Origin of the sequence: Bacillus sp. AR4-2, from assembly GCF_008274865.1 — a bacterium.
GTDB classification, from domain to species: Bacteria; Bacillota; Bacilli; order Bacillales; family Bacillaceae_G; genus Bacillus_A; species Bacillus_A cereus.
Genome location: NZ_CP031062.1, coordinates 4,185,677 through 4,301,019 on the forward strand (window position 1 = coordinate 4,185,677; position 115,343 = coordinate 4,301,019).

Consider the following 115,343-nt stretch of genomic DNA (forward strand, 5'->3'; position numbering starts at 1 on the left):
GTGGAAAATGGTATGAAGAACTTGCGCTTTTATAAACTTTTTCTCTTCCTCAAACAAATCCATTGCATGTTGATTTCCCATCTTTCCTCTCCTTTCCGATATTTTCACTTTAATGAGCAGTACATCCCCCACCTTTTTAGATGAGGGATAACTACCCATTAAACTATATTTTTATCTTATTCAGCTTCTTGCTCTAATAAACGAACGCCATTACCCGCTAAAAAGTGATCTGGCTGAATTTCAGTTGCTTTCTTAAATAAAGCGAGAGCCTTCTCATTATTTTCCTCAAATACGTACGCAACACCTAAATTGTAATACGCATCTGCATGCTCTTCATCCATTTCTAATACCTTTTCAAAATAAGGTTTCGCCTCTTGAACATGTTCTAATCGCGCGAAGCAAAGTCCGCACTGGAATACAGCTTCTACATCGTTTTCATCTAATTCTGTTGCTCTTTGTAAGAATGGTAGTGCAAGACGATCATTTCCAAGCTGTACATGTGTGATACCTAACATAAATGTTACATCAGCTGATTGTAATCCAGCTTGCATTGCTTGTTCAAATACAGCTTTCGCCTCAGTAAATTGCTCTTGGCCATAATATACATTTCCTAAACCATAATAGGCAGCTGCAGATTTATCATCTAACTCTAGTGCGCGTTTATAAAATAAAATCGCTCGCTCGCTATCACCTAATACGTCTAATAAATTTGCAAAATTAATGTATCCAAGCGCATCTTTCGGATTTTCTTCGATTGCTTCTGTAAAATTTTTAGCTGCTTCTTCCCAGTTTCCTTCTTGCATATATTGAATACCTGTTTCAAGTTTGTTTGACATGTCCTTCACCTCTACAACAAATTATAACAAAGAATGTATTTTCCAAGCGAACGAAAATTCGCTTTATGTAAAAGAAACCTCTAACCGCTAATCGGCAGAGGCTTCTCGTTTATCCTAAATAATCCAATTTCTTACCACTACGGTATACTTCATCAATTGTAGCACCGCCTAAGCACTCATCTCCATCATAGAAAACGACTGCTTGTCCTGGTGTAATTGCACGAATTGGCTCATCACAAAGAATACGAACTGTATTTTCATCAACGATTTGAACCGTTACTTTATTGTCTTCTTGACGATAACGGAATTTCGCCGTGCACTTAAATTCTGTTTCTTTTTCTTTGTTACTTACCCATCCTACATTCGTAGCAATAACTTCATCACCATATAGAAGTTCGTTATGGAATCCTTGATCAACATATAAAATGTTTTCTTTTAGATTTTTCCCAACAGCAAACCATGGATCACCATTACCACCAATTCCAAGGCCATGACGTTGTCCAATTGTATAATACATTAAACCGTCATGCTTCCCTTTCACTTCACCAGATAATGTTTGCATTACACCTGGTTGTGCCGGTAAGTAGTTACTTAAGAAATCTTTAAAGTTACGCTCACCAATGAAGCAAATACCTGTACTATCTTTTTTCGCCGCTGTCGCTAAGCCAGCTTCTTTCGCCATTTCACGAATTTGCGGTTTCTTTAATTCACCTAACGGGAACATTGTTTTTGATAATTGCTCTTGGCTTAATTGATTTAAGAAATATGTTTGATCTTTATTGTCATCAACGCCGCGAAGCATTTTATATTCGCCGTCCATATAAGCAACGCGTGCATAATGGCCTGTTGCCACATAATCCGCACCAAGCGCAATTGCATGCTCTAAAAATGCTTTAAATTTAATTTCTTTATTACACATTACATCTGGGTTTGGTGTACGACCAGCTCGATACTCATCTAAGAAGTACGTAAATACTTTATCCCAGTATTGTTTTTCAAAGTTTACTGCATAATACGGAATACCAATTTGGTTACACACTTCAATTACATCATTGTAATCTTCTGTTGCTGTGCAGACACCATTCTCATCTGTATCATCCCAGTTTTTCATAAAAATTCCGATTACATCATAACCTTGCTCTTTTAATAAAAGTGCTGCTACAGATGAATCGACGCCACCGGACATTCCGATGACAACGCGTGTTTCGTGAGGTAGTTTGTTCATCATGTCACCTCCCATGCTAATTTTGTGTTAATCGCTTCACGATTTTCACTGTTTCGTACGCCGCTTTTTCAATTTGCTCTTTCGTATTTCCAAGTCCAAAACTAAAGCGTACGGATGAACGTATTTGATCGGAGTCTTTTCCAAACATCGCTACTAATACATGTGATGGATCAATCGAACCAGCTGTACAAGCAGAACCGCTTGATACTGCAATGCCAGCAAGGTCTAAGTTCACAAGAAATGGTTCAATGTTCATTCCTGTAAAACTTACATTAAGTACATGCGGTAAGCGATGTTCTAAGTTTCCGTTTACCTCGAAAGTAATGCCTTCATTTTTGAAGACAGATACCATTATATCTTTAAACTCTTCATATTGGGCATTTTTTTGCTCACGAGTTTTTTCAGCTATAAGAATTGCATGCTGAAGCCCAGCAATACTAGGCACATTTTCCGTACCAGCACGGCGTTTTCTTTCTTGCTCTCCGCCTATTAATAACGGTTCAAATTTCACATTTGCACCAGCGTATAAGAATCCTACACCTTTTGGCCCATTAATTTTATGAGCTGAAATTGATAATAAATCAATTCCAAACTCTTTCACATTAATTTCTACTAAACCGTAAGCTTGTACCGCATCTGTATGGAAATAAGCTTGATGATCTTTTAGCAGCTTTCCTATTTCCACAATTGGTTGCATTGTCCCTACTTCATTATTCCCAAACATAACAGATACAAGAATCGTCTCTTCTGTTAATGCCTTTTGTATGTCAGAAGCTTGAATGCGCCCTGTTTCATCGACAGGTAAATATGTTACTTCAAACCCTTCACGCTCTAACAATTCGCACGTATGCAAAATCGCATGATGTTCAATTTGCGTCGTTATTATGTGGTTACCTTTATGGCGGTTCGCACGTGCTACACCTATAAGCGCTAAATTATCAGCTTCTGTACCACCGCTCGTAAATATAATTTCATTCGGATTCGCATGAATGCTGCGTGCACACACTCGTCTCGCCTCATCTACTATGTGACGAGTTTGACGTCCATAAAAGTGAATACTAGACGGGTTCCCGAATATTTCTGTCATATATGGAATCATCTTTTCGACCACTTCTGGGTGAGTCGGAGATGTCGCAGCATGATCTAAGTAAATGCGTTCCATTAAATCTCCTTCTTTCCAAATCGTTTCACAAGGAATTAAATGTAAAACATATAGCCCCCGTGATTTTCTTCCTCATAACGTACTAAATCTTCTAACGTTGTACTATCTAACACTTCTTGCACCGCATCACGAACACGCATCCATAACTGGCGCTGTGCTGGCTCTTCTTCTTCTATCATTTCTACAACACTAATCGGTCCCTCTAATACACGGATTACATCCCCAGCTGTAATGTTAGCCGGTTGATCAGATAATACATATCCGCCGTATGCCCCGCGCGTACTCTTTACAAGACGAGCGTTACGAAGTGGTGAAATTAATTGCTCTAAGTAATGCTCGGATAAGTCATGCGCCTGCGCAATTGATTTTAATGAAATCGGACCTTCACCAAACTTTTTTGCAAGATCAATCATAATTGTTAAGCCATAGCGGCCTTTTGTTGAAATCTTCATCTATTTTGCACCTCTTTTCAAATTTTCACTTCTATTGGTTATAATCTTATTTATAAAAAGAACACAATTTAAAATCCTATGAAATTATAGCATAATATAGTATTATAAGAAATTTCAACTTGTGTATCAAAATGATAACATAAAATCACATTGAAAAACTCGGAAATTATTACAATTGAAAGAAAAATGAAAATATTACCCTTCATTTTTCCCATAAAACAGCATCCTATTTCAAATTCCGTAGAAAAAAATGATACGATAGAACGAGATTATATATTAAGGGAGACGGTCCAAATGAAACAACCACTCGCACATCGAATGCGCCCTACAAATATTCAAGAAATTATTGGGCAACAACATTTAGTTGGTGAAGGAAAGATTTTATGGCGAATGGTCCAAGCCAATCATTTTCAATCTATGATTTTATACGGTCCTCCAGGTACAGGAAAAACATCCATTGCCAGTGCAATTGCAGGAAGTACCGGTACCCCGTTTCGTCTATTGAACGCTGTTACTCACAATAAAAAAGATATGGAAGTTGTCGTACAAGAAGCGAAGATGCATCGACACCTCGTTTTAATTTTAGATGAAGTTCACCGTCTAGATAAAGCAAAGCAAGACTTTCTATTACCTCACTTAGAAAGCGGACTTCTTACTTTAATTGGTGCTACGACAAGTAATCCATTCCATGCAATAAACTCCGCTATTCGAAGCAGGTGTCAAATTTTCGAATTACACGCACTAACAGAAGAAGATATTTTAATTGGGTTAAAAAGAGCTTTAGAAGATAAAGAAAAAGGCCTTGGAGAATATGCAGTAACGGTAACAGATGAAGCACTACATCACTTTGCAAACGCCTCTGGTGGTGATATGCGTTCCGCTTATAACGCACTTGAGCTTGCTGTATTATCTAGCTTTACTACAGACGATCAAGCGGCTGAAATCACACTCGAGATTGCAGAAGAATGCTTACAAAAGAAGAGCTTCGTCCACGACAAAGGCGGCGATGCTCATTATGATGTATTATCAGCATTTCAAAAATCAGTGCGCGGAAGTGATGTAAATGCAGCACTCCATTATTTAGCACGCCTTATTGAAGCAGGTGATTTACAAAGCATTGGCAGACGCCTTCTTATTATGGCTTATGAAGATATTGGACTTGCTAGCCCACAAGCTGGACCACGTACACTAGCTGCAATTGAATCAGCTGAACGAGTTGGATTCCCAGAAGCACGCATCCCACTTGCAAATGCCGTTATCGAGCTATGCTTATCACCAAAATCAAATTCAGCTTATAAAGCACTTGATGCTGCATTACACGATTTACGCAACGGTCAAACAGGTGACATTCCAAGCCATTTAAAAGATAGTCATTACAAAGGCGCAGAATCACTTGGAAGAGGCATTGGATATTTATATCCGCACGACCATCCAAACGGCTGGGTAAGGCAACAATACTTACCTGATAAAATAAAAAGCAAGCAATATTATAAACCGAAAACGACAGGAAAATTTGAGCAAGTACTTTCTACTGTTTATGAAAGATTACAAACTTCGAATAAAACGAAAAATAAAGGGTAACATAAACGAAAACGTCACCATTATGGAGGCTTCGCTTATGAAAACACGTCAAGATGCATGGACAAAAGAAGATGATCTCCTTTTAGCAGAAACTGTTTTGCGACATATTCGCAGCGGAAGTACACAAATAAAAGCGTTTGATGAAGTTGGCGACGCTTTAAACCGCACTTCCGCAGCTTGTGGTTTTAGATGGAATGCTGAAGTAAGACCGAATTACGAAGATGCGGTGCAGCTTGCAAAAAAACAACGTAAAGAATTAAAACGTTCTGAAGCTAATATAGAAAAAGATCGGTTCACGAAAACGAAACAACTCGTAATTGACGCCGATTTTTCAGAAGATATTACGTCAAGTAAACAAGATCTTACAATGCAAAATGTCATTTCATTTTTACAAAATTTAGAACATAACAATCCTTCACTTGCAAAGTTGCAAACTGAAAATGATGTATTACAAGCTCAACTCACCTCTCTGCAAAAAACGAATCATGAACTTGAAACGAAATTAGCAGTACTCACAAAAAAACAACAAGCAATCGAAGAAGATTACGCGATGCTTGTTCGAATTATGGATCGTGCTCGAAAACTTGTTTCAGTCGAAGAGCAAGAAGAGCAAATTGCCCCAATTTTCAAAACCGATCAAAATGGGAATTTAGATATTATTTATTCTGCAGAGAATTAAAAACAGGGATGTCACTTTTTTAACCGAGTGACATCCCTGTTTGTTTTCGGTGAACCATATATAGATATCGGTAAATGAAATTATATTAACGGTTTTTCGAATATATCTATCACAACTTGCAATATATCAACGATTTTTCAAATTTATCTATCACAACTTGCAATATATCAACGATTTTTCAAATTTATCTATCACAACTTGCAATATATCAACGATTCAATAAAGGATATCGATTTAACGACAAAGATTGACAATAACATTCCTCCTTGTCATACAAGGAAACTCCTACAACAGATTAGATATTTTTTACTAAAATGTTATTATAAACATATACCTTTAAAGGGAGATGGTTGCTATTTCATTAATAATCTTCAAAATAACTCTTGGCCTTCTCGTCCTAACTTTAGCTCTTTTCACCATTAACAGTCTAAAAAAGACATCCGCCTATAAATCAGATAAATATGATTATTGCTTACTAACCTTACTTACATTTGAACTAGTAGTGATGCAAATATTCATATTTCTTTAATACATATAAAAAAGCATATATCCAAAATGGATATATGCTTTTCTTTTATTCTTGCCCTACACGTTTCACTTCTACGTTTTTAATGCGTTCACGTACAACGTGACTTGCCATAATTAAGCCTGCCACAGATGGTACGAATGCATTTGATGAAGGCGGTAGTTTCGCCTTACGAATTTTTGCATTCTCGTCTGGTACAATTTCTTTACGTACTTCTTCACGAATTACGATTGGGTTTTCGTCAGAGAAGACAACTTTTACACCTTTTTTAATACCCTCTTTACGAAGCTTCGTACGAATGACTTTCGCAATTGGATCTGTATGTGTTTTAGAGATGTCCGCAATACGGAAACGAGTTGGGTCCATTTTATTTGCTGCACCCATACTTGAGATAATTTTAATTTTACGACGTAAACATTGTTTAATTAAATGAATTTTGAACGTAATCGTATCAGATGCATCCACTACGAAGTCTAAACCGTACTTAAAGAACTCTTCATATGTTTCATCTGTATAAAACATTTCTAGTCCAATTACTTCACACTCTGGGTTAATGTCCGCGATACGCTCTTTCATTAATTCTACTTTTGAACGTCCTACAGTAGATACTAAAGCGTGAATTTGACGGTTTACGTTTGTAATATCTACAACGTCTTTATCAACTAATACGAGACGTCCTACGCCAGAACGCGCTAACGCTTCAGCTGCAAAAGAACCTACGCCGCCAATTCCTAAAATACCGACTGTACTATTTTTTAATATTTCAAGTCCTTCTTTACCAAAGGCTAATTCATTACGTGAAAATTGATGTAACATTCAGCTCTACACTCCTATTACAAAAATGGTCTACCATGTATTCTAGCGTTTTTCCGACTATTTGTATAGAAAAAGTTATAGAATTCCTAAAAATACATATTTCGAGAATGAAAACATAGACCAGAATTTTATTTCTTCCTAAATACACGTTTAAAAAGGAGGATTTAGAGAACCGAGCAGATTGAGGCGCTGAAGCCAGGAGGAGCGCAGTGTAGAAATACTCGAGCACCGGACTGGCGAAGCAACGATGAGATGCGACAGTTATCTAAACCGGACTTTTTAAACAACCTCTCAAAAAAAGTCTAGACGGTTATAGTATAACCATCTAGACCCTATTCTTACTTCTCTTCTTTCAAGCTTAATTTTAAGTTCAGTTCTTCAAGCTGCGCTTCTGCAACTGGGCTTGGAGCTTCTGTTAATAAGCAGCTTGCGCTTGCTGTTTTCGGGAATGCAATTGTATCACGAAGGTTCGTACGGCCTGCAAGTAACATAACAAGACGATCTAAACCTAATGCGATTCCGCCGTGTGGTGGTGTACCGTATTCGAATGCTTCTAATAAGAATCCGAATTGCTCTTGCGCTTCTTCTTGTGAGAATCCAAGTGCTTTGAACATTTTTTCTTGTACGTCACGCTCGTAAATACGAAGTGATCCACCACCAAGCTCATAACCGTTTAATACAAGGTCATATGCTTGTGCACGTGCTTTTTCTGGTGCTGTTTCTAGTAACTCAACGTCTTCACGGAATGGCATTGTGAATGGGTGGTGAGCTGCGAAGTAACGATCTGCATCTTCATCGTACTCAAGAAGTGGCCAATCAGTTACCCATAGGAAGTTAAATTTACTTTCATCAATTAACTCAAGCTCTTTACCTAGACGTAAACGAAGTGCGCCTAAGCTATCTGCAACAACGCTCTTCTTATCTGCTACGAATAGTAATAAGTCGCCAGCAGTAGCTTCTAATGTGCTCATTAACACATTTGCATCTTCTTCACCGAAGAATTTCGCAATCGGTCCTTTTAGTCCGTCTTCTTCAACTTTAAGCCAAGCTAGACCTTTTGCACCGTATACTTTCACGAATTCAGTTAATGCATCGATGTCTTTACGAGAATATTTACTTGCAGCACCTTTTGCATTAATTGCTTTTACTTGTCCGCCGCTTTCTACAGCACTTGTAAATACTTTAAAGCCACAACCTGCAGCAAACTCAGATAAGTCTGTTAGTTCCATTTCAAAGCGTGTATCTGGCTTATCAGAACCGTAGCGAGCCATTGCATCAGCATATTTCATACGAGGGAATGGTGCACTCACTTCTACACCTTTTGCATCCTTCATAACTTTCGTCATCATACGCTCCATCATATCTAAAATTTCATCTTGTGTTAAGAATGAAGCTTCGATATCGATTTGCGTGAATTCTGGTTGACGATCCGCACGTAAATCTTCATCACGGAAACAACGTGCTACTTGATAGTAACGCTCAAATCCGCCGACCATAAGAAGCTGTTTAAATAACTGTGGTGACTGTGGTAATGCATAGAATTCACCATCATGTACACGACTTGGCACTAAATAGTCACGAGCTCCTTCTGGCGTGCTTTTCGTTAAAATTGGTGTTTCTACTTCTAAGAACTCTTCTGTATCTAAGAAGTTACGAATTGTTTTTGTTACGTCGTGACGCATTTTGAATGTGTTGAACATTACAGGACGACGTAAGTCTAAATAACGATATTTTAAACGCACATCTTCTGATGCATCTGTATCATCAGCAATGATAATTGGCGTTGTTTTCGCTGCATTTAGTACATTTACTTTTGTTGCTTGTACTTCAATACGACCAGTTGCCATATTGTCATTAATTGCGCCTTCACCACGTTCAACAACTGTACCTTCTACGTGTAATACGTATTCGCTACGAATTGTTTCTGCTACTTCTAACGCTTCTTTTGATGTTTCTGGGTTAAATACAACTTGTACGATACCTGTACGGTCACGTAAATCGATAAAGATTAATCCACCTAAGTCACGGCGTTTTTGTACCCAACCTTTTAATTGAACTGTTTGTCCAACAGCTTCTACTGTTACTTTTCCACATGCATGTGTTCTTTCAGCCACTGTAAGTTCCCCCTATATTAATTTCTCTGCTACGTATGAAGCAAATACATCTAACGCTACTTCTTCTTGTTCACCTGTTGCCATATCTTTTAAGTTAATGATGCCTTTATCTAGCTCATCTTCTCCTAATACAGCTACAAATTTCGCCTTTAGACGATCTGCTGATTTAAATTGTGCTTTCATTTTGCGATCTAAATAATCTTTTTCAACTGACAATCCAGCTTTACGAAGATCGAACGCAACTTTTGCAGCATGGTCTTTCGCTTTTTCGCCAAGCGCTACAACGTAACAATCAATGCTATGTTCAAGTGGTAATTCAATGTTTTCAGCTTTTAGCGCCATAATTAAACGTTCAATACTCATTGCAAAACCGATACCTGGCATTTCTGGTCCACCGATTTCTTGTACAAGTCCGTTATAACGGCCACCACCGCTTAATGTAGTGATCGCACCGAAACCTTCTGCCTCACTCATAATTTCAAAAACAGTGTGTTGATAGTAGTCTAAACCACGCACTAAGTTCGGATCTTTTTCAAATGGAACATCCATCATCGTTAATAGTTCTTGAACTTTGTCATAGTATACTGCTGAATCTTCGTTTAAGTATTCTGTAATAGATGGTGCTGTTCCCATTAATTCATGGTTACGGTCCTTCTTACAGTCTAAAATTCGAAGTGGGTTCTTTTCTAAGCGAGATTGACAGTCAGAACAGAATTCGCCGATACGTGGCTCAAAGTGTGCGATTAATGCATCACGGTGTGCTTGACGGCTCGCTGCGTCACCTAAACTGTTTAATACAACTTTAATATTTTTTAAGCCCATGCCGCGGTAAAATTCAACAGCAAGTGCAATTACTTCTGCATCAATTGCAGGGTCATTACTGCCGATTGCTTCGATACCGAATTGTACGAATTGACGATAGCGACCTGCTTGTGGTCTTTCATAACGGAACATTTGACCGATATAGTATAATTTCGTTGGTTGTGTCGCATCACCAAACATTTTATTTTCAACGTAAGAACGTACAACAGGTGCAGTACCTTCTGGACGTAATGTTAAGCTACGCTCTCCACGATCTTGGAATGAGTACATTTCTTTTTGTACGATATCTGTCGTATCACCAACACCGCGTAAAAATAGCTCAGTGTGTTCAAAGATTGGTGTACGAATTTCTTTATAATTGTAACGACGGCAAATTTCGCGTGCTTGCCCTTCGATATACTGCCATAACTCAACAGTGCCTGGAAGAATATCTTGCGTTCCGCGTGGGATTTGAATAGACATATTCAGTTCCTCCTCAAATTGTTTTAATCTTAATAAAAATAAAAAAACTCCCGCCTCTACTGTTTAAACAGTAGGGACGAGAGTATTATACCCGTGGTGCCACCCTAATTGAAGCACGTATGCTTCCACTTTTTTAATAACGCTTAAATATGCGTTCATCCCTACTAAGCATATATGCCGTTCAAGTTGAAACCTCTAGAGTGTCATTCAATCAGTCATCATGCAGAAATGTTTTCAGCCTAAGACATTCCTTCTCTTTCCATGTGTGTCTCATTTACTCTTCTCTATCAACGGTTATATTCATATGTAAATATAAAATTACTATACGTTTGTTAAGTAGGATTGTCAAGTGCTCTAAGAACGTTCAATCTGCTTCTTTAAACGCTTTACATCTTGAAGAGAAATCCCAAACTCCGAAGCAAGCTCCATTGAAGTATTGTTTTGCTCTTTTGAAATAAAATCATGAAAATTCACGTTAAACAGTTGATTTGCACCATTTGTAACAGAATGCCCTTTTTCATTCATACGCATACGTATATCCCTCACATTCAATATGGATGTTTTACTTTTTATTGTTCCATATTGATGAGAGAGTTATACATAACCGAAACTGCTATTGATTCCAAATAAATGAACAAAACATACAACAATGTATAAAAAAGAGAGGATTATATAACCCTCTCTTTTTTATGAACACTATTTACTTTCTACAATTAAGGTCACCGGACCATCATTGATTAAAGAAACGTCCATCATTGCTCCAAACTTCCCTGTTTCCACATGTAATCCTTGTTTACGAACTTCTTCATTAAAGAAATCGTATAAACGCTCTGCATAATCAGGTTTCGCAGCATCCATAAAGTTTGGACGTCTGCCCTTGCGGCAATCTCCGTATAATGTGAATTGCGAAATAGATAGAACTTGTCCTTCTACATCAAGTACAGAATGATTCATCTTTCCGCTCTCATCTTCAAAAATACGTAAGTTTGCAATTTTTTCCGCAATGTAAGTTGCATCTTTTTCTGTATCTTCGTGCGTAATGCCAACTAGTAATGTTAAACCGAACGGAATTTGTCCTACGATCTCACCGTCTACTGTGACAGACGCTTTCTTTGATCGTTGTAAAACAACTCTCATCTTTCTACACTCCCTATTAATGCATCATGCGTCGTACTGCATAAATTTCTGGAACGCGTTTAATGCGTTCTACTACTTTTTTCAAGTGTTGTAAGTTACGAATCGAGATTGACATATTAATTGTTGCCATCTTATTACGGTCACTTCTACCAGAAACAGCTGAAATGTATGTTTTCGTCTCTGTAACAGCTTGCAGTACTTCATTTAATAAACCGCGGCGATCGTAACCTGAAATTTCAATATCAACGTTATACTCAATTTCTTTTTCAGGGCTACCTTCCCACTCTACCTCTAATAATCGTTCTACAGCTTCTTCTGTATGAACATTTACACAATCACGGCGGTGAATTGATACACCTCGGCCTTTCGTAATATACCCAACGATATCATCGCCCGGAACTGGGTTACAGCATTTCGATAAACGGATTAATAAATTATCAGCACCGCTTACCTTTACACCAGAATCCCATTTTCGAATTTTCATCGGTTTACGGACTTCTTTAACTTCAACAATTTCTTCTTCTTCGCGTTGTTTGCGGAACTTGTCCGTTAGTCGCGTAACAATTTGCGAAGCTGTAATTCCGCTATATCCAACTGCTGCAAACATATCTTCTTCATTTGCAAAGTTAAATTTCTCAGCGACGCGTTTTAAGTTATCCGGCGCCAATACTTCTTTCATCTCATACTCTAGACCACGTACTTCCTTTTCAACAAGTTCACGGCCTTTTTCAATATTTTCGTCTCTACGTTGTTTCTTAAAGAATTGACGAATTTTATTTTTCGCATGAGATGTTTGAGCAAGTTTTACCCAATCCTGGCTTGGGCCATATGAATGTTTCGACGTTAAAATTTCAATGATGTCGCCTGTTTTTAATTTATAATCCAGCGTCACCATTTTCCCATTTACTTTTGCACCAATTGTTTTATTCCCAATTTCCGAATGGACACGATACGCGAAATCAATTGGAACAGATCCAAGTGGTAATTCCATTACATCGCCTTTCGGTGTAAAGACGAATACCATGTCAGAGAATAAATCAATTTTTAATGACTCCATAAATTCTTCTGCATTAGAAGCTTCATTTTGCCATTCTAATATTTGACGGAACCATGTGAGTTTCTTCTCTAATGTACCTGTTGTTTCTGCTGTTTTTCCTTCTTTGTATGCCCAGTGTGCCGCGATCCCAAATTCTGCAATTTCATGCATTTCTTTCGTACGAATTTGCACTTCAAGTGGATCACCTTTCGGTCCAATTACAGTCGTATGAAGAGATTGATATAGATTTGCTTTTGGCATTGCAATATAATCTTTAAAACGACCTGGCATCGGCTTCCAGCACGTATGAATAATTCCAAGCACCGCATAACAATCTTTAATACTATTTACAACGACACGTACAGCTAATAAATCGTAAATTTCATTGAACTGCTTATTTTGCAGTGCCATTTTACGATAAATACTGTAAATATGTTTCGGTCTTCCAGAAATCTCAGGTTGAATTGCAACTTCTTTTAATTTCTCACGAATACCAGTCATTACTTCGTCTAAATATTCTTCACGTTCTGCACGTTTACGCTTCATTAAATTTACAATACGATAATATTGTTGTGGATTTAAATAGCGAAGTGACGTATCCTCTAGCTCCCATTTAATAGTACTAATTCCGAGTCTATGTGCCAAAGGTGCAAAGATTTCTAACGTTTCATTCGCTATGCGACGCTGCTTCTCTTGAGGCAAATGTTTCAATGTACGCATATTATGAAGACGATCAGCTAGTTTAATTAAAATAACTCGAATATCTTGAGCCATTGCAATAAACATTTTGCGATGGTTTTCTGCTTGTTGTTGTTCGTGAGATTTATATTTAATCTTCCCAAGCTTTGTAACGCCATCAACAAGCATAGCAATTTCTTTGTTAAATTCCCGTTCAATATCTTCTAACGTAATCTCTGTATCTTCCACTACATCATGTAAGAAACCTGCTGATACCGTAGCTGGATCCATGTGTAAATCAACTAAAATACCTGCAACTTGAATCGGATGAATAATATACGGTTCACCCGATTTTCTATATTGTTCGCTATGCGCATCACGTGCATATTCATAGGCACGTGCCACTAGCTCAATATCTTCATCCGCTAAATATTGACTTGCTTTCTCGAGTACCTGTTCAGCTGTTAGTACCTGCTCATTTGCCATCGAATCACCTTTTATTGAAAATTGACTTTATCTTTATTTAATAGAATAAATTATATTCTATCATTATAACCCAATGATTGTGAATTGTGAAAAGGAAAAGATTTTACTGACATTTCACCATAATTTTTTGTTCAATTATACAAAAGTACCCGCTCCTCTCCAAGAGATTCACGGGTACTTTTTATCACCGTAGTTTTACCTATATAGTGATTAGTATTTTTCTAATACTAATACATCGTAACCATCTAACATTTTACGACCATCTAAGTAAGTAAGTTCTACTAAGAATGCAATTCCTGCTACAACTCCGCCTAGCTCTTCAACTAACTTAATTGTCGCTTCGATTGTTCCACCTGTAGCTAATAGATCATCTGTAATTAATACGCGCTGACCTGGCTTAATTGCATCTTTATGGATTGTTAAAACATCTTTACCATATTCTTTACCGTAGTCAACAGTAATTACTTCACGTGGTAATTTTCCTAATTTACGAACTGGTGCAAATCCTACTTCTAACGCATAAGAAACTGGGCAACCGATAATGAAACCACGAGCTTCTGGTCCTACTACAACATCGATATCTCTTTCTTTTGCGTATTCAACGATTGCATCTGTTGCTGCTTTGTATGCTTTACCGTCATTCATTAAAGGTGTAATGTCTTTAAACACAATACCTTCTTTCGGATAATCCGGTACAATTGCGATATGTTGCTTGAAATCCATATTTCTGAATCCTCCTCAGATCTAAAAGGTTTGTAAATACAAATCCTTTACCCTAACTGTTCTACTTCTTTATGATTACGAATCGTTTCAAACCATGTATATAGTTGCTGATATGTGCTATAAACCAATTCTTTTTCTAATTGTAAGTGGTTCATTTTCTCACGATATGTGTTCGATTCAATTAAATCACGCTTTTGTTTTTTGTCTGCCATAAAAATGACGCCATCTTTTATTGTAACAAATTCTAACTCAAAAAACACCTGTGTCATGAAATTTACTGTATCTTTTGACCAACCTTTATGACGACATAGTTGTTCTCCATATTGTCTTAAAGAAAATGGTGTTTTTTGGCTTAAGAAAGAATAGTACCATTTAAAGTGTTCTCTCGTCGGAACTGTACTAAATAAGTGGTTATTCTCTTGATAAAATAGCGTATAAATTCGCGCTGGGAATCCTACCTTAAATAGCTCACGTAATTCATCTGTTCCTTTTGGTAAATCAAGTAACACGATATATTGATCATCTAAATGCGTTACTTCTGAAGCATGCATGAGCTTTTCTTTATAGCTCTCTAAAGAAAATTTATTCAATACCTCTTCAGAAAAATACACCATTGTTATTTTTTCTTTCGGAAGTTCTGCTAAATTTGCTTCTGCATTACGCATACTACGCCAATCAAATAATTGCCACGCCTCTACAGCAATATCTTGTACCATTAGTTGTGGCTTCTTAAAGTTATTCCATTCATTGATGGATGCTTCTCCTATTACAGATACTTTTGCAACTGGAGAGATTTCTTTCGCATATGCACCAAAACCAAATCCAATTGTATCCAGTGTTGCTTGTCCATCACGAAGAGCCATTTTTAAATGAGAGCCATCTGATCCGATCGCGCGAATACTTTCTAACTCTGCATCTTTCACTGCAATACGTGGTTTCGGATTTCCAACACCAAACGGGGCTAGTTTTTGCATATCTTCAATTGCCGCTAGTGTTACATCCTCTACTTTACAAAAAACATCAACTGCTGTAATTGGAATAAAATCTTCTTCTGTTAAAATTGCATCTGCTTGTTCATTTAAGCGGCGACGTAATTCATCTACATCATTCATATGTAGCGTCATTCCCGCTGCCATCGGATGCCCTCCAAAGTGTGGCAATAACTCTCTACAATCTGATAAATTTGCAAACAAATCAAATCCTGCAATACTACGCGCTGAGCCTTTTGCTGTTTCTTTTATAGGATCAATGCATAATACAATAGTCGGACGATAAAAACGTTCAACTAATTTAGAAGCGACAATCCCAATTACACCCGGATTCCAACCTTCTTTTGCAAGTACTAACACTTTGTTTTCTTCTGGCGGAAAGTTATTTTCAACTTCAGCGATAGCCTCTTCTGTAATTTGCTTTACAATATCTTTTCGCAGTTTGTTCAGCTCATCAATTTCTTCGGCCAACTCTTTCGCTTCCTCAGGATCATCTGATAATAAAAGGTGTACAGCCGGCGTTGCATCTTCTAAACGCCCGACCGCATTAATACGCGGTGCAATTGAGAAGCCAATACTCTCTTCTGTAATTTCACTTTGCGAAACGTTAGCAACTTTAAACAATGCCTTTAAACCAATATTTTTCGTCATACGCATATGTTTTAAACCGCGTTTCACTAGCAACCTATTTTCACCATGAAGTGACACTAAATCAGCTACTGTACCGATTACTGCAATCTCTAATAAATGTTCTGGTACACGGCCTAATAGTGCATGCGCAACTTTAAACGCAACACCTACACCAGCTAAATAGTGAAACGGATATACACCGCCATCTAATTTCGGATGTATAATCGCAAGTGCTTCTGGCAATTCTGGCGGTGGCTCATGGTGATCTGTAATAATTAGATCTATTCCAAGCTCTTTCGCTACATTCGCTTCATGTACTGCTGCGATGCCAGTGTCGACAGTAATAATCAGTGAGAACCCTGCGCTATGCGCCCAACGAAACGCTTCTTCGTTCGGCCCATACCCTTCTGTAAAACGATTTGGAATATAAAATTCTACTTCTGCACCTAATTCTTGAAGAGCAAGATATAACACAGTTGTACTACTTACTCCGTCTGCATCGTAATCACCAAATATTAATATTTGTTCTCCATTTTGAATCGCCTTATTTACACGTTCTACCGTTCTATCCATTCCTTCTAATAAAAATGGATCATGAAATTCTTGATTTTCTGTATTTAAAAAATCTAAAATCTTATCTTCTGTATCTAGTCCTCTACCGAGGAATAATGAAACGACAAGTGGCGATAACTGTAATTTACTTGCTAATTCACTCACTCGTTCGTCATTATATTCTTTTTCTTTCCAACGCGTCTTCGGTTGTAACACGAAATCACCCCTTAACCTGTTCATTATACAAGACAGATTAAGGGGTGACAATATAATGCAAACTACGATGCAATATCTATATACTAAAATGTTAATGATGTTTAATTTGGAGAATACGGATTTATATGTACGAATACATTTTGTACATTATCTTGTTTCATAAGTATTTCTTTCACATGTTTTCCAATACGGTGTCCTTCTTCTACAGTAATGTATGGATCTACAGACACTTTAATATCGACAATAACATAATGACCATGCTCCCGTGCATATAAAGAACCAATTTTTTTCACACCATCTACTTGAAGGACTGCTTCTCTAAGCGGAATAACATCCTCCTCATGAAGAACATGGTCAAGCGTTGCATGAATTGCTTCCGCTCCAATGCTCCATGCCATTTTTACAACAAGAAGCGAAACAACTAATCCTGCAATCGGATCAGCATATACAAGCCAGTCTATACCAAGCTTACCACCGAGTATAGCTGCACAAATACCGATTAAAGCTGCAATTGAAGAAAATACATCCGAACGGTGCTCATATGCATTTGCAATAATTGCATCACTATTTACCCTTTTCCCTAATCGGAATTTATATTGAAACATTCCTTCTTTCACGACGATTGAAAGAACAACAGCAAAAATCGTAATTCCTTTCGGCGGTTCTAGTTCTTGCGAAAAAGCTTTTATAGATGAAATCGCGATTTCAAGTCCCACAATAAATAATAATACCGCAACAATAATCGCTGAAATCGATTCCGCTTTACCATGACCATACGGATGATCTTCATCAGGTGGCTGCTTTGCCGCTCGCAATCCAAAAAGTACAGCTAGCGAACCAATTACATCTGATGCAGAATGCACCGCATCTGCTAGCAGTGCTTTACTGTTCCCAATATAACCAATTACCGCCTTTACAATTGCTAATATAATATTACCAACGATCCCGACAATAGCACCAAACTCGGCCTGTTTAAAACGTTCATCTTTTTCCATAATTAAAATCCCTTCTTTTCTTAACCTATCTTTTTATTTTAACAAAAACAGCAATAACACCACCACTTTCTTCCATCTTCTTCCCATCAAAAAGTTGCTATCTTATTGTATCCACAAACGAAAAAAGAGATGCCTCATAATAAGGCATCATCTTTTCTATACTTGCGGTTCAGATTCTACTTTCTCAACCTTCTTCTTGTTTTTCCCCTTTTTCAAACGACGGTTTTCAAGCATTAACCAAATTTGAGAGGCAACGAAAACAGAAGAGTACGTACCTACTATTAATCCAACAAGTAACGCAAACGAGAAGTTACGTAGTGACTCACTACCGAAGATAAGCAGTGCAATTACTGGGAATAACACTGTTAATACGGTGTTAATCGAGCGACCAAGCGTTTGGCGAATACTTGCATTTACGATTTCTTCTAGATCTTTTATATCGCGCACTCGTTTTTTCTGTTTGTATAATTCACGGTTTCTATCAAATGTAACAATCGAGTCATTAATAGAATAACCGATGATTGTTAGTACTGCAGCGATAAACGTTAAGTCTACCTCTAATTGGAAAATACTAAACATAACAATCATAACGAATGCGTCATGTAATAATGCAAGTACTGCAGATAGCGCATACGTAAATCGGAAACGAATACTTACGTATAAAATGATAACCGCAGAAGCAATCAGTACAGCGATAAATGCATTTCGTGCAATTTCTTTACCGATTGTCGGTGAAACTGTACTTACGTTTGGATCTGTACCATATTTATCGTGGAAGAATGTTTTTGTTTTCGCAATTTCATCTTTTGATAAAACACCTAATGTACGAACTGCGAAACCTTTATTGTCATCTCCAGTCGGTACAATATTTTCTTCCTTCACATCAATGTTCAATTCTTTAAAATCTTTATGAACATCAGACACAGTAACGGCTTGTTTTGATTGCAAGTCGATACGTGTACCACTCGCAAAGTCAATACCAAGATTCAATTTGAAAATTGGTAAGATAATTGCACCCGCAATTACAACTACAATCGAGAAGATAAGGAATTTATGACCGATATTTACGAAATTAATACGATCAAATCTCGTTGGCGGATGTACTACACCTTTTGTTAATGGAATAATATCCTTTTGTTTCACACCAAAATATCCTGGTTTTTTATCAAAGTAACGGCTCTTTACAAGTAGACCTAGTAAGAAACGAGTACCGAATACGTTCGTAATAAAACCAACCAAAATACTTACGATTAAACTTGTTGCGAATCCTTTTACAGAGCTATTACCATAAACGAATAACACACCAGCAGCTGCAAGGGTCGTAACGTTCGCATCTAAAATTGTTGCTAATGAACGATGGTTACCAGCACGGAATGCCGACATCATGGACTTACCGATTTTCAGCTCTTCTTTCAGTCTCTCGTACGTAATAATATTCGCATCAACTGCTATACCTACTCCGAGCACTAACGCTGCAATACCTGGCAACGTAAGAACTGCATGCATCCAGTTAAAGACAAGTAATGTAACGAAAATGTATAAACCTAACATAATAACCGCTACAAGTCCTGGTAAACGGTAGAATACAAGCATAAATAAGAAGATAAGAGCGATACCAATCGCACTAGCGAAAATCGTTTGCTCTAACGCTTGTTGACCAAATTTCGCTCCAACAGATGTTGAATACATTTCTTTTAAATCAACAGGAAGTGCACCTGCATTTAATAAAGATGAAAGTTGTTTCGCACTTTCAACTGTGAAGTTTCCACCTACAATAGATACCTCAGCTTGGTTAAATACTTGGCTTACTGTTGCCGCTGATAAGAACTTCGGATTCGGTTTTGCAGATTCTGCTTTATACGAATCTTTTCCTTCTTCAAAGTCCAGCCAAATTACCATTAAATTCGTTGGTGGTGGCATTTTTGAAATCTTTTCAGTTACTGCACGGAATTTTTCAGCGCTTTTTAGTGTAAGACCTACGCTCGCACGGCCTTGCTCATCAAATGTTTGCTTCGCTCCGCCGCCTTTTAAATCCGTTCCATCCATAAGAAGGTTATCATCCACATCACGGAATGTTAATTTCGCTTGTGTTGATAACATTTCACGTGCTTTTTGCTGATCTTGTACACCAGCAAGCTGTACACGAATTCGATCTTGCCCTTCGATTTGAATGTTCGGCTCACTTACACCGAGAACATTGACACGATTTTCAAGAGCACCTACTGTACTTACAAGTACGTCTCGATCGATTTTATCACCTTTTTTGGCTGGTTTTACTTCATACAGAATTTCAAAACCACCGCGAAGGTCTAGTCCTAGACTAATTCCTTTTGCTATGTCTTTTCCTGCCGCACCAATTACTCCACCGATTAATAAGACGATGAGGAAAAAGGCGGCAATTCTCGTACCACGCTTTGCCATATGTACCCTCTTTCTGCTACTAACACTTTCAATAAATCTTTTACGATTCACTGCTATACGTGTGCATACGCCTAGTTAGTAGACTTCCTTTCTATAATTTTTGCTAGCTCATCACTAGCTGTATAGGTAAGCTTTTACACTCCCTACACTTTCATCATTTATTTTCCTCTTCACTACCTCCTTTATATATAATCTTAGACACAATTATTTCCTCTTTATCAATACATATCATTATACTGCAAAAGGAAGAACAAACCAATTGCAGTCGGTTATTTATTTTCATACTCATCAAATGACCAAAGTGGCGCTTGGTAAGCTTCAACAGTTAAATATGTCATATATTCATTAGTACTTACTGTTAATACGTCATTAACTAATTCATACAATCTAACATCGCTGTCTATCTTCTTCCACTTTTTCACTTTAAGAAACTTCCAAATGTCATCATCTGTCACTCGGTCGTAACCGAACATTTGAAACTCTTCTACTTTACTTTCTAAAACGACTTGTAACTGTCCGCGGTATGATTCTACCAAAGCCTCTCTATCTAACATCTATAACATCTCCTTCTTATTTCAGCACGAAAAAGTCGCTTTAATCCCGCTCTAATGGACAGCAATAACTACTTTCAAGAGCACTATCACACTTCACTCTCTTAAATGCTTGTCATTCTTGTCTCGTACGTGCATATAAATTATTGTAAATCATTCCATTGATTTTGAGAAGGTAGGAGAAGAACATGACGAGACAAAGCTTTTTAAAAGGCGCATTTATTTTAATGATAGCCGGCTTTATTACAAAAATACTCGGCTTTATCAACCGCATAGTAATGGCACGTATTTTAGGAGAAGAAGGCGTTGGTCTTTATATGATGGCCGTTCCTACATTCATTTTAGCAATTACATTGACACAAATTGGTCTTCCTGTCGCCATCGCAAAATTTGTAGCAGAAGCGGAAGCTGTGAACGATAAACAAAGAGTTAAAAAAATATTAACCGTATCACTAGCTGTTACATCCGTTATTAGTATCATTTTAACAATCGGAATTATGTTCCTCACACCTATTTTAGCAAAAACATTATTAACTGACAAAAGAACGTACTATCCATTAATGGCCATTTTGCCCGTTGTCCCGGTTATTGCTGTTTCTTCTGTTTTGCGTGGTTACTTTCAAGGGAAACAAAACATGAAACCTAGCGCTTATGCGCAAGTTCTAGAACAAGTCGTCCGCATTACCATTATCGCTATATGCATCCAGTTATTTTTACCTTACGGCATAGAATACGCTGCAGCCGGCGCTATGTTATCAGCTGTTCTCGGTGAAGTTGCATCCTTATTATTTTTACTCACGTTATTTCAGCGAGAAAAACATTTATCAATACGCTCTGGATTTTTCACTACTGTAAAGGAAAGCAAAGGGACATTTTATTCTCTGATGGATATTGCCCTTCCAACTACAGGAAGTCGTTTAATCGGCTCCGTTTCATATTTTTTTGAACCTATTGTCGTTATGCAAAGCTTAGCAATCGCTGGTGTCGCTGCTTCTGTTGCAACCCAGCAATACGGTATATTAAACGGTTATGCATTCCCGCTCCTATCACTACCCGCCTTTATTACATACGCTCTCTCTACAGCGCTCGTCCCTTCTATTAGTGAAGCAATGGCAAAAAGACAACATAAATTAGTGGAGCACCGTTTACAACAAGCACTTCGAATTTCATTAATTACCGGCGGATGGTCTGTCGTTATATTATACGTATTCGCTTCTCCTGTTTTAACTCTTATGTATGGATCAGACAGCGCAACAGCATTCATTCAACTTCTTGCGCCTTGCTTTTTATTTCATTATTTCCAAAGTCCACTTACCTCTGTTTTGCAAGCTTTAAACTTAGCAAGAGCTGCAATGATGAATACATTTATTGGTGCCATCGTGAAATTAATCGTTATTTTTGTACTAGCATCAAGGCCAGAATTTCAAATGATGGGGGTTGCTCTCGCTATTGCTGCAAATATTGTAACAGTAACATTTCTTCACTACGCTACTGTTTTAAAAAAGATTACATTTACCATTTACGCAAAAGACTATATTTTCGGTGGACTCGCCATCGGTATTGCGGGCGCCTTCGGTTTTTATCTTCATAAATATATTATTTTCTCTCATGCCCTTGGCATACAAACATTATGGGAAATCACTTTAACAACAATTGTTTATATCGTACTTCTCTTCACTTTCAAACTCATTCGAAAAGAAGAGTTAAGTCGTCTCCCTATCATTCGTAAACTTTCATTTTTGAAATAAGTTGAAACTTTAATCAGTGGGGTAATCTCCACTGATTATTAGTTAAACTAATCATTCTTACTCTTTCAAAGGATAAATCTCTAATCTTCTTTTACATCAACAAAAAATTTTCCGTTTTGAAAACTACAGTATAAAATTTGTGTTACATCGTTATAACCTAAGTTTTTTAATTTCTCAATAAGCCATGCATCTGTATGTTCAATCATTTGTAAATGACTAGATTGAATTTCTCCATCAATAATAAGAGGAAGCGTAAACTGTAATGTATCTTGTTTATTTTTTTGTTTTTGAAAGACAGATAACTTCCCAGACGGTTCCAAAATAGCATATTCTACATCCCGAATATCTCCAACTCCTTGTTCCCTTAATTGCATCATTAAATCATCTATATTATAACGTTGCTTTCTCATCTTCTTTTCATCAATCTTTCCCGCGTTTACAAGAATAGCCGGCTCACCTTCTATTAAATGCCGAAAGCGTTGATACTTTAGGGAAATGACTGACAAAATAATTTGGATGCACATAAGAAAAGTCATCGGAACTAATTGATGCCAAAGTGATTTATCGGTATTTTCAATTGCCACTACAGCCATTTCTCCAAGCATAATAAATACGACTAAATCTAATACACTTAGCTCTCCTATCTCACGTTTACCCATAAGACGAAAAATAATTAAGATGATGATATACAAAAGCATTGTCCGTCCAATTATTGATATCCATTCCATTTCTACATCTCCTTTTTTACGTATAGACTCCCCTATAAAAAAGAAACTAGTCTAACTTAGACAAAAGGAAAATATGCTTGTATTAAAAAGGGGGAATGCATAAATGGATGGAACGAAAAAATTATCAACTGCAATTGGCTTCGGTATTGTTACACTACTAATTCTCGCATCTATTACTAGCATGATTATGGCTCTTTTATTAAAGTTTACGAATATAAACGAAGGGACATTAACCGTTACTATTTTTATACTCGCTCTTTTATCTATGCTTATGTCTGGATTTACTGCCGGCAAAAAGGCTCAAGGAAAAGGTTGGCTAGTAGGTCTCACAACAGGTCTCACGTTCACTATACTCGTTTTTTTAGTTAACTATTTAGGCTTTTCTCAAACTTTATCGAACTCACAATTACTTTATCAATTAGCATTAATGGGGGCGAGTACACTCGGTGGTATTTTCGGTGTAAATATGTCAAAGCAAAGTAACTAAAAAAGGCCCTGCACATTTCATGCAGGGCCTTCCACATTAGTTTTTCACAACTTCACGAATCGCATTGCGATCGAAAGTTAAGTGTGAACCACCAGATTTAATAACAATTTTTGTCTCATCTACTGATTCGATTGTACCGTGTAAACCACCGATTGTTACGATAGCATCACCTTTTGCTAACTCACTTTGCATTTGAGCAACTGCTTTTTGACGTTTTTGTTGCGGGCGAATTAATAAGAAATAGAAAATCGCAAACATCGCAACGATCATAACGATATTCATCATACCTGCATTCATCTTTTGTTCCTCCTTTTAAATTATGTATTAGAAGTTTTTAGCATTCGGTTTATTAAAGCCATACTGTTCAAAGAACTCTTCGCGGAAATCGCCAAGACGGTCTTCACGAATAGCTTGTCTCACCTGCTCCATTAAGTTTAACAGAAAATGAAGGTTGTGATAAGACGTTAAACGAATTCCGAACGTTTCATCACATTTCATTAAGTGACGAATGTACGCACGTGAGTAGTTTTTACATGTGTAGCAATCACAGTTTGGATCAAGCGGACCGAAGTCTCTTGCGAATTTCGCATTTTTTACAACAAGGCGACCTTCACTTGTCATACATGTACCATTTCGAGCGATACGAGTTGGAAGTACACAGTCAAACATATCAATACCACGAATTGCGCCATCGATTAACGAGTCAGGAGAACCTACACCCATTAAGTAACGAGGCTTATTATCTGGAAGAAGTGGTGTTGTAAACTCAAGAACACGGTTCATAATATCTTTCGGTTCACCAACAGATAAACCACCTACAGCGTAACCAGGGAAGTCCATTGAAACAAGATCTTTCGCACTTTGACGACGAAGTTCTTCGTACTCCCCGCCCTGTACAATACCGAATAAACCTTGATCTTGCGGACGTTCATGCGCTTTTAAGCAACGTTCTGCCCAGCGGCTCGTACGCTCTACAGATTTCTTCATATATTCAAAAGTAGCCGGGAATGGTGGACACTCATCAAATGCCATCATAATATCTGAACCTAATGCATTTTGGATTTCCATCGCTTTTTCTGGTGATAAGAATAATTTATCTCCATTTAAGTGATTACGGAAGTGAACGCCTTCCTCTTCAATACGACGGAAGTCACTTAAACTGAATACTTGGAAACCACCAGAGTCTGTTAAGATTGCACGATCCCAGTTCATAAATTTATGCAAGCCGCCTGCTTCACGAATAATTTCATGACCTGGACGTAGCCATAAATGATACGTATTACTTAAAATAATGCCAGAATCCATTGCTTTTAATTCTTCTGGTGACATTGTCTTAACTGTTGCAAGTGTACCAACTGGCATAAATGTTGGTGTATCAAATGAACCGTGCGGCGTATGCACACGACCTAAACGGGCACCCGTTTGTTTACATGTCTTAATAAATTCATAACGAATTGCTGTCATAACTTACTCCTTTTATTTGTTTCTCATTTTAGCGTGAGATGCAACGAACATTGCATCACCGAAGCTAAAGAAACGATATTTTTCTTTTACTGCTTCATTATAAGCATGAAGTACATTATCTCTATTTGCAAATGCACTTACAAGCATAATTAATGTTGATTTCGGTAAATGGAAGTTTGTAATTAAACCATCAATTGCTTTAAATTCATATCCCGGATACATGAAAATATCTGTCCATCCAGAAGCGGCGCAAAGCTTACCTTCATGATCTGTTGCAATTGTTTCTAACGTACGAGTTGATGTCGTACCTACAGTAATAATACGTCCACCATTCTCTTTCACACGATTTAATAATGCCGCTGTCTCTTCAGACATATGGTAATATTCTGCGTGCATATGGTGTTCTTCAATCGTGTCTGCAGAAACTGGTCTAAATGTTCCAAGCCCTACGTGAAGTGTAATGAATGCCAACTGAACGCCTTTTTGCTTTAACTTCTCAAGTAACTCTTCTGTAAAGTGAAGTCCCGCAGTCGGCGCTGCTGCTGAACCGATTTCTTTCGCATATACTGTTTGATAGCGATCGCGATCTTCTAGCGTCTCTTTAATATATGGAGGAAGTGGCATTTCCCCAAGTTCATCTAAAATTTCATAGAAGATGCCGTCATATGAAAATTCAAGCTGACGTCCACCTTGATCTGCAGTTCCTGTGCAAGTTGCTTTTAATTTCCCTTCGCCAAAAGAGATAACAGTTCCTTCTTTTACACGTTTCGCTGGCTTTACAAGCGTTTCCCACTTATCGCCTTCTTCTTGTTTTAAAAGAAGTACTTCAATGTGCGCGCCTGTATCTTCTTTCACACCGTGCAAACGAGCAGGCATAACTTTCGTTTCATTTAAAACTAAGCAATCCCCCTCATGTAAGTAAGAAAGAATGTCCGTAAAATGTTTATGCTCAATATCACCTGTTTCACGGTCTAACACCATTAATCTTGATGTTTCACGATCTTCTAACGGGACTTGTGCAATAAGTTCTTCTGGTAAATGAAAATCAAACAGATTTATATCCATAGCTATATCCACCTATTTCTTATTTAAATCGATTTATTATATACATAATAAAAGATAGTACAATACTTAACACAATACATGTAATGATAGGAAAATAAAAGGTAACGTTTCCTTTTTTCACAAAAATATCGCCTGGAAGCCTGCCAATGAACTTCCAAGCTAATCCAACAACGATGAGTAAGATTCCCGCTGTAATAAGCATTTTGGGCATCTCCATCATACTTTTGGCATCTCCATTCCGAAATGTTCATACGCAAGCGGCGTTACAATTCGGCCCCTTGGCGTTCGTTGTAAAAAGCCAATTTGTAATAAATACGGCTCATACACATCTTCAATCGTATGAGATTCTTCTCCAATTGTTGCTGAAACCGTTTCTAATCCAACTGGACCACCACGGAATTTCTCAATAATACCAAGCAGTAATTTATGATCAATATGATCTAGACCTAATTTATCTACTTGCAGTAGCTCTAATGCCATTTGCGTAATTTCCATCGTAACCGTTCCGTTACCACGAACTTGCGCGAAATCACGTACACGTCTTAAAAGACGATTCGCAATACGAGGTGTACCACGAGCACGTCTTGCAATTTCTAATGCAGCTAACGAATCGATTTCAACTTCAAATACTTCTGCTGTACGTTCAACAATCGCAGAAAGCTGATCTACTGTGTAGTACTCTAACCTTGAAAGTACACCGAAGCGGTCACGAAGCGGTGCCGATAATGCTCCAGCACGTGTTGTTGCTCCAACTAATGTAAATGGCGGTAAATCTAGGCGTACAGAACGTGCTGAAGGCCCTTTTCCAATTACGATATCAAGGCAAAAGTCTTCCATCGCAGGATACAATACTTCTTCAATTGATCTATGCAAACGATGAATTTCATCAATAAATAATACATCCCCTGGCTGAAGCGCTGTTAATACAGCAGCTAAATCTCCTGGTCTTTCAATTGCGGGACCTGAAGTTGTTCTAACATTAACGCCCATCTCATTGGCAATAATATTCGCAAGCGTCGTTTTACCAAGACCTGGTGGTCCATATAAAAGCACGTGATCTAACGTTTCTTCACGCATTTTCGCCGCTTCAATAAATACTTCTAAATTATGTTTTGCTTTATCTTGGCCAATATACTGACGGAGCGTCTGTGGCCGTAATGAATATTCTAAATCCGCATCTTCATATGCAGATTCCCCTGAAAGGAGACGTTCGTCCATTATACTCACCTCTTACCATTTAGTAAAAGACTAAGTGCCTTTTTAATATACTGATCCGTCGTTAATGATTCTTTTAATAACTCTGGTACAACACGAGAAACTTCGCGTTCTGCGTATCCAAGTGCGCGCAGAGCTTCCAGTGCCTCATCAAGCTCAGCTGATGAACCTTTCTTCTCATCAAAACGTTCTGTGTCTGAGAATAAATCAACAAATGCATCTGGTACGACATCTGCTAGTTTTCCTTTTAAATCTAAAATCATTTGGCGTGCTGTTTTCTTTCCGACGCCTGGGAATTTCACTAAAAACTTCTCATCTTCATGCTCAATCGCTTGAACGACCTGTCCTGTTTGACCAGAAGCTAAAATTGCAAGAGCTCCTTTTGGCCCAATGCCAGACACGCCTAACAACTTTGTAAATAATAAACGCTCTTCACGTGTTTTAAACCCGTAAAGTGCCATAATATCTTCTCTTACATAATGATATGTATAGACACGGATTTCTTGCTTACTTCTTTGAAATACATACGGATTCGGTGTGAAAATTTGATAACCAATTCCATTATGATCAATTACGACATATTCCGGCCCTACATACTCCACGTAACCTGTAACATATTCAAACAAAATACGATCTCTCCCTCTTAAATCATGTATTCCATTTTAACATATTTAATGATAGAAAAGCGAGACTACCCCAACAAATGTTCTCCACTTGAAACTTCTGTTATTTTCCATTGACAGAAAGGTTAAAGCACCTTAATATACAGAAGTCGATAATGATTATCAATACTAATTAAAGGGGTTACATCAGGATGAAACGTAAGCTATTTATTTTATTTACTATTATGCTCGTTGTTCTTTCTATCGTTGGCTGTTCTTCTCAAAAAGAAGAATCGAAGGCAAAAGAACAACCGAAAACAAAAGTTGTAAAACATGCTAAAGGTGAAGCTACAATTCCAGTAAATCCAAAGAGAATTGTTGACTTATCTGGATCAACAGAAGAACTATTACTTCTTGGACACAAACCTGTTGGTACAGCAAATACATATAAAGATAAAATCCAAAATCACTTAACAGACAAGTTAGATGGAGTAAAAGCAGTAGGTTGGTACTGGGCACCTAAAGTTGATTTAGAAGCTATTACTGCTTTAAAACCAGACTTAATTATTTTAAACAACCGTCAATTAAAAATTTATGATCAACTAGAAAAGGTTGCACCTACAGTTGTTCTAGAAACAAACTTAGAAGACTGGCGTGGTAAGTTTAAAGAAGTAGGTAAGCTATTTGACGAAGAGAAGAAAGCAGACAAATGGATTGCAGACTACGATAAGAAAGCAGACTCTTTATCTAAAAAAATTAAAGAGAAAACAAAAGATGAGAACTTTATGTTCGTTGCAGTTACACCACAAAACTTCCGTGTATACGGTAGCTTCGGATACGGTGACATCATCTTTAATGACTTAAAACTTCCAGCAACAAAAGGTACGGATTTAAAACAAACGATGGCGCAAGTATCACTAGAAGGTCTAGTTGCATTCCAGCCTGACCAAATGTTTATTGTAAACTTCGGCGGCGAAGCTGATAAAGTTTACGAAGACTACAAAAACAGTGCCGTTTGGAAAGACAATAAAGCAGTTAAAAATAATCACGTATATGAAGTATCAAATGAAGTCTTCAATACGAAAGCATTCAATCCAATCGGAAAAGATATGCTAATTGATGAAATCGCAAAAGAAATTTTAGCTAAAAACAAATAAGAAAAAAAGCAGCTCACCATGAGCTGCTTTTTTTCTTACTTTGAACTGCGTATTGCTTCATTTTTTCAATCGTCTTCACAAAACCTTCTTTTGATTTAATACGAATGCCACGTTTCAATTTCGCACGTTCATAGCTCTCAAGCTTTTTCATATCAATTTGAAAGAAAGAATGGATCGCATTATCACTTTTCGGTACACCTTTGAAAATTTGTAATATCCCTTCCTCTGAAACACCAAAATACCCGCTCGTTTTCAATAACGGAGAAATATCATCAACTTTCTTTTGCAATACAATTTGTACATCATCACGATCAACGAGCTGCCATTCTTTATACTGCTGTAAAAACTTTTCTAAATCCGTCACTTTTTCTGTAAGTATTTCTTCGCTTACTTCGCCATCAACATACATACGCTCTAATAAAATTGTAACCTCAGGTTCTTTTTTCGTTACTTCTGGTACTGGCCCTTCCGCCTTCACATTCGTTTCATAAACGAAACAAAACATCATAACGAAAGCTTGCATCGCAATCAGTATCCATTTCATTTCCGTTCACCTCTTTTAGGCAAAATCAAACTTTCATTAGTAGTTTTTCCGGAAATGGGGGTTTTATCCACATTACATTTCTTTCGAAAAATAAAAAAATACAGATTAGGATTTACCTCATCTGTATGTATCATTTACTTTTATATAAAATGAAAGACGCCTGCAAAGCAGGCGTCTTGATGCGTTTACGGCGAGAGACCAGGCGACCACATTCGCGTGTTTAGCACTTAAGCATATCTCTCGTCTTACGTAAATTAGCTCATCGCTTTGCTAATATAACATTAATAAAGTATAAGTGCAACATGTTTATAAAAATATTTTATTTCCTCTGTTATCCAAACGAACAATATGTAAATTATAAATTGATAATTGCAACATATATGTTACAATTAATGTGACAGCGAAATCATAATAAGCAGGGGATGAATATTATGAAAAAAATAAAGGATGAACGCCTCATTCTTCAAATGTTAAAAAACATACGTATTGTCTTTCTTTTTCAATACATTGGCGTAGTTGGAATTTTAGGCTATATCGGATTCACTGAAGGCATTGATCAAATTACGAAATCTCCATTGTGGCTATTATTTATGTTTACAAGTATTTTACTTGCTTATTTACAGTTAAGTGTTTCAATCGATGTAGAAGAAGGCGAAAAGGAAATACAGTTAACTCCTTATTACAAACTTGTCTTCCGCTCCCTTATTGTAGGAATCGTTATGGCTATTATTTATATTATTTTCAGTCCAGAAAGACCACTGTTTGAAACTATTTTAACAGGTAGTATTCTTTTCATATGCTTTTTAGTTTCTTACTCCGTTAGTTATTTTATTAAAAAACGTCGTTTACAAGACAACGATGAATAAAGAGGAAGGGCTCACCCTTCCTCTTTTGTTTTGTTATCGCACTGTACCAGTTAAACCGTAACGAATGTCTCGGAACATATTCACTATGTCACGATTAAAATCGTTTGTAACTGTACCGTTACGTAGACGCGTACTCATTGCATCGACACGAGTAAACATATCATTTCTTACAGAAACATATACGTTTCTGTTTCCAACTTCATTTGCAACAGCTTGACGAATTTCGTTAGCCATCGCCGTTTCATTTGTCACTGTGTTACGTGGTTTTACCGCAATCGCTACATCGTTTCCATATACAACTGTAGACACACGGTCTACGTTATTCATACGTTTCACACGATTTGTTATTCTTTCAGCTGTTTTACCATCATTGTTAATGTATGAATTGTTCATTGTAATATTACGAGTTGGATGCGGATTAGCAATTTGTCCATTGTAATTTACATCTCGATAATAATTGTATCCTGTATCGTTACGACCATTTCTATATGTTACATAATCTGTATAACGATCATTACGCGTCACATTATCACGATACTGGTGTGTATCATTATAAGATGTACGCTCGTAATTGTAGTTACGTCCATCCATTGCATTGTTTTTTGGTGTACCACATGCAGCTAATGCACTAGTAACTAACAAAGAAGCAGCAATCACTTTTACTTTCGTATTCAATACAAAAACCCCCTCTGTTAGAATGAGCTTCTCTACTGAAAAGCTCCCTCTTATGATGAGTAACAGAGAAGGTTTTTACACTGTTAATATTTCACTAGGAATTTTCTAGCACTTCATAAAAAAACTTCATTTTCTTAATTAACAGGAATGTAAAAAAGGCGGGAATACTCCCGCCTTTTTAAACTTCTTCTTCGTCCTCTTCTTCTGAAACGGGCTCTCCAAATACATTTGGTGGATCTGGTTGATAATACATCGTTCCTGGCTGTGGTGCATATGCAGACTGAGTTGGTTGATAATATAAAGGATTCGCATATTGCGGACCGCCTGGTTGTGGACTATATAGTCTACTTTCTCCTCCGCATCCACAATCTTCCTCACCCTGCACAAGCGGCGGCATATTATTATTATCCATTGGCATCATATTCGGATTTGGCATAGACGTATATTGCGGTCCAAACGGCGCTCCTTGCTGATATGGCATTTGATATGGATTTTGTTGTTGATAATACGGATTCGGCGGCATCATGGGCTGTTGATACGGCATTTGATACGGCATCATATTGGGTGGTTGATTGTTATCCATAATTGGCATCATATTCGGCATTTGATTGTTATCCATAATTGGCATTATATTCGGCATTTGATTGTTATCCATAATTGGCATTATATTCGGCATTTGATTGTTATCCATAATCGGCATCATATTCGGCATTTGATTGTTATCCATAATCGGCATCATATTCAGCATTTGATTGTTATCCATGATTGGCATCATATTCGGCATTTGATTGTTATCCATGATTGGCATCATATTCGGCATTTGATTGTTATCCATGATCGGCATTATATTCGGCGGCTGGTTGTTATCCATAATTGGCATTATATTCGGTGGCTGGTTGTTATCCATAATTGGCATTATATTCGGTGGCTGGTTGTTATCCATGATTGGCATTTGAATATTTGGCATTTGAATATTTGGCGGTATGACTTGTGGAATAACTACATTTTCTTTCGATACATTTGGCGATACTATATTCCCTACATTCTCTTTCTTCACTTGTGGTGACACTATATTCCCTACATTTTCTTTCTTCACCTGAGGCGATACTATATTTCCTACATTTTCTTTCTTCACTTGTGGCGATATTATATTCCCTACATTTTCTTTCTTCACTTGCGGCGATACTATATTTCCTACATTTTCTTTCTTCACTTGCGGCGATACTATATTTCCTACATTTTCTTTCTTCACTTGCGGCGATACTATATTCCCTACATTTTCTTTCTTCACTTGCGGCGATACTATATTGTTTTTTTTCGTTTGCGGAGAAATGATATTGTTAGGTTTCATTTTACTAATTTGAGGAGCAATTAACTCGCTTCCTTTTTTTATTACATCTGAAATTTTATATTCTTTTTTCGGTTTTATTGGTGGTTGTGGCGGCTGCGGTAATACATTTACCGAAAACTTCGTGTTTTCTTTTTCCGCCGGTTTTTGTTTTTCTATCACAGGTGGTTTTTGAATAACAGACGGTTTTTCAACTGGTTTTTCTTTTTGAATTGGCTGTTCTTTTTGCACTTCTTTTTGCGGTTTCACCTGTACCTCTTTTTGCGGCTTTACCTGTATCTCCTTCTGTGGTTTCACCTGTACTTCTTTTTGCGGCTTTACCTGCATCTCCTTCTGCGGTTTTACTTGCACTTCTTTTTGTGTTTGTTGCATAGCTGGCTGCTGTGTAATTGGTGCTGATTGATACGTAACTTCTTCTTCATCTTCTATTCCAAGCGGAGTTGGTGTTGCTGCAAATTCTTTTTGCTGCACTTCTTTTACGTATTGCTTTGGAGGCGCTGAACCTGCTCCAGCCTGTTGTTTCATGTGAACACTCTTGGATGGCACTTTAATTTTCATACCTGGCATAATTAAATCTGGATTACTAAGTTGTGTATTTGTTTTTTTCAACGTGTCAAAATCCACTCCGTACTTTTTCGCAATTTTCCAAAGGGTATCCCCTTTTTGCACGATATGAATTTTCAAATTTTCCCCCTCCTGTATAACTTATCTATAAGTAACAAATCTCATGAAGTAACTCTTTCTAAATAACATTAACTTCTTTTCACTTTTATCACTTCTTCGATTTTCAATATCATTCGAAGCGGAATAAGCATAAAGAACCACAATGATTTCTTCAAAACAATGTATGCCCATTTCGTTCCCGTTATGATTATATGTATGAAAAAAAGCAACGGGAATACCGTTGCTTTACACACGCTCTAACATACGATTTAATGCAAAAACCGCTTCTGTCGTTACTTGTTTATCTACGCTAATAACGTTAATTTCTTCTCCTCTTTCTATCGTTTCAAGTGCCCATAATAAGTGAGGCAGATCAATTCGGTTCATCGTTAAGCACGGACACATAAATGGATTAAGTGAAACAATTTCTTTATCTGGATGTTGCTGAATAATTCGGTTCACTAAATTCATTTCTGTACCAATCGCCCATTTGCTACCAGATGGCGCTGATTCAATCATATCAATAATATATTTCGTTGAGCCTGCATAATCTGAAGCAGCTACAACTTCATAGCAACATTCTGGATGTACAATAATATTCATATCAGGATGATTTTTTCGTACGCTCTCAATGTTCTTCACTGTAAAATTTTGATGAACAGAACAATGCCCTTTCCATAAAATTACTTGAATTTCTTCTATATCCCCATCGTACTCTAATGAATCTGTGTGTGGGTCCCATACTGCCATTTTATCTAACGGGATACCTAAATCGTACGCTGTATTTCTCCCTAAATGTTGGTCTGGTAAAAAGACAAGACGTTCTTTTTGAGTAAACGCCCAAGATACCATTTGCTTTGCATTAGAAGATGTTACTGTTGCTCCTCCGTTACGACCACAAAACGCTTTAATTGCAGCTGTAGAGTTCACATATGTTAACGGAATCATCGTATCTCCAAATAATTTCGTGAGCTCTTTCCATGCTCTTTCTGTTTGTTCAATATCTGCCATATCCGCCATCGAACAACCTGCACGCATATCTGGTAAGATGACAACTTGATCATCTGTCGTTAACATATCTGCTGTTTCCGCCATAAAGTGCACCCCGCAAAACACAATATATTTTGCGTCTTTATTGCTCGCTGCAACTTGCGCAAGCTGAAGTGAATCCCCTGCTGCATCTGAAAATTGTACCACTTCATCTTTTTGATAATGATGCCCTGGAATGAATAACATTTTCCCCATTTTCTCTTTAATTTCACGAACACGCTTTTCCATATCTTCCGTTGACATCGTGTAATAACGCTCTGGTAACATCGTTTCAATTGGCTGTACTTGTTCTAAAATACTCATATACGTTTCTCCCCTCTAAGCCATTTTCCTTATCCTTCAATATTGAAACTAATATCAAGTGCTTTTACTGAATGTGTTAACGCTCCAAGTGAAATATAATCTACCCCTGTTTTTCCGTATTTCGATAAATCTTCAATTGTGATGCCTCCTGAAGCTTCCGTAACGATGGCACTTGGTACAATCTTTGAAAACTCCCGGATTTCATCTGGCGTACGATTATCGAACATAATAATATCCGCACCAGCAGCGACAGCCTCTCTCACCTGTTCCTCAGTTTCTGTTTCCACTTCTACTTTCACCATATGTCCTAACTTTTCTTTCACTGATGTAACAGCTTTTGTAATAGAACCAGCAAAAGCAATATGATTGTCTTTAATCATGACACCATCATATAAACCGAAGCGATGATTAAATCCACCGCCGCACACGACTGCATACTTATCAAACATACGCAGTCCTGGCATCGTTTTTCGCGTATCACAAATACGAGTATAGCTACTATCTAAAGCAAGAACCGCTTTACGCGTCATCGTCGCTATTCCGCTCATACGCTGAATAACATTTAATATAACGCGCTCTGCTGTTAATAACGATGCAATTGGACCTTGCACAGTTGCAATGATTTCGCCTTTTTCTACAAGGTCCCCATCTTTTTTATGAAGCTCTACTTCAATTCTCTCATCAATTAATTTAAATCCTGATTCAATTACTAAACGTCCTGCAAAGACCCCTGTATCCTTCGCAAGAAACGTTCCTTTCGAAAGCAAGTTATCTGGAAAAATAAGCTGAGATGTTACATCTCTTTCCCCTATATCTTCTAAAAAAAATCGATTTAATGCTTCTTTAACTTTTATCGTGTTCATAAAGCCCCTCTTCCCCTCATCACACAAGTTGTCGTTTTCTCTTTACTCGAACAATCTCTTTCTTTCCTATATTTCTATCTGGATAATCACTCCGGTAATGCCCGCCAATACTTTCTTCTCTTTGCAAGGCTGACACAACTATAAGCTCACAAACCGTTAACATATTAATAAGCGTTATCTCTTCATTCGTAAGAACATCATGTTGTAATATCATATTTCGAACACCATACTTACTAAGCCATCTCTTCGCATAAGATAAACTTTGCTCTGTTCGCACAATCCCAACATATTTCATCATGCATTTTTGTATTTCTTCTTTCGTCGGTAAATGATTCAGAACGATAAACTTTGCTTCCTTTTCGGCTAGCATGTTCACCTTTTCTTTTGTCTCTCTAGATAAAATGTGTCGTCCGATTCTTTTTCCAAACACAAGACCTTCTAATAATGAATTACTCGCTAATCTATTTGCACCATGAACCCCGTTACAAGCTACTTCACCGACTGCGTATAAGTTCGGAATAGACGTCTCTCCATCACAGTTCGTTTTCACGCCGCCCATGTGAAAATGAGTACCAGGCACGACTGGAATACGTTTTTTATTTATATCGACTCCATTTGTTTTACATATCGATGACACGGTCGGAAAGCGTTGTTCAAAGTTTTGAATCATTTCGATGTTTAAGTACACTTTTTCACCCGCAAGTAGCTGTTCATGAATAGCCCTTGCGACTACATCACGAGGCGCTAAATCCTGTTCGGAATGTATATCCATCATAAAACGCTGCCCTTTTCCATTTATAAGGACAGCTCCTTCTCCGCGAACAGCTTCGGACACAAGACCAGAACAACGCCCACCCGCGTATAACATCGTCGGATGAAATTGTATAAACTCTAAATCTACAAGCTCTCCGCCTGCACGGTACACCATTGCAAGTCCATCGCCTGTAATCGTCTCATCATTAGAAGTAAAGGCGTATAAACCGCCAATACCGCCTGAAGCTAACACCGTATAATCTGCATTGTAACGTTTCAATTCTCCTTTATTGTTGCGAGTTAAAGCCCCAACACATTTATCTTTTTCTATAATAAAATCGAGCACCATTTCCTGTTCCACTACCGTAACGTATGGAGCTACTTCTTGAATAAGATGCTCTAATAAATTCTTTCCTGTTGCATCGCCACCTGCATGTAAAATACGACGTTTTCGATGCGCTCCTTCTTTTCCAAGATGAGGACCTGTTTCATCTCCATCAAATTTCATTCCATTTTCAATAAGGTTATTAATTTCTTTCGGTCCTTCCTCGACTAAATAACGGACCACTTCTTCATTGTTATAATGACACCCTGCTACTAGCGTATCTTCAAAATGATCATTAGGATTGTCGTATGTAGCTACCGCTGCGGCAATTCCACCTTGAGCTAAATGTGTATTATTATTACGTTTCGTCTCCTTTGTGATAATAATCACATTCTTTTCGTGACAAATCTCTTTTGCAACACGAAGTGCCGCAACGCCACTTCCAATAATTAAGACATCTGCGCTTGGCATAATTGTTGCCTCCTACTTTACACTTTTCAACTGTCTTGACACCTATATTTACATAGTTTTAAAATAATGACAAGAGTTTTTTTATAATTCTTATTTTCACTACCATTTAAAAAGTAAAAGAAATGTAACTCTTACTAGAGAGAGGAACTTACATGATGATATATCTTGACTATGCAGCTACTACACCTATGAGCGAGGAAGCGTTACAAACATATATGAAAGCAGCATCGCAATACTTCGGAAATGAACAAAGTTTACATGATATTGGAGGAACGGCTTCTTCTTTATTACAAGTTTGCCGAAAAACATTTGCGGAAATGATTGGAGGAAAAGAACAAGGAATATTTTTCACAAGTGGTGGATCGGAATCGAACTATCTTGCAATCCAATCACTTCTAAATGCCCGAAATAAGAAGCATATTATTACGACACCTATGGAACATGCATCCATTCGAAGTTATTTTCAATCCCTAAAATCAAAAGGCTATACGATCACTGAAATTCCTGTTGATAAAAATGGACTCATTTGTTTAGTAGATTTAGAGGCAGCTATTACGGAAGATACTGTGCTAGCAAGTATACAGCATGGAAACTCTGAAATCGGAACCGTTCAAAACATTACAGAAATCGGGGCACTTTTAAAAAAATATAATGTTTTATTTCATACGGATTGTGTGCAAACGTTTGGTAAACTGCCTATCCATGTTTTTGAGATGGGGATTGATAGTCTTTCTGTTTCAGCACATAAAATATACGGACCAAAAGGTGTCGGCGCTTGCTACATAAATCCGCAAACTCGCTGGGAACAAGTATTTCCAGGAACTTCTCACGAAAAAGGATTTCGCCCAGGTACAGTGAACGTTCCCGGCATCGCATCTTTTTTAACAGCTGCTGAAAATATATTAAAAACTCAATGGGAAGAAAGTTTACGTTTTAAAGAGTTACGATCCTACTTTTTAGAGCAAATACAAACACTTCCGCTAGAAATTGAAGTAGAAGGTCATTCTACTTCTTGTTTACCACATATTGTTGGGGTTACAATAAAAGGAATAGAAGGTCAATATACTATGCTAGAATGTAATCGCCATGGTATCGCCATTTCCACCGGAAGTGCTTGCCAAGTCGGTAAACAAGAACCTTCGAAAACTATGCTTGCAATTGGAAAAACGTATGAAGAGGCAAAACAATATGTCCGCTTCTCTTTCGGACAACAAACAACGAAAGATCAAATTGATACTACTATTCATGCACTACACACAATTGGAAATCAATTTTATAGAGGTGTTAAATCATAATGAAACAAAATGAACAAAAAAAGATTTTAGGTGAAGAAAGACGACAGCTTATCCTCCAGTGGCTTCTTGCTGCAAATGAACCGTTATCGGGGAATGAACTATCGAAAAAGACGAACGTAAGTAGACAAGTTATCGTGCAAGATATTTCCTTGCTTAAAGCACGAAACGAACCAATTATTGCAACTGCTCAAGGCTATTTATATTTAAAGCCACAAGAGAAACAACAAACTTTTGAACGCGTAATCGTATGCCAGCACAAACCAGCAGAAGTACGTCAAGAACTTACAATGCTTGTTGACCACGGCGTTACGATTAAAGACGTAAAAGTTGAGCATCCTGTATACGGTGACTTAACAGCATCCATTATGGTAAGCAATCGCTTTGATGTAGAGCAATATTTACAAAAAATCGAAAACACAAACGCTTCCTATCTATCGCAACTAACAGATGGTATTCACTTACATACAATTGAAGCAGATTCTAAAGAGAAGTTAGATGCTGCTTGCGAAGCTTTAGATAAAGCAGGATTTCTCGTTTATTAATGTAAAGCACAGAGTTTTTATCATTCTCTGTGCTTTTTTAATGCTATAATATTGTAATCAATCGTAAAGGAGATCAAATATGGGAATTGAACTCGTTCACTTTAGCATTGGGAAACCGAAACAAATGAAATATAGCGAAGATAAAGAAATGATTACCGGTATATGTAAAGAACTTACCGAAGAAGCTTTCCTATCAAAAGATGGCTTCCTTGGTGATGATGTAGCAGATTTAAAACACCACGGTGGACCTGATCGCGCAGTTTGTGTGTACTCACACGAGCATTACGCACTATGGGAAAAAGAATTTCAAACAACACTTCCAGCTTCCGCATTTGGCGAAAACATTACCGTAACAAATATGTTAGAGCATGATGTTTGCATCGGAGATACATACAAATTAGGTGAAGCGATTATTCAAGTGACACAAGCGCGCGTACCTTGTAGCACAATTTCAAAACGCCTTGGCATCCCTGGCATACTGCCGCGTATTGTAGCAACTGGATTTACTGGCTACCTATGCCGCGTTCTTCAAGAAGGTACTGTACGTAAAGATTCAAAAATTACATTACTAGAACGTCCATCAAGCAATGTTTCTGTTTTATTCTCTAACGAAATTTATTTTCATAATAGAAAAGATAAAGATGGCATCGAGAAGATTCTTGCTGTTCCAGAACTAGCTGATATTTGGCGTGGTCAATTAGAAGATCGTCTTGCGAAGTTGAAATAAAGTGAAACTTTAATCAGTGGGGGTTTTGTTCATTCCCCACTGATTATCAGCCCGATCCCCTCATAACTTCTTCACTTTCGCTGAATTTTGAGGTGGGGCTCTTACTGCCCGGCAAATAGCGGGATAAAGAATCCCACCTTCTGCAGGTGGGATTTTATTAATCTATTAAAAAATATATTAGGCAATGAAATGATATTGACGATTAAACAAATACCAACATTCCATCTACATCTTACAACCAATAAGAAGAATAACTCCCCAGCACAGTAACAGAAAAACCGAGTGCTTCAAGTTCCATCGTTACGCCTGGCAATAATACGTCATCGTATGCTTTATCGACATCGATTAAGAAAAAGTAATTTCCAAGACCTGTTTTCATCGGACGCGATTCGATTTTTGATAAGTTTAATTTTCTCCATGCGAAAGCTGATAACACTTGATATAGGGCACCTGCATAATCTGCAGGTAACGTTATCATAAGCGTCGTTTTCTCTCCGCGGTTCTCTCCATTATTCGGGAGTACTGCTTTCTTTTTCTTATGGAGTACTAAGAAACGTGTGTGATTATTTTTATGCGTATGAATACTACGTCTCACAATTGTTAATCCGTATTTTTCTGCAGCCGCTTCATTTGCAATAGCGGCAATTTTCTCTTCAGGATGTTCTTTCACATATTGTGCAGCAGCACTTGTAGATGTCATATCTCGAACAGTTACTCCTTTTAATTCTTCATTTAAAAATTTATGGCACTGTGCAATGGCATGCGGATGAGAATGCACTGCATATACTTCATCCCACACTTCTGCATACTGCGGATGTACAAGTAAATGCTGCTGAATTGGTACTGTAATTTCTCCTACAATGGAAAGCGGCTGCTCATGTACAAGGTAATCAACCGTTATATTCACTGAACCTTCTATTGCATTTTCTAACGGTACAACTGCGAAGTCTACATTTTCATTTGCAGCTGCATCTATACAATCTGGAATCGTTCGATACGGTACATGCTCTGCTTCCGGAAAAAAACGACTCACCGCCATATTTGTAAATGTTGCTTCTGGTCCTAAATATCCTACTCGAATCATCGTCTTTTCCCCTCTTTTTCGTTTTCTTACTGTTATACCATACTTTTTTATATTCTTCTATGTAAATTTCGAATATTTAAAAAAGACTAGCATTCGCTAGTCTAAATGTTTCTTATACTCTCTTTGAGCGAAGAAGAAATAAATGATACATGCTGCGATATAAAACAGAATGAACAAACCTACTTTTCTTAATGATCCATCCATAAAAAGCGTATTATGAAACGTATATAATGCAACTGCACTATGCATACTCCCTACTATAATTGGCGCAAAAAATAGCATACATAATTGCCAACGAGAAATTTTCCATACTTCTTCCTTCGTCATTCCAAGTTTAGAGAGTGCACCATACTGCTTTCGGTCCGATGCAATATTATGGAACCATTTAAAATACACGATACTACATGAAGTGAGAAAGAATAATATACTAATAAATGAGCCTACAAATAGAGTAATATCGCCGCCTTCTTTCATATTTACATACAACTCCATATTGCTTCGAAATGCATTATTATTATCTTGTTTTATATGTCTCCGTAAATCTTCATTTAATTTCTTCGTATTTTCTATATTTGATAATGTGTAGCCTCTATATATCATTTTTTCAGAATCAGGAACCTGATTTGCTATACTGTCAAAATCTTCATCATTCATAACGAAGAACAGACCATTAATGTACGAAGGGTGATGGTTAAATTGAACCCCTTCTTTCTGACCGTTAAATACGAATTGATATGGTTGATTCATTACTTGCAATTGAATCTCTTTTTGATTATACACATTCGAATTATTGTATTTATTATAATAAACGAGTGTCACTGTACCTTTTTTAGGACGATACGTTTTCTGTTTTTGTTTCCTTGCTTCTTGGTTATATTCACTTTCTTTTATAAGCGGTACTATTGTTGTTTCTCCCTTATTAGACTGAAAGGATGCATAAACTCCAACAAAACTCATATATTGAAAATCATCATACTCATATTGATGCAGTAATTTTTCAACCGCACCTTCCTCAAAGACTTCATAAGTAGAAATACCTTTTTCTATGTACGAAAACGAGTGTACCCCTCCAGTTCGCCACATATCTTGCATGCTAGAAAAATATAAGAACACCGTACCTGTTGCTGTAACTACAAACGTCGTTGCCATAGACATCAGAAAGAAAAAGCGACCATTTTCCTTCATTCGATGTGACAATTGATTCACTATAAATAAATACGGATATGTATACATAATCTTTTTATTTCGCTTTATCATTTCTAACACTTGGGTAGCTCCATGTGTAAAAGAAAAGTACGTTCCAAAAAAGACAAGTATAGACACAGGGAAAAAGTATATTGCTATCGTAGTCATCGTCACTTGTAGCGCCAACGCATACCCGCCCACTAAACAAGCAAAACCGAATAAACAAAGCCACTTTGATGTTTTCTTCTCTTTTTTATCTGTTCGAAATTCTTTCAATAACCGAATGATTTTTATATTCCATATACGTAAAGCACTTATAAAAGATAACAAAATAAAAACGACCATATATGTAATAAATGTTACACCAATCGCCCTTACGTCAAATATCACAGGGAGTTCTTTCGGAAGCCCCAGTAACATACTAAATACCATAAAAAAGAGTTTTAAAAATATCATACCGAGCACAATACCGAAAATATTCGCGAAGACCCCGATTAAAATTTGTTCGGTCATAATCATTCCTATTACGTTAGATTTCGTTGCTCCCATTAACATATATAACCCTAATTCTTTCTTACGTGCTTCTATGAAAATAGAAGTAGAGTACAAAATAAATATGACGAAAAAAGAAATGATTATAACATTACATATGATAAGTCCCCAACGTACGTTTTGATACCACATCGTCTCTTGCATATACGGATGCACAATGACAGACATATATGCGTAAGAAGCAAATATTGCAAAACAACTACTTAAGAAAAACACTTTATAATTACGCCAATTTCCTTTTATATTTTGCAGCGCTAGTTGCCAAATGTTCATCTATCGTCCTCCTGTAACTTACTACATAGGCAAAAAGCTAGAGGTTCCCCTAGCTTTTTACGTGTTTTAAATATCCTCTTTGCGCGATCATAAAGTAAATGGCAGAAGCTAAAATGTATGCTCCAATTACAAGCGCACCTGATTTCCATAAATCAATATAAAGCATTTTCCCTAACGTATGAAGAGCAACTCCACTATGAATGGAACCGATTAAAATTGGGATAAAGAAGATAACTCCCATTTGTCGAATCGCAATTTTGCGAATTTCTTTATCTGTCATACCGATTCTCTTTAACGATTTAAATTGAATACGATCTTGTTCTTTATCGTTAAACCATTTAAAGTATGTCATACTACAAGCGAAGAAGAAGAACAGTACCGCTACGAAGAAACCGATGAACATTGTAATTGCTCCTGATTCCCTTATATTTTTATAAGCGAGCACTGAGTTGTTTAGTTCCCCTTGTTTATCTGGTGCAATCTCCTTTTTCAAATCTAACACAAGGTCTTCCGTACTTTTCCAGTCTTCTATATAATAACCGTAATATTTCGTCTTTTCTTCATCCGGTACGAGCTTTGCGTATTTCTCAAAATCTTGATCATTTACAATGAGATATTCACTATCATTAAAAACAGAAAATGAAGTTGGGTCATTTAATTGAACAGATTGCTTTTGTCCGTTAATTTTAATTTCATGCGGTTTCGAACGATCTATCTTCATCATATCGTTCGCCATATCCGTTATGACCATCGTTGCACTACCAGGTGCATTATGAACTTCTCTAACTTGCTCTCTTTTTTGTTTACGTACTTCAGCGTTATATTCTTTTTCTGAAACAATCGCCATTGGCATCTCATGTTCACTGTTAAACATCGTGATTTTTTGAGTTCCAGGAAGTTTTACGTACGTTACTTCTCGCGCTTCTTCAAATCCATGTTTTTTTATTAATTCTTTTGCTTTTCCTTCTTTGATGACATTATGCGTATGTATTCCCTTTTCCTCATACGAAATAGCATGCGGGGTACTAGTTGCTGCCTTATAACTCATATCCTCGAAAAATACGTACAGCGTACCAACTGCTGAAGATACAACGGCCGTAATGATAGAAATTACAAATAGAAAACGAGCATTATCTTTCATTTTATAAATAAGATTGCTAAGTACGAACATATTTGGATATGTATAAAAAGATTTTTTTTGTTTTTGTAACGCCTTTAATACAACTGTACTACCTTGTGTAAACAGCAAATAAGTTCCACCTATCGTCAGCCCTACAATCGGTAAAAACAGAATGATAAAATTCATAAATGTTACTTGGAAGCTAAGTACATATGCAGCAATAATACATCCTATACCAACTACACATAACCATGTAAATGCAAACGGCTCTACTTTTTGCTTTCTAGCTTCTCTTAATAAATCAATAATTTGCAAGCGTCCTACTGTCCAAACACTAAACAATGATAGGATTAAAAATAGGATAAAGTATACGCCAGCTGTAATCAAAACCGCTTTACTATTCCATACGAGTGGAAGTGTCTTATCTATTTTCAATAATACGCTTAACGCTTGGAAAAATAATTTTGAACAAAGCATTCCAATCCCAACACCAATTACAATTGCAATACTACCTAACATCAGTTGCTCTAATATAATCATTCGGCCGAGCTGCGATTTCGTTCCGCCTATTAATGTTAGTAGACCAAACTCTTTTTTTCTTGCTCGTAAAAACGTTGAATTTGCATATAAAATAAAGAGTGCCGAGAAGATGACCACAATATAATTCATCGATTCTAATCCTTTTGTGATCATCTTTCTCATACTAATATTACCGCTTACGACATCTGGATGATAAATAAAAGAAGCATACATGAAAAATACGACAATCGATAAACAACTGCTAATAAGAAACGCTTTATAGTTACGCCAATTTCCTTTTACGTTATTAAGCGCGAGCTGGCGAAAGTTCATGATATTCTCCTCCTAGCATCGCAAGTACGTCCAGAATTTCTTGGAAAAAGGCTTGTTTCGTTCTTCCTTTATGTATTTCCGAGAAAATTTCCCCATCGCGTATGAAAAGGATATGTTCACAATAACTAGCCGCTACTGGATCGTGCGTAACCATTGCAATCGTTACTTTCTTTTGCTCGTGTAAATCTTGCAGAGCGCCCATTAGCGATTTCGCTGACTTCGAGTCTAAGTTTCCAGTTGGCTCATCTGCTAAAATTAACGTCGGTTCATGAATGATTGCTCTCGCTGCTGCTGCACGTTGTTGTTGTCCCCCAGATACTTCGTATACTTTTTTATTTAAAATTTCTTCGATGTTTAAAAACTTCGCAATTTCCAGTACTTTCGCATCGATTTCATTTACAGATTTCTTCGCCATTACAAGTGGTAAAATAATATTTTCTTTAATGGATAACGTATCAAGTAAATTAAAATCTTGGAAGATGAATCCTAAATGTGTACGGCGAAACTCCGCTAATTTTGCAGCACGCATTTGATTAATTTCTTCACCATTTACAAGCACATGACCTGAAGTTTGCTTATCAATTGTTGCTAATAAATTTAAAAGCGTCGTTTTTCCACTTCCTGAAGGACCCATAATCCCTACAAATTCGCCTTCTTCTATTTTAAAATTTATATCATTTAAAGCAGTCGTCGCTACTGAACCTTTTGATTGGTACACCTTCGTTAATCCTTTTACTTCAAGAACACTCATTTCTAATCCCCCTACGTGTTTTCTTCTTACATTTACTATAAGAAAAATAAGAAAAAGAAACGAGTGATTTCCCTTACAAAACGTTTTGTTATCTTACAGTTTTGTCATTTTTCTCATCAATGTATGATATTCTTCATCTTTTGCAAATTGGAACGTGAATGTTGTCCCTTCTCCTTCAGCCGATTGGACATACATTCCATGATGTAAATTATCGCAAATTTCCTTCGTAATATATAAACCCATTCCAGTCGCTTCTCTCGTTTTACGGCCATTTACCCCCGTAAAGAATGGATCAAATATGCGCTTTACATCTTGCTCTGGAATACCGATTCCATTGTCCTTAATATGTAATAACACCTTTTGGTCTTTCTCTTCAATTTGAAATTGAATTTCTTTTTTCTCTGCCGCTGAAATTTTTGTATACTTAATTGCGTTTACAACAATTTGACCTATAGCAATACTTAGCCATTTTCTATCAGAGGCAACCATACAAGTATCTTCTTCAAACATCACTTTCGGAAATACAGACGATTGAATGAAGGATTTCCGATTTTCATTAATAATACCTCGCACGACATCTATAACATTTACTACTTCTACCTTATAATCTTTCGCAAACTGCTCTAGTCTTGCCATATGTAACGCTAAATCTAAACCATTTAGTATACGGTTATTTTCTTCACGAATACTTTCAACTGTTGCTCTTGCCTCACGATGCTCTTTGCCAAACTTTTGCAGCAATAATTCAATAACAGATACTGGTGTTTTCATTTGGTGAATCCATTGGTTCATAAATATCATTTGCTGTTGCTCTTTCGCATGCTGTTTATGAACTTCATTCATATATTGCTGTCTTAATAACGTAAAAGATTCAACGACCATTTCTTGCTCTGATGTATAAGATTCATCAATAAGTAAAGAGTCATGTAATGTATTTCCACCAGTAACATACTTTTCGATCCTCTTTAAAAACACACTCCGTTTTCGGTAATCGTAAATGAGGTATACAGTAAACACAACTGTTCCTAATAAAAGTCCATATAACCACGTACTCCAATCAATGGATTTCTTTTCTAAAAGACTTTGCAACTGCAAAACAAGCCCAAATAAACAAAGGCTAACAATATAAGAAAGTATTAAAGAAAAGCGGTCCATGAGGTAATTTTTAACCTTCATGCCCTTCGCCCCACTCTGTAAGAAGCGCATAACCATATCCACGTTTCGTTACAATTGCATTTTTAATGCCTAGCTCTTCTAGTTTCTTCCTTACACGTTTTACATTTACGGTTAATGTATTATCATCCACAAATGCTACTTCATCCCATAGAGCTTCTAACAGTTCTTCACGCGTTACATATTGATTCACCTGTTTCATTAAACACTCTAATAAGTAAAACTCATTTTTTGTCAGTTCAGTTTGTTGTCCCTGCCACTCAACGATATGCTGGGACGGGAATAACAACAGTCCATTTACACCTAAACAATCACTCTCAGCAGCAGAGGCATACTCTCCATAGCCACGGCGAAGCGCACTCTTCACCTTTGCCATTACGATATCTAAATGGAATGGCTTCGTAATATAATCATCGCCGCCATTTTCAATCGCCATTACTTGATCCATTTCCCCTGTTCTTGCAGAAACAAAAATAATCGGCGCATTCGATACAGTACGAATTTGACGACACCAATAAAAACCATCAAAGTACGGTAAATTAATATCAAGTAACACAAGATGAGGATTTATTTTTACAAACTCATCTTTTATATGACGTAAATCACTTGCTCTAAATGATTGATAGCCATACCTTTCTAAATGCTCCTCTAATATTCCCGCAATTTTCTCATCGTCTTCTACAATTAATATTTTATACATGTTCTTTTTCTCCCCATAAAAGAATTCTTCTACATTTACTCCTTTTTCCATTATAAATTGAAAATTTAATTAGTGGGGATTTTTTCCTATATAAATCCGATTTTTACGATATAAAAAAAGACTGCCGTATTTCGGCAGTCTTAATCGATAAATTCAAATTCATATTCAAGAATTTTTACAATATCTCCGTCTTTTGCACCACGTGCACGAAGCGCTTCATCAATACCCATTCCGCGCATTTGACGAGCGAAACGACGTATAGATTCATCACGTGAGAAGTCTGTCATCTTGAATGTTTTCTCGATATCGTAACCAGAGATAACAAACGTGCCATCACTTTCACGTGTAATTTCAAATTTAACACCTTCAGTATCAAATTTGTACATTACACTTGTATCAGACTCATCCGCAACTTCATGTATTGGGAATTCTGGTGTTGTTTCTATTAAGTTTGCTACTTCAAACAGTAAGTCACGAACACCTTGTCTTGTTACAGCTGAGATTGGGAAGATTTTTACTTCGTCTCCCACTTTCTCTTTAAATGCTTGTAAGTTTTCTTCTGCATCTGGCATATCCATTTTGTTTGCAACAACAACTTGTGGACGCTCAGTTAAGCGAAGATTGTATTCTTTCAATTCATTATTAATCGTTACGTAATCTTCATATGGATCACGGCCTTCTAAACCAGACATATCAATAACATGCACGATTACACGTGTACGCTCAATATGACGTAAGAATTGGTGTCCAAGTCCAACGCCAGCATGTGCGCCTTCAATTAGTCCTGGAAGGTCAGCCATAACGAAGCTGCGGTTATCACCAGTTTCAACAACACCAAGATTCGGAACGATTGTTGTGAAGTGATACTCTGCAATTTTCGGACGCGCTGATGATACAACAGATAATAATGTAGATTTACCTACACTTGGGAATCCAACAAGTCCAACGTCTGCTAGTACTTTAAGTTCTAGAATGACATCACGCTCTTGACCTGGTTCCCCGTTCTCAGCGATTTCTGGCGCTGGGTTCGTAGCTGTTGCGAAACGTGAGTTACCACGGCCACCACGGCCACCTTTTGCAATTACAGCAGTTTGTCCATGCGTTACTAAATCGGCAAGAATTTGACCAGTTTTTTCATCTTTTACTACTGTTCCTGGCGGAACCTTTACAAGTAAATCTTCAGATTTACGTCCGTGCTGACCTTTACTCATTCCGTGCTGACCGCGATCAGCTTTGAAATGACGTTGGTAGCGGAAGTCCATTAATGTACGTAAGCCTTCCTCAACTACGAAAACAACATCTGCACCTTTACCGCCGTCGCCACCTGCTGGGCCACCTTTAGGAACATACTTCTCACGACGATACGCAACCATACCGTTACCACCGTCGCCGCCTTTTACATATATCTTGACCTGATCTACAAACATTATTTCACCACACTTTTTTCAATTGGTTGTAATATAACTGAGACTTCTTCGTCTCGCACTGTATAAGAAATGGAATACCATTTATTGTTTTGGGTCGCAAGCCAATTCTGTAGTTCTTCTACACTCGTTAGCTTACCACGAAAATCAAAAAAGAAACGAGCATTCTCCGCGTCACATTCAATTGTGATACAAACATAATTTTCAACATATACGTCTAAACTATGCTGAAGCATTGAGAAAAATTGATTCGTCCATGTACATACAGTCTCATCCAAGTGAGATAAGTTATGTAATTTCCCTAATACTTCGTACTCCAATAAGCACGGCTGCTGTTTCCAATTATATGTTAAAATCCACTCTGAAAATAAAGGCATTGATAGCCCCATCAGATTGGATTCTTGTCTCGCTTCTTGGACAAAACGATCGATGAGACTATGAATTTCTTCCACTTTTCCAAGTGAAAGGTTTCCTTTCACCATCTGCATACGATTGAGCCAATCATGTCTTGAATGGCGCAATGCATCTATAATTGTCCATTTTTCATTCATTTAGATACCCCTTAATATAGAAAAACTCTAACCTGCACTCAGGTTAGAGTTTTCCGTGAGTTCTTATGCTTCTTGAGCAACAGGATATACGCTCACTTGTTTGCGGTCACGGCCAAGACGCTCAAAGCGTACTACGCCGTCAACTTTCGCGTATAAAGTGTCATCGCCACCACGACCAACGTTAACACCTGGATAAATTTTTGTACCGCGTTGACGGTAAAGAATTGAACCACCTGAAACCGTTTGACCATCTGCGCGTTTAGCACCAAGACGTTTTGACTGAGAGTCACGACCGTTCTTTGTACTACCTACACCTTTCTTAGATGCGAAAAACTGAAGATCTAATCTTAACATACGTTACACCTCCTGCACTTTTTCTATTAAACGGATATACTTTCCGTAATCAAGTTCGATCGTCTTAAGCGAAACAACTAATCCTTCTAAAAGGGTTTGTGCTTTTTCTGCTGCATGAACGTCTAAATCATTAGGCAATTCATACGTTAAGAATCCGCCATCACTTCCGAGTTCAATAGTTGCTTGCACATTACAAAGTTCTTCCACTGCATTTATAGAACCAAACACAACCGCTGTAGTTCCAGCACAGACAAGGTCTTGTCCATGTGGCGCATAATCGGCATGTCCAGTCATTTTAAATGATTGGATACTTCCTAATTTCGTGCGACTTATCGTAATTTTAATCATGTTAACCAGAATTAAGCGTTGATAGCTTCAACAACTAGCTTAGTGTAAGGTTGACGATGACCTTGTTTCTTACGATTGTTCTTTTTCGCTTTGTATTTGAAAACGATAATTTTCTTAGCGCGACCTTGTTTTTCAACTTTCGCAGTAACTGTTGCACCTTCTACAACTGGGCTACCAACTTTAACGTTTTCGCCACCAACGAAAAGAACTTTGTCAAAAGTAACAGTTTCACCAGCTTCAACATCTAATTTTTCAATGTAGATTGCTTGACCAGCTTCAACTTTAATTTGTTTTCCACCTGTTTCGATAATTGCGTACATACTTGCACCTCCTCTTAATTACTAAGACTCGCCAAAAACGAGGTAGACATAAATGCCTTTAGGGAACCTGTCTTGTGCGGTTGTAGCATATAGCCGTTTAGGTGCTATAAACTATAACATAAAGATGTTACCATAATTCATTGAGTATTGTCAATGAATCTTCTACTAACTATTTTTTCCGTTCTACAATTTCTTTTTTACTTCCAAAACGGATAATAGCGTACTTTTCGATAATATCATCTTTGAAATAAATTTCAAATGGAATATTTTTTTGTAATTCTTTTTGCAAAAATTGTTTTTGCAGTTCTTTAGGCGCAGCGATTAATACCGCTTCATCTTCTATATTGCCATATGTGATTAGTTCTCTCTCTAACTCATACGCAATTGTTTCATGCGACATCACATAACCCGTCGCTTTGCAAGATACACACTCTTCTAGTAATACGTCACGTAAAGAATGTTTTTTACGTTTTCGTGTCATCTCCAAAATTCCTAACTCAGTAAATCCAAGTATTCTTGTATAAGTACGATCATCTTTCATAGCAGCTATGAGACATTCTCTTACCTTTTCTTTATCTTCTCTTTTTTTCATATTAATAAAATCAATTAATATCATACCACCAATATCACGAAGTCTTAATTGGCGTGCAATTTCTTCAGCTGCCATCTCATTTGTGCGAAGTACTGTATCTTGTAAATTTTGTTTTCCAGTAAACTTGCCCGTATTCACATCAATTACAGTCATCGTCTCCATTTGCTCTACAATTAAATAAGCACCATTTGGAAGCCACACAATTTTTTGGAGTGCTTTCTCAATTTCACGCTCTATTCCAAAATGGTTAAACATCGAAGACTTTTCATTATAAAAAGATACTTTTTCTTTTCCAACTTTGTCTTCTAACTCTTTTACTATACTTCTTGTATCTACAACTACTTTTTCAATTGTTTCAATTGGGTTCTCTTGAAATACACGATCTAAAAAGGTCGCCGGTCGATGAAGTAATAACGGCGCCTTTCCTTGATCCTCTTTTCTTTTTAACTCTTCATACAACTGTTGTAACCCTTGCATTTCAGCTTGTATTTCTTCAATTCCCCCTTTTTCAGAAGCAGAGCGGAAAATGTAACCTCCCGTTCCTTCTACTTCAATTTCAAGTAGCTGTTGTCTTCTTTTATTATTTTTTATTTTCCGAGAAACAGCTCGCATCTCATCAAACGGCATATAAACGACATATTTCCCGGTAAATTCTATATTCGCTGTCAATTTAGGCCCTTTCGTATCAATTGCCTCTTTCACAACCTGTACGAGTATCGCTTGCCCTTCATGTATACGATAAGAAGGTGGTACATCATCGTATGAAAGATACGCATGTTTTTCTAAACCTATATTTACAAAAGCTGCGTTCATTCCAGCAATTGTTCTTACGATACGTCCAACATAAATATGCCCAACAATCTCTTGCTCTTCATTACGTTTCCATAAAAACTCAACAATCTTTTTCTTCTCTTCAATTGCAACGCGCTTTTCCGAACCAGCGTAATTCACATATAACGTTTTCAAAATTATTTCCTCACTTTATAATCTTCTTTGCTTTTACAATAATAAAAGGTTAGTGCTATCGTCAACACTAACCGATTAATTCTTCAACTGATGAGGTTGTTCGTTTTTCAGTAAAATATGCATAGAGCAATTCATTTTCATCCAATGTGTAATGCTCTTTATATTTTCCACGGACGATAATAGAATGCTTATATCCTCTACGAAATTTTGTGAATATCTTATATAAATGATCTTCTGATTGCACTTCAATAGGTGCAATCTTTTCAATCCCTCTTTTATTTCCATAATAACGTTCTAATAAAAAACGCATAAATGCATACCGTCTTTGTTTCCACTCTTGATATAACGACACTGCCAAAAATATGAGTAGTACCCACATCATAATATTGTTACTATTCCAGAGCAACTGCCATCCTAATATTACACCAAAAAAAACACATGACAATTTCATCATCTTTTCATGTGCTTGTAAATAAGGAAAACGATATGATAGTATATTAAACAATACTTTCCCGCCATCTAACGGCCAAATAGGGAGTAAATTAAACGCTAAAATAATTATATTATTCCACATAAAGAAATAATATAAATCTGCATTCAACCAACCGGCTTCAAACAACATATAACCTACCAGCATCATCCAAACATGTTGAATCGGCCCTGCAATTACGACAACAAGTTCCTCTTTCAATGACTTATTACCATGTTCCTCAAGCTCGGCCACGCCACCAAACGGCAAAAGCTGAATTCTTTTTATACGCCAATTATAGTGTGCTGCTGCAATAGCATGCCCAAGTTCATGAATAAGAACAATACAAAATAACAGTAATAACTCTTTAAAACGCGCAGTAAAAATACCAATAACAATAATAACCCAAAATAATGGATGCACGGAAATTTTCGTTAAAACGTCCCTATATTTAATCAAATGATATCACCTGGATCGGATCAATAAATTTCTCATTCTTTTTTATCGCGAAATAAAACTTTCCATTTTTATCATTTGTATCATTACTCACCGTTCCAATTTTTTGTTTCTTTGAAACGTAATCATATAATTTCACTGACATATCATTTAAGTTTGCATACCATGACTCCGTACCATCTGCATGTTGAATTTGAACTGTATTTCCAAGTTCCTCTTTCTTGCCTGCAAAAACAACTAACCCTTCATTTACTGACTCCACTTTTGCATTTGTAGCTGTTTGGACAAATACACCTTGGCCATTTTTTTGAAACCCTTGCATTACTTTTCCAGAAGCAGGAATTGCATAATCTTTTTGCTGAATACTTCCTTCTTTTTTCTCGTTCGGCGAATAGAATACAAGCGGTTTTCCAAATTGCTTTTCGTACCATTTCGCTACAGTAGCAAACTGAAATTCCTCTTTCATCACTTTTTCTGTAACAGCTTTAGCTCCATTGAATGAAGAAGGAGCATTCTTATATAAAATAGCAACCGAAAGAACTAATATTGCTGATAATAAAACTTTGAAGAAAAAGACTTCCTTTCGAAATAAGGGATGCATTTCCTTTTCTCCATCTTCAATAAATACTGCTTCACTATCAAAATTCCCTCCGTTAAAATACTGCTCTTCCTCCATCCTTTCTTGCTCGGCCTTCCTTTTTGCAATCCGCTTTTTAATTTCTTCTACGCGTCTATTCTTCATACTGTCTCCTTTCTTTCGTTAAGCTAATTTCATTTAGAAACAGTTGTATACAGTTTGTACATATGTATGAGCTAAGAAAGAAAGATATTCGTGTGAAGAAAAAAGAAAGCACCTCGCATATGTGCGAAGTGCTCTTAACGGATTCCAAAGAAGTTTTTCACCTTTGCAAATACCGATACCTTTTCTTGTTCAAATGCTTGTAATGGTACATTCTCACCTAACAAGCGTCTTGCAATATTACGATAAGCCAACGCTGCTTTTCCGCTTGGTTGCAACGCCACAGGTTCACCTGTATTTGTAGCTCGAATAACTTCATCGTCATCTTCGACAACACCAAGAAGCTCGATTGACAATGTACGTACAATTTCATCAACATCTAACATATCCTGTTCATGAAGCATATGACTACGTACACGGTTAATAACAAGTTTGGGTGGTTCAATATCCTCTTTTTCTAAAAGCCCAATAATACGATCCGCATCGCGCATTGAGGATACTTCTGGAGTCGTAACAACGATTGCTTTATCCGCACCAGCTACCGCATTTTTAAATCCCTGCTCAATCCCCGCAGGACAATCGATTAATATGTAATCATAATCTTGACGTAATACTTGTATTAATTCATCCATTTGTTCAGGTGTTACCGCTGATTTATCACTCGTTTGTGCTGCAGGTAATAAATAAAGATCATCAAAACGTTTGTCTTTAATAAGAGCCTGAGGTAAACGGCAACGCCCTTCAACGACATCAACAAGATCAAATACAATACGATTTTCCAGCCCCATTACTACGTCTAAATTTCGAAGACCGATATCTGTGTCAATTAAGCACACTTTCTTTCCAGATAACGCTAGGGCCGTACCAATGTTCGCAGATGTAGTAGTTTTACCTACTCCGCCTTTTCCAGATGTAATTACTATTGCCTCTCCCACAGCTATACAATTCCCCTTTCTAACTTTGTTAAATTAGGTCTAAGATGAGTGAGAAGTTGCAGGCGATCGACAACAATGTGATTGTTCTCATTAATATACGCACATTCTGCCGCCTCCGCTCCGTCTTCTTTCTCTTCCGGAGCCCGCATTGCCACATCACTAATTCGAAGTTGCATCGGGTTCATAACAGATGCAGCGATTACAGCATCCGAATCCCCATAATACCCAGCATGTGCAATTCCTCTTAATGATCCTACGACAAAAATATTCCCCCCAGCGATAACCGTTCCGCCTGGATTAACATCTCCAATTAACAACAAATTTCCTTTTACATGTAAAACTTGTCCAGAGCGAACAATTTTGGAAATAGGGACAATTTCTGTTTCTTCTTTCCAAGCTATTGCTTCTGCTTTAGTGATAACATCACTTTCAATTGAATCCACAACAAGATTCTTTTTATTACGAATTAACGTACGAATCTCTTCTTGCTGGACTTCTGTTAAATAACGATTTCCTACTTTCACATGCACTTCAATTAAAGAGCGACCATCACCATCGTAGTAATGTGTAGAAAGTTTTTCGTCTAATTCCATCAATAATTCTGAGAATGAACAACAATCATCTAAATGAAGCGTTATCCCATCTTTTGTCCCTTTTATCGTTACATTTTGTTGCTTTTTTTCTTCCACTAAAGTTCACCCCACCGATTCAATTCGACATAAAATTAGAAAATCCTTTTTTCTTTTTCTTCCATCGCTTTTGAAAGACGCACTATATATCGTCTCAGTGGGAAACAAACTATCAATAAGAAAATAGCATTTAACAATAAAGTAGAAAGGAGACGATCTGTGAAAAAGACATACGCTGGCATATGAGTACGTCCTAATAAAGTTAAGAATCCATACACATAATACTCTAGTGCTACAACGCTAGCTAATATGATAGAAACAACAATAAATAAATTCAATTGTAGTACTTTCATCACACTATATACTAAATAAGCTAAAATCGGATAAGCAAAAATATATATCCCGACAAGTTCTGTGTATACGGTATCAAATAAGAAGCCAAATAATAGTCCGTAATAAATCCCTTGGACCGGACTATAATACACTGTAATAAAACATAAGACGATTATAAAGAAATGCGGTGCTGCTATGCTGTCTTTCCAAAACACATCCGTTGGAACAACAGTAGCAAACATATTTTCAAATAGAAACACAAAAAGGAGCAAAAGAGGAAGAGCTGCTCTTTTTAATATCTTCATCATCTCTTCTTCTCCTCCTATTCTAATGGCGCTGAAGGTGTTGCACGTTTAGCAACCGTAATATGCTCTACGTCATTTAAATCAGCGGCAGGTTTTACATAAGCTGTTTTTGTTAAGCCATATGCATCCGGCTGAACTTCAACGATTTTTCCAATTACAAGACCTTTCGGGAAAATATCACCCAGTCCAGATGTTACAACTAGTTGATCTTTCTCTACCGGTGCATCAGAGCCAATCTTTGTGAAAAGAAGTAATTGCTTTTCTTTGTCATAACCTTCAATCAATCCAAAGATTTTCTCTTGCCCTTGTACAATAGCAGAAACGCGATTTGTTCGGCTCATAGAACTTAGTAATTCTACTGATGATGTAAACTGAGATACACTTTTCACTCTTCCAACTAACCCTTGTGAAGTTACTACAGCCATATCTTTTTTAATTCCTTGCTGTGCCCCTTTATCAATTCCAATTAAATCGTACCATTTATCTGGATTACGAGAAACAACAGTAGCTGGAATTTCAGTATACCCGCTATTTAACTCTTTTTTACCAGTTAGCTCTTGTAACTTCTTGTTATCATCTTCTAATTGTTTTACTTTCCCTGATAGACCTGCATAATTATCTAATTTTGCTTTTAATTCTTTATTCTCTTCATACGTGCGCTTTACATCCTCTACATTTTCGAAGAATCCAGCTACGTATTTCGCTGGCTTTTGGAATACACGTTCTACAACACCGACAGTATCTTTAACAAACTGCTCTGGCCATGTTAAACTGTTCCGTTCTTTCAATGAGATTCCAATCAATGCCACGAGAAGAATAATACTAACCAACAAAACAATTAATCTTTTGTTTAAGAAAAACTGTGGCACGTTCACACCCTCTTAATTTCACTGATTTTTATTTTGCAATATTATCGAGCAGCAGTTTTGAAAAGATCGATATTGTCTAATGCTTTACCTGTTCCAATTGCTACGCAATCTAATGGATCTTCTGCAACAAGAACTGGCATTTTCGTTTCTTCACTAATTACTTTATCTAAATTACGTAGTAATGCCCCGCCACCTGTTAATACGATACCGCGGTCCATAATATCAGCCGCTAATTCAGGTGGAGTTTTTTCTAACGTATTTTTAACTGATTCTACAATCGCATCTACTGTATCTTTTAATGCATCTGCAATTTCTTCTGGCTGAATTAGTACTGTTTTTGGTAAACCACTTACTAAATCACGACCGCGAATTTCCATAGGCTCGATACCTTCTGGCTCGCCTGCAGAACCAATTTCTAATTTTAATGCTTCAGCTGTTCTTTCACCGATCATTAAGTTATAGCTTTTCTTAATGTACTGAATGATTGAATCGTCCATATCATCACCAGCAACACGGACTGACTGGCTTGTTACAATACCACCTAGAGAAATAATTGCAACTTCTGTTGTACCGCCACCGATATCAACAACCATACTACCAGTTGGTTCCCAAACAGGTAAGTTTGCACCAATTGCTGCTGCAAATGGCTCTTCGATAGGATAAGCATCACGAGCACCCGCTTGACGAGTCGCATCGATTACTGCACGTCTTTCTACAGCTGTAATACCAGATGGTACACATACCATTACATACGGCTTACGTGAGAAGAAACCGTTTGATTTTTGAGCTTGTTGAATGTAATATTTCATCATTGTTGCAGTTGTTTCATAATCAGCAATTACACCGTCTTTCATCGGGCGAAGTGCCACAACGTTCCCTGGTGTACGACCAATCATTTGTTTTGCATCGCTACCTACAGCAACGATTTGTTTCGTATCAGTTTGTAACGCAACTACTGAAGGTTCACGTAAAACTACACCTTTTCCTTTTACATATACAAGCGTGTTCGCAGTTCCTAAGTCTATTCCAAGATCGCGAGTAAATCCACCAAATCCAAACATATTATTTATCTTCCTTTCTTGTTTTCACGGACTCATTTTTTCTTACTTTATATTATAAAAACAGTACGTTTTTTATATCTTTATCCTTTTTGTAGATAAATTTCTACAAAAAACTCATAAATCACATTATAAAACAAAATAAGTAAAAAGCATAGTCTTAAATATGACCTTTTTCCTTTAAACTCACGAATTTATGGTCACCTATTATAATATGATCAAGCACTTCAATTCCGATAATCTGGCCGCATTCTACTAAGCGTTTTGTTACTGCAATATCTTCACGGCTCGGCGTGGGATCTCCTGAGGGATGGTTATGAAGACATATGATAGAGGCTGCTGCACGACGGAAGGCTTCTTTAAAAACTTCCCTCGGGTGTACAATTGACGTGTTTAAACTTCCAATAAAGATCGTTTGCCTATGTATAACTTGATTTTTTGTATTTAAATATAAACAAACAAAATGCTCTTGTTGTAAAAAACGCATTTCTTCCATCATGTATTTCGCACAATCTTCTGGACTTCGAATACTATATCTATTTTGATATTCTAAACGTACCATTCTTCTGCCTAGTTCAAAGGCTGCCATAAGTTGCGATGCCTTTGAAATCCCAATACCATGTATACTAATTAGCTCTTCTAATGTTGCATCTTTCAACATACGTAAGCCATCAAATTGATGTAAAATTTTATCTGACAACTTTAAAACTGTTTCTTCTTTAGAACCTGTTCTGAGTAACACTGCGAGAAGCTCTCGATTTGATAAACTTCCAGCACCTTCTAACAATAAACGCTCCCGTGGCTGTTCTTCTCTTACAACATCACGAATACCGTTCATCTCTCCACCCCTTTATTTGTTCTCTCAAAGAAAACCCCATGCAATTTTACGCATGGGTTACATCAATATCAAATTGTTTTAATTCCCGAACGAGACGTGCAATTGGTAAGCCAACTACACTATAGTAGTCCCCTTGAATATTTTGAACGAAAATAGATCCTTTACCTTGAATCCCATAACTACCGGCTTTATCAAGAGGTTCTTTCGACGCGACGTATGTATCAATTTCCTCTTCTGTTAACTCCCAAAATGTAACTTCTGTACGCTCATAAAAAGTAACCGTTTTTTCTTTTGATATAATCGCAACACCTGTATACACTTCATGTGTTTTCCCTGATAGTAATTGTAACATCTCTTTCGCCTCATCCTCATTAGAAGGCTTACCAAGAATACGCGATTCATATGTAACAATTGTATCTGCACCTAACACAATGTGATCACTATTATTTTCTGCCACCGCTGATGCTTTTTGCAAGGCAAGCGACATTACAATATCAGAAGGCGATGAATATGCACCAATTGTTTCCTCTACTTCACTTACAACGATTTCAAATGGCACACTAGCTAACTCAAGCAATTCCTTCCTCCGAGGTGACCCTGAAGCTAAAATTATTTTTCTCATATTTTCTCCTTCCTTTCTCACATGAAGCAGAACAATTTATATTAATCGTATCAAAGGAATAGTTTGCCCACAAATGAAAGAAATATTAATTTCTCTAACTAAAATAACACTTCTTTATTGCATACGATTATATTCCTGTCATAGAGAAAGCACTTTGCTCTAAATTCAAAAGAAAAGAAAGAAGTACATGTACTTCTTTCTTACTCATTTTATTATCCTATCATTTCACTTTCTACGAAACAATTTTTTCATACGAGAGTAAACCATCAATAATAACTTGATTTAATTTCGCCAAAGATTCCTTATCCATCTTCCCATCTTTTACTGTTTGTACAGCTACCGACGTATACATATACAGTTTCTTTGCTTCTTCTTGTTTCATACTTTTCCCTTCTTTTTCAACCTTTTTCCATTCTTTTTCAATTGCTTCTATATCTTTTGCGCTGCTTTTTCCACCAACTTGTACGCTAGAAGCATATTTTGCTAAATGAGTGTATAATGGCTGCACTTTTGTTAAAAATGTCCCTACTTCTTTATCATCTTTCAGCAATGCTTTATCTGTTATATCCCAGTTCTTTTTTAAAACGGAGACACCATCATTTTTATACTTAGTCATTAATTGATTTATAGACTGTTCATCGCTAGCAATACCAACAACTATTGCATACTTATCACCGCTCGGTCTCAAAGCACCAATGCCCCCATTGCCTTTCCATTCTTCAAGAGCTGCCTGTCCCTTTTCTTCAGAAGAATAAAGCCCCCCTTGAACAAAAAATAATTTCATCGGATCCAATGACGTTCCTGCCTGTGCTTTTTGTTTTTCTTCTTTCGGTGCTGGTGTTTGTTCTGCCGTTCCACCCACCTTTGATTCTCCATTTCCAGTCGGCCTTGAAGCTGTCACTTCACTTCCTCCTGTCGTTCCTTGTCCAGTAAGTAAATGAAGCATCCCCATTCCAAACGCCGTACCGATAATGATTGCAGTTGCAACGATTACAATTAATGTATTACTCCACTTCTTTCGGTATTTTTCCACAGACATTGATTTCGCTTTTTGAAACGGAACAACATTTTTCGGTCGTTCACTTTCTACTACCATCCATTCAAATTCATCTTTCTTTTTTTCCTCATACTTCGCTTCTGTTCCATTCACTTTCACTGAGATCGTTCGTGATTGCTTGTCCATACACTCACACCTCACCTCTTATCGTTGTCCGCATCATATCATATTCATTTCATAAAAAAACGAGATATTTGTCAGAGGAATTCGCCAAATAACCCTATATATTTATCTTATATGTATGCATTTGACTTCATTTGTAGAACAAAAAAACTAGATAGCAAAGACTATCTAGTTTTTCTCGCGAATATATTTTCGTACTTCAGAAATGAAATAAAGAGAACCTGTTATGATAAAAACATCATTTTCTGCTATCATTTCAACTTTTGTATCAATTGCCTCTTTCCAATTTTCAAAAACTAATTTTGATTCTTTCTGTGAATATGATGCAAGCTTATCAGCAGAAATAGCACGATCAAAGGCGAATGTTGTAAAAATAATTTCATCTGCAATGGTTTCTAATTGACCTACCATGTTATGTAATTGTTTATCACCAAGGGCAGTAAATAACACTATTACATTTTTATCTTTGTAATGCGCTTCTACTGTTTTCACAAGGCTTTCGATACCTTCTGGATTATGAGCACCATCTATAATAATATCTGGATTACTTTGCAGTTTTTCAAAGCGCCCCACCCAATACGCTTCCTGTAATCCAGTTCTTATTTCTTCTTCCTCAATTAAAAATGATAAGTATGTTTTTACATACATGACTGCCATAAGCGCAAGTGCTGCGTTTCCTACTTGGTGGCTGCCTTTCATTGTGATTCGCACATCTTCAAAAGAGGCGAAAGGACAAGTGAAATCGAACTGTTCTCCATCTTCACTAGACTGTTTATGTAATGCTGTAAAATGGTTGCCCATCTCGTATAAGTTTGCATGATTTTCCTTTGCAACATTTTGAATAACTTGCAAAGCTTCTTCATCTTGTACACCAGTAATTACCGGCACGCCAGACTTAATAATCCCCGCCTTTTCATATGCAATTTCTCCTAGTGTATTTCCTAAAATATGCATATGATCGTGACCGATATTCGTAATAATCGTGAGAACAGGGTGTATAACATTGGTAGAATCAAAACGTCCACCAAGCCCTGTTTCAAATAAAACAACATCACAGAAATTGAATTTGCCGAAATAGCAAATCGCCATAACAGTAATAATTTCAAACTCTGTCGCTTCCCCTAAATCCGTTTCATCTAGTTTTTCCACGACTGGTTTTACCAGCTTTACAAGTTCAGTAATCTCTTCGTTTGCAATTGGTGTTCCATTCACACTAATGCGTTCATTAAATGATTCGATGTAAGGAGAGGTAAACGTTCCTACCTTATATTTCGCGCCTTCTAACATGTAACGCATATATGTTAACGTTGAACCTTTTCCATTTGTACCAGCAAGATGAACACATTTTATATGACGCTCTGGATTTCCAAGTTCTTCTAACATCCATCTCATTCTTTCTAATCCTGGCTTAATTCCAAATTTCAATCGGCTATGGATCCACCCTATCGCTTCTTCGTATGTATGTATCACGTATGTTTTTCCCCTTTCAAAAGACAACTTTCATAGTTCTATTATACGCAAAGAAAAGAGACTCACCAATATAGTGAGTCTCTAAAAACATTTTTACTTTTCAAGATCTGCTAGACGTTGACGAACTGCTTCGCGTTTTTCTAGGTAATCTTGCTCTTTCGCACGCTCTCCTTCAATAACCGCTGCAGGAGCTTTCGCTACGAAACCTTGGTTAGAAAGTTTCTTCTGTACACGTTCTACTTCTTTATCGAACTTCTCAAGTTCTTTCTCAAGACGAGCTCTCTCTTCATCAAGATTGATAAGATCAGCTAACGGTAAGAATAACTCTGCACCTGATACGATTGCAGTCATTGCCTTTTCTGGCGCTTGTAAGTCTGTTTGAATTGTTAATTCGCTTGGGTTACAGAAACGCTCAATGTAAGAGCTGTTTTTCGTAAGTTGAGCAAGTACAGCCTCATCTTTTGCTTTAATTTGCATTTGAACTTTTTTGCTCATTGGCGTATTTACTTCTGCACGGATGTTACGAACAGAGCGAATGATATCAACTAGAAGGTGCATTTCTGCCGCAGCCTCCGTATCTTGTAAATCTTCGCGAACTGTTGGCCACGCAGCTACTGTAATAGACTCGCCTTCATGCGGTAAATGTTGCCAAATTTTCTCTGTTACGAATGGCATGAATGGGTGTAATAGACGCATTGTTTGATCTAATACGTAAGCTAAAATAGAACGAGTTGTTTTCTTAGCTGCTTCATCTTCACCGTATAGTGGAAGTTTCGCCATTTCAATATACCAATCACAGAAATCGTCCCAAATGAAGTTGTATAATGAACGACCAGCTTCACCGAACTCATATTTATCCATGTTACGTGTTACGCTTTCGATTGTTTCGTTTAAGCGAGTTAAGATCCACTTATCCGCAACTGATTTTTCACCAGTTAAATCGATTTCTTCATACTTCATATCATCCATGTTCATTAATACGAAACGTGATGCGTTCCAAATTTTATTAATGAAGTTCCAAGTAGATTCTACTTTTTCCATGCTGAAACGTAAATCTTGACCTGGTGCACTTCCTGTTGATAAGAAGAAACGCATTGCATCTGCACCGTACTTCTCGATAACATCCATTGGATCAATACCGTTACCAAGAGATTTACTCATTTTACGACCTTGCTCGTCACGAACTAAACCGTGAATTAATACATCTTTAAATGGACGCTCGCCTGTAAACTCTAAACCTTGGAAAATCATACGAGATACCCAGAAGAAGATGATATCATAACCCGTTACTAGTGCATCTGTTGAATAGTAACGTTTGAAGTCTGCTGAATCTTCATTTGGCCAACCAAGTGTGGAGAATGGCCATAATGCTGAACTGAACCATGTATCAAGTACATCGTTATCTTGATTCCAGTTTTCAATATCTGCTGGTGCTTCTGTACCTACGTATACTTCACCAGTTTCTTTATGGTACCAAGCTGGAATACGGTGTCCCCACCATAATTGACGAGAAATACACCAGTCATGAATATTTTCCATCCAACGTAAATATGTGTTTTCAAAACGCTCTGGTACGAACGTTACTTTTTCTTCTTCTTTTTGTTGAAGCGCTACTGCTTTTTCAGCAAGTGGAGCCATTTTTACGAACCACTGTGTTGATAAATAAGGCTCAACAACCGCACCGCTACGCTCACTATGACCTACTGAATGCATATGTGGCTCGATTTCTACTAATACGCCAGCTTCTTGTAAGTCTTTTACTAATTCTTTACGGCATTCGAAACGATCCATACCGTTATACTTACCAGCTTTTTCGTTCATCGATCCATCTTCGTTCATTACTAAGATGCGTGGTAAGTCATGACGGTTACCTACTTCAAAGTCATTCGGGTCATGAGCTGGTGTAATTTTTACAACGCCCGTTCCGAAATCTTTTTCTACGTACTCATCAGCAATAATCGGAATCTCACGGCCTACGATTGGAAGTGTAACTGTTTTTCCGATTAAATGTTTGTAACGATCGTCTTCTGGATGAACTGCTACTGCTGTATCACCAAGCATCGTTTCTGGACGAGTTGTCGCAAGACGAATATGACCAGAACCATCTGTTAACGGATAGTTCATATGGTAGAATGCACCTTGAACTTCTTTATGAATTACTTCAATATCAGAAAGAGCTGTACGTGTTGCTGGATCCCAGTTGATGATATATTCACCACGGTAAATTAAGCCTTTTTCGTATAATTGAACGAATACTTTATTAACCGCATCTGATAAACCTTTGTCTAATGTGAAACGTTCACGAGAATAGTCTAGTCCTAAACCAACTTTCCCCCATTGTTGACGAATGTGAGAAGCGTACTCTTCTTTCCACTCCCAAGCTTTTTCAAGGAATTTTTCACGGCCAAGATCGTAACGTGAAATACCTTCTTCACGAAGTTTTCCTTCTACTTTCGCTTGTGTTGCGATACCAGCATGGTCCATTCCTGGAAGCCATAGTACATCGTATCCTTGCATACGCTTCGTACGAGTTAAAATATCTTGAAGAGTTGTATCCCAAGCATGACCTAAGTGTAACTTACCAGTTACGTTCGGAGGTGGAATTACAATTGTATACGGTTGTTTCTTCTCGTCTCCTGTTGCTTCAAAATATTTGCCTTCAAGCCACCATTGATAAAGGCCTTCTTCAACGGACATATGATCATATTTAGTTGGTAAATTCTTTTCCGTGTTTGACATTATTTTCCCTCCTTAAAATAAAAAATGTCCCTCATCCAAAAAGGACGAGGGACATCGCGGTACCACCTTTATTTACAAACAAATTCATAATTTGCTTATACTCTTAATTTGATAACGGACAAATCCGTCTTTTCCTAATAAGAACTATTCTGTTCAGAAAAGATGCTCCAGGGCTACCTTCTAACATAACTATCTAGAGAATCTCCCAGCTAATGATTCTCCTCTCTGAAGACGTTTCATGTTATACTCTTCCCCTTCAAGGCATTTATATGATTGTTAATTATTATATACAATAGTGTAAAAAACGAAACCTTATTCGTCAAGATAAATTTAAAACTACAGCTTTTCGTGCCAAAAAGAAGATAAGTAGAATCCTCTACTTATCTTCTTTACCACGCTATTTGTGGGCAGTAAGACCTCCACCTCAAAACTCAGCTGAAGCAAAGAAGTTAGATGGGAGCCCTGCTGCCCGTAAACGCCCAATTGGTGAAGGCTAATCATCAGCGGGGAATGTTTACTTTATCCGTTCCCTTGCTGGGCAGCTTGTAATTGTGACAGGAAATATTCTATATTGCTAACGAGCCAATGCGATTGTTGCAAACTCTTTACTCCGCGCAGTTCATTTTCCTCGTTGCGATTATCTCTTCTTTTCTTATAAGACTGGATTTGCCGAATAAATTGTGATGGATACGTCATATACGCAAACATAAGTAGTTGCTCTTCTTTCGTAAAAGGGAAATTTTTTTGATACATTTGAAACCATTCAAACCGATCACTTCTTGCGATTGGATATGTGTTTAAAGACCGTGAATAAAAACCTACTATATCTTGCACAGGCGTTGCAAACTTCGATTTTTCTAAACTAATAAAATAGCCATTCCGCTCATAGTCAAATAAAAAATGATTCAGTGACACATTACCATGCACAAAAGTAATACGCGTTTTCTCTTTTTCTTTCATCGCATCGTTCCACTCATTTAATTGCTTCGTTGCAAATTCACGCGCTCTCATTACATGATGATAGTACGTACAATATTGCAATTCAAATGGGGACATATACCATTTTGATTCAGATTCTACGAGAAACTCTTCTAACATCTCACCATCATTTTCCCAACGATCGGATATACTTGTATAATGTTTTTCTAAATCTTCTTCCGTATACGTTTCTTCCTTCACAGTTTTTTGATGCAACGTTCCAAGTGTCTGAAACATTTTATGGTATTGATCATTGTCCTCACCGTTTCCTTCTGCACGTTCTAACCAAGGCATTAAATAATAATTATACGTCCCGTCACTTAAAATATAACTTCCATCCGTCGCATGATATATAGGTACATAATTTGAAAAACCTTTCTCCTTCAAATATTGAATATGATGCAGAAAGTTATTCCGCTCTAACTTTCTGCCTTCTATTTTCTTGAGTGCATATGGACCTTGATTCGTATAAATTTTCATTACATTTCCGTGCTCTTCCATATGCTGCGTATCCAATCTATATTGCCTCACGATAGGTTCATAGTGATTTCGCAACTCAATATCCATACGAATAACCCTTTCTATTCAAAACATAGCCTCTAAGAAAGGAAGTGAGTGAAAACACTCACTTCCTTATTTCGCCTTTACCCTTGAAACGGGAATATAAATAATTTGCCCCGTATTTAAAAATATATCTTCTGTTTGATTGACACGGTATAAATTTTGTACAGACGTTTCATAACGGTCTGCAATAGATTCAATTGTATCCCCTTCTTGCACGAAATACATTCTTAACTTTGTAAATTCTTCTTCCGGTTCTTTCGTAAATAGTTTTGTTAAATAAAGCGCATTTTCATCTCGCTGTGAGTACTCTTCTTCTTGTTCTTCCTGCTTTTTCGCTTTTTCTTTCTTGAAATCTTTTCGTCCGAACAGTTCAAATTGCGGCGTTGTTTCTTGCTCCTCTTCACGTTCCACAAATTCATGTTCTTCTATTTTCTCTTCTTCTAATTCCTGCTCTTTTCTTTCCTCTAATTGGAACGGTTCAAACGCGTAATCTTCCCACTCATCTGATTCCTTATATGCTGGTTCTTCTACATGCGGCGCCGGTCTATTTTCATCCTCTTGCGCTGAATCTTCTTCTAACTCAGCATACACCGTTTCTTCCTCTTCAACTTCATCCTCGCTTCTCTCTTCATCACACAAACCGGTAATAGATATATCCGCTAATAATTGTAAGCAACCATTTTCCTTTAATTCATAATCAAATTCCTCGATTGATACATATAGCTCTTCAATTACTTTCACTCGATTTCTCGGAATTGATATTTCAAGTGGAAAGGAATGAACAAGTTCATTAACCCCATCTTCTCTTGTTTCTACATAATCAATTGACTTTGCTGGCGATAGTTCTCTTAATGAATACGCGGAATCATCTTTTCGTGCAACATACTCTCCCGTTAAATCTAATTGTCCTCTCACGATTACTTCATGATCAAGCTCTTCTATCTCAACGTCTGGATCTAACGAAATTGACAAAAGTTCTTCGACTTCCTGTCCTTTTTGGAACCACACAGATTCTTTTAATGAAAATCGTAATGAATGATCTGTAGCCACTTCTTTTCCCCCTCCCAAACTATATGTCATTACAGATTTATGTGTGGGAAGCTTACTTTATGAATAAAAAAAATCGCTCCCCTTATGGAGAGCGATTTTCTCTAATACACTACGCTTTTAATTTTGACATTGCAATTTCAGCTGCTGCAATCGTCGCTTCAATATCTGCATCACTATGTGCTGTCGATAAGAATAAACCTTCGAATTGAGATGGTGGTAAGAATACACCTTGTTCTACCATTTCACGATAGTAAGCCGCAAAGAATTCTAAGTTTGAAGATTTTGCTGCATCGTAATTAATAACGGGTTCATCTGTAAAGAAAATACCAATCATAGAGCCTGCACGGTTAATATGATGCGGAATGCCATGTTTTTCAGCTGCTTTACGTAATCCAGCTTCTAACATTTCAGCTTTACGCTCAAATTCTACATATGATTCTGGCGTTAACTGTACTAACGTTTCATAACCTGCCGCCATTGCAAGTGGGTTACCTGATAAAGTACCAGCTTGGTAAATCGGTCCGCTTGGCGCAACTTGGCGCATAATTTCCGCTTTACCACCGTATGCTCCTACCGGTAAACCACCACCGATTACTTTACCTAGGCATGTTAAATCAGGCGTTACGCCATAATAACCTTGGCCACAATTATAAGCTACTCGGAACCCTGTCATTACTTCATCAAAAATAAGCAATGCACCGTTTTCTTCTGTTACTTCACGAAGACCTTCTAAAAATCCAGGCTGCGGAGGAACAACCCCCATATTTCCTGCTACTGGTTCTACAATTACACAAGCAATATCATCACCGAATTGTTCAAACGCGTATTTTACGCTTTCTAAATCGTTATAAGCTACTGTAATCGTATTTTTCGCTACACCTTCTGGTACACCAGGACTATCTGGTAAACCTAAAGTCGCCACACCAGAACCAGCTTTAATTAATAACGAATCACCATGACCGTGGTAACAACCAATAAATTTCAAGATTTTATTACGACCTGTATAACCACGAGCTAAACGTAGTGCACTCATTGTTGCTTCCGTTCCAGAGTTAACCATACGCACAATCTCAATTGATGGCACGCGCTCAATAACAAGTTTTGCTAATTTATTTTCAATTTCTGTTGGTGCACCGAAGCTTGTACCTCTTTCAGCAACAGATTTTAACGCTTCTACAACACGATCATTTGCATGACCATGAATTAAAGGACCCCATGATAATACGTAGTCGATGTATTCATTCCCATCGATATCATATACTTTAGAGCCTTTTCCACGCTCCATAAACAACGGATTCATCCCAACAGACTTAAAGGCACGAACCGGGCTATTTACGCCACCAGGCATTAAGTCTTGCGCCTCTTCAAACGCTGCAATTGACTTATCAAACTTTTTCATTATTTAGCGCCTCCTTCTTGTAACCATCTTGCTGCATCTTTTGCATGATACGTAATAATTAAATCTGCCCCTGCACGTTTCATACTAATTAATTTTTCAAGAACAACTTCTTTTTCATTAATCCAACCATTTTGCGCTGCCGCTTTAATCATCGAATATTCACCACTTACATTATAAGCGACAACTGGTAAATTAAAGTTATTTTTCACATCACGAACGATATCTAAGTAAGAAAGAGCTGGTTTTACGATTAAGAAATCTGCACCTTCCATTACATCTGATTCTGCTTCACGGAATGCTTCCATACGGTTTGCCGGATCCATTTGATATGTTTTACGGTCACCAAATTGCGGTGCACCGTGCGCAGCATCACGGAATGGTCCATAAAATGCTGATGAATATTTCACAGCGTACGACATAACTGGCACGTGTCCAAAACCATTTTCGTCTAATGCATGACGAATTGCTGTTACGAAGCCGTCCATCATGTTTGATGGCGCAATAATATCCGCTCCTGCTTTCGCTTGACTTACAGCTGTTTTCGCAAGAACTGCAAGAGACTCGTCATTTAAAATAATCCCATCTTCAATTACACCGCAATGACCATGGCTTGTAAATTGACATAAACATGTGTCTGCAACTACTACTAGCTCAGGGAAATCACCTTTAATTTGCTGAATAGCACGTTGTACAATTCCATGATCACAATATGCTGATGATCCAACTTCATCCTTTTCAGCAGGTAAACCAAATACAATAACAGAACGAATACCTAAATCAACAACTTCTTGCATTTCAGCTTGCAATAAATCTAAAGACATTTGATATACGCCCGGCATAGAAGGAACTTCATTACGAACATTTTCACCTTCTAATACAAAAATAGGGTAAATAAAATCTTCCGTATGTAAAAACGTTTCACGCACAAGTGCACGCATGCCCCCGCTTTGTCTTAAACGACGATGACGATTAAATTGTAAAGAGTTCATAGATTTCTATCCCCATTCTTTCATTTTATAGATTCACAAACATATTGTAGTAATGCTTCTACAGTGTACTCTTTCGGCACAATAACAGACGGAAAATAAAGACTTGCCTCTTTTTCCGTAATAGGTCCTATACAAGCAATTGTACATTTTTTTGTCCATTCTCTCCAGTTTGTACCCTCAAGTAAACGAACAAAACTAGTAACAGTTGAAGGGCTCGTAAATGTAATAATGTCTACTTTCCCTAACTTCAATGCTGCTATAAGTTCTTGCTTTTTTTCTATATTCACTTTCGTACCGTATACGATTAGCTCATCTAGAGAAATACCAATTTCCCGAAGTGCAACCGGAATTACCTCTCTTGCTAAATTCCCTTTCGGAAATAAAATACGTTCGTTTCCACTTAATTCTTTTAGAAACTCTTCTGCAAATGCTTCTGCAACAAATGAAGTCGGAACAAAATGAACTTGATAGCCCCTTTTTTCTAACTCTAATTTTGTTTTCACACCTACCGCAGCGATTTTAATGGTTAGCGGTAGTTTCTTTTTTAAACTATCTAGAAAAAAAGCTACACCATTTCTGCTCGTAAAAATAACCCAGTCGTATGAATGTAGCTGCTCTTCAATATGTTGAATTTGCCTATGAGACATACCTTCCATACGCAAAAGCGGAATTTCCAATGGAATTCCGCTCTTTTCTTTCACTGCCACACTCATTTGTTTCGCTTGATGCTGGGCACGTGTAATCAATACCGTTTTTCCAGCGAGAGCGTTCATATTTATTGTTGCTCCTTATTTGCAGCAAGAATGAGTTCTTTGGCGCCTTGTTTAATTAAACGGTCCGCGGCCTCTAACCCTACTTCCTCAGGATTAGTACCCACTACTGTCTCTTTTAATAAAACAGAGCCATCCATAGAGCCGACAAGAGCTGTTAATTCGATTGCATCGTTTTCTGTAAGGGTTGCATATCCAGCAATTGGAACTTGGCATCCACCTTCAAGTTTATGAAGAAATACTCGCTCCGCTGCCACTGTTCTTTCTGTTATCGTATCATTAATATGCGCTAACAACTGCAATAAATCCTTATCATCCTCACGACACTCAATCGCTAATGCACCTTGTCCTACAGCAGGTACACATAACGTATCATCTAAATGTTCTGTAATAACATCATTATCCCAGCCCATTCTTTGTAATCCAGCTGTCGCTAAAATAATCGCATCGTAATCTTCTTCTTTTAATTTACGTAAACGTGTATCGATATTCCCGCGAATCCACTTCACTTGTAAATCTGGTCTCGCAGCGAGTAGCTGTGCACTACGTCTTAAACTACTCGTACCTAAAATAGCACCTTCCGCTAACTCTTTAAACGATGCTCCATTTTTTGAGATAAAAGCATCACGAGGGTCAACACGCTTTGGTGTACAGCCAATCATTAAACCTTCTGGAAGTACAGCTGGCATATCTTTCATACTATGTACAGCCATATCGATTTCTTTCGTAAGTAACGCATGCTCAATTTCTTTAACGAACAAGCCTTTTCCGCCTACTTTTGAAAGAGTAACATCTAAAATAACATCACCTTTTGTGACAATTTCTTTCACTTCAAATTCATATGGTAGACCTAGGGCTTTTAACTGATCAATAAACCAGTTTGTTTGCGTTAATGCTAGTTTACTCTTTCGTGATCCTACAATAATTTTGCGCATAATTCTCTCTCCTCATTATAAATACCAAAAGTGGAAATTGGACAAACTGCTTAATAGAAAAATGTTTACTAGCATTACGAGAAACGATCCGATATTCCACTGTACAATTTTCTTACCTTGCAACACATCTGCCGCTCGTAAATATAAACCTGTGCAATACACAAATAGAACGACAAAAGATCCGATTACTTTCGTATCATACCAATGGAAATTATCCAATTTTGTATATCCCCATATACATCCTAATAAAATTGCTAGTAAGAAAAATGGAACAGAAAATAAATTTAATCCGTAAGACATAGATTCTAGCTTCGGTAAATTCCCTAACCTTCTTAATCTCGCATTCCATTTTTTCTTTTTTAATAGGCGATATTGCAATAAATACATAATAGAAAAAATGAACGATACAGTAAACGTTGCGTAAGAAATAATTGCCATACCGACATGCACGTATACAAGTTCTGAAACTAATTGTTCCGCAAGTACTGGCGACATCTTTCCGAGCGGTGTAAAAATAGAAAAAGCGCTTACGCCAAATGCTACAACATTTGTAAAAAAGACTAAAAAGTCAATTCTCATAAATCGATTAATAACTAACGACATCGTAATCAATAACCAAACATAAAAATAAATCCCTGATAATAAAGTTAAAATAGGATTCGTTTCTGAATCTGTAGCTCTAAGCAACATAAAAATAGACTGCAGGACCCATACAATCGCAAGTAACCAAAAAGCAAATCGGTTCGCCTTTCGGTTACTTTGGAAATAATCTATAAAATATAAACTAATGCTACAAGCATATAAAATAATTGCAATATGATAAATAATACTGTTATTTAAAAAACTCATCCGATCATCCTTCCAAATTATAAAGATGGAACGGATGGTGTCCACACTCTTTTATGTTCTACTTCTTCCGCACGACTCTCTACTTCTTCCGTTTCTAAATCAAAAATCTTTGCAAATAACGCTAATTTTTCGCTCGCTCCCTCTTCAGCAGCTATTTCTTTCGCTACTAAAATTGGGTCTTTTAATAATTGATTAATAATACTTTTCGTATGCTTACTAATAACTTTTTTCTCACGATCACTAAGGTTTGGTATTTTTCGCTCTAGGCTTACCATCGTTTCACTTTGGATTGCAAGTGCCTTATCACGAAGAGCTGATATTAATGGAACAACACCAAGTGTACTTAACCACGTTTTAAATAGAACAATTTCCTCTTCAATCATAAATTGAATTTTCTCTGCCTCTTTCAAACGCTCAGCACGGTTTGCCTCCACTACTCCTTGTAAATCATCAATATCATACAAGAAAGAACCTTCTAGCTCATCAATCGCTGGATCAATATCACGCGGCACTGCAATGTCAACCATAAATAATGGACGACCAGAGCGCATTTTCTCCACCTTTGTCATCATCTCTTTCGTAATGACATACTCAGATGCACCAGTTGAACTAATTAAAATATCTGCTTCTAATAATGCACATTGTAATTCGCTTAACGATTTTGCATGTCCCATATATTTCTCAGCCATTACTTCTGCTTTCGAAAGCGTCCTATTCATAACTGTTACTTTACGAGCACCACTTCCATATAAGTTTTGTAGTGCAAGTTCGCCCATTTTACCAGCACCAAGAATAAGCACATGACAATCTGTTAACTCGCCAAATATTTTCTTTCCAAGCTCAACAGCAGCATAACTAACAGACATCGCACTTTCACCAATTGTTGTTTCTGAGTGGGCACGTTTTGCTAATGTAATGACTTGCTTAAACAATTCATTAAAAATTGTGCCTGTTGCTTTAACTTGTTGCGCTTCTAAAAAGCTATCTTTTATTTGACCTAAAATCTGTGTTTCTCCGACTACCATTGAATCTAAACCGCACGTTACGCGGAATAAATGATCTATTGCGCCATCTTGTTCAAAAATAGTTAAATATGGCGCGACTTCTTCTATTTCAAGCTGAAACCAATCAGCTAAAAACTTCTTAATATAATACCGTCCCGTGTGTAATTGATCGACAACAGCATAAATCTCAGTGCGATTACAAGTTGATACAATGACATTCTCTAACACGCTCTTTTGATTTTGTAATGTAGTCATCGCTCGCTCTAGTTCTGCTGCCTGAAATGTGAGTTTCTCACGAAATTCTACAGGGGCTGTTCGATAATTTACACTAACAACAAGAATATGCACGCAGCATGTCCCCCTTCACCCGTTTTATCACTTTATCTACTATCATAATACAACTTTCCTCTTATGAATCTGACAATCGTGTGAACAACCGATTATTTTTTAATTATTCTCCGTATGTAATAAAGGAGATTCAGTAACACTAATAAAAAAAATTCTACTTTATAATGATTATAAATTAATAACTCTATTTGTACGTTACCAAAAAAAGCCCTCATAATCAAGTGATGGAAACTATTCCATATAAATTATAACATCATCTTCCCTATCTTCTTTCATCATGAAGGAAAATATGTATGATTGTTCCAAAATGTAACAAAGACTTTCTCAATACAATGTATTTGACATTGCATTTCTTTTTCGTTATATTAGTTTTACAAAATTAAATTGTGCACAACTTAATTAGAAGGGAGTTATTTATGACAGAAGACTCTTTGCATCTAGATAACCAACTTTGTTTTTCTATTTACGCCTGCTCTAGAGAGGTTACTCGTTTTTATCGACCTTATTTAGAAGAAATGGGTATTACGTATCCCCAGTACATTACTTTACTCGTACTATGGGAGCAAGATGGACTAACAGTAAAAGAAATTGGAGAACGTCTATTTTTAGATTCTGGTACGTTAACACCTATGTTAAAACGTATGGAATCATTAAAACTTGTAAAACGTGTTCGTTCCAAAGAAGACGAGCGAAAAGTTTGTATTGAATTAACAGAACAGGGCAAAGATTTAAAGGAAAAGGCTTGTTCATTACCGACAACGATGGCTACAAACTTAGGAATTACAGAGCAAGAATATCGCTCTTTATTAATTCAACTAAATAAACTGATTGACACAATGAAAACAATTAATGATGGAAAAGGGGAATAAATATGGATAAATTATATACTGCTTCAGTAACAGCAACAGGTGGAAGAAATGGGAAAGTAGTTTCAGATGATGGCATATTAAATCTTGATGTAAAAATGCCGAAAGCACTAGGTGGTGCAGGCGGAGAAGCAACAAATCCAGAACAACTATTTGCAGCTGGTTATGCAGCTTGTTTCGATAGTGCATTACAACTTGTCATTCGTACAAAACGTGTGAAAGTAGAAAGTACAGAAGTAACTGCTCACGTTTCTATCGGAAAAGATACAGATGGTGGTTTCGGCCTATCTGCTGTACTTGATGTACATGTGGCTGGCGTTTCACATAGCGAAGCACAAGAACTTGTGGAAGCGGCTCACGGTGTATGTCCTTACTCGAAAGCAACACGAGGAAATATTGAAGTTACATTAAACGTACGCTAAAAAATTTAGCAAAACAAAAACGCGCGACATTCGTCACGCGTTTTTTGTTTTTGTAAATTTATGAATTGCTTTCCACGCTTCTTCTTTTCCAAGTCCTGTTTCAGAAGAGAATAGAACAATTTCATCGCCAATTTCAACAGCAAGCGTTTCTTTTACAACTTTTAAATGCTTTTGCCATTTCCCTTTCGGAATTTTATCGGCTTTCGTCGCAATAATAATTGTTGGGATTTCATAATGCTTTAAGAAATCATACATCATCACGTCATCACTTGTTGGTTGGTGACGTAAATCAACTACTAATACAGCTGCGTCTAATTGTTCACGCGTTGTAAAGTACGTTTCAATCATTTTCCCCCATGCAGCGCGCTCCGATTTAGATACTTTCGCATATCCATAACCTGGAACGTCAACAAAGTGCATCATCTCATTGATTAAGAAAAAGTTCAGCGTTTGCGTTTTTCCTGGTTTAGAAGAAATACGTACTAACTTTTTACGATTTAAAATTTTATTAATAAAGGAAGACTTCCCCACATTTGAACGACCTGCTAATGCAATTTCTGGTAAATCACTGTCTGGATATTGTTCTGGTTTAACAGCACTAATTACAATATCTGCTTTTGTTACTTTCATTGTTTCACTCCTACTAATGCGTGCTCCAATACTTCATCTAAATGAGATGCAAGCACAAACGTAAGGTTTTCTTTTACGCTCTCTGGAATATCATCTAAATCTTTCTCGTTTTCTGCTGGCAAAATAATTTTTGTTAAGCCTGCGCGGTGAGCACTTAATGTTTTTTCTTTTAAACCACCAATTGGTAATACACGACCACGAAGTGTAATTTCACCTGTCATACCCACTTCTTTACTTACAGGAATACCTGTTAGCGCAGAAATAAGTGCCGTTGCCATCGTAATACCTGCTGACGGTCCGTCTTTTGGAACTGCTCCTTCTGGAACGTGAATATGAATATCATTTTTCTCATGGAAATTCGGATCGATCTGAAGCTCTTCTGCACGAGAACGTATATAACTAAACGCAGCTTGTGCTGATTCTTTCATAACATCCCCAAGTTTCCCTGTTAAAATTAGTTTCCCTTTTCCTGGCGCTACAGAAACTTCAATGGCAAGTGTATCGCCGCCTGCTGCTGTGTAAGCTAGACCTGTTGCCATACCAACTTGGTCTGTTTTTTCAGCTTGCCCATAACGGAATATGTGTTTACCAAGTAAATCAACAATCTTTTTCTCTGTCACAACGATACGTTTACGTTCTGCTGTAACGATAATCTTCGCTACTTTACGGCAAACTTTTGCAATTTGGCGCTCTAGCGTACGAACACCAGCCTCACGTGTATAATAACGAATAATCTCAAGCAGCGCTTCATCACGCACTTGTAAATTACCTTTTCGTAAGCCATGTTCTTTTAATTGTTTCGGCAATAAATGCTCACGAGCAATGTGTACTTTTTCAAGTTCTGTATAGCCAGCAATCGAAATGATTTCCATACGGTCAAGTAATGGACCTGGAATACTTGAAAGTGTATTAGCAGTTGCTACAAACATAACTTTTGATAGATCATATGGCTCTTCAATGTAATGATCACTGAAGTTATGGTTTTGTTCTGGATCTAATACTTCAAGTAATGCCGCTGATGGATCTCCACGGAAATCGTTAGACATTTTATCAATCTCATCTAATAAGAAGACTGGATTAACTGTTTTCGCCTTTTTCATACCTTGAATAATGCGTCCTGGCATTGCTCCAACATATGTACGGCGGTGACCACGAATTTCAGATTCATCACGCACACCACCAAGAGATACACGGACGAAGTTACGATTCAATGATGTTGCAATTGAACGCGCTAACGAAGTTTTGCCGACCCCAGGAGGGCCTACTAAACAAAGGATAGGTCCTTTTAATGAATTCGTTAACTTCTGTACAGCTAAATATTCAAGTACACGCTCTTTCACTTTTTCAAGACCGTAATGATCGTTATTTAAAATCTCTTCCGAATGAGCAAGATCAATTATATCTTCTGTTGCCTCTGTCCACGGAAGCGCTAATAACCAATCAATATAATTGCGAATAACACCACTCTCCGCAGAACTTGCTGGTAACTTTTCATAACGATCTAATTCTTTCAGCGCAGCCTTCATTGTTTCTTCCGGCATTCCTGACTGTTCAATTTTCTCACGAAGTTCTTCTACTTCTCCGCCCTTGCCTTCTTTGTCGCCAAGTTCAGTTTGAATCGCCTTCATTTGCTCACGTAAGAAATATTCTTTTTGCGTGCGCTCCATGGAACGTTTCACTTTTTGCCCAATTTTCTTTTCTAGGCTAAGTAACTCTTGTTCATCTTGAATAATTGAAATAAGTGTTTGTAATCGTTCTTTTACAGATACAATCTCTAGAATCTCTTGTTTCTGCTTCGTTTTAATCGGCAAGTGAGAAGCAATTAAATCAGCTAATCTCCCTGGTTCTTCCACATCAGCTACCGTTGCAAATGTTTCATTTGAAACTTTTTTCGAGACTTTAATATATTGTTCGAAATGCTCCAGTAACGTACGCATAAAAGCTTTCTCTTCTAAATCATCTTCTACTTCTTCAGTTACCGTTTTAATAGACACTTGTACTACATTTTCTTCTTCGATAAACTCTATTACTTCTGCTCTATGTAAACCTTCCACAAGGACACGAAGCGTACCGTTCGGCAATTTTAACATTTGCTTCACTTTCGCCACCGTACCTACACTATATATGTCATCTTCTTTCGGATCATCGATATTCATTTCTTTTTGCATTGCTAAAAAGATGATATTTTCATCCATTGCCGCCTGCTCTAGTGCTTGTATCGATTTATCACGTCCTACATCAAGATGCAAAACCATCGTTGGATATACGAGAACGCCTCTTAATGGTAGGAGGGGCACGATTCTTTCGTTCGTATTCATACTAGACATAGCACCTCCATAATAAATTAAACTCCTGTTCAACTATTTTATATTACAATACACCTAGATGCAATTGCTGAGATTCCGCGCAATTGTAAATAGCTTGTTTTTCTACCTCACGAAAAGAAAAAAGACTCCGATTAAGCATACAAACTTAAACGAAGTCTGGCAAATTTTATTATTGTTTATTTTTACATAGATTGTGCATCTGTTTCGTCTACGTGAGTATGTACATCTAGCTCTCTATGCATATTTTCTTGCATAAACGTTAACTCAAATACTTCTTTTAACTTACGGACAGGAATAATTTCAATTCCCTTGATCGTATACAAAAATGGTTGCATATTTTCAGCAGGAATAATGACTTTCTTAGCTCCCGCTTTTTTCGCAGCTTTTATTTTTGCGTACACGCCACCAATAGGTTTTACTTCTCCGTGTATACTTATTTCCCCTGTCATCGCTACTTCATTATTTACATACGTGCGGTGCACCGCAGAATATACACCTGTTGCCATAGCGATTCCTGCAGAAGGTCCATCAATTGGGATACCACCTGGAAAATTAATATGTATATCATATCCTTCTGGCAACACATCTAAAGAACGAAGTACTGTTAATACATTATCAACAGAGCCTTTCGCCATACTTTTACGACGAATCGATTTCGTTTGACTACCAATACTTTCTTCTTCCACAATTCCGGTAACATTTACCGATCCTTTATCTTTCGCCTTGATTGCTGTTACTTCAATTTCTAATAACGCACCTGTATTTGGTCCGTATACAGCAAGACCATTTACAAGACCAATCCTTGGAATCGGATAAATGTGCTTTTCATATTTCGGTGTAAGCTGACTTGAGTGAACAACCCACTCTATATCTTCATCCTTAATGAAAGAACGTTCTTCATTTATCGCCATACCAGCAGAGATTTGCACGAGATTAATCGCTTCTCGTCCATTCCTTGCATACATCCCGATCATTTCAATACCATTTTCACCTATTTGCATTTCCACTTTTTCCGCGGCATTTTTCGCTACTTTTTGAATTTCTTCCGTATCTAATTCACGGAAAAATACTTCTAAGCAACGTGACCGAATAGCAGGAGGAATTTCCTCTGGCGAACGTGTCGTTGCTCCAACTAAGCGAAAATCTGCCGGTAAGCCTTTTTGGAAAATATCATGTATATATGTTGGGATCATCGTATTTTCTTCACTATAGTACGCACTTTCTAAAAATACTTTTCGATCTTCTAACACCTTTAACATTTTATTCATTTGAATCGGATGGAGCTCGCCAATCTCATCAATAAACAAAATACCACCATGTGCATCTGTTACAGCACCTTTTTTCGGTTGCGGAATACCTGCTTGCCCCATCGCCCCAGCACCTTGATAAATCGGATCATGCACCGAACCTATTAAAGGGTCTGCGATACCACGTTCATCAAACCGAGCTGTTGTCGCATCAAGTTCAATAAATGTTGCATTCGTACGAAATGGAGATTTAGGATTTCGTTTCGCTTCTTCTAATACAAGACGTGCTGCCGCTGTTTTCCCAACACCTGGCGGGCCATATATGATTACATGTTGCGGATTCGGACCACAAAGAGCCGCTTTTAACGACTTAATTCCGTCCTCTTGCCCTACAATATCTAAAAAGGTTGTAGGACGCACCTTTTCTGCTAGCGGCTCTGTTAAAGAAATCTCACGCATTTTACGAAGCTGTTCTAATTCTTTTTTCGATTCTCGATCAATTGAAACTTTTTGTGTTCGTTGATTTCGAAGTAAATGCCAGAAATACAATCCGACAATTACACCAAAAACAAGTTGAACAACTAAAAATATATTTGTCCAGCTCATTATTTATTTCCTCCCGCAATATTTTATCTCTTAGTATTTCCGCGGAGGAACGTAGCTAAACATAAAGAAAAACAGCAATTATAAAAATTGCTGTTTCCCTTTCGCATTATGCAGATGTTTTTGTATCAAGTACAGTACCGTCTTGTAACACCAATTTTGGCGGCTCATTATCAGCTACTGTTTCTTTTGTAAGAATACACTTCTCGATATCTTTACGAGATGGAAGTTCGAACATTACATCAAGCATTAAGCCTTCAATAATAGAACGAAGTCCACGAGCACCCGTTTTACGTTCAATTGCTTTTTTCGCAATTTCGATTAGTGCACCTTCTTCAAACTCTAACTCAACATCGTCAAGCTCCAATAATTTTTGGAATTGCTTAACAAGTGCATTTTTCGGTTTCGTTAAAATATCAACAAGAGCATCTTCATCAAGTGGCTCTAGGTTCGCAATAACTGGAAGACGACCGATAAACTCTGGAATTAAACCAAATCTTAAAAGATCCTCTGGTAATACGTGAGATAAAACATGCTTCTCATTTACATCAGCATTTTTCTTCTCAGAACCAAATCCAATTACTTTTTCACCAAGGCGACGTTTAATAATCGGCTCAATGCCATCAAACGCTCCACCACAAATGAATAAGATGTTCGTTGTATCAATTTGAATAAACTCTTGGTGCGGATGCTTACGACCACCTTGAGGTGGAACGCTTGCTACAGTACCTTCTAAAATTTTCAGAAGTGCCTGCTGCACACCTTCACCAGATACATCACGTGTAATTGATGGATTTTCGGACTTACGTGCCACTTTATCAATCTCATCAATATAAATAATTCCTTTTTCCGCTTTCTCTACATCATAATCAGCTGCTTGAATTAATTTTAGTAAGATATTTTCTACATCTTCCCCAACATATCCAGCTTCTGTTAAAGATGTTGCGTCCGCGATTGCAAATGGAACATTTAAAATACGCGCTAAAGTTTGTGCCAGTAATGTTTTACCACTACCTGTTGGCCCGATAAGTGCGATATTACTCTTCGCTAATTCTACATCATCAATTTTGCTGTTAGAATTAATGCGTTTGTAATGGTTATATACCGCTACCGCTAGTGCTTTTTTCGCGCTATCTTGCCCGATGACATACTCATCTAAGATTTCACGAATTTCTACCGGTTTCGGTACATCTTTGAATTCTACTTCTTCGTCCTTCGCAAGCTCCTCTTGTACAATTTCAGTACAAAGTTCGATACACTCGTCACAAATGTAAACACCTGGACCTGCCACTAACTTTCGAACTTGCGTTTGTGTTTTACCACAGAAAGAACATTTTAATTGCCCTTTTTCATCATTAAATTTAAACATATTTTCACACCCCTTACAAAGTGCTAACCTCTTGCCTTCGTATGTACACGATAAATGTATCGTATGTAAATACATATTATGTCACTACGTGGCGAGAAATACAAATAATATGACTAGTTATGTACAAATAAAAAATTTTTAAAACTTTTGAAATATGTATATTCGACTTGTAAAGGAACTTTTCCTTCTCCATCGAAAAGTTTTATAAATATATTTCTATATTTATAAAACAAGGCACGATTTTAATCGTGCCTTGTTATTTTATTATGCAGCGTTTTCTACTAAGAAGTCTACAGCTTTACGCACTTTAAGATCTTCAGCTAAAGCGTCTACGCTTCCAAGAGCTTGCTTGATAGCGTCTACTGGCATACCGTACATTTCAGCCATTTTTTCAACTTCTGCAGTTACTTCTTCTTCAGTAACTTCGATGTTTTCAGCTTCAATGATAGCTTCAAGAACAAGATTGATTCTTACACGTTTTTGTGCATCTTCTTTCATTTGCTCTTTTAATTTGTCAGCATCAGTACCTGTGAATTGGTAGTAAAGCTCAAGGTTCATACCTTGTTGGCTTAAACGTTGCTCGAATTCACGAACCATACGATCTAACTCAGTGTTGATCATAGCTTCTGGAATTTCGATTTCAGCGTTAGCAGCAGCTAATTCTACTACTTCGTCACGTACTTTGTGCTCAGCTTCGTGCTTTTTGCCTTCTTCTAAGTTTGTGCGAAGTTTTGCTTTTAATTCATCAAGAGTTGCAACCGCTTCGTCTGCTTCTTTAGCGAACTCGTCGTTTAACTCAGGAAGTTCTTTGGTTTTGATTTCGTGAATTGTTACTTTGAATGTTGCTGGTTTGCCAGCTAATTCAGCAGCATGGTACTCTTCTGGGAATGATACTTCAACGTCTTTAGACTCACCAGATTTAAGACCGATTACTTGCTCTTCGAAACCTGGGATGAATGTACCAGAACCGATTGCTAGAGAGTAGTTTTCGCCTTTTCCGCCTTCAAATGCTTCGCCATCAACGAAACCTTCGAAGTCGATTACAGCTGTATCACCGTTTTCAACAGTTCCTTCTTCTTTAACAACTAGTTCAGCTTGACGTTCTTGTAAAGATTTTAATTCGTTCTCTACATCTTCGTCAGTTACAGTTGTTTCAACTTTTTCTACTGCTAAACCTTTGTACTCACCTAATTTAACTTCAGGTTTCACTGTAACTTTTGCAGTGAAGATAAGGTTAGCATTTTTTTCGAACTTCTCGATGTCGATTTCAGGATGATCAACTGGGAAGATACCAGCTTCTTCAATCGCTTCACCGTATGCTTTTGGTAAAATGATATCTAAAGCATCTTGGTATAAAGATTCAATACCAAAGCGTTGTTCGAATAATGGACGAGGCATTTTTCCTTTACGGAAACCTGGTACGTTAATTGTTTTTACTACTTTTTTGAACGCAGCGTCGATAGAGTTGTTTACTTCTTTAGCATCAACTTCGATTGTTAAAACGCCAACGTTACCTTCTAATTTTTCCCATTTTGTAGACATTTATTCTTTCCCTCCAACTATAATAATGTATGCACATACCTCTATAGATTAAGATCTTCATTATCTCTTTTTTGAAATAACAAATACACAAATAATCCTCTAGCAAAAGCTTTCAGATATAATGTTCCAATCTACTAATTGCCCAGAAGACAACTACGGTATATTTTGTTCGAGAATAATATGAAACATATTAAGTAAGAGAATTACACTTCTCTTCTCTTACAAACAGGCAGTTTTCTGCCTTTTGCAACCCTTACATTATAACATAGAATATGCTCGTTTCAAGAACTGAACGATTCTTTTTCATAATTATACGGGCAAATATCCTTCTCTTTCAACACGTAATAACCATTGATAGGCAATATGAAACTCTTCCAATTCGATATTGTATGCTGCCATAAGCTCTTCTTCATCAATAGCCAATCCGAAACGCTTTCTTCCAATTCTCTCTAAAACAGCTGACCAAATCTCTTCTTTATCCATTAATAGAGCGAATGGGAAAATGCTAATTTGCAATTCTTTCCAATATGTAACCATCGCTTCAAATATATCGGGATAATTTTGCTCTAATCGACTTGATAATTTATGTATAATGTTATTGGATTGCTCCTCATTATGACCTGTAAATGCTGGAATTACCTTAATCGTATTCCCAAACTTTTCTACCTCTATTTCCTCTTCTACCTGACTTTCTATCATTTTATACAAAATAGAAGTTTTCAAATAGGGGTGTTGCTCTTCATCTATTAAAAATTTCTTTAAAATAGGTAATGCAAGATCTAAGTCTTTTAATGAAAGTCGCTGAATCGCTCTTAGCTTCTGTCCAAAGTTTTCTCCAAAAATTTCATTAGTAAACTCATTCAACTCAAAATTTGAATCCACTAGCGATGCGTCTCCCTCATTTAGCATACCTTCTGCAAATAAAGCAAGCTGCGCTAATTTTTCCTTTTGATCAGGCATTATATCTTTCGTTTGTAAAACCTTTTCAACAGTTTCAATAACACCTTCATAATCATTTGTTTGAACTAAAATAGTCACGTACGTTTCAAGAATATCACCAAATAAGACAACTCCTGTTTTAAGCAACTGTTCACATTTGTCTTTCGCTTCTTCCATACGTTTTAATTCGAGTAAACAAATAACTGAAGCTAATTCCGTTTGTTCCGTTTCCGCATTATACTGACGTAATATTTCAAAGCAGCGCAATGCATCTTCGAACTTCCGCTCTTTCAACGCTAAAAAACCTTCATCAATATAGCGCTCTGATAGCTGCGGAAACAATACGACCGTATTTTCTTTTTTATCCATACGTCCGCCTCTTTTTCTTGATTTTAATTATGTTCAAAGTAAATATATCAAATGCGTAATGAGAACACAACATCCCCAAATTATTTGTTTGAAATATGAAAATATTTAATTTTTACATTCCAATACGAATAAATCTCTACTAAAAATTAAAATTGTACAAATAAAAATCCCCAGCAACAAACGCAGAGGATTCATCATTAATGGAAAGCTTTTATAATTGTGGGGTATATTACAAGGGTAATAATTTGGAGAACAATAATTGCCATAACAATCATGCTAAAATAGAAGATTGGCTTACTTCGCTTCATTAAAAACATAATAATAAGCATCGTACAAGCAAACAAACTTAAGAAGAACAAACTTGTTGTCGAACTAAGTATACCACTTGGGACAAAGAACAATAACACTACACTACAAGTACCTATAATTCCAAATAACCATTCCATTCATTCACTCATTCCCTTTCCCTCTCATGGCTGTTTTCTCTAAGCAATCAAATGTTTCACAACATCAACTACATACGTTAATTTCTCATACGCTACAAATCCAAAAGCAACCGTTAAGCCCGTTACAACTAATCCTTTCATCATTTCTGCCTCCTCGTTTTATCGTTGTTATCTTCATTATAAAAGATTAGCAATTTGTTACCATCGAACTACCTTACAGTTACCTTACAGAATTGTAAGATTTCAAAAGAGGATAGAAAAACACCTCACATAGCTTGAGGTGCTTTCACGGAATTTCTCTATAATCACTTGCAAAATTAACTTTTTTCTCTTGGTTATTTTTCGAAGAATCCAATCTTAAACTAATAGATTTACTAAATAATTTAGGATCAAAATAATTATTCATTACTTTTCTTAACTTACCTTCAGATATTTTCGTATTACAAGAAAACAAAGGATGAAAATCATGTTAATATATTTTTGTACAATTAAGAATTTAATTTACAAGGGGGATTATATATGTTTAAAAAAATGGCCGCAGATGTATTAGGACTAAGCGATGTAGGTTCTGTTATTACACCTAAAGACTATGATAAGGTCGATGCCGATGATTATGTAATGCATGAAGATGGGGAGAAAATTTACTTTCTAATTAAATCGAAATCAGATGAATATTGCTTCACAAACAAAGGGTTAATTCACTTAGACGGTACAAGCGCAACAAGTAAAAAACGTACACTACGCCGCTTTAGTTATAGTAAATATCAAATTAAAAACGTAGCACTTGAAACTGCAGGAACGATTGATTTAGATGTAGAAATTAAGTTTCAAATGGGCGATGAACATTACTCAATTGATGTTCATAAAAAACATATTGAAGAATTAAAAGATTTATATAAGGCTTTACTTAAAATCGAAGAAATTTCATACGACAACGATATTACATTACAATATGCACATAAAAGTTTAGATATGGCATCTAATGCCTTTAGCCGCATTTCAAACGCACAAGTAAATTTAGCAGAGCAATTTAAAGAAATGAACGAGATTGCCTTTAACTGGCTTGTTGATACGAAGAAACAATATAATGTGAAAGATTATGGTTTTGTATTTGAGAAGTTTATTAATAACTAAACAGAAAACCTTGTTATCAAAAGATAACAAGGTTTTTGTAGCGTACCAGGAGAGATTCGAGCTCCCGCTCCGCCCATTTCCGTACTATTTTATATATTTTGATCGCAGTCTTAATATATCTTCTCCTTCGCGAATGCCTGCCGATCCCTTCCTCACATTTTTTACGATAGTCCAATTCGGGTTAGTTTCATCACCGATGTTCTGTACTGTAAAATTGCCATCACCATATTTTCGGTGACCTTCTGCCAATTTCTCCGTTAAATCGTTCTCATTTGATCTCGCCATCTTTGCGCCATCTCCCTTTTTTATACGACCTTCTTAAACCATCTAACCAATCACAGGTCCAGTCAATTGGAGATTCTCGTTTTCCGCTTCTATTAATTGTAACACACTCACAGGGATAAGTTCCGATAACTGCTGCTCAATCGTACTAGAATGGTAAAGAGTTTTATAATATTGTAAGTAAACAATTAAGAGAATCTGGATATGGATTTGAGTTCCATCATAAACCTATTGATTCTTTAAATTAAATAAGAGGAATAGGGCGCATAAATGGTCCTCTTTTTATTTAAGAAAAAGAAGTACATATGCAACTGCTTAATATCAAAGGAAAGGTCGCAAATATTAAGCATGAACTACACTTATAACCCAAACAAAAAACCTTGTTATCAAAAGATAACAAGGTTTTTTTAGCGTCCCAGGAGAGATTCGAACTCCCGACCGTACGCTTAGAAGGCGTATGCTCTATCCGGCTGAGCTACTGGGACATGGAGCGGGTGAAGAGAATCGAACTCTCGACCAGAGCTTGGAAGGCTCTTGTTTTACCACTAAACTACACCCGCATATGTTATTTTCTTTTCTTCGTTAGCGCCGTTGCCCTATCGACAATATTTATTATATGTATAACCACACATAAAGTCAACACCTTTTTTAAAAGAGGATAAATTTTCTTATCCTCTTTTAAAAACTGCCTGTTCAACTAGTTGTCCGTCTAACGTTTCAAAACGAACTTCCATTTGATTTTCATCCATTTCTAATAAAGCAAATGTCTTTTCTACACGCTGACGTGGTAATAAAATACTGCCTGGATTAATAAATAAAACGCCCTCGATTAATTCCGCACCTAATACGTGAGAATGTCCGAAGCATGCAACTTGTGCTCCCACTTCTTCAGCATGGTACGCTAGCGTTTGTAATGTCATTTTCACATTATGGCGATGTCCATGCACAACTAAGAAGCGAATTCCATCTACATCAGTTACAATTTCATCTTGAAAGTTAGCATAATCACAGTTTCCTTTTACAACATGGAAACCTTGCAGTTCTTCATGAGCAGATGTTAGCTCTGAATCACCGCAATGAATCATGATATCTACTTTCCCTTCATACTTCTCTTTCAACTGCTGTAATTCCTTCACAGAGCTATGACTATCGCTTACGATTAAAGCTTTCATCATTCTCTCTCCCTTATTCTCCTAAAAACCATTCCGGGATTTTTTCTTCTAACTTACGAAGAGCACGTCCGCGGTGACTAATAGCATTTTTTTCATCTGAACTTAATTCCGCCATTGCTTTTTTGTACTCTTCCACATAAAAGATCGGATCGTATCCAAAGCCATTTTCTCCGCGGCGTTGTTCTAAAATAAATCCTTCACATGTCCCGTTTACAATGACAGGCTTTTTATCACCTTCAGGGAAAGCTACTGCTAATGCACAGTAGAAGCGAGCTTTACGCTTATCAAACGGTATTTCATTTAATTCTTGTAAAACTTTATCAATATTCGCTTGATCATCTTTTGGCTCTCCAGCAAAACGAGCTGAATACACGCCTGGTTTCCCGTTTAACGCATCTACAATAAGACCTGAATCATCCGCAATTACAATTGCATTCAACTGTCTACTCAAACTATCCGCTTTTAAGATCGCATTTTCTTCAAATGTTTCACCAGTTTCTTCGACTTCTTCAATATGAGGAAAATCGTGTAATGATTTCACTTCTAAATCAAATCGCTCAAATAACTCAGCAAATTCACGTACTTTCCCCATATTTTTTGTCGCTACAACAACTTGTTTCATACTTTCCACCTCTACTCTATATGAGATACGATGTCACCTAACGCTTCTTTTTGCATATCAATCAGTTGGAAAATGCCTTGTTCTGCTGCATCAAGTAATTCATTTAACTGCGCTCTACTAAACGTCGCTTCTTCTCCAGTTCCTTGCACTTCAACGAACTGACCTTTTCCAGTCATAATTACATTCATATCAACGTCTGCTTTAGAATCTTCTGCATAGTTTAAATCTAAAACAACACCTTGCTCTTCAACAATTCCTACTGATGTTGCTGCTAAATAATCTTTTACTGGAATTTTAGATACTTTTTCTGCTTGTAATAATTTCTCGAAAGCTAATACCATCGCTACATATGCACCTGTAATAGAAGCTGTTCTCGTTCCACCATCTGCTTGGATGACATCACAGTCAATCCAAACTGTTCTCTCGCCAAGCGCTTCTAAATCAACTACCGCACGTAATGCTCGTCCTATTAAGCGCTGGATTTCCATTGTACGTCCTGTTACTTTCCCTTTGCTTGACTCCCTAATTGTACGTTGTTCTGTCGCACGTGGAATCATCGCATATTCAGCTGTTACCCAGCCCTTTCCTTCTCCACGCATAAATGGCGGGACACGCTCTTCAATTGTCGCTGAGCAAATTACCTTTGTATCCCCAACCTCAATTAACACTGATCCTTCTGGATGTTTTAAATAATTCGTATGAATATGTATATGGCGTAATTCTGTTTTCTCTCTACCATCTACTCGCATAAAAATAACCTCCTCATAACTACTTGTTAGTATAGCCAAATTTAAATGTATGATATGTATACAATAAAAGCAGAGGAACCCAAAAAGCAATTCCTCTTTCTTACTTAAGTATATCAAATTATTGACGATTAAAAACTACCTGTATTCACGTTTTCTGGACGATCTACAGGTTTTATTAACTTTCCGCCCTTTTCATCTATAAGATTTGCTTTTCCATTCACTTCAATAGAAATATTTTTCACACCTTTCTTTTCTGTTAAAGATAAAACTAACGACTTCAATACGTAATTTGAGATCATATTTTTATCTGGGTTTACAAATATATTTTCATTAAAGTTTAATGTAAGATTTCCGTCTTGTAATTTCGGATTCGTAATAAGCTTAACGCCTGGATTAAAATCATTCAGGAGCGATTGATGGATCGGACCTTTTACAAGTTCATCTATAATTGTTGCATAGTCATTTTCTTTACCTTCCGCAACGCGGCGTGTGACTGGTACGTAGTATTGCTGTTTATTATTATTTTGCGCCATAAAATACAGTGTGACTGGTTTTGTATTTGTTACATCTGCTACTTGTTCATCATCGAAGTTAATACCATTTGCACGGCTCACTCCTTCACCAAGCGGTGTACCACCAACCGGCATCTTTGCCAATTTCTCACCATTTATTTGGAACTGCACTTGTTTTATCTCTGTAAATTGCGTCAACGTCCAAGCTATAGATTCAACGATTTGACGCTCTTCTTCTTTCGCATAGTTTTTCATTTCTTTAGAGAAATCAATAACTGCCGTTCCGTCCTTTTTCAAATCTAAGGTCATCGTTGTATTCGCCGGAATGACTGCACGAAACCCATTCGGTAATAAATTCGTTACCGGTCCATCTTTCACAAGGTATTCTAACGTTTGCTTCACAGTCTCATTTGCTTTCGGAGTAGGTATAGCTAACGTTTGTGGTACAACATAACCATTTTTATCAACAAGGTATAGTTCTCTATTTACCATTTGCCCTTGCTTATCTTTTTTAGCTACTTCTTTCTTCCCACCCTCTGTATACGTAACTTGTTTTGGCGGATCAATTTGTTCAGTTGCTTTCTCTTGATTTATAAAGCCACACCCTGTTAGTAAAACAGCACTCACAGTAGCACCAACAACCCATTTAAAAGTGGATTTAGGCATGCCATTCCCCCCTAAAATCTAAGTTTGTACTATTATGTATACGAGCTGTTTCACGTTTTAGAACAAGCTGCGCCTCTTATAAATTGAAACTTTAATCAACAGGGGTCTTACTCCCCAGCAAATAGCAAGATAAAACAAAAACTCCTGATTTCTCAGGAGCTCACTTATATAAATTCTACTATTATTCTTTTTCTAAATGAATATGCTTCACATTTTCAATCGGTTGACCGAACCATTTGGATGCAATTTCTTTAAACAAGCCTATTTTTCCTGTTGTTAAGAAGAGATGATCGCTTTGTTCTTCTCCTTCATTCAACATTTTACTATGATATAAGATTGTACTGACTTCACGTGCTGTTTCATCACCAGAACTAATTAGTTGCACTTTATCTCCCATTACTTTTTTAATAACAGGTCCTAAAATCGGATAATGTGTACACCCTAATATAAGTGTATCAATATCGGTACTTTTCAGTGGTTGCAGCGTTTCTCTTACAACTTCATACGCCATTTCACTTTCGAAATTCCCACTCTCTACAAGTTCAACGAAAGGTGGACAAGCTAAACTTTCTACCATAACACGGTTATTAATAGACTTTAACGCCTCTTCGTATGCACCACTTTTCACCGTTCCAATCGTTCCAATAATCCCAACGTGATACGTGTTTGTCACTTTTAAAGCTGTACGTGATCCTGGGTGAATAACTCCTACTACTGGAATTGGTAATTGTTTTTGCATCTCTTCTAATACAACTGCAGTTGCTGTATTACACGCAATAACTAACATTTTAATATTTAAATCTAGTAAATGCTCCGTCATTTCCCACGTAAATTGACGTACTTCTTCTCGAGAACGTGGACCATAAGGACAACGTGCTGTATCTCCTAAATATATGATACGCTCTTTCGGCAACTGACGAATTAATTCCTTTGCTACTGTTAAACCGCCAACTCCTGAATCGATAACACCGATTGCTCTATTCAACTTCATCACCCGTTTTCTCATTCATCATCTTTTATGCTTATCATTATATTTTACACACTTTAAGTTCGCTCACTTCAAATGCTTCTGTATGAAAATTTTCATTTTCCCATGTATAGACTAGGACCTTTTTTATTTTGCTCCTTTTTTTCGTAATTTGCAAGATAGAAAAATAACCGACCTTCTATAAGAAAGTCGGTTTCTTCTATATAAAGTGCATATTCATTGCTCCATCTTTTTTTGAAAAGAAGACATTCCCGTTAATAAGAAGAAATGAGCAGAAATTAAAATGACGATAATTTATTTACAGCCCTTTTTATAGCCTTACCTATTTCCACGCTAGACTGTGGATTTTGTCCTGTAATTAAATGACCATCTACTACTACATGCGGCGTAAAATTGGGGGCTACATAAAACAAAGCTCCTTCTTCTTTCAACTTACTTTCTAGCAAAAACGGAACGCGCTTTTCTAAATGTACAGCTCTTTCTTCATCGTTTGTATAACCTGTTATACGCTTACCCGCAACAAAAAACGAGCCATCCTTATTTTTCACACCGACTAAAGAGCTTACTCCGTGACAAACAGCCGCTACAATCCGGTTATTGTTATACATATTCTCAATCAAATTTGCTACATATGGATTACCTGGAAAATCTACAATCGCCCCGTGCCCACCACCAAATAAAACCGCATCATAATCCGAAAAATGAACATTTGAAATCGGCCTCGTATTTTGCAATAAAGAAGCTACATGCTTGAATTCGCGAGGTATACCATTCGGAATAGACACTCTATCTATAGGTACTCTCCCACCTTTTATTGACACAATATCAACATCAAACTTAGCCTTTTTTAATACATGATAAGGAGCTGCGAGCTCTTCAAGCCACAAACCAGTCGGGTGTCCATTCATATCATGAGCACTTGTTGAAACTAACAGTATCCTTTTCAACATATCCCCTCCTTATTACCTATTTATGTATGAAACGTTTTTATCATTCATATAGCAAGTGAAGCAAACAAAAAAATAGCCGACTTTTATATAAAAGTCGGCTGCTTTCTTATAATTCGAGCTCTCCCATACGAAGAAGCTCCACAACTGCTTGTGAACGTCCTTTAACCCCTAGCTTTTGCATTGCGTTTGAGATGTGGTTGCGAACTGTCTTTTCACTTATAAAAAGTTCACCTGCAATTTCCTTCGTTGTTTTATCTTGAACCAGCAATTCAAATACTTCTCTCTCTCTCTTTGTGAGTAAAGGTTTAGATTGATACGCTTTTTCCTTCAACTGGTATAACCCTCCTTGCTTAAGCCAGAGCTGTGTATGTGTAAGTTGGGTGTTTATTTAGTCAAGATATTGTATGAACGAAATGTGCAGGTGGTGAATGAAAATGGGCTTTATTTCCTATGTTATTTTAGACTTTTATACAGTGCGTACACTCTTTTTATCCACTTACTTTCCAACGCGCCATATTTGTTCTAGCAATATACTTACAACCGTACCTACGAATAAACCATTACCGAATATATATTGCATAACAGACGGCAAGGATTGGAGTACTCCAGACGGTAAAAACATAACGCCGCTGCCAAATAATACTGCAACGCCTAAAATCGTCACATTCCTTTCACTCATCGGCACTTGTTTTATATTATTAAATCCAATTCCAATTAACTGTACGAACGAAGCCATTAAAACAGCCGATGCGACAGCTGATGGTAAAGATGCTAAGTAACGAATAATACTTGGAAAAAGAGACATTACGACTAGTAACGCACATGCCATTAAGAACGATCGTATATACTTTTGTTTTGTTAAACGTATAAATCCTGCCGTTGCTGGTAACGGAACGACACCTACAGTTGAAAATACAGAAGAGATGATATGCGAAATCCCTCCAACCCATGTTCCATCTTTCAACTGTTTTTGTTCAATAGTCGCTTTATGAATAGTTGCTTGATTAATTGCTATAATAGCTGCCACCGTATTCGAAACTAAAATACATACCATAACAAAACTTGATACAGCCATACCTGTATTCCATTTTGGAAGTCCCCAAGCAAATATATGTGGAAGTTGCACAAAATGAGTTACTTGAGATGGGATTGTCACTTTTCCTGCAATGAGAAAAATAACCCACCCACTAATTAATCCTATTAAAACTGCATAACTTTTGACAAAGCCTTTTCCAAAATTAGATAGTATAATAACGAACAGAAATATACTAAACGCGATCATTGCTGTAAATCCGTCGATTTGAGAAATAGTAGCTGTAATTCCTAACATTCCTTTTAAAAATACACCACTTAATTGTAAACATAATAAAAGTAAAAACGTCCCTGTCACAAGCGGCGTAAATAAAAATAAAATACGTCCTATAAAACCAGTTACTCCTAATCCTATTAGAATAACACCGGAGATTATCATTCCTAATTCTAAAATTTGCAGTGTACTATGTAATTGATCTTGTCCGGCCGTTGCATAAGCAAGTACGGTAAATACACCAACCCAAGATCCAGCCGGCCCATCCGCAATTGGCAGTCTATGCCCAAGCCATCCTTGTAAAAAAGAAGATATACCAACTACAAAAAACGTACGCTGCATTAAATAAAATATTTCTTCCGTCGTAAGATGAAATAATCCGCCAACGACAATTGGTAGTGCGATTGAATTTGCTAATAAAAATATAAACCATTGTAAAGTTCCCATAATATGATTTTGGTTATGTTGATTGTCCAATTTTTTCATCCCTTCTAGCTTTCCTATAAAAATATATTGTAAGAATAAAAAAGAAGAGTTCTATACTCACCATTAGAACCCTCCTCAAAATATTTAAACGATTCTTCTACACAAGATTATTTAATTCCACCTCATTTAAACTTCCAACAACAATATTTCCTTTATACACGACTAAACGTTTTTCTGTTTGACGTGCTACTGCTTCAGCAGCGCATGTCGCATTCGTCAAAACAAAGCTCGCTTCATCCCCTACATTCGGCCATACTCGTTTCCCTTCCTTATTTAACGTTTCTTTTCCTCCTGTAATAAAGCGGAGTGCTTTTCCTAAAGACCTTTCGTCACTCCACCCAAAACGCTCTGCTAATCGATTCGCCTTTTGAAGCATATCACCTGTTCCAAACGGTGACCAATGATCTGTAATGCTATCATTGCCTAATGAAACCTTAACACCTTTTTTATCTAATAACGGAATTGGGATTACTTGTTTACCAATTGGCACTGTTGAAGTAATATCAATATTTACATTTGCGAGTCTTTCTGCCACTTCTTCAGCCTCTTTATCAGTAACACCACCAAGTCCAAGTGCATGACTGATCGTTACACGGCCTTGCCATCCTGCTTCTTCTGTTAAACTTGCCAATCTCTTCATCGTAAACGTTCCAAGATTATTCGCATCGTGCAAATGAATATCAACATCCGCATTAAATTCGACTGCGATATCCATAATTGTATGTAATGACTTTTCAATGTCATTATCCACTGTAGCTGGATCTACTCCTCCGACTAGATGAGCACCCATACGCATCGCATCTTTCACGAGTTGCACAGAATTACTGCGCAATAATCCATGTTGCGGAAACGCAACAATTCTACTAGATACTCGATTTTTATATGTTTCTAATGCCGCTAACGTCGCCTCCAAATTACCAAGCCCAATAATTGGATCAACATTACAATGCGTTCTAATATTCGTTGCACCATTTTGCAGTAGTAACTCTAGCATATTTTCCGCTCTATTTTGGGCAGTCGCTAATTGCTTTGGTAAAATTTTTTCTTCTTCATTAAAACGTGTAAAAATACTTTCTGCTGGCATACAAGCTTTCCATGGGCCACTATAATATGTTTTATCAATGTGAATGTGCATCTCTTTGAAAGCTGGCAACATTAATAAGTTCTTAGCATCAAAAGTTACTATATCTTCCTCTTGAACAATCCCTTTTATAATTTTTTTAATTCGACCATCTTCAATAAGTAAACTGCATAATTCTGTTTCTGTTTGTGAAATTCTCTCTTCTTCATATGTATATCCTGATTCAAGCATTACGTTAGTCAACCAATATACTGTCATCTCTATTTCCCCACCCTTTATTAAAAATCACCTCATAACTACAAGTTTAATATCCACTGAAAATTAAGACAATTAATACGATCACTTCTCACAAAAAAATGTAATACAACCCCATAGTCTTCTCATAAATTTCCATATAGAATAAAAGTATGCAGTTTGATATAAAAAGGAGTTGATTGGAATATGTCAAAAAAGTTATGTAAATCCGAAACTGATAAAATGCTATTTGGTATATGTGGTGGTTTAGGAGAATATTTTGATATTAGCTCTACTCTTATTCGTATCATTTGGGTTATTGCTGTTTTATGTTTTGGGACAGGATTTTTAGTTTATTTCATTTGTTTATTACTTATGCCACGTTCGTACTAACGGCATTATTTCACATACTTAAGAAGAGCAAATCACCTATAGAATCCTATAGGTGATTTTTTCATGAAGAATATTTCATCGTTAAATGTAATACCGCCACTTCTTCTTCTTCATTTTTATAAATATGCTTCTTATTCGCTTCAAATTGAATGGAATCAAACTCATTTAATTCGTATACATCATTCTCCACTTGAATAGACACTTTCCCTTTCATTACCGTTACAAGCTCAATCGCACCTTCATGATGAGCTTCTGGCTCATATATACTATTTGATCGTAAACAAGCACGGTGCATTTCCATCCCTGTTTCTTTCGTATAACGGAACATCGTTTCTAAATGCCACGCTTGTCCTTCATCTACTGCAAATCCTTCTCCACAGCGCGCAACAGCTACAGGTTCTCCAACAACCATTAATCTGGATAAAGGAATTGATAACCCTTTCGTTATTTTCCAAATGACAGCTAGTGTCGGATTTGTTTCCCCTCTTTCGATCTTTCCTAATGTTAATTTACTAACTCCTGTTTTATGGGCTAATTCTTCTAAACTTAATTTCTGTTCATTTCGAATTTGTCTCAATAACTGTCCAACTTGTTGAATGACTTCTTTCGTTTGCATATCTTCATTTTCTTTCATATATAAAACCACCTCAAAGTATAAAATAGTTTACTTTTAATAATTAAAAGTATATCATACTATACATAATTATTTATTTTCGAAAGGAGTGCTATACTTCATGCGCGCAATTTTATTAGGTCTTTTATCATCGGCCTTTTTTTCTGCAACCTTTATTATTAATAGAGCAATGAATGTATCTGGAACGAGCTGGGCTTGGACAGCTTCCTTCCGTTTTTTATTTGCTCTTCCTATTTTATTCCTTATCGTTTTATTTCGCAAAAACTTTAGGGAATTATGGGAAGAGTTAAAAAAACATCCATTGGCATGGATCGGATGGGGTTCTGTTGCCGGTATTGGTTTTTATTCTTTATTAAGTTTCGCAGCTGTCTTTTCTCCAGCTTGGCTCGTTGCTGGAACTTGGCAAGTTACGATTTTAGCTGGTTTACTACTATCACCACTATTTTTCGTGAAAATAGAAACAAAATCAGGTACGAAACTTGTACGCGGAAAAATTCCACTTCGTAGCTTATATGTTGCATTATTTATTTTACTTGGTGTAATTTGTATGCAAGCAACTGCCGCAGGCCATATTACAATGACTCAGTTCATTTCAGGTTTTTTACCTGTCGTATTAGCCGCTTTCTTATATCCGTTCGGTAACCGAAAAATGATGGAGCTTGTTGGTGGACGCCTTGATACGTTCCAACGTGTATTAGGAATGGCAATTGGAAGTCTTCCTATAACAATCTTGCTTGGTATATACGGATTTTCTACTACTGGCATTCCAACATCCAACCAAATGCTTCAAGGATTTTTGTTAGCGTTATGTTCCGGCGTTATTGCAACGATGACATTTTTCTTTGCTACTGACTTAGCAAAAGATAACCTCGCTCTACTTGGAGCTGTTGAAGCAACACAAGCTGGAACGATGGTCTTTACCGTACTTGGAGAAATCATTTTCTTAAATGGTTCACTCCCTGGAGGACTTTCTCTCATCGGAATGATTATTATCATGTTAGGAATGGTTGCAAATAGTATTTTAAACCGTTCTGTTCCAGTCGTTAAACAGAAAAAATCGGCATAAAAAAAGGGTATGGTTCTATAGAGATGAACCATACTCTTTTTTATTGTCCCCCTATTTCGCCTTATCAGAATAGTATTTCATTGGCTGTTTATACTAAAACTTATGTTATAATACGTTTCATGCGCATTAATAGGAGGTAAATTATGTTAAAAAAAGCAATCGCTGAATTTATTGGTACATTTGTACTTGTATTATTCGGAACTGGAGTAGCTGTCACTGGCGGCGGAATTGAAGGAATTGGAACATTAGGAATCGCTATGGCTTTCGGCTTATCTATTGTAGCTATGGCATATAGCATCGGAACAATTTCTGGATGTCACATTAACCCAGCAGTATCAGTAGCTATGTTCATCAACAAACGAATGAACGCTATGGAACTTTGTTATTATGTATTAGCTCAAATTTTAGGTGGTTTATTAGGAACTGCAACGTTAGTAACAATTTTAAAATCTGCTAAAACACCTTTAGATAATTTAGGACAAAATGGTTTCGGAACTCTTGGTTTATCTGGAGCATTTTTAGTTGAGTTCATTTTAACTTTCGTATTTATTTTAGTTATCGTTGCTGTAACAGGTAAAAAAGGAAGTTCTTCTTTAGCTGGACTAGTAATTGGTTTCACATTAGTTTTAATTCACTTATTAGGAATTCCGTTAACTGGAACATCTGTTAACCCAGCTCGTAGTATCGCACCAGCTTTATTTGTTGGTGGAGAAGCACTTTCTCAACTATGGGTATTCATCGTAGCACCAATTCTTGGTGGTATCTTTGCAGCTATCGTAGGTAAATTCATTTTAAATACTGAAAAATAGAATTTTCAATATTTCTGAATAAAAAAATGCGAGCCCTCATTATGAGGAAGCTCGCTTTTTTTATTCTTTCATTTTAGACTTTAAATTTGTAACTAATTGATCTACCGTTACATTTGCAAGTACGTTTTCCATCGCTTCTTGCGCTTGCATTAAAATAATTTCTAATACTGATTGAATATTAGCTCCTACTGGACATTCAATGTTGGGATTTTCATGGAAGGAAAATAGTTGTCCTTCTTCTACAACTTCCACTGCTTTATATACATCAAGTAATGTAATTTCTTCTAAATCTCGAGCAAGTGTCGTACCACCTTTACCAGCTTGTACATCAACAAGCCCTGCTCTCTTCAACATTCCTGTAATGCGACGAATCACAACTGGATTTGTATTCACACTACCGGCAATCCATTCAGAGGTACAGCGAGAGTTTCGATCTATCGCAAGTAATGTCAGCATATGAACACCTACTGTAAAACGACTACTAATCCCCATCTGCACACCCTCCTTTTTATTCATTCTATTAAAAGACGACTCTTATTATTATATACTATTTTTAATTTATACATAAAGAAAAAGCATGATTTCAATAGGAAATCATGCTTTTCTCTCATTATTGACGCTTTATAAATTTCGCTAAATCTTTAAATTTCACTTTATCTGAGTAATTCATTACGCCGTTTACGTAAATGCGGCTTGTAACAGCATTTAATACCGCAATTGTCGCCAATAAGACTGCTAATGTTATCGTAATTTCTAGCATACCTGCTTCACCAGCTACAATACGTGAGAAGGTAACCATCGGTGTAAAAAATGGAACGTAAGAACTTACAACAACGATAGTACTATTCGGATCACTTAATGATTTAATACTAATAAAGAATGCAGCCATAATTAAAATCATTACCGGGAAAGATACAGCTTGTAAATCCTCCGTCTTAGACACGACAGCTCCAGCAGCAGCATACATCATCGCATAAAGTAAATATCCCGTAATGAAATAAACAAGAAACATGCTGATAACCTTTGCATCTAATTTCGTAAAGTCAATTGGAATACCAAATAGTGAGGCACTTTCTAAATCGACCCAGCCTAACAAATATGGAATAAGATAACCACACGCCAATATGACAAGTTGCAATAACGCCGTTGAAACAACCGCTAAAATTTTCGCATACATCATCGTAAGAGGCTTCACTTTCGGAAGCATTACTTCCATTACACGTGACGCCTTTTCAGATGCAATATTCATTGCGATTGTATTTCCGAACGCTACAATAAACATATATAAAGCAAATGTAAAGAAATAGGCAATTCCGAAAGAAGATGTACGATCTTTTATCGCTTCTTGCTTTACTTGAATTTCTGTTTGTAATTGCTGTGCAATTTCTGGTGAAACATTATTTTTGGCAATCGTCACCATCGTATATTGTTGCTTTAAATATCCTGCCATAATTGCAGAAGTTGCTTGGCTTGGAAATCCATTATACATATATGTAATCGATGGAGCCCCACCCTTTTCCGTCACATGGAATAGACCATCTAAATCGCCTTCTTCTACTTGCTTATGCAGTTTATCAAAATCATCCTTTGAATCAATTGTTATTTTTGCTGATGGCAATAGCTTATTTAGCTCATCTTTTTGTACTTTATATGTGGAACTCTCTACTACAACTGCAATTTTATCTTTATCCTTATTTTTATCATCGCCTGAAGTAAAATGATTAAATGCAAAAATCCCAAACACAACTAAAAATAAAATCGCACTCGTAATTAATGATTTCTTAGATAAAAACGCTTCCCTAAAATAAAATGAAAATACGTGAGAAAATTTACGCATCGTTATTTCGCCCTCTCTACAAAGATTTCGTTTAACGTCGGCTCTAACATTTTGAATTGTCGTAAGCTAACACCTTGCTCTTGCAACTGTTGCAAAATCTTGAGAGCTTCCGCATCGTCTTGTACTTTCACATAAAGAAGGCCTTGTTGTTTTTCATACGATACATGTATAGCTTCTAATCCCTTTTCATTCTCTACTGTATCTTCAATCGTTAAATTACGGAAACCGTATTCTTTCTTAATATCACTTAGCTGTCCTTTTACGACTGCTTCACCTTTTTTCAAAATACATACATGTTGGCAAAAAGCCTCTACTTGTTCCATACGATGACTTGATAAAATAATCGTCTTTCCGCTCTGTACTTGTTCTTCAATAATACTAGCTAGCATCCCAGCATTAACTGGATCAAGGCCGCTGAATGGTTCATCTAAAATGAGAAGTTCCGGATTATGAAGAAGAGCAGCAATTAATTGTATTTTTTGCTGATTCCCTTTTGAAAGCTCTCCAGCCGTTTTAAATTTATATTCTGGTATCGCTAAACGCTCTAACCAGTGATCAATAGCGTGATCCACTTCTTTCTTCGACATTCCTTCTAATCTACCAAAATATCGCAGCTGATCTATTACTCTACTTTTTGTATATAAACCTCTTTCTTCTGGTAAATACCCAATTGTTACACCACTATTTCCAAATGCTTTTCCATCCCATGTAATCGAACCTTCATTAGGCGTTAATAATCCGAGAAGCATTTTGATTGTTGTTGTTTTCCCTGCACCATTTCGTCCAAGTAACCCTAGTACTTCACCTTTTGGTAACGAAATTTGCAAACCGTTAACTGCTCTTGATTCCCCAAATTGTTTCGTTAAGTTTTGAATTTGTAAACTCAAGTATAAAGCCTCCCCTTTAGTATCATTCGTACTCTCTTTCAAAGACTATGTTTATTCAAGACAAAATATAGCACCACGCTTCATTCTCTTATATGTAAACATCGTCATGAATCCATCATTTGTTCTATTTAGTTAAAATTGTAAATAAAAAAGTTCTTTTTGTCAATTATAATTGTCATTACGACAATAAAACTTGTCAAAACAACTATTATTATTTTGCTCATCTTTCTAATATAGGACATACTACTATATATACAAAAGACAATATGCAAATGTTCATATAAAAATATTATATTTTAATATATAATATAAAATGATTTTCTAACATCAAGGAGGATACATATGAAGATGAAGAGGGGCATTACCACTTTATTATCTGTAGCGGTTCTATCTACATCACTTGTAGCATGTTCAGGAACACCAGAGAAAACAGTGGCGAAAGAAGAGAAAGTAAAATTAACAGAACAACAATTAATGGCTGATTTATGGTATCAAACAGCCGGTGAAACGAAAGCACTTTACTACCAAGGGTACAATATTGGTCAATTAAAGCTTGATGCAATTCTTGCAAAAGGGACAGAGAAAAAACCTGCTATCGTGCTTGATTTAGACGAAACTGTTTTAGATAACAGTCCTCATCAGGCAATGAGCGTAAAAACAGGCAAAGGCTATCCTTACAAATGGGATGATTGGATTAACAAAGCTGAAGCTGAAGCCCTTCCAGGCGCAATTGATTTCTTAAAATATACAGAGTCTAAAGGTGTAGATATTTACTACATCTCAAATCGTAAAACGAATCAACTAGATGCAACAATTAAAAATCTTGAGCGTGTAGGTGCTCCTCAAGCAACGAAAGAACATATATTACTACAAGATCCGAAAGAAAAAGGAAAAGAAAAACGCCGTGAACTCGTTTCTCAAACCCATGATATTGTCTTATTCTTCGGTGATAACTTATCTGATTTCACAGGTTTTGATGGAAAATCTGTAAAAGATCGTAACCAAACAGTAGCAGATTCAAAAGCACAATTTGGTGAGAAATTCATTATTTTCCCGAATCCAATGTATGGCGATTGGGAAGGCGCTTTATATGATTATGATTTCAAAAAATCAGATGCAGAAAAAGATAAAATCCGTCGCGACAACTTAAAATCATTTGATGTAAAATAAAAGAGGATGGCATTCGCCATCCTCTTTTATTTTACTTTCTCTGTTAAAGGCAAGATAAATACTTCCACACGTCTATTCTTTGCCTTTCCTTCTTGTGTATCGTTTGGAGCAATTGAACGGTATTCTCCGTATCCAATCGCACTAAATTTTTCTGGTTGTAATTCTTTATTTTGCAGTAATACTTGCATAAAATTAACTGCCCGCTGCGTACTTAATTCCCAATTCGACGCAAACTGCGCATTGGCAATAGGGACATTATCCGTATGACCCGATACTGTAATTTCACGAGGTGACGCTGAAACAAGTAAGCTAGACATCTCTTTTGCAATCCCTAAAGATTCTAATTTCACATCTGCTTTCCCCGAATCAAACAGTATATTTTCTAATATTGTCACCATTAATCCCTTTTCAGTTAATTTAGTTTGAAAAGAAGAAGATAATTGTTTTTCATTAATATATTGATCAATCTTTTTTTGTAATGCTTTCAATTCATCCATCTCTTTTTTTTCTTTAGCTCTAGCTTCTTCTTGTTTTTTTGCTTGTTCTGCCTCAAGGCTACTTGCTGATAATTCTTTTTCATCATTTGGCTTTTGATCACTTAAAAATTCTTTGTTACCTGTTCCCCCAGCTAATTCACTTCGAAAAGCAACTGCCATCTGTTTAAACTTCGCAGCATCTATACTACTCATTGCGAATAAAACGATAAACAATGCAAATAACAACGTTAACATATCAGAATATGGGATTAACCACGTTTCATCGATATGCTCATCATGTTTTTTCTTTTTGCCTCTTCTATTTTTCTTACTCCGCATTTTTTTCTGCTCCTTTTTCTAGCTTTTTACGCTCAGTTGCAGAAAGTGCACCTAAAATGCGGTTCTTCATAATAAACGGATATGTACCTTCTTGTAACATTAATAAACAATCAATGATTAAACGTTTTTTCTCAATTTCAGCTGAAGATTTTTGCTTTAACTTATTTGCAAATGGATGCCATAATACGTAACCTGAAAAAATACCAAAAATCGTTGCAATAAACGCACCAGAAATAGCATGACCTAACTTTTCAATATCAGTTAAGTTACCAAGCGCAGCTACAAGACCGATAACAGCACCTAAAACTCCTAATGTCGGTGCATACGTACCAGCTTGTGAAAAAATAGCAGCTCCCTTTGCATGTCTTTCTTCAATTGCCTCTAATTCAGATTCCAAAATCTGCTCTAAATCTTCTGCGGATACGCCATCAATCACAAATTTCATACCGCGCAAAAGAAATTCATCTTGAATTTTGTCTAATTGTTGCTCTAAAGACAAAATACCGTATTTTCTACTTTCAGATGTCCAATGAACAAATAATTCTAGCAACTGTTCATAACTTAAATCCTTTTTATTTGAACCAAAAAGAACTTTAAATAATTTTGGAACCCTTTTTAGTTGATTCATCGGAAATGCAATACATACTGCAGCAAATGTACCGATAAAAATAATTAATGCTGCGGCAGGATTTAATAAGGCTGTTATGTCAGCGCCCTTGACGACCATCCCTACTACCACTGCTACAAATCCTAAAATAAGTCCAATAATTGTTGCAAAATCCATTCCCATTCACTCCTAGTCTATACAAGAAGTTCTTTATTCTCGATAATCGCTACATCTTCTTATGTATATATATTACATAAAAAATGCAAATCATGAAAGATAAGAAATGAATTATATAAAAAAATACTACAAATTCACACATTTTCTGACATTTTCTTTGCATTTCTATTACGTTATGACTCTTATATTCCTTTTCCAACAAACTAGATTTATAATAAAAAAACAATACACATTTTATGAAGAAGGGACTGTGATTACAAGGCATCATGAAAAAGATAATAATTATTTCTGCCACTACTATTGTAATCGGGATCACATCTTTCGCTTACTTTGGTTCTAAAACACCACTACATAATGAAGCAAAAGCTGTCGAAAGTCAAAAGCATAATAACCATAAAAAAGAAGAGATTCCTGCTTTTCCAAAAGCTGATCATAATGCAAAGAAAATAGACAATGACTTTTCAGTTGTAACAAATCCAAAATCTAATCTTGTCTTAATTAATAAACATCGAAAACTACCAGATGGATACATTCCTGAAGACTTAACGAGACCAAATGTACCATTTATTAGTCCAAAAGATAAAGAAAAAACATTGCTGCGCAAAGATGCTGCCGAGGCACTTGAAAACATGTTCAAAGCTGCGAAAAAAGAAGGGCTTGATCTTACAGCTGTATCTGGTTATCGTTCATACAAACGCCAAAAATCGTTGCATGATACATACGTTAGACGTCAAGGAAAAGCCGAAGCTAATTCGGTAAGCGCAATTCCTGGTACAAGTGAACACCAAACGGGTTTAGCAATGGATATTAGTTCAAAATCAGCTAAATTTCAATTAGAGCCTATCTTCGGAGAGACAGCAGAAGGAAAATGGGTCGCGGAACATGCTCATGAATTCGGTTTTGTCATTCGTTACTTAGAAGATAAAACAGATACAACAGAATATGCCTATGAACCATGGCACTTACGCTACGTTGGTAATCCATACGCTACATACCTATATAAACATCACTTAACATTAGAAGAAGCGATGGAAGACAAAAAATAAGAGAGCAAATTGCTCTCTTATTTTTCTTTCACTCTATTATTGTAGTAATTTCTTCTTCCATTCTTCAGGCCATGGTTCGCCTCTTCCTGTTTTTTTCGAAGCTTGAACCATCATTCCACGACCTACTAAACAAACCTCTCCTGCTGCATTCTTCACCATATAATGTAAATCTAAAGAAGAATTCCCGACCGATCCTGCCTTTACATACACCTTCAGCTGTTCATCAAAATATATTTGCTTAATAAAATTACATTGTAAATCCGCAACAACGATCATCGTTTCTGATGATGCATGTGTCCACTCTTGCATAAATCCAAGTTCTTTAAACAACGCAATACGAGCTTCTTCAAAATAAGTAAAAGCAACGACATTATTTACATGTCCAAACATATCTACTTCACCAAAACGAACCTTTACAGGGTTGTAAAACGAAAAACCACTTTCCCATTGCTCAAAGTCTTCAATATAAGAAATCCTCTTCATTGTTATCTCTCCTTTTCACCTTGAAATAAACAGAATAAACAGAAAAATACAGTTATAAATATTGCCTCTTCGATATGAAGAGGCAATATTTATTAATAGTTATTATCGCTACCAAAGAAATCTTTGAACGATTGAATTGTTGTATCACGGTTTAATGCCGCAATTGAAGTTGTTAAAGGAATACCCTTCGGACATGATTGCACACAGTTTTGAGAGTTACCACAGTTTGCTAGTCCTCCATCTCCCATAATTGCACGTAAGCGATCTGCTTTATGCATTTCACCCGTTGGATGTGAGTTGAATAAGCGAGCTTGTGATAACGGTGCTGGTCCAATAAAGTCAGACTTACTGTTTACGTTTGGACATGATTCTAAGCAAACACCACATGTCATACATTTTGAAAGCTCATAAGCCCATTGACGCTTTTTCTCAGGCATTCTTGGTCCTGGACCTAGGTCATACGTACCATCAATTGGAATCCACGCTTTAACGCGTTTTAGAGCATTAAACATGCGACTACGATCAACTTGTAAGTCACGTACAACCGGGAATGTCTTCATCGGTTTTAAGCGAATTGGTTGCTCTAATTGATCAATAAGTGCCGTACATGATTGACGTGGTTTTCCGTTAATCACCATCGAACATGCACCACATACTTCCTCTAAGCAGTTCATATCCCATGCAATCGGAGTTGTTTGGTTCCCTTTTGAATCAACAGGATTACGACGGATTTCCATAAGTGCTGAGATAATATTCATATTCGGACGATATGGAATTTCAAACTCTTGGTCAAACGCTTGCGCATCTGGCCCGTCTTGTCTCGTAATGATGAGGCGGATTGTTTTCTCAGACATGTTGTTTATCCCCCTTCTCTTCACCCTTAGCAGCTACATCGTGTTTTGAAGAATAATCACGTTTACGCGGTTTAATTAACGAAATATCAACGTCCTCGTAATGGAATGCTGGTGCATTTCCTTCTCCCTCAAATTTTGCCATCGTAGTTTTTAAGAAGTTTGCATCATCACGATTTGGGAATTCAGGTTTGTAATGCGCCCCACGGCTCTCATTACGGTTATATGCGCCAATTGTAATAACACGTGCTAACTCAAACATATTTGCAAGTTGGCGTGTAAATGAAGCACCTTGGTTACTCCATCTTGCTGTATCGTTAATGTTAATACGTTTGTAACGAGCCATTAATTCTTCAATTTTCGCATCTGTTTCTAATAATTTTTTATTTTCACGAACTACTGTAACGTTATCTGTCATCCATTCTCCAAGCTCTTTATGAAGAACATACGCATTTTCGTTACCATCCATCGTTAAAATATTGTTAAATTTCTCTGTTTCGATTAATTCATTTTGCTCATATACAGTAGATGAAACAGCATCAGATGATTTAGAAAGACCTTTCATATACTCAATTGCGTTTGGTCCTGCTACCATACCACCATAAATTGCTGATAATAGTGAGTTCGCACCAAGACGGTTACCACCGTGCATAGAATAATCACACTCACCTGCTGCAAATAAACCTGGAATATTTGTCATCTGTTTATAATCAACCCATAGTCCGCCCATTGAATAGTGAACAGCTGGGAAGATTTTCATCGGTAGTTTACGAGGATCATCCCCTGTAAATTTCTCATAGATTTCAATAATTCCACCTAGTTTAATATCTAGTTCTTTTGGATCTTTATGAGAAAGATCTAAGTACACCATGTTTTCACCGTTAATACCTAGTTTTTGCTCTACGCAAACATCAAAGATTTCACGCGTTGCGATGTCACGAGGTACAAGGTTTCCGTAAGCCGGATATTTTTCTTCTAAGAAGTACCATGGTTTACCATCTTTATATGTCCAAACACGTCCACCTTCACCACGTGCAGATTCACTCATAAGACGTAATTTATCGTCTCCAGGAATTGCCGTTGGGTGAATTTGAATGAACTCACCGTTTGCATAATATGCGCCTTGTTGATATACAGCAGAAGCTGCTGTACCTGTATTGATAATGGAGTTTGTTGATTTTCCGAAAATGATACCAGGGCCCCCTGTTGCCATAATCACGGCATCTGCTCCGAAACTTCTAATCTCCATAGTTTGTAAGTCTTGTGCAACGATTCCTCGGCACACACCTTCATCATCAACAACAGCTCGTAAGAAATCCCAACCTTCATATTTCGTTACAAGTCCTGCTACTTCGTGACGACGTACTTGCTCATCTAATGCGTAAAGTAATTGCTGTCCAGTTGTTGCACCAGCAAATGCTGTACGGTGATGTTGCGTTCCACCAAATCGACGGAAATCAAGAAGTCCTTCTTCCGTACGGTTGAACATAACACCCATACGGTCCATTAAATGAATGATACCAGGTGCTGCTTCACACATTGCTTTAACTGGTGGTTGGTTCGCTAAGAAGTCCCCACCATAAATTGTATCGTCAAAGTGGATCCATGGAGAATCCCCTTCACCTTTCGTATTTACGGCACCGTTAATTCCGCCCTGAGCACATACAGAATGTGAACGTTTTACTGGTACTAAAGAAAACAGTTCAACATTTACTCCTGCTTCTGCCGCTTTAATCGTTGCCATTAAGCCAGCCAAGCCACCGCCGACTACTATAAGTTTCCCTTTCATGCTCTCCCACTCCTTACTGGTTTGCTAGCTGTGGATCGATGAACGCTAATAATGCACTCACACCTACATAAGATAAACCTAAGAAAATAGCTAATGTTACATAAGTAGAGATTCTTTGTGAACGTGGAGATACTGTAATTCCCCAGCTGATGCAGAATGTCCATAGTCCATTTGCAAAGTGGAAAATTGTTGAAACAACACCAACTAAGTAGAATGCAAACATAGCTGGATTGTTTAAAATATCTGCCATCATATCATAGTTTACCTCTTTACCTAACATTGCTTGAATACGAGTTTCCCAGACGTGCCAAGAAATGAAGATCAGCGTAACGATACCTGAAATTCTTTGGAAGACGAACATCCAGTTACGGAAATAACCGTAAGAAACCGCATTGTTCTTAGCTGTAAATGCAATATATAAGCCATATATAGCATGGTACAGTATCGGTAAAAAGATGATGAAAATTTCTAGCGCATACCGGAATGGAAGGAGCTCCATAAAGCCTGCAGCTTTGTTAAAAGCCTCTGCTCCTCGTGTTGCAAAGTTGTTTACAATTAAATGTTGCGTCAAAAAGACACCAACCGGGATGACCCCCATTAATGAGTGCCACTTACGAAACGTATACTCGCGGCCTTTCATGTCCCCATTACCCCCCTTGAATGTTTGACTGCTGTTTTCAGATTAGTTTATGACAATAATGTTTTTTCACTATTGGCATAAGAAAAACTGAAAAAATTATTCGAAATATTTCAGCATAATTTGATACCAAGTTCATTTTACTCCTATTTTTGTCGAAGCGTCAAGAAAACGTATACATAATTTGCATATAATTTGCCAATTCTTTTTTTCTTCTTATATATTCAGATTTTCCTAAAGAAAAATCTGTTTTTATAAATGTGAAATGTTATATAATAATCCCTATAGAAAGAGGGGAATATTGTGAGTAAAAATACAATCGATACAACATCTTTAGAAGATGTTTCATTGAACGCCTTCGCTTATGAATTGCTACGTGAAGAATTACTACCTGATTTAATCGGCAACGATTTAGATGGTATTTTATACTGGTCTGGTAGAAACCTTGCAAGAAAATATCCGCTAGAAACAATTGAAGAAATCATTCAGTTCTTTGAAAAGGCTGGCTGGGGCACTTTAAGCATTGTTGAACATAAGCGTCGTGAAATGCAGTTCCAACTTAAAGGCACACTCATCGCAGAACGTCAAAAACAAAAACGACATTCTTCTTATCAACTAGAAGCCGGATTCATCGCTGAACAAATCCAAAAGCAACGGAACGTCGTTGCAGAGTCATACGAAGAAAAGAAAAAACGTTCTGACTCTATTACATTTCTTGTAAAATGGGATATAAAAGATCTCATTGAAGTGTAAGCATTACCTACAGTCAACTAGACATATCAGTTTAGTTGACTTTTTTGTATTTTCATTCAGATGAGTTTATTTTAAATCTTCAGAAATTATACCAAAAAACAGAAGACGTTGTAAACTACAACGTCTTCTTATCTGTTAAATACGTATAAATCGTCTCCGCGACATTTTTCGGCATACCCGCTTCGACAAATTCCTCTATAGAAGCTTCTTTCATCTTCTTTAATGAACCAAAATGTTTTAACAATACCTTTTTCCGTTTATCACCGATTCCTGGAATATCATCCAATGCTGATTGAATGACAGATTTCCCATGTAATTGACGATGGAATGTAATCGCAAATCGATGCACCTCATCTTGAATACGCTGCAATAAATAAAATTCTTGGCTATTTCTCTCAAGCATCACAGGTTCCGGTGGATCCCCAATAATTAAATGGGAGGTTTTATGTTTATCATCTTTTACAAGACCTGCCATCGGAATATATAATCCGAGCTCATTCTCTAAAATATCACTTGCAGCCGCTAGATGGCCTTTTCCTCCATCAATAATAATCAAATCAGGTAAAGGTGAATTTTCTTTAAGTGCCCTTGTATAACGGCGCCTCACAACTTCTCTCATAGACTCATAATCATCTGGCCCTTGAACCGTTTTAATTTTATATTTTCGATACTCTTTCTTCGCCGGTTTCCCATCGATAAAAGCAATCATTGCAGAAACGGGATTTGTTCCTTGAATATTTGAGTTATCAAACGCTTCAATACGATACGGCGTTTCAATCCCAAGCTGCTTCCCTAAATGATCTACCGCTTTAATCGTTCGTTCTTCATCACGTTCAATTAAGTAAAACTTCTCTTCAAGAGCAATCTTCGCATTTTTATTTGCCAATTCTACAAGGTCTTTTTTCTTACCACGTTTCGGCTGCGTCGCTTCCACTTCTAAAAAGCGCTCTACTAATTCCGAGTCTATACTTCCTGGAACGACAATTTCCTTCGGCTTAAAATGACTACTGTTTTCATAAAATTGGCCGATAAACGTTAAAAAACCCTCTTCTGGTTCATCGTAAATTGGAAACATAGAAACATCACGTTCAATTAGCTTTCCTTTTCGAACGAAGAAAACTTGAACACACATCCATCCTTTATCCACTGCATACCCAAACACATCACGATCCACTAAGTCACTCATAATCATCTTTTGTTTTTCCATAATCGCATCAATATGAGCAATTTGATCACGCAACTCTTTTGCACGTTCAAACTCTAGTTTCTCTGAGGCCTCATACATTTTTATTTCTAGTTCTGAACGAACTTCTTTATGTCCACCGTTTAAAAACTTAATAATTTCATCTACAATTTCTTTATTTTGTTCTTCCGTCACTTCTTTCACACAAGGCGCTAAACATTGACCCATATGATAATACAAACAAACTTTATCTGGCATATTCGTGCATTTCCGAAGTGGATACATACGATCTAGCAGTTTTTTCGTTTCATGAGCAGATTGTGCATTTGGATAAGGACCAAAATATTTCCCTTTATCCTTTTTTACGTTTCGAGTAATGAGTAAGCGCGGTTGCTTCTCCGCCGTAATTTTAATAAAAGGATATGTTTTATCATCTTTTAATTGAATATTATATTTCGGATCATATTTTTTAATTAGATTTAACTCTAAAATAAGTGCTTCTAAATTCGAAGAGGTTACAATATATTCAAAATCAACAATTTCTCCTACAAGCCGCAGTGTTTTCCCATCATGTGAACCAGTAAAGTACGAGCGCACACGATTTTTAAGCACTTTTGCCTTTCCGACATATATAACCGTTCCTTGCTTATCTTTCATCAAATAACAACCAGGTTGATCTGGTAAAATAGCCAACTTCTCTTTCAAATGTTCGTGCACTCGTCTCCCTCCATTTCTACATACTTAGCATTTTTATTTTCCCTTGAAAACATACTATGCCCAAACACCCAACATACGTTCTTTTATTGTAACGGAAAGACTGTAAAAAAGAAAATAAAAAAAGCTACCAAATGGTAGCTTTTTTTATTTTAGAAGTGTTTAGAAACTAATTCTACTAACGCTTCTTTCGGTTTGTAACCTAACGCTTGATCAACTACTTTACCGTCTTTTAATACGAAAAGAGCTGGAATGCTCATTACTTCGAATTGACGAGCAGTTTCTTGGTTTTCATCAACGTCTACTTTTACTACTTTTACTTTTTCGCCTAGTTCTGCATCAATTTCCTCTAATACAGGAGCGATCATTTTACAAGGTCCACACCAAGGTGCCCAGAAATCTAATAATACAACACCTTCGCTAGTTTCTGCTGCGAAGCTTTGGTCATTTGCGTTTACAATTGCCATTTTATTTCCTCCTTCAAGTATATTCTACCAAGAGTATATCATTAACTTATATACGTGGCGAATAATATGTATCGTTATGTATTGTAACAAAAAAATGTTCCTTTATACTATATAAAAATACGGATTAAATACTAAAAAGATGAGAGACAGGGGATCTCTCACCTTTTTCTATATATAGGGGTACTTCACTTGGAACTCAAGGGTACTTAAATCATGAATGTACTTTTAACTTTTTAAACTCTTCTGTTAAAAGAGGTACAACTTCGAATAAGTCACCGACAATACCATAGTCAGCTACTTTAAAGATACTTGCTTCTGGATCTTTATTGATCGCAACGATTATTTTTGAGTTAGACATACCTGCTAAATGCTGAATCGCACCAGAAATACCACATGCAATGTATAAGTCTGGCGTAACAACTTTACCAGTTTGACCAATTTGTAATGAGTAATCACAGTATTCAGCGTCACAAGCACCACGAGATGCCCCAACAGCGCCGCCTAGTACGTCTGCTAACTCTTTTAATGGCTTAAAGCCTTCTTCACTCTTCACACCACGTCCACCAGCGATAATAACTTTTGCTTCAGAAAGATCCACACCTTCTGCTGTTTTACGGACAACATCTTGAATGATTGTACGTAAATCTTTCACATCAACTGTAATAGAAGATACGTCACCGCTGCGAGACTCATCTTTTTCCAGAGTTGCAATGTTATTTGGACGCACTGTCGCAAATAAGATGCCGTCTGTTACAATCTTCTTCTCGAATGCTTTACCAGAGTAAATTGGACGAGTGAAGATAACATTTCCACCTTCAACCTCTAAAGCAGTTACGTCAGAAACTAAACCAGCTTCAAGCTTCGCTGCTAATTTTGGTGATAAATCTTTACCAAGTGCTGTATGTCCAAAAACGATACCTTCTGGATTTTCTTCAGCATGTACAGCTAAAAACGCTTGTGCATAACCATCAGATGTATATGATTTTAATTTATCATTTTCAACTGTCACAACGCGATCTGCACCGTAATGAATCAATTCATTTGCAAAAGAGGCAACGCTGTCTCCAATTAGAAGACCTACTACTTCACCGCCTTCTGCAATTGTTTTTGCTGCTGCTACCGCTTCAAAAGAAACGTTACGTAGCGATCCATCACGAACTTCACCCATTACTAATACTTTACGAGCCATAGATTTTCCCTCCTGCATATATAATTTCGTATTTTATTAGATTACTTTCGCTTCTGTATGGAGCAACGATACAAGTTCTTTTACTTGATCTTGCAGCTCGCCTTGTAACACTTTTCCTGCATCTTTCTTAGGAGGCAAATAGATTTCAATTGTTTTTGTCTTTGCTTCCACATCATCTTCTTCTAAATCTAAATCATCTAATTCTAATTCTTCTAGCGGCTTTTTCTTCGCTTTCATAATACCTGGAAGCGATGGATAACGCGGTTCATTTAAACCTTGCTGTGCTGTTACTAAAACTGGTAATGAAGTTGCAATCACTTCTGTATCACCTTCAACATCACGCTCAATCTTCACATTTGTACCGTCAATTTCAAGTTTTGTAATTGTCGTTACATACGGAATATTTAACGCTTCAGCTACGCGTGGTCCTACTTGTCCAGATGCACCATCAATTGCAACGTTTCCGCCTAAAATTAAATCTGCATCTTTATCTTTTAAATATTCAGCAAGCACTTTTGCTGTCGTGAACTGGTCACCATTTTCTACATCATCTTCAATATTAATTAATACAGCTTTATCACAGCCCATTGCTAATGCAGTACGAAGTTCTTTCTCACTATCTTCGCCACCAACTGTTACAACTGTAACTTCTCCACCTTGTGCGTCTCTTACTTGAATTGCTTCTTCAATTGCATATTCATCGTAAGGGTTGATGATGAATTCCGCTTCGCCATCGTAAATTGCACCGTTTTTAATTACGATTTTTTCTTCTGTATCAAATGTTCGTTTCATGAGTACGTAGATGTTCATTCCATTTACCCCCTTGTTTTTCAGAAAGATTCTATCAATTTTAATTTTCTGTTAATTTATATTAAAAAATAATTGAACTACCTGCCACTAAATGAAGGTTTACGCTTTTCTAAAAATGCAGCTACACCTTCTCTTCCATCTTCACTCGTAAATACTTCACCAAAAATCTGTGATTCACGTTGTACACCTTCATAGTAATGAGACGATTTTGTCGTTTGCAATAACTCTAGTACAGCACGAGTTGTTGCTGGACTTTTTCCAGCAATTTGTTTTGCAACTTTAAGCGTATCATCTAAAAGAGATTCTTCAGAGAACAATCCGTTAACAAGTCCCCACTTTAATGCTTCTGCACCAGTAATTGGTGTACTTGTTAACATCATTTCACAAGCTTTCGCTTTCCCAACATAACGCGGTAAGCGCTGTGTACCTGCAAAGCCAGGAATTAATCCAAGTGTTAATTCAGGTAAACCAAGTTTTGCACTTTCAGTTGCAAAGCGCATGTGGCAAGACATAGCAAACTCAAGGCCGCCGCCCAGTGCCGCTCCATGAATTGCCGCAATAACTGGTTTTGAACATTTTTCAACACGCTCAAACGTAACTTGTCCAAGCTGTGCTAATTCTGTTGCTTGCTTCGCTTCAGTAACAGATGTAAATTCTTTAATATCTGCTCCCGCTGAGAAGAAACGTCCTTCACCGTGAATAACAACAACACGAATGTTATCATCCTTTTCCACTTGATCAATTAATTCAGTAACGTCATGCATAACTTGTGAAGACATCGCATTCGCTGGTGCGTGATTTAATGTCGCCACCGCGATATGATCTTCAACTCTTACAGATAGGAATTTCAACATGATCCCTCCCATTATTGACGATAACCACAAGCTGCAATAAGTAGCCCGTGTACCGTTTTTGAAAGTGCGACCAGATCATACTTATGATCGCTCATTACCCAATTGGTCACAACTTCATCTACTGTTCCAAAGATCATTTGTCTTGCCACGCGAACATTTAAATCTGCTTGAAATTCACCTTGTTTTATACCAGTCTCTAAAATCTCATCCATAACTTGTAAGTAGCCTTTTAATACTTCATTTATTTTAAGGCGCAAGTCTTGATTGGACTGCCTCAGCTCTAATTGCGTAACGATAGCAAGAGGATCATTTTGCGACAACAGCAAGAAGTGCGTTTCTACCAACATGAATAACTTCGATACAGCGCTTTCAATTCCTGCTGTTTTTTGACGAATTGTTTCGACAAATTCTCCCATCTTCTCTTGGAATAAGGATATTAATATATCTTCTTTATTTTTAAAATATAAATAAATCGTGCCATCAGCTACCCCAGCTTGCTTTGCGATTTTAGAAACTTGCGCTTGGTGGTACCCATTCTCCGCAATCACAATGACTGCCGCATCAATAATTTGATTGTATTTCGGTCTATTTTTCTTCACTTTACTGTCCCCTTCAAGAAGATGACTGAATGAATAGTCATTCATATTCTTATAATACTGAGTATTTAGAAAAGTGTCAATCCTATTTTTTCAAAAAGAAAGGGCCTTAGCCCGTTTGCTCATCCTCATTCTTTCTCTTCTCTTCATCTATTAGAACACGGCGTAAAATTTTCCCTACTGTCGTTTTTGGCAATTCATCTCTAAACTCATATACTTTCGGCACTTTATAAGCCGCTAAATATTTACGTGCAAACTGATTTAATTCTTCCTCAGAGCACTCCGTACCTTCTTTTAACACAACAAATGCTTTAACTGTCTCTCCTCGGTACGGATCTGGAACTCCAATTGTCACTACTTCTTGCACTTTTTCATGCTCATATAATACTTCTTCAACTTCACGAGGATACACATTAAATCCACTCGCGACAATCATATCTTTCTTGCGATCTTTTACATAGAAGAATCCATCTTCATCCATGTAGCCAACATCACCTGTATGGAGCCAGCCATCTTGCAATACAGCCGCTGTTTCCTCTGGCTTATTCCAATATCCTTTCATAATTTGAGGGCCTTTCACTACAATTTCACCTATTTCTCCTGGCGGTAATGCCTCACCAGTTTCAAGCGACATAATGATTGCTTCTGTATCTGGCCACGGAACTCCGATGCTACCTGGCACTCGCTTTTCCCATAAAAAATTACTATGTGTAACCGGAGAGGATTCTGTTAAACCATATCCCTCTACTAGTTTACCACCTGTAACTTTTTCGAACTTTTCCTGTACTTCTACTGGCAGTGGTGCTGATCCACTAATACAAGCACGAATAGAAGAAATATCGTATTCTTTTAAAAGTGGGCTATTTAAAAGAGCGATATAA

Annotated in this window: 112 protein-coding genes, 2 tRNA genes, 2 pseudogenes and 3 other annotated features (2 of these 119 running past the window's edge); of the genes and pseudogenes, 19 read left to right on the top strand and 97 right to left on the bottom strand. The window is 36.9% G+C overall.

Going from position 1 to position 115,343, the window contains the following annotated elements; all coding sequences use genetic code 11:
• From recD2 to cymR, 5 genes are all read right to left on the bottom strand, one after another.
• On the bottom strand, positions 1-81 hold the beginning of the coding sequence (gene recD2, locus DN399_RS21645) for an SF1B family DNA helicase RecD2 (protein ID WP_000528082.1). Its footprint begins 2,256 nt before the window's first position; the window shows 81 of its 2,337 coding nt (coding positions 1-81); it begins with the start codon at positions 79-81; its stop codon lies off the left edge, out of view.
• A 95-nt stretch (positions 82-176) separates the two neighbouring features.
• Positions 177-836 carry a tetratricopeptide repeat protein gene (locus DN399_RS21650; protein WP_000066409.1) on the bottom strand — a complete coding sequence of 220 codons (660 nt, stop codon included), beginning with the start codon at positions 834-836 and terminating at the stop codon, positions 177-179.
• 109 nt (positions 837-945) lie between these two features.
• Entirely contained in the window at positions 946-2,061 is a 1,116-nt protein-coding gene (mnmA, locus tag DN399_RS21655) for a tRNA 2-thiouridine(34) synthase MnmA (RefSeq protein ID WP_001038010.1), read from the bottom strand.
• 16 nt (positions 2,062-2,077) lie between these two features.
• Positions 2,078-3,223 (bottom strand): cysteine desulfurase family protein, encoded by a 1,146-nt coding sequence (locus tag DN399_RS21660; protein ID WP_149149928.1) that lies wholly within the window; start codon positions 3,221-3,223, stop codon positions 2,078-2,080.
• Positions 3,224-3,258: 35 nt separating this feature from the next.
• Entirely contained in the window at positions 3,259-3,675 is a 417-nt protein-coding gene (cymR, locus tag DN399_RS21665; protein WP_000704116.1) for a cysteine metabolism transcriptional regulator CymR, read from the bottom strand.
• A gap of 294 nt (positions 3,676-3,969) precedes the next feature.
• Between cymR and DN399_RS21670 the strand changes: the two genes are divergently transcribed.
• A complete protein-coding gene (locus tag DN399_RS21670) occupies positions 3,970-5,256 on the top strand; it encodes a replication-associated recombination protein A (RefSeq protein ID WP_000812944.1) in 1,287 nt (428 codons plus the stop codon).
• A 37-nt stretch (positions 5,257-5,293) separates the two neighbouring features.
• Positions 5,294-5,935: an RsfA family transcriptional regulator gene (locus tag DN399_RS21675; RefSeq protein WP_000857710.1), complete on the top strand. Its 642-nt coding sequence runs from the start codon at positions 5,294-5,296 to the stop codon at positions 5,933-5,935.
• Positions 5,936-6,509: 574 nt separating this feature from the next.
• Here DN399_RS21675 and DN399_RS21685 read toward each other — a convergent pair.
• The 11 genes from DN399_RS21685 to DN399_RS21730 all read right to left on the bottom strand — a co-directional run bounded on the left by DN399_RS21685 (position 6,510) and on the right by DN399_RS21730 (position 21,092).
• Positions 6,510-7,277, bottom strand: coding sequence for a tRNA threonylcarbamoyladenosine dehydratase (locus DN399_RS21685; protein WP_000903179.1), 768 nt, complete (start codon positions 7,275-7,277; stop codon positions 6,510-6,512).
• Between the two features lie 338 nt (positions 7,278-7,615).
• Entirely contained in the window at positions 7,616-9,391 is a 1,776-nt protein-coding gene (gene aspS / locus DN399_RS21690; RefSeq protein WP_000840898.1) for an aspartate--tRNA ligase, read from the bottom strand.
• Positions 9,392-9,403: 12 nt separating this feature from the next.
• Complete coding sequence (gene hisS, locus DN399_RS21695; RefSeq protein WP_000027084.1) at positions 9,404-10,675, bottom strand: histidine--tRNA ligase; 1,272 nt, start codon at positions 10,673-10,675, stop codon at positions 9,404-9,406.
• Between the two features lie 69 nt (positions 10,676-10,744).
• Positions 10,745-10,975: a binding site (T-box leader), on the bottom strand.
• Between the two features lie 54 nt (positions 10,976-11,029).
• Complete coding sequence (locus tag DN399_RS28165; RefSeq protein ID WP_001242605.1) at positions 11,030-11,206, bottom strand: hypothetical protein; 177 nt, start codon at positions 11,204-11,206, stop codon at positions 11,030-11,032.
• A gap of 165 nt (positions 11,207-11,371) precedes the next feature.
• Complete coding sequence (locus tag DN399_RS21700) at positions 11,372-11,812, bottom strand: D-tyrosyl-tRNA(Tyr) deacylase (RefSeq protein WP_001266965.1); 441 nt, start codon at positions 11,810-11,812, stop codon at positions 11,372-11,374.
• 16 nt (positions 11,813-11,828) lie between these two features.
• Positions 11,829-14,012: a GTP diphosphokinase gene (gene relA / locus DN399_RS21705; RefSeq protein ID WP_001262795.1), complete on the bottom strand. Its 2,184-nt coding sequence runs from the start codon at positions 14,010-14,012 to the stop codon at positions 11,829-11,831.
• A gap of 210 nt (positions 14,013-14,222) precedes the next feature.
• Positions 14,223-14,735, bottom strand: a complete 513-nt coding sequence (locus DN399_RS21710) for an adenine phosphoribosyltransferase (protein WP_000346215.1) — start codon at positions 14,733-14,735, stop codon at positions 14,223-14,225.
• Between the two features lie 47 nt (positions 14,736-14,782).
• A complete protein-coding gene (gene recJ, locus DN399_RS21715) occupies positions 14,783-17,122 on the bottom strand; it encodes a single-stranded-DNA-specific exonuclease RecJ (protein ID WP_006926735.1) in 2,340 nt (779 codons plus the stop codon).
• Positions 17,123-17,223: 101 nt separating this feature from the next.
• Positions 17,224-18,117, bottom strand: coding sequence for a cation diffusion facilitator family transporter (locus tag DN399_RS21720; protein ID WP_000409746.1), 894 nt, complete (start codon positions 18,115-18,117; stop codon positions 17,224-17,226).
• Positions 18,118-18,273: 156 nt separating this feature from the next.
• Complete coding sequence (gene secDF, locus DN399_RS21725; RefSeq protein ID WP_049107979.1) at positions 18,274-20,538, bottom strand: protein translocase subunit SecDF; 2,265 nt, start codon at positions 20,536-20,538, stop codon at positions 18,274-18,276.
• A 269-nt stretch (positions 20,539-20,807) separates the two neighbouring features.
• Positions 20,808-21,092 (bottom strand): post-transcriptional regulator, encoded by a 285-nt coding sequence (locus tag DN399_RS21730; protein ID WP_000886979.1) that lies wholly within the window; start codon positions 21,090-21,092, stop codon positions 20,808-20,810.
• A gap of 185 nt (positions 21,093-21,277) precedes the next feature.
• Between DN399_RS21730 and spoVB the strand changes: the two genes are divergently transcribed.
• On the top strand, positions 21,278-22,837 hold the full coding sequence (gene spoVB, locus DN399_RS21735; RefSeq protein ID WP_149149929.1) for a stage V sporulation protein B: 1,560 nt from the start codon (positions 21,278-21,280) through the stop codon (positions 22,835-22,837).
• An 80-nt stretch (positions 22,838-22,917) separates the two neighbouring features.
• Here the strand turns inward: spoVB and DN399_RS21740 are convergent, their stop codons facing one another.
• Positions 22,918-23,565, bottom strand: coding sequence for a DUF421 domain-containing protein (locus tag DN399_RS21740; RefSeq protein ID WP_000454817.1), 648 nt, complete (start codon positions 23,563-23,565; stop codon positions 22,918-22,920).
• A gap of 103 nt (positions 23,566-23,668) precedes the next feature.
• On the opposite strand from DN399_RS21740, the gene DN399_RS21745 reads away from it, so the two are divergent.
• Entirely contained in the window at positions 23,669-24,052 is a 384-nt protein-coding gene (locus DN399_RS21745; RefSeq protein ID WP_000349150.1) for a TIGR04086 family membrane protein, read from the top strand.
• A 36-nt stretch (positions 24,053-24,088) separates the two neighbouring features.
• On the opposite strand, the gene yajC is transcribed toward DN399_RS21745, so the two are convergent.
• The 6 genes from yajC to ruvA are packed head-to-tail and all read right to left on the bottom strand — an operon-like array spanning position 24,089 to position 28,422.
• Positions 24,089-24,349 (bottom strand): preprotein translocase subunit YajC, encoded by a 261-nt coding sequence (yajC, locus tag DN399_RS21750; RefSeq protein WP_000991115.1) that lies wholly within the window; start codon positions 24,347-24,349, stop codon positions 24,089-24,091.
• A 27-nt stretch (positions 24,350-24,376) separates the two neighbouring features.
• Positions 24,377-25,516, bottom strand: a complete 1,140-nt coding sequence (tgt, locus tag DN399_RS21755; RefSeq protein WP_000125365.1) for a tRNA guanosine(34) transglycosylase Tgt — start codon at positions 25,514-25,516, stop codon at positions 24,377-24,379.
• Positions 25,517-25,528: 12 nt separating this feature from the next.
• The gene (gene queA / locus DN399_RS21760; RefSeq protein WP_000354015.1) at positions 25,529-26,581 is read right to left on the bottom strand and encodes a tRNA preQ1(34) S-adenosylmethionine ribosyltransferase-isomerase QueA; all 1,053 of its coding nucleotides are present in this window, start codon (positions 26,579-26,581) and stop codon (positions 25,529-25,531) included.
• A gap of 19 nt (positions 26,582-26,600) precedes the next feature.
• Positions 26,601-26,801: a DUF2905 domain-containing protein gene (locus DN399_RS21765; protein ID WP_000970410.1), complete on the bottom strand. Its 201-nt coding sequence runs from the start codon at positions 26,799-26,801 to the stop codon at positions 26,601-26,603.
• On the bottom strand, positions 26,798-27,799 hold the full coding sequence (gene ruvB, locus DN399_RS21770; RefSeq protein WP_000344450.1) for a Holliday junction branch migration DNA helicase RuvB: 1,002 nt from the start codon (positions 27,797-27,799) through the stop codon (positions 26,798-26,800). Before ruvB ends, DN399_RS21765 begins: the two co-directional genes overlap by 4 nt.
• Before the next feature lie 5 nt (positions 27,800-27,804).
• Positions 27,805-28,422 carry a Holliday junction DNA helicase RuvA gene (ruvA, locus tag DN399_RS21775; protein WP_000464511.1) on the bottom strand — a complete coding sequence of 206 codons (618 nt, stop codon included), beginning with the start codon at positions 28,420-28,422 and terminating at the stop codon, positions 27,805-27,807.
• A gap of 188 nt (positions 28,423-28,610) precedes the next feature.
• Here ruvA and DN399_RS21780 point away from each other — a divergent pair, with 188 nt between their 5' ends.
• Positions 28,611-29,555, top strand: a complete 945-nt coding sequence (locus tag DN399_RS21780) for an iron-hydroxamate ABC transporter substrate-binding protein (protein WP_149149930.1) — start codon at positions 28,611-28,613, stop codon at positions 29,553-29,555.
• A 13-nt stretch (positions 29,556-29,568) separates the two neighbouring features.
• Here the strand turns inward: DN399_RS21780 and DN399_RS21785 are convergent, their stop codons facing one another.
• Complete coding sequence (locus DN399_RS21785) at positions 29,569-30,099, bottom strand: BofC C-terminal domain-containing protein (protein WP_000871175.1); 531 nt, start codon at positions 30,097-30,099, stop codon at positions 29,569-29,571.
• A 431-nt stretch (positions 30,100-30,530) separates the two neighbouring features.
• Here DN399_RS21785 and DN399_RS21790 point away from each other — a divergent pair, with 431 nt between their 5' ends.
• Positions 30,531-30,965, top strand: a complete 435-nt coding sequence (locus DN399_RS21790) for a branched-chain amino acid ABC transporter substrate-binding protein (RefSeq protein WP_113304279.1) — start codon at positions 30,531-30,533, stop codon at positions 30,963-30,965.
• A gap of 33 nt (positions 30,966-30,998) precedes the next feature.
• Here DN399_RS21790 and DN399_RS21795 read toward each other — a convergent pair whose 3' ends face one another.
• From DN399_RS21795 to nadB, 5 genes and pseudogenes are all read right to left on the bottom strand, one after another.
• On the bottom strand, positions 30,999-31,640 hold the full coding sequence (locus tag DN399_RS21795) for a YhcN/YlaJ family sporulation lipoprotein (protein ID WP_001093542.1): 642 nt from the start codon (positions 31,638-31,640) through the stop codon (positions 30,999-31,001).
• 1,875 nt (positions 31,641-33,515) lie between these two features.
• Positions 33,516-33,672: pseudogene (gene safA, locus DN399_RS28765) on the bottom strand (SafA/ExsA family spore coat assembly protein); the annotation flags it as partial.
• Positions 33,673-33,897: 225 nt separating this feature from the next.
• Positions 33,898-35,004, bottom strand: a complete 1,107-nt coding sequence (nadA, locus tag DN399_RS21805; protein ID WP_006927543.1) for a quinolinate synthase NadA — start codon at positions 35,002-35,004, stop codon at positions 33,898-33,900.
• 29 nt (positions 35,005-35,033) lie between these two features.
• Positions 35,034-35,867, bottom strand: coding sequence for a carboxylating nicotinate-nucleotide diphosphorylase (nadC, locus tag DN399_RS21810; RefSeq protein ID WP_149149932.1), 834 nt, complete (start codon positions 35,865-35,867; stop codon positions 35,034-35,036).
• A 19-nt stretch (positions 35,868-35,886) separates the two neighbouring features.
• The gene (nadB, locus tag DN399_RS21815) at positions 35,887-37,416 is read right to left on the bottom strand and encodes an L-aspartate oxidase (protein ID WP_001138532.1); all 1,530 of its coding nucleotides are present in this window, start codon (positions 37,414-37,416) and stop codon (positions 35,887-35,889) included.
• Positions 37,417-37,568: 152 nt separating this feature from the next.
• Between nadB and DN399_RS21820 the strand changes: the two genes are divergently transcribed.
• The 3 genes from DN399_RS21820 to DN399_RS21830 all read left to right on the top strand — a co-directional run bounded on the left by DN399_RS21820 (position 37,569) and on the right by DN399_RS21830 (position 39,980).
• The gene (locus DN399_RS21820) at positions 37,569-38,711 is read left to right on the top strand and encodes an IscS subfamily cysteine desulfurase (RefSeq protein ID WP_000973766.1); all 1,143 of its coding nucleotides are present in this window, start codon (positions 37,569-37,571) and stop codon (positions 38,709-38,711) included.
• Positions 38,711-39,253, top strand: a complete 543-nt coding sequence (locus tag DN399_RS21825) for a transcription repressor NadR (protein ID WP_000812275.1) — start codon at positions 38,711-38,713, stop codon at positions 39,251-39,253. Before DN399_RS21820 ends, DN399_RS21825 begins: the two co-directional genes overlap by 1 nt.
• Positions 39,254-39,332: 79 nt before the next feature.
• Positions 39,333-39,980, top strand: a complete 648-nt coding sequence (locus DN399_RS21830) for an MOSC domain-containing protein (RefSeq protein WP_000510698.1) — start codon at positions 39,333-39,335, stop codon at positions 39,978-39,980.
• Positions 39,981-40,212: 232 nt separating this feature from the next.
• Here the strand turns inward: DN399_RS21830 and pheA are convergent, their stop codons facing one another.
• From pheA to hemA, 32 genes are all read right to left on the bottom strand, one after another.
• Positions 40,213-41,064, bottom strand: a complete 852-nt coding sequence (pheA, locus tag DN399_RS21835; protein WP_000621701.1) for a prephenate dehydratase — start codon at positions 41,062-41,064, stop codon at positions 40,213-40,215.
• Between the two features lie 96 nt (positions 41,065-41,160).
• Entirely contained in the window at positions 41,161-43,074 is a 1,914-nt protein-coding gene (locus DN399_RS21840; RefSeq protein WP_049107982.1) for an ABC transporter permease, read from the bottom strand.
• Positions 43,075-43,123: 49 nt separating this feature from the next.
• Positions 43,124-45,046, bottom strand: coding sequence for an ABC transporter permease (locus tag DN399_RS21845; protein WP_049107983.1), 1,923 nt, complete (start codon positions 45,044-45,046; stop codon positions 43,124-43,126).
• A complete protein-coding gene (locus DN399_RS21850) occupies positions 45,021-45,797 on the bottom strand; it encodes an ABC transporter ATP-binding protein (protein WP_049107984.1) in 777 nt (258 codons plus the stop codon). The genes DN399_RS21845 and DN399_RS21850 overlap by 26 nt, the downstream gene beginning before the upstream one ends.
• Positions 45,798-45,890: 93 nt before the next feature.
• Positions 45,891-46,973 carry a HAMP domain-containing histidine kinase gene (locus DN399_RS21855; RefSeq protein ID WP_000865400.1) on the bottom strand — a complete coding sequence of 361 codons (1,083 nt, stop codon included), beginning with the start codon at positions 46,971-46,973 and terminating at the stop codon, positions 45,891-45,893.
• Positions 46,963-47,670, bottom strand: coding sequence for a response regulator transcription factor (locus DN399_RS21860; RefSeq protein WP_002082113.1), 708 nt, complete (start codon positions 47,668-47,670; stop codon positions 46,963-46,965). Before DN399_RS21860 ends, DN399_RS21855 begins: the two co-directional genes overlap by 11 nt.
• A 140-nt stretch (positions 47,671-47,810) precedes the next feature.
• Positions 47,811-49,097, bottom strand: a complete 1,287-nt coding sequence (obgE, locus tag DN399_RS21865) for a GTPase ObgE (RefSeq protein ID WP_000497127.1) — start codon at positions 49,095-49,097, stop codon at positions 47,811-47,813.
• Complete coding sequence (locus DN399_RS21870; protein WP_001003587.1) at positions 49,097-49,645, bottom strand: sporulation initiation phosphotransferase B; 549 nt, start codon at positions 49,643-49,645, stop codon at positions 49,097-49,099. The genes obgE and DN399_RS21870 overlap by 1 nt, the downstream gene beginning before the upstream one ends.
• Positions 49,646-49,708: 63 nt before the next feature.
• Entirely contained in the window at positions 49,709-49,999 is a 291-nt protein-coding gene (gene rpmA, locus DN399_RS21875; RefSeq protein ID WP_000944957.1) for a 50S ribosomal protein L27, read from the bottom strand.
• A gap of 3 nt (positions 50,000-50,002) precedes the next feature.
• Complete coding sequence (locus DN399_RS21880; protein WP_001973720.1) at positions 50,003-50,347, bottom strand: ribosomal-processing cysteine protease Prp; 345 nt, start codon at positions 50,345-50,347, stop codon at positions 50,003-50,005.
• Between the two features lie 11 nt (positions 50,348-50,358).
• Positions 50,359-50,667, bottom strand: coding sequence for a 50S ribosomal protein L21 (rplU, locus tag DN399_RS21885; protein ID WP_000270907.1), 309 nt, complete (start codon positions 50,665-50,667; stop codon positions 50,359-50,361).
• Between the two features lie 14 nt (positions 50,668-50,681).
• Positions 50,682-50,759: a sequence feature (ribosomal protein L21 leader region), on the bottom strand.
• A gap of 77 nt (positions 50,760-50,836) precedes the next feature.
• Entirely contained in the window at positions 50,837-52,225 is a 1,389-nt protein-coding gene (locus DN399_RS21890; protein ID WP_000855481.1) for an Rne/Rng family ribonuclease, read from the bottom strand.
• Positions 52,226-52,292: 67 nt separating this feature from the next.
• The gene (spoIVFB, locus tag DN399_RS21895) at positions 52,293-53,153 is read right to left on the bottom strand and encodes a stage IV sporulation intramembrane metalloprotease SpoIVFB (RefSeq protein WP_000599064.1); all 861 of its coding nucleotides are present in this window, start codon (positions 53,151-53,153) and stop codon (positions 52,293-52,295) included.
• On the bottom strand, positions 53,146-53,892 hold the full coding sequence (gene spoIVFA, locus DN399_RS21900) for a stage IV sporulation protein SpoIVFA (RefSeq protein WP_000797471.1): 747 nt from the start codon (positions 53,890-53,892) through the stop codon (positions 53,146-53,148). Before spoIVFA ends, spoIVFB begins: the two co-directional genes overlap by 8 nt.
• A gap of 134 nt (positions 53,893-54,026) precedes the next feature.
• Positions 54,027-54,824, bottom strand: coding sequence for a septum site-determining protein MinD (gene minD, locus DN399_RS21905; protein WP_000503309.1), 798 nt, complete (start codon positions 54,822-54,824; stop codon positions 54,027-54,029).
• Positions 54,825-54,826: 2 nt separating this feature from the next.
• Positions 54,827-55,513 (bottom strand): septum site-determining protein MinC, encoded by a 687-nt coding sequence (minC, locus tag DN399_RS21910; protein ID WP_000391521.1) that lies wholly within the window; start codon positions 55,511-55,513, stop codon positions 54,827-54,829.
• A 35-nt stretch (positions 55,514-55,548) separates the two neighbouring features.
• Positions 55,549-56,094, bottom strand: a complete 546-nt coding sequence (gene mreD, locus DN399_RS21915; RefSeq protein WP_000975766.1) for a rod shape-determining protein MreD — start codon at positions 56,092-56,094, stop codon at positions 55,549-55,551.
• A gap of 14 nt (positions 56,095-56,108) precedes the next feature.
• Positions 56,109-56,960 (bottom strand): rod shape-determining protein MreC, encoded by an 852-nt coding sequence (mreC, locus tag DN399_RS21920; protein WP_001135488.1) that lies wholly within the window; start codon positions 56,958-56,960, stop codon positions 56,109-56,111.
• Between the two features lie 41 nt (positions 56,961-57,001).
• A complete protein-coding gene (gene mreB, locus DN399_RS21925; RefSeq protein ID WP_000466736.1) occupies positions 57,002-58,021 on the bottom strand; it encodes a cell shape-determining protein MreB in 1,020 nt (339 codons plus the stop codon).
• Between the two features lie 157 nt (positions 58,022-58,178).
• Positions 58,179-58,856, bottom strand: a complete 678-nt coding sequence (gene radC, locus DN399_RS21930; RefSeq protein WP_001013390.1) for a RadC family protein — start codon at positions 58,854-58,856, stop codon at positions 58,179-58,181.
• A 46-nt stretch (positions 58,857-58,902) separates the two neighbouring features.
• Positions 58,903-59,478: a Maf family protein gene (locus tag DN399_RS21935; RefSeq protein ID WP_001226293.1), complete on the bottom strand. Its 576-nt coding sequence runs from the start codon at positions 59,476-59,478 to the stop codon at positions 58,903-58,905.
• A gap of 232 nt (positions 59,479-59,710) precedes the next feature.
• Positions 59,711-60,661: a hypothetical protein gene (locus DN399_RS21940; protein ID WP_000361007.1), complete on the bottom strand. Its 951-nt coding sequence runs from the start codon at positions 60,659-60,661 to the stop codon at positions 59,711-59,713.
• Positions 60,662-60,826: 165 nt separating this feature from the next.
• Positions 60,827-62,128, bottom strand: a complete 1,302-nt coding sequence (locus tag DN399_RS21945) for a bifunctional folylpolyglutamate synthase/dihydrofolate synthase (RefSeq protein ID WP_049107988.1) — start codon at positions 62,126-62,128, stop codon at positions 60,827-60,829.
• A gap of 93 nt (positions 62,129-62,221) precedes the next feature.
• Positions 62,222-64,867 (bottom strand): valine--tRNA ligase, encoded by a 2,646-nt coding sequence (locus DN399_RS21950; RefSeq protein ID WP_000072244.1) that lies wholly within the window; start codon positions 64,865-64,867, stop codon positions 62,222-62,224.
• Positions 64,868-64,904: 37 nt separating this feature from the next.
• Positions 64,905-65,136, bottom strand: a binding site (T-box leader).
• 250 nt (positions 65,137-65,386) lie between these two features.
• Complete coding sequence (gene ysxE, locus DN399_RS21955; RefSeq protein WP_000350658.1) at positions 65,387-66,412, bottom strand: spore coat protein YsxE; 1,026 nt, start codon at positions 66,410-66,412, stop codon at positions 65,387-65,389.
• Between the two features lie 66 nt (positions 66,413-66,478).
• Positions 66,479-67,489: a stage VI sporulation protein D gene (gene spoVID / locus DN399_RS21960; protein WP_002024850.1), complete on the bottom strand. Its 1,011-nt coding sequence runs from the start codon at positions 67,487-67,489 to the stop codon at positions 66,479-66,481.
• 79 nt (positions 67,490-67,568) lie between these two features.
• A complete protein-coding gene (gene hemL / locus DN399_RS21965) occupies positions 67,569-68,858 on the bottom strand; it encodes a glutamate-1-semialdehyde 2,1-aminomutase (RefSeq protein ID WP_000712937.1) in 1,290 nt (429 codons plus the stop codon).
• Positions 68,858-69,847: a porphobilinogen synthase gene (gene hemB, locus DN399_RS21970; protein WP_001087065.1), complete on the bottom strand. Its 990-nt coding sequence runs from the start codon at positions 69,845-69,847 to the stop codon at positions 68,858-68,860. The genes hemL and hemB overlap by 1 nt, the downstream gene beginning before the upstream one ends.
• A 20-nt stretch (positions 69,848-69,867) precedes the next feature.
• Complete coding sequence (gene hemD / locus DN399_RS21975; protein ID WP_149149933.1) at positions 69,868-70,620, bottom strand: uroporphyrinogen-III synthase; 753 nt, start codon at positions 70,618-70,620, stop codon at positions 69,868-69,870.
• A 2-nt stretch (positions 70,621-70,622) separates the two neighbouring features.
• Complete coding sequence (hemC, locus tag DN399_RS21980; protein ID WP_001226407.1) at positions 70,623-71,552, bottom strand: hydroxymethylbilane synthase; 930 nt, start codon at positions 71,550-71,552, stop codon at positions 70,623-70,625.
• Between the two features lie 15 nt (positions 71,553-71,567).
• Positions 71,568-72,401: a cytochrome c biogenesis protein gene (locus tag DN399_RS21985; protein WP_000008991.1), complete on the bottom strand. Its 834-nt coding sequence runs from the start codon at positions 72,399-72,401 to the stop codon at positions 71,568-71,570.
• Between the two features lie 17 nt (positions 72,402-72,418).
• Positions 72,419-73,753 carry a glutamyl-tRNA reductase gene (gene hemA / locus DN399_RS21990; RefSeq protein WP_000547868.1) on the bottom strand — a complete coding sequence of 445 codons (1,335 nt, stop codon included), beginning with the start codon at positions 73,751-73,753 and terminating at the stop codon, positions 72,419-72,421.
• A gap of 416 nt (positions 73,754-74,169) precedes the next feature.
• Between hemA and DN399_RS21995 the strand changes: the two genes are divergently transcribed.
• Both DN399_RS21995 and DN399_RS22000 read left to right on the top strand, forming a co-directional pair.
• Positions 74,170-74,622, top strand: coding sequence for a MarR family winged helix-turn-helix transcriptional regulator (locus tag DN399_RS21995; protein ID WP_000133916.1), 453 nt, complete (start codon positions 74,170-74,172; stop codon positions 74,620-74,622).
• Between the two features lie 2 nt (positions 74,623-74,624).
• Positions 74,625-75,041, top strand: coding sequence for an organic hydroperoxide resistance protein (locus tag DN399_RS22000; RefSeq protein ID WP_000359781.1), 417 nt, complete (start codon positions 74,625-74,627; stop codon positions 75,039-75,041).
• A 33-nt stretch (positions 75,042-75,074) separates the two neighbouring features.
• On the opposite strand, the gene ysxC is transcribed toward DN399_RS22000, so the two are convergent.
• From ysxC to DN399_RS22035, 7 genes are all read right to left on the bottom strand, one after another.
• The gene (gene ysxC, locus DN399_RS22005) at positions 75,075-75,671 is read right to left on the bottom strand and encodes a ribosome biogenesis GTP-binding protein YsxC (RefSeq protein WP_000869116.1); all 597 of its coding nucleotides are present in this window, start codon (positions 75,669-75,671) and stop codon (positions 75,075-75,077) included.
• Entirely contained in the window at positions 75,668-77,998 is a 2,331-nt protein-coding gene (gene lon / locus DN399_RS22010) for an endopeptidase La (protein ID WP_000097285.1), read from the bottom strand. Before lon ends, ysxC begins: the two co-directional genes overlap by 4 nt.
• 182 nt (positions 77,999-78,180) lie before the next feature.
• Complete coding sequence (lonB, locus tag DN399_RS22015) at positions 78,181-79,851, bottom strand: ATP-dependent protease LonB (protein ID WP_000119170.1); 1,671 nt, start codon at positions 79,849-79,851, stop codon at positions 78,181-78,183.
• Positions 79,852-79,957: 106 nt separating this feature from the next.
• On the bottom strand, positions 79,958-81,217 hold the full coding sequence (gene clpX, locus DN399_RS22020; protein WP_000472289.1) for an ATP-dependent protease ATP-binding subunit ClpX: 1,260 nt from the start codon (positions 81,215-81,217) through the stop codon (positions 79,958-79,960).
• Between the two features lie 264 nt (positions 81,218-81,481).
• The gene (gene tig, locus DN399_RS22025; protein WP_000105215.1) at positions 81,482-82,759 is read right to left on the bottom strand and encodes a trigger factor; all 1,278 of its coding nucleotides are present in this window, start codon (positions 82,757-82,759) and stop codon (positions 81,482-81,484) included.
• Between the two features lie 309 nt (positions 82,760-83,068).
• Complete coding sequence (locus DN399_RS22030; RefSeq protein WP_006921228.1) at positions 83,069-84,067, bottom strand: hypothetical protein; 999 nt, start codon at positions 84,065-84,067, stop codon at positions 83,069-83,071.
• Positions 84,068-84,264: 197 nt separating this feature from the next.
• A complete protein-coding gene (locus tag DN399_RS22035; RefSeq protein ID WP_001983650.1) occupies positions 84,265-84,513 on the bottom strand; it encodes a hypothetical protein in 249 nt (82 codons plus the stop codon).
• A 519-nt stretch (positions 84,514-85,032) separates the two neighbouring features.
• Here DN399_RS22035 and DN399_RS22040 point away from each other — a divergent pair.
• Entirely contained in the window at positions 85,033-85,647 is a 615-nt protein-coding gene (locus DN399_RS22040) for a PH domain-containing protein (protein WP_000473869.1), read from the top strand.
• Between the two features lie 84 nt (positions 85,648-85,731).
• On the opposite strand, the gene DN399_RS22045 is transcribed toward DN399_RS22040, so the two are convergent.
• Positions 85,732-85,932 carry a hypothetical protein gene (locus DN399_RS22045; protein WP_000124459.1) on the bottom strand — a complete coding sequence of 67 codons (201 nt, stop codon included), beginning with the start codon at positions 85,930-85,932 and terminating at the stop codon, positions 85,732-85,734.
• 152 nt (positions 85,933-86,084) lie between these two features.
• Here DN399_RS22045 and DN399_RS28770 point away from each other — a divergent pair.
• Positions 86,085-86,177: pseudogene (locus tag DN399_RS28770) on the top strand (DUF6572 domain-containing protein); the annotation flags it as partial.
• 163 nt (positions 86,178-86,340) lie between these two features.
• On the opposite strand, the gene DN399_RS22050 reads toward DN399_RS28770, so the two are convergent.
• The 11 genes from DN399_RS22050 to DN399_RS22100 all read right to left on the bottom strand — a co-directional run bounded on the left by DN399_RS22050 (position 86,341) and on the right by DN399_RS22100 (position 94,719).
• Positions 86,341-86,414, bottom strand: a tRNA-Arg gene (locus DN399_RS22050).
• Between the two features lies 1 nt (position 86,415).
• Positions 86,416-86,489 (bottom strand) — tRNA-Gly (locus DN399_RS22055).
• Positions 86,490-86,597: 108 nt separating this feature from the next.
• The gene (locus DN399_RS22060) at positions 86,598-87,101 is read right to left on the bottom strand and encodes a metallophosphoesterase (protein ID WP_000645511.1); all 504 of its coding nucleotides are present in this window, start codon (positions 87,099-87,101) and stop codon (positions 86,598-86,600) included.
• A 13-nt stretch (positions 87,102-87,114) separates the two neighbouring features.
• A complete protein-coding gene (locus tag DN399_RS22065; protein WP_000815939.1) occupies positions 87,115-87,723 on the bottom strand; it encodes an XTP/dITP diphosphatase in 609 nt (202 codons plus the stop codon).
• A gap of 11 nt (positions 87,724-87,734) precedes the next feature.
• The gene (gene rph, locus DN399_RS22070) at positions 87,735-88,472 is read right to left on the bottom strand and encodes a ribonuclease PH (RefSeq protein ID WP_001261765.1); all 738 of its coding nucleotides are present in this window, start codon (positions 88,470-88,472) and stop codon (positions 87,735-87,737) included.
• Positions 88,473-88,600: 128 nt separating this feature from the next.
• Entirely contained in the window at positions 88,601-89,650 is a 1,050-nt protein-coding gene (gerM, locus tag DN399_RS22075) for a spore germination protein GerM (protein ID WP_001126748.1), read from the bottom strand.
• Between the two features lie 181 nt (positions 89,651-89,831).
• On the bottom strand, positions 89,832-90,641 hold the full coding sequence (gene racE / locus DN399_RS22080) for a glutamate racemase (protein WP_000774005.1): 810 nt from the start codon (positions 90,639-90,641) through the stop codon (positions 89,832-89,834).
• Between the two features lie 275 nt (positions 90,642-90,916).
• Entirely contained in the window at positions 90,917-91,588 is a 672-nt protein-coding gene (locus DN399_RS22085; RefSeq protein WP_149149934.1) for a type 1 glutamine amidotransferase domain-containing protein, read from the bottom strand.
• A 106-nt stretch (positions 91,589-91,694) separates the two neighbouring features.
• Positions 91,695-91,919, bottom strand: coding sequence for a spore germination transcription factor GerE (gerE, locus tag DN399_RS22090; protein WP_000659484.1), 225 nt, complete (start codon positions 91,917-91,919; stop codon positions 91,695-91,697).
• A gap of 165 nt (positions 91,920-92,084) precedes the next feature.
• A complete protein-coding gene (locus DN399_RS22095; protein ID WP_025710198.1) occupies positions 92,085-93,380 on the bottom strand; it encodes a purine/pyrimidine permease in 1,296 nt (431 codons plus the stop codon).
• A 97-nt stretch (positions 93,381-93,477) separates the two neighbouring features.
• Complete coding sequence (locus DN399_RS22100) at positions 93,478-94,719, bottom strand: amidohydrolase family protein (RefSeq protein WP_000219564.1); 1,242 nt, start codon at positions 94,717-94,719, stop codon at positions 93,478-93,480.
• Positions 94,720-94,902: 183 nt separating this feature from the next.
• Between DN399_RS22100 and DN399_RS22105 the strand changes: the two genes are divergently transcribed.
• Positions 94,903-95,088, top strand: coding sequence for a PspC domain-containing protein (locus tag DN399_RS22105; RefSeq protein WP_000038411.1), 186 nt, complete (start codon positions 94,903-94,905; stop codon positions 95,086-95,088).
• Positions 95,089-95,149: 61 nt separating this feature from the next.
• Here the strand turns inward: DN399_RS22105 and DN399_RS22110 are convergent, their stop codons facing one another.
• Complete coding sequence (locus tag DN399_RS22110; RefSeq protein ID WP_000661924.1) at positions 95,150-95,722, bottom strand: helix-turn-helix domain-containing protein; 573 nt, start codon at positions 95,720-95,722, stop codon at positions 95,150-95,152.
• A gap of 100 nt (positions 95,723-95,822) precedes the next feature.
• Here DN399_RS22110 and DN399_RS22115 point away from each other — a divergent pair, with 100 nt between their 5' ends.
• Together DN399_RS22115 and DN399_RS22120 are read left to right on the top strand one after the other, a co-directional pair.
• Entirely contained in the window at positions 95,823-96,788 is a 966-nt protein-coding gene (locus DN399_RS22115) for a DMT family transporter (RefSeq protein ID WP_006921208.1), read from the top strand.
• A gap of 143 nt (positions 96,789-96,931) precedes the next feature.
• On the top strand, positions 96,932-97,597 hold the full coding sequence (locus DN399_RS22120; protein ID WP_000913213.1) for an aquaporin: 666 nt from the start codon (positions 96,932-96,934) through the stop codon (positions 97,595-97,597).
• 60 nt (positions 97,598-97,657) lie between these two features.
• Here the strand turns inward: DN399_RS22120 and DN399_RS22125 are convergent, their stop codons facing one another.
• From DN399_RS22125 to DN399_RS22135, 3 genes are all read right to left on the bottom strand, one after another.
• Entirely contained in the window at positions 97,658-98,089 is a 432-nt protein-coding gene (locus DN399_RS22125) for an Rrf2 family transcriptional regulator (protein ID WP_000512998.1), read from the bottom strand.
• Positions 98,090-98,207: 118 nt separating this feature from the next.
• Positions 98,208-99,434: an ABC transporter permease gene (locus tag DN399_RS22130; protein WP_006921206.1), complete on the bottom strand. Its 1,227-nt coding sequence runs from the start codon at positions 99,432-99,434 to the stop codon at positions 98,208-98,210.
• A 2-nt stretch (positions 99,435-99,436) separates the two neighbouring features.
• Positions 99,437-100,321, bottom strand: a complete 885-nt coding sequence (locus DN399_RS22135) for an ABC transporter ATP-binding protein (RefSeq protein ID WP_006921204.1) — start codon at positions 100,319-100,321, stop codon at positions 99,437-99,439.
• 342 nt (positions 100,322-100,663) lie between these two features.
• Between DN399_RS22135 and DN399_RS22140 the strand changes: the two genes are divergently transcribed.
• Positions 100,664-101,491, top strand: a complete 828-nt coding sequence (locus tag DN399_RS22140) for a 5'-nucleotidase, lipoprotein e(P4) family (protein WP_000782767.1) — start codon at positions 100,664-100,666, stop codon at positions 101,489-101,491.
• 26 nt (positions 101,492-101,517) lie between these two features.
• On the opposite strand, the gene motB is transcribed toward DN399_RS22140, so the two are convergent.
• Positions 101,518-102,306 (bottom strand): flagellar motor protein MotB, encoded by a 789-nt coding sequence (gene motB, locus DN399_RS22145; protein ID WP_001256734.1) that lies wholly within the window; start codon positions 102,304-102,306, stop codon positions 101,518-101,520.
• Positions 102,296-103,090: a flagellar motor stator protein MotA gene (gene motA / locus DN399_RS22150; protein ID WP_000344853.1), complete on the bottom strand. Its 795-nt coding sequence runs from the start codon at positions 103,088-103,090 to the stop codon at positions 102,296-102,298. Before motA ends, motB begins: the two co-directional genes overlap by 11 nt.
• Before the next feature lie 266 nt (positions 103,091-103,356).
• On the opposite strand from motA, the gene DN399_RS22155 reads away from it, so the two are divergent.
• Positions 103,357-104,136 (top strand): M15 family metallopeptidase, encoded by a 780-nt coding sequence (locus DN399_RS22155; protein ID WP_000720201.1) that lies wholly within the window; start codon positions 103,357-103,359, stop codon positions 104,134-104,136.
• A gap of 36 nt (positions 104,137-104,172) precedes the next feature.
• On the opposite strand, the gene DN399_RS22160 is transcribed toward DN399_RS22155, so the two are convergent.
• The 4 genes from DN399_RS22160 to sdhC all read right to left on the bottom strand — a co-directional run bounded on the left by DN399_RS22160 (position 104,173) and on the right by sdhC (position 107,899).
• Entirely contained in the window at positions 104,173-104,619 is a 447-nt protein-coding gene (locus DN399_RS22160) for an acyl-CoA thioesterase (protein ID WP_000822734.1), read from the bottom strand.
• A gap of 92 nt (positions 104,620-104,711) precedes the next feature.
• A complete protein-coding gene (sdhB, locus tag DN399_RS22165) occupies positions 104,712-105,473 on the bottom strand; it encodes a succinate dehydrogenase iron-sulfur subunit (protein WP_001291827.1) in 762 nt (253 codons plus the stop codon).
• Complete coding sequence (gene sdhA, locus DN399_RS22170; RefSeq protein ID WP_000676750.1) at positions 105,466-107,259, bottom strand: succinate dehydrogenase flavoprotein subunit; 1,794 nt, start codon at positions 107,257-107,259, stop codon at positions 105,466-105,468. The genes sdhB and sdhA overlap by 8 nt, the downstream gene beginning before the upstream one ends.
• A 13-nt stretch (positions 107,260-107,272) precedes the next feature.
• Complete coding sequence (gene sdhC, locus DN399_RS22175) at positions 107,273-107,899, bottom strand: succinate dehydrogenase cytochrome B558 (protein WP_000678354.1); 627 nt, start codon at positions 107,897-107,899, stop codon at positions 107,273-107,275.
• A gap of 300 nt (positions 107,900-108,199) precedes the next feature.
• On the opposite strand from sdhC, the gene DN399_RS22180 reads away from it, so the two are divergent.
• Positions 108,200-108,649: a YslB family protein gene (locus DN399_RS22180; protein ID WP_000042221.1), complete on the top strand. Its 450-nt coding sequence runs from the start codon at positions 108,200-108,202 to the stop codon at positions 108,647-108,649.
• Positions 108,650-108,764: 115 nt separating this feature from the next.
• Here the strand turns inward: DN399_RS22180 and uvrC are convergent, their stop codons facing one another.
• The 7 genes from uvrC to DN399_RS22215 form a co-directional block, all read right to left on the bottom strand.
• Positions 108,765-110,549 (bottom strand): excinuclease ABC subunit C, encoded by a 1,785-nt coding sequence (gene uvrC, locus DN399_RS22185; RefSeq protein WP_000544296.1) that lies wholly within the window; start codon positions 110,547-110,549, stop codon positions 108,765-108,767.
• Positions 110,550-110,698: 149 nt separating this feature from the next.
• Positions 110,699-111,013 carry a thioredoxin gene (gene trxA, locus DN399_RS22190; protein ID WP_001018943.1) on the bottom strand — a complete coding sequence of 105 codons (315 nt, stop codon included), beginning with the start codon at positions 111,011-111,013 and terminating at the stop codon, positions 110,699-110,701.
• A 211-nt stretch (positions 111,014-111,224) separates the two neighbouring features.
• Positions 111,225-112,202 carry an electron transfer flavoprotein subunit alpha gene (etfA, locus tag DN399_RS22195; RefSeq protein WP_000101945.1) on the bottom strand — a complete coding sequence of 326 codons (978 nt, stop codon included), beginning with the start codon at positions 112,200-112,202 and terminating at the stop codon, positions 111,225-111,227.
• Between the two features lie 36 nt (positions 112,203-112,238).
• Positions 112,239-113,012 carry an electron transfer flavoprotein subunit beta gene (gene etfB / locus DN399_RS22200; protein ID WP_001029028.1) on the bottom strand — a complete coding sequence of 258 codons (774 nt, stop codon included), beginning with the start codon at positions 113,010-113,012 and terminating at the stop codon, positions 112,239-112,241.
• A gap of 77 nt (positions 113,013-113,089) precedes the next feature.
• Positions 113,090-113,866 carry an enoyl-CoA hydratase gene (locus tag DN399_RS22205; RefSeq protein ID WP_000911292.1) on the bottom strand — a complete coding sequence of 259 codons (777 nt, stop codon included), beginning with the start codon at positions 113,864-113,866 and terminating at the stop codon, positions 113,090-113,092.
• An 11-nt stretch (positions 113,867-113,877) separates the two neighbouring features.
• Entirely contained in the window at positions 113,878-114,465 is a 588-nt protein-coding gene (locus tag DN399_RS22210; protein WP_000742223.1) for a fatty acid metabolism transcriptional regulator FadR, read from the bottom strand.
• A 106-nt stretch (positions 114,466-114,571) separates the two neighbouring features.
• Positions 114,572-115,343, bottom strand: the 3' portion of a protein-coding gene (locus tag DN399_RS22215; protein WP_025690696.1) for a long-chain-fatty-acid--CoA ligase. 914 nt of this gene lie beyond the right edge of the window; the window shows 772 of its 1,686 coding nt (coding positions 915-1,686); its start codon lies off the right edge, out of view — the gene reads right to left on this strand; the stop codon is at positions 114,572-114,574.

What these genes read in the sequence shown, in the direction of transcription:
- DN399_RS21785 (WP_000871175.1), bottom strand. Translation starts at nt 30,099, where the DNA reads ATGAAATGGATACTGATTGCGATGCAAGCTTTCGTTATGATGTTTTGT.
- queA (WP_000354015.1), bottom strand. Translation starts at nt 26,581, where the DNA reads ATGGATATAAATCTGTTTGATTTTCATTTACCAGAAGAACTTATTGCA.
- hisS (WP_000027084.1), bottom strand. Translation starts at nt 10,675, where the DNA reads ATGTCTATTCAAATCCCACGCGGAACGCAAGATATTCTTCCAGGCACT.
- hemB (WP_001087065.1), bottom strand. Translation starts at nt 69,847, where the DNA reads ATGAACTCTTTACAATTTAATCGTCATCGTCGTTTAAGACAAAGCGGG.
- DN399_RS22105 (WP_000038411.1), top strand. Translation starts at nt 94,903, where the DNA reads ATGTCAAAAAAGTTATGTAAATCCGAAACTGATAAAATGCTATTTGGT.
- DN399_RS21720 (WP_000409746.1), bottom strand. Translation starts at nt 18,117, where the DNA reads ATGGAAAAAGATGAACGTTTTAAACAGGCCGAGTTTGGTGCTATTGTC.
- DN399_RS21880 (WP_001973720.1), bottom strand. Translation starts at nt 50,347, where the DNA reads ATGATTAAAATTACGATAAGTCGCACGAAATTAGGAAGTATCCAATCA.
- DN399_RS22115 (WP_006921208.1), top strand. Translation starts at nt 95,823, where the DNA reads ATGCGCGCAATTTTATTAGGTCTTTTATCATCGGCCTTTTTTTCTGCA.
- DN399_RS22040 (WP_000473869.1), top strand. Translation starts at nt 85,033, where the DNA reads ATGTTTAAAAAAATGGCCGCAGATGTATTAGGACTAAGCGATGTAGGT.
- nadB (WP_001138532.1), bottom strand. Translation starts at nt 37,416, where the DNA reads ATGCCAAGCGCAGATGTCTTAATTATTGGAAGTGGCGTTGCGGCACTT.
- DN399_RS21670 (WP_000812944.1), top strand. Translation starts at nt 3,970, where the DNA reads ATGAAACAACCACTCGCACATCGAATGCGCCCTACAAATATTCAAGAA.
- DN399_RS21650 (WP_000066409.1), bottom strand. Translation starts at nt 836, where the DNA reads ATGTCAAACAAACTTGAAACAGGTATTCAATATATGCAAGAAGGAAAC.
- radC (WP_001013390.1), bottom strand. Translation starts at nt 58,856, where the DNA reads ATGAACGGTATTCGTGATGTTGTAAGAGAAGAACAGCCACGGGAGCGT.
- DN399_RS22110 (WP_000661924.1), bottom strand. Translation starts at nt 95,722, where the DNA reads ATGAAAGAAAATGAAGATATGCAAACGAAAGAAGTCATTCAACAAGTT.
- lonB (WP_000119170.1), bottom strand. Translation starts at nt 79,851, where the DNA reads ATGAGCTGGACAAATATATTTTTAGTTGTTCAACTTGTTTTTGGTGTA.
- DN399_RS21675 (WP_000857710.1), top strand. Translation starts at nt 5,294, where the DNA reads ATGAAAACACGTCAAGATGCATGGACAAAAGAAGATGATCTCCTTTTA.
- DN399_RS22030 (WP_006921228.1), bottom strand. Translation starts at nt 84,067, where the DNA reads ATGGATAAAAAAGAAAATACGGTCGTATTGTTTCCGCAGCTATCAGAG.
- rplU (WP_000270907.1), bottom strand. Translation starts at nt 50,667, where the DNA reads ATGTACGCAATTATCGAAACAGGTGGAAAACAAATTAAAGTTGAAGCT.
- DN399_RS21740 (WP_000454817.1), bottom strand. Translation starts at nt 23,565, where the DNA reads ATGGAATGGATATCAATAATTGGACGGACAATGCTTTTGTATATCATC.
- DN399_RS21825 (WP_000812275.1), top strand. Translation starts at nt 38,711, where the DNA reads ATGAAACAAAATGAACAAAAAAAGATTTTAGGTGAAGAAAGACGACAG.
- spoVB (WP_149149929.1), top strand. Translation starts at nt 21,278, where the DNA reads ATGACGAGACAAAGCTTTTTAAAAGGCGCATTTATTTTAATGATAGCC.
- motA (WP_000344853.1), bottom strand. Translation starts at nt 103,090, where the DNA reads ATGGATTTTGCAACAATTATTGGACTTATTTTAGGATTTGTAGCAGTG.
- DN399_RS21710 (WP_000346215.1), bottom strand. Translation starts at nt 14,735, where the DNA reads ATGGATTTCAAGCAACATATCGCAATTGTACCGGATTATCCGAAAGAA.
- DN399_RS21860 (WP_002082113.1), bottom strand. Translation starts at nt 47,670, where the DNA reads ATGTATAAAATATTAATTGTAGAAGACGATGAGAAAATTGCGGGAATA.
- DN399_RS21845 (WP_049107983.1), bottom strand. Translation starts at nt 45,046, where the DNA reads ATGAACTTTCGCCAGCTCGCGCTTAATAACGTAAAAGGAAATTGGCGT.
- DN399_RS21685 (WP_000903179.1), bottom strand. Translation starts at nt 7,277, where the DNA reads ATGTTACATCAATTTTCACGTAATGAATTAGCCTTTGGTAAAGAAGGA.
- DN399_RS22000 (WP_000359781.1), top strand. Translation starts at nt 74,625, where the DNA reads ATGGATAAATTATATACTGCTTCAGTAACAGCAACAGGTGGAAGAAAT.
- DN399_RS21870 (WP_001003587.1), bottom strand. Translation starts at nt 49,645, where the DNA reads ATGAATGAAAAATGGACAATTATAGATGCATTGCGCCATTCAAGACAT.
- tig (WP_000105215.1), bottom strand. Translation starts at nt 82,759, where the DNA reads ATGTCTACAAAATGGGAAAAATTAGAAGGTAACGTTGGCGTTTTAACA.
- ruvB (WP_000344450.1), bottom strand. Translation starts at nt 27,799, where the DNA reads ATGGACGAACGTCTCCTTTCAGGGGAATCTGCATATGAAGATGCGGAT.
- DN399_RS21940 (WP_000361007.1), bottom strand. Translation starts at nt 60,661, where the DNA reads ATGGACAAGCAATCACGAACGATCTCAGTGAAAGTGAATGGAACAGAA.
- trxA (WP_001018943.1), bottom strand. Translation starts at nt 111,013, where the DNA reads ATGGCAATTGTAAACGCAAATGACCAAAGCTTCGCAGCAGAAACTAGC.
- DN399_RS21700 (WP_001266965.1), bottom strand. Translation starts at nt 11,812, where the DNA reads ATGAGAGTTGTTTTACAACGATCAAAGAAAGCGTCTGTCACAGTAGAC.
- obgE (WP_000497127.1), bottom strand. Translation starts at nt 49,097, where the DNA reads ATGTTTGTAGATCAGGTCAAGATATATGTAAAAGGCGGCGACGGTGGT.
- DN399_RS22100 (WP_000219564.1), bottom strand. Translation starts at nt 94,719, where the DNA reads ATGACAGTATATTGGTTGACTAACGTAATGCTTGAATCAGGATATACA.
- rpmA (WP_000944957.1), bottom strand. Translation starts at nt 49,999, where the DNA reads ATGTTAAGATTAGATCTTCAGTTTTTCGCATCTAAGAAAGGTGTAGGT.
- DN399_RS21985 (WP_000008991.1), bottom strand. Translation starts at nt 72,401, where the DNA reads ATGAGTTTTTTAAATAACAGTATTATTTATCATATTGCAATTATTTTA.
- spoIVFA (WP_000797471.1), bottom strand. Translation starts at nt 53,892, where the DNA reads ATGAAGAATAGACGCGTAGAAGAAATTAAAAAGCGGATTGCAAAAAGG.
- DN399_RS22060 (WP_000645511.1), bottom strand. Translation starts at nt 87,101, where the DNA reads ATGAAAGCTTTAATCGTAAGCGATAGTCATAGCTCTGTGAAGGAATTA.
- DN399_RS21790 (WP_113304279.1), top strand. Translation starts at nt 30,531, where the DNA reads ATGAAAAAAATAAAGGATGAACGCCTCATTCTTCAAATGTTAAAAAAC.
- DN399_RS22205 (WP_000911292.1), bottom strand. Translation starts at nt 113,866, where the DNA reads ATGTTGAAATTCCTATCTGTAAGAGTTGAAGATCATATCGCGGTGGCG.
- mreB (WP_000466736.1), bottom strand. Translation starts at nt 58,021, where the DNA reads ATGTTTGGATTTGGTGGATTTACTCGCGATCTTGGAATAGACTTAGGA.
- nadC (WP_149149932.1), bottom strand. Translation starts at nt 35,867, where the DNA reads ATGAACACGATAAAAGTTAAAGAAGCATTAAATCGATTTTTTTTAGAA.
- sdhA (WP_000676750.1), bottom strand. Translation starts at nt 107,259, where the DNA reads ATGAAAGGGAAACTTATAGTAGTCGGCGGTGGCTTGGCTGGCTTAATG.
- DN399_RS22035 (WP_001983650.1), bottom strand. Translation starts at nt 84,513, where the DNA reads ATGGAATGGTTATTTGGAATTATAGGTACTTGTAGTGTAGTGTTATTG.
- ysxC (WP_000869116.1), bottom strand. Translation starts at nt 75,671, where the DNA reads ATGAAAGTAACAAAAGCAGATATTGTAATTAGTGCTGTTAAACCAGAA.
- hemC (WP_001226407.1), bottom strand. Translation starts at nt 71,552, where the DNA reads ATGCGCAAAATTATTGTAGGATCACGAAAGAGTAAACTAGCATTAACG.
- racE (WP_000774005.1), bottom strand. Translation starts at nt 90,641, where the DNA reads ATGAAGTTGAATAGAGCAATCGGTGTTATCGATTCAGGAGTTGGCGGT.
- DN399_RS21660 (WP_149149928.1), bottom strand. Translation starts at nt 3,223, where the DNA reads ATGGAACGCATTTACTTAGATCATGCTGCGACATCTCCGACTCACCCA.
- secDF (WP_049107979.1), bottom strand. Translation starts at nt 20,538, where the DNA reads ATGGCAAAGCGTGGTACGAGAATTGCCGCCTTTTTCCTCATCGTCTTA.
- DN399_RS21820 (WP_000973766.1), top strand. Translation starts at nt 37,569, where the DNA reads ATGATGATATATCTTGACTATGCAGCTACTACACCTATGAGCGAGGAA.
- mreD (WP_000975766.1), bottom strand. Translation starts at nt 56,094, where the DNA reads ATGATGAAGATATTAAAAAGAGCAGCTCTTCCTCTTTTGCTCCTTTTT.
- DN399_RS21745 (WP_000349150.1), top strand. Translation starts at nt 23,669, where the DNA reads ATGGATGGAACGAAAAAATTATCAACTGCAATTGGCTTCGGTATTGTT.
- etfB (WP_001029028.1), bottom strand. Translation starts at nt 113,012, where the DNA reads ATGAACATCTACGTACTCATGAAACGAACATTTGATACAGAAGAAAAA.
- hemL (WP_000712937.1), bottom strand. Translation starts at nt 68,858, where the DNA reads ATGAAAAAGTTTGATAAGTCAATTGCAGCGTTTGAAGAGGCGCAAGAC.
- yajC (WP_000991115.1), bottom strand. Translation starts at nt 24,349, where the DNA reads ATGAATGCAGGTATGATGAATATCGTTATGATCGTTGCGATGTTTGCG.
- DN399_RS22140 (WP_000782767.1), top strand. Translation starts at nt 100,664, where the DNA reads ATGAAGATGAAGAGGGGCATTACCACTTTATTATCTGTAGCGGTTCTA.
- motB (WP_001256734.1), bottom strand. Translation starts at nt 102,306, where the DNA reads ATGCGGAGTAAGAAAAATAGAAGAGGCAAAAAGAAAAAACATGATGAG.
- DN399_RS21780 (WP_149149930.1), top strand. Translation starts at nt 28,611, where the DNA reads ATGAAACGTAAGCTATTTATTTTATTTACTATTATGCTCGTTGTTCTT.
- cymR (WP_000704116.1), bottom strand. Translation starts at nt 3,675, where the DNA reads ATGAAGATTTCAACAAAAGGCCGCTATGGCTTAACAATTATGATTGAT.
- DN399_RS21950 (WP_000072244.1), bottom strand. Translation starts at nt 64,867, where the DNA reads ATGTCAAACACGGAAAAGAATTTACCAACTAAATATGATCATATGTCC.
- DN399_RS21855 (WP_000865400.1), bottom strand. Translation starts at nt 46,973, where the DNA reads ATGAAGGTTAAAAATTACCTCATGGACCGCTTTTCTTTAATACTTTCT.
- hemD (WP_149149933.1), bottom strand. Translation starts at nt 70,620, where the DNA reads ATGAACGCTCTCGCTGGAAAAACGGTATTGATTACACGTGCCCAGCAT.
- DN399_RS21840 (WP_049107982.1), bottom strand. Translation starts at nt 43,074, where the DNA reads ATGAACATTTGGCAACTAGCGCTGCAAAATATAAAAGGAAATTGGCGT.
- DN399_RS21935 (WP_001226293.1), bottom strand. Translation starts at nt 59,478, where the DNA reads ATGAGAAAAATAATTTTAGCTTCAGGGTCACCTCGGAGGAAGGAATTG.
- pheA (WP_000621701.1), bottom strand. Translation starts at nt 41,064, where the DNA reads ATGATTCGAGTAGGATATTTAGGACCAGAAGCAACATTTACAAATATG.
- DN399_RS21830 (WP_000510698.1), top strand. Translation starts at nt 39,333, where the DNA reads ATGGGAATTGAACTCGTTCACTTTAGCATTGGGAAACCGAAACAAATG.
- etfA (WP_000101945.1), bottom strand. Translation starts at nt 112,202, where the DNA reads ATGGCTCGTAAAGTATTAGTAATGGGTGAAGTTCGTGATGGATCGCTA.
- spoVID (WP_002024850.1), bottom strand. Translation starts at nt 67,489, where the DNA reads ATGACATATAGTTTGGGAGGGGGAAAAGAAGTGGCTACAGATCATTCA.
- tgt (WP_000125365.1), bottom strand. Translation starts at nt 25,516, where the DNA reads ATGACAGCAATTCGTTATGAATTTATTAAGACATGTAAACAAACGGGT.
- DN399_RS22130 (WP_006921206.1), bottom strand. Translation starts at nt 99,434, where the DNA reads ATGCGTAAATTTTCTCACGTATTTTCATTTTATTTTAGGGAAGCGTTT.
- DN399_RS22085 (WP_149149934.1), bottom strand. Translation starts at nt 91,588, where the DNA reads ATGTTGAAAAGGATACTGTTAGTTTCAACAAGTGCTCATGATATGAAT.
- ysxE (WP_000350658.1), bottom strand. Translation starts at nt 66,412, where the DNA reads ATGGATATTGAGTTGCGAAATCACTATGAACCTATCGTGAGGCAATAT.
- DN399_RS21995 (WP_000133916.1), top strand. Translation starts at nt 74,170, where the DNA reads ATGACAGAAGACTCTTTGCATCTAGATAACCAACTTTGTTTTTCTATT.
- mnmA (WP_001038010.1), bottom strand. Translation starts at nt 2,061, where the DNA reads ATGAACAAACTACCTCACGAAACACGCGTTGTCATCGGAATGTCCGGT.
- DN399_RS21765 (WP_000970410.1), bottom strand. Translation starts at nt 26,801, where the DNA reads ATGATGGAGATGCCCAAAATGCTTATTACAGCGGGAATCTTACTCATC.
- sdhB (WP_001291827.1), bottom strand. Translation starts at nt 105,473, where the DNA reads ATGTCTGAGAAAACAATCCGCCTCATCATTACGAGACAAGACGGGCCA.
- DN399_RS22095 (WP_025710198.1), bottom strand. Translation starts at nt 93,380, where the DNA reads ATGAAAAAATTGGACAATCAACATAACCAAAATCATATTATGGGAACT.
- DN399_RS22125 (WP_000512998.1), bottom strand. Translation starts at nt 98,089, where the DNA reads ATGGGGATTAGTAGTCGTTTTACAGTAGGTGTTCATATGCTGACATTA.
- DN399_RS21730 (WP_000886979.1), bottom strand. Translation starts at nt 21,092, where the DNA reads ATGTTAGATAGAGAGGCTTTGGTAGAATCATACCGCGGACAGTTACAA.
- gerM (WP_001126748.1), bottom strand. Translation starts at nt 89,650, where the DNA reads ATGCCTAAATCCACTTTTAAATGGGTTGTTGGTGCTACTGTGAGTGCT.
- DN399_RS22045 (WP_000124459.1), bottom strand. Translation starts at nt 85,932, where the DNA reads ATGGCGAGATCAAATGAGAACGATTTAACGGAGAAATTGGCAGAAGGT.
- sdhC (WP_000678354.1), bottom strand. Translation starts at nt 107,899, where the DNA reads ATGAAAGGCCGCGAGTATACGTTTCGTAAGTGGCACTCATTAATGGGG.
- clpX (WP_000472289.1), bottom strand. Translation starts at nt 81,217, where the DNA reads ATGTTTAAATTTAATGATGAAAAAGGGCAATTAAAATGTTCTTTCTGT.
- nadA (WP_006927543.1), bottom strand. Translation starts at nt 35,004, where the DNA reads ATGAGTATTTTAGAACAAGTACAGCCAATTGAAACGATGTTACCAGAG.
- DN399_RS28165 (WP_001242605.1), bottom strand. Translation starts at nt 11,206, where the DNA reads ATGCGTATGAATGAAAAAGGGCATTCTGTTACAAATGGTGCAAATCAA.
- DN399_RS22065 (WP_000815939.1), bottom strand. Translation starts at nt 87,723, where the DNA reads ATGAAACAAGTTGTTGTAGCGACAAAAAATATGGGGAAAGTACGTGAA.
- DN399_RS22120 (WP_000913213.1), top strand. Translation starts at nt 96,932, where the DNA reads ATGTTAAAAAAAGCAATCGCTGAATTTATTGGTACATTTGTACTTGTA.
- lon (WP_000097285.1), bottom strand. Translation starts at nt 77,998, where the DNA reads ATGTCTAGTATGAATACGAACGAAAGAATCGTGCCCCTCCTACCATTA.
- relA (WP_001262795.1), bottom strand. Translation starts at nt 14,012, where the DNA reads ATGGCAAATGAGCAGGTACTAACAGCTGAACAGGTACTCGAGAAAGCA.
- rph (WP_001261765.1), bottom strand. Translation starts at nt 88,472, where the DNA reads ATGCGAGTAGATGGTAGAGAGAAAACAGAATTACGCCATATACATATT.
- DN399_RS21850 (WP_049107984.1), bottom strand. Translation starts at nt 45,797, where the DNA reads ATGAGTGTTCTTGAAGTAAAAGGATTAACGAAGGTGTACCAATCAAAA.
- DN399_RS22155 (WP_000720201.1), top strand. Translation starts at nt 103,357, where the DNA reads ATGAAAAAGATAATAATTATTTCTGCCACTACTATTGTAATCGGGATC.
- DN399_RS22160 (WP_000822734.1), bottom strand. Translation starts at nt 104,619, where the DNA reads ATGAAGAGGATTTCTTATATTGAAGACTTTGAGCAATGGGAAAGTGGT.